We start from the raw sequence: 113732 nt of genomic DNA, 5'->3' as shown, positions 1-113732 counted from the left end.
TGTTTGAAATCCGCAATCTGACCAAGAAGTTCCTGCAAAAGCGCGGGCTGCTTCCGTGGGATCGCACCTATTTCACCGCCGTCGACGATGTCAGCTTTGACATTCGCGCCGGTGAGGTGTTCGGCGTGGTGGGCGAATCCGGCTCGGGCAAGTCCACCGTGGCGCGGATGATCGCGGGGCTTTACCCTGTTGATGGCGGCACGATCACCTTCGAAGGGCAGACAGTCAGCGATCTGACCAATAAGGCCGCGCTGGATGCCTATCGGAAAAACATCCAGATGATCTTTCAGGACCCGTATTCCTCTCTCAACCCCCGGATGCGGGTGGATGAGATCGTGGCCGAGCCGATCCGCCATCACAAGCTGATGGACGGGGCCGATATCAAGCGCCGTGTGGATGAGCTGCTGGATCAGGTGGGCTTGGGTCATGAGGCCGGGCTGAAATACCCGCATGAGTTCTCAGGCGGTCAGCGTCAGCGGATTTCCATCGCGCGTGCCCTTGCCACGCAGCCGCGCTTTTTGATCTGTGACGAGCCCACCAGTGCGCTGGACGTGTCTATTCAGGCGCAGATCCTGAACATCCTGAAGGATTTGCAGGAACATCTGGGCCTGACCTTGCTGTTCATCAGTCACGATTTGCCGGTGGTGCGCCAGATGTGCGACCGGGTGGCGGTGATGAAACAGGGCAAGGTGGTCGAGCTGCAAGAGACCAACGATCTGTTTGCCAACCCGCAGACCGAATACGCAAGCGAATTGCTGCGCCTGATGCCCAAACTCGACGATCTGTCGACCGAAGGGCTGGAAGCAGAAACCTGACCCCAGCGCCCGGTAAACGGGCCTTGGGCTGCGCCGAAAAATTAAATTCGTTAACGATTGCAGACTCGGACGGGTCTGCTGTGCTACGCCTATGTCTGAAGTTGGGGGCTTCAGAGGGGCGATATGTCTCAGGACCTTAGGGACTGGCTAAGCGCACTTGGTTTGTCTGACTATGCGCAGGCCTTTTTGGATAACAAAATTGATTTCGCAATTTTGCCCGATCTGACGGGCGAAGACCTGATCGAAATCGGAGTGACCGCCGTCGGCGACCGCCGGCGTCTTTTGCGCGCGATATCCGAACTTGAGCGGGTCGATCTTGTTCAGCCCTATGAACCGCAAACCCCGCTTGAGCCCGCCAAGCGGCAGGTCACGGTCATGTTTGCGGACCTGACCGGGTTTACGCGGCTATCCAGCGAGTTGGATGCCGAGGACATGCACGCGCTGCTGAACGAGTTCTTTCACAAGGTGGATCACGTCGTCGAGAAGTATGGCGGCCGGATTGACAAACACATCGGTGACGCGGTGATGGCCGTATTCGGTGCGCCGATCTCGCACACCAACGATACCGAACGCGCGGCGCGGGCCGCGTTGGAGATTCATGCGGTTCTGCCCACACTGACCCGGCCCCTGTCCTGCCACATCGGGATTGCGTCGGGGCAGGTCATCGCCAGCACAACCGGCAGCGAGGCCCATACCGAATACACTGTCACCGGCGACGGGGTGAATCTTGCCTCGCGGGTGACGGATATGGCGGCGCCGGGTGAAACGCTTGTGTCACACGATATTCAACGCGCATTGGGGCCGCTTTTCGTGGGCGAGTCGATGGGCGCCAAGGCCATCAAGGGCCTGAACGAACCCATCGAGCTTTGGCGGCTGGATCGGATGGCGCGGAACATCCGCTCTCGCCGTCATCGGTTTGTGGGTCGCGAGCGCGAGATGTCTTTGTTCTCGGCCACGTTCGACCGGTGTCAGCGGCACGGCAAGGGCGAGGTTCATATCGTTCTGGGTGAACCGGGTATCGGTAAGACGCACCTGTCCGAACAGGTTGCCGAGCTTGCGGGCAGCTTGTCCTACGCCGTGCATACCGGTGTTGTCATGGATTTCGGCGCGCGTGAGGGGCATTCAGCCATTCAATCCGTGGCCCGCAGCATGTTGGGGCTTGAGGCAACCGACAACGCCGAGACCTGCGCGGAAGTGGCCAAAAGCGCGATTGGCAAAGGCTGGGTGTCACCATCCAATGCCACGCATCTGAACGCGCTGCTGGAGTTAGAGCAGGATCCCGGACTGGCCGAAGTCTATGCGGTCATGGACAATGCCACACGCCTGCGCGGGCGGCGTCAGGTGATCGACGAATTGATTGCCGCCTGTAGTCTGGACAGCCCGCTATTGATCCAGATTGAGGATATTCACTGGGCAACGCCCGATATCCTGACGGCTTGCGCCCATATCGCGGCCACAACGCGCGATCTGCCTTGCGTGCTGCTGATGACCAGCCGTGTCGAAGGCGACCCGATTGATCGCGATTGGCAGCTTGGCACCGAGGGCGCGCTGGTGTCGAAACTGGAACTGGCACCAATGGGGGACGATCAGGCCCGGCAACTGGTCGAGGAATTCACCGGCATCGACCCCGAACTTCTGGACGCCTGCGTGCGCCGGGCCGGTGGCAACCCGCTGTTTCTGGAGCAGTTATTGCGCAATATCGACGTGCTCAAGCGTGACTCGGTTCCCGGCAGTATCCAAGGCATCGTCCAGTCACGGCTGGATGCGCTGGACCCGCCCAGCCGATCCGCGATTCAGGCGGCCTCGGTTCTGGGGCAACGCTTCTGGCCCGAGGTTTTGAACTTCATTCTGGGTAAAGGGCATTTGGATATCTCGACCCTGATCCGGTCGGCCCTGATCCGCGAGGCTGGGGCAGACCTGATGTTTGCGCACGCCCTGATCCGGGACGGGTCTTATGCCACGCTGGTGAAGTCCGAACGTGCGCGGCTGCACCGCGAGGCCGCCAAGTGGTTTGAAGACCGGGATGCGACCCTGCGCGCCCAGCATCTGGATCGCGCAGGGGCCAGCAACGCGGCACAAGCCTATCTTGAAGCCGCCGAGAACCTGATTCAGGGCTTTCAATATGACGAGGCCAGCCCCCTGATCGAACGCGCCCTAGAGCTACCGGCCCCGGCTGGCGTTCGGTTCGACCTGTTATGCGCGCGCGGCGAAACGCACCGGTTGCAGGGATATTCGGAAGACGCGCTGCGAGAGTTCAAAGAGGCGGCCAATCTTGCCGAGACAGATGAACAGACATGCCGCGCCTATATCGGATTGGCGCAAACCGACCGGCAGGCGAGCCTGTACCAAGAGGCATTGGATAGTCTCGAAATCGCCGAAGCCGCTGCTGAATGCTGTGGGTCGGAACGGGATATCGCGCAGATCAACTATGTGCGCGGCAATATCTATTTCCCGCTGGGGCAGGTTGATAAGGCGATGGCCAGCAATGAAAAAGCCCTGACTCTGGCCCGTAAACTGCAATCGGCGCGGCTGGAGGTTGGCGCTCTGAGCGGGTTTGGCGATGCCAATTTCATGAATGCGACCATGCAGTCGGCGACCGGGTTTTACACGCAGGCCGTGGAACGCGCGCGCGAAGAAGGGTTGGTGCGGGACATGGCTGCAAACCTGCACAATCTCAGCGTTGCGCGCAGCTATTCCGGCGACGTGGCGCAAGGCAAGGTGGATGCGCAGGAAGCTATAGAGATTTCGCAGAAGTACTTTGCCTTTGTACCGGAATGTGTAGCCCAAACATGTCTTGGCGTGGCGCAGACCTTTTTGGGTGAACTGGACGGCGCGCTGGAGTCCTTTACCCTCTCGGCCGAAATTGCCGCCCGTGTGGGGGCCAAGCGGCTGGAGGCGCAAGCGCTGGAACATCTGGCGCGGACACAGGTCTATGCCGGGCAGATGGATCAGGCGCGCGAAACCGGTCAACGGGCCGTGGATATCGCGCTGGAACATGGGCGTAACTTCGTAGGGCCAAAGGCGCTGTCGGCGTTGGCCTTGGCTGAAACAGACCCTGACAAACAGGATCAACACCTGAAACTTGGCGCACAGATCATTGCCGAGGGCTGCGTCGGGCACAGCCATTTGCATTTCTATCCCGACGCAAGCGCCGTCATGCTGGCGCGGCAGGAATGGGACAAGGCCACCGAGTATGCCGAGGCATTGGCCCGGTTCACCGCCGATGAGCCTCTGCCGATGGTCGATCTTTCGATCCAACATACCAAGGTTATGGCCGCGTGCGGTGGTTGGGGCATCCCGCTGAACGCACATGAAGAGTTCGAGGCGCTGGGCGCGGGTTTCTCTGAGATGGGTATCACACAGTCCCTGGTCGGACGTCTGGACCAAGTTTGAAAGGGACTGAATGAGCATCGAAAAGAAGGTTTGGTTGATTTCCGGTGCCCTGACGCTTGGACTGCTTGTGTTGTTGTTCAGGCTGTTGGTGGCGCTGAACCATTTCGAAGGCGACCCGACGCAACTGCCTGATCAGGCATCGGTCGACGGCTACCTGCAAGACCTGGAAAACGTGCCGGAATATCAGGTCAGGACCGGTATATTCATCAAGTCCTTTGTGTTCACCGATGCCAGCGATGTCCATGTCACCGGATATGTCTGGCAGCATTACCAAGACGGTGTGCATGACGCGATCAAACCGACCGGCGACGCGGTTGGGTTCGTGTTGCCCGATGCCTCGGACGCGGCCAGCGGGATGATTGAAGAAGCCTATCGCATGGATCAGGAGGGCGAAGAACTGATCGGCTGGTATTTTGAACAGACCCTACGGCAGAATTTCGACTACACCAGCTATCCCTTCGACCATAAAACCGTGTGGGTCCGGTTCTGGCCCGCCAGTTTCGACACCGCCGTGGCCCTGATCCCCGATTTCGCAGCCTATCCAGCCACGGGGCCCGATGACATATTCGGGATCGACAACCGCATCGTCTTGGGCACGTGGGAACGCGAGAATACCTATTTCGACTATCGCCTGTCCGATCTGGGCACCACGCTGGGCATCAGCGATACCGAGTTCCAGACCAACCTGCCCGAGCTGCACTATAATTTTGTCATCAAACGCAACTTTGGCAACGCCTTTGTCGTTCACATGATCCCCCTGATCGTTGTTACCATGCTGCTGTTCGGTGCGGTCATGACCGTGACGCGCCGACCCGAGTTGATCGAGCGGCATGATTTCAGCACCTCCAGCGTGATCGGCACCTGTTCGGTTCTGTTCTTCGTGATTCTGCTGGCGCATGTGCAACTGCGCGAAGGCTTTGCCGGATCGCCGGTGATCTATATGGAGTCGTTCTTTTTCCTGATGTACTTCCTGCTGCTGGCCGTTTCGGTAAACACCTACCTGTTCGCGTCCGAGGCCGTGCCGTCCCTGCGGTTCATCCACTACCGGGACAACCTGATCCCAAAGGCCGCGTTCTGGCCTTTTGTATTGCTGTGTACGGTGGCGATCACGGCCTACAACCTCAGCCTCAAGGCCGACCCCGAGGATGCAGCCGTGATCGAGATGCTCAACTAGGACGTTGGCTGAAACCCCGGTTTCGGCGTGCCCGTGGCCATGTCCAGCGTGTATTCCGCCACGATGCCCGACGTGCCGTCGGCCCATTGGTCCAGATACTTGGTCGGGTGGGCGATGACGTAGACATAGGCGGGCTTTTTGACCCCGTCCATCAGCACGTTGATCCGCTTGCGGACATAGACATTCTCGGGCGAGCCGGGGCCGTGATAACCTTCGAGCTTGTCCAGCTCCTTCAGCCCCGAGGATGACACGCGATAGACCTCACCCCGGATCGGTTCGCCGCGCCCTTTCTGATCGACCAGCGTGGCCATCCGGTGCAGGTAACCGCAGTTGGGATTGTCGCAATGCGGCTCGTGCGGGACGATCAGGGGCATACGTTGCCGGGTCACGGCCTCCCCCACAAAGTCGTCCAGCACGTCTGCATGGGCATCGTGGTTGGGGAATCCTTTCTTGAGCGATCCGTAGGTGAAATACAGATAGGTCCGCTCGCGGTCGTCGATCAGATCATTGTCGTGGTCTTCCTCGGGCGCGATGACGGTATGAGCATTGGCCCAGTCATCCAGCATGGCCCTGATCTTGGGTTTGACCTGTTTCACGTCTTTGGCGTTCTTTGGGTCCCGCAGGAAGTTGATGCAGTTGCTGGCGTCGATCCCCGGCGCGCCCAGAAGCACTTCGACCATTTTGGCCGAGTTGTTCATTACCGCCACATGCAGGCTGGTAAACCCGTGATCGTTGGTGGCGTTGACGTCGATGCCGCGGTTAATCAACTCCTGCGCCGCCTCAAGATCGGGCTTGCCAAGGTTCTGGCCGTTTTCGTGCAGCTCACCTTCGCCCCCCGCCGCATAGTGCAGCAGCGTATCACCGTTACTGTCATCCACGATGTCGATCCCGGCCATGCCCTTGTCGATAGCGTCAAAAACACGGGTCCATTGCGCGAACTCGTCCGAGGCTGCGGCCTCCTGTGCCCATTTGCAGATGTTGTGCTCCTGATCGGCCAGTTCTTCGAACGCCTCGTCCAACACCTCCATGATCTGGTCGGGGGTGGCCATCATGCCGATCCCCATCATGCCGTTGGACAAACGGCCCTTGCGCGGCCCCACGATATCGACCCCCAGATCACGCAGCTTTTCGACGTTGTTCTGGGTGGTGACGTTGTTCCACATGTTTGTGTTGCATGCAGGGCAGAGGATCACCGGCTTGTTTCGGTATTGCCATGCCACAAAGACCGAGGTCAGCAGGTTGTCGGCGATCCCGTTGGCGATCTTGCCCATCGTGTTGCAGGTCACCGGCGCCACGATCACGCAGTCTGCCCAATCGCACAGCGCCAGATGTGAGGCGCGCAGGGGCATCCCGAACTCGGTATAGCGGAAATTCCATTCGTCATCGTCGCGGTAATAGTCGTGATGCGAGATGTAATCCTCGATCGTCTTTGGCTTGGTTTTCCTGATATTGCCGGTTTCTTCTTCGACCTCGATATCGCGGAAAAACTTCTCGGCTGACACGGACGGGATCAGCTTGACGTTATGCCCCGCATCCTTGATCCGCTTGACCAGATCGGGAACCTTGTCCGCCGCCGACGACCCGCAGGCACACAGCAGCACGTTGCGCTTTTCGCTGGGCGCATCGGTCAGCCCGCCCTTGGGGTAGCCAAAGATATTCTTGTCGAGGCTGGGGGATTCATGGCGCAGCAGCACCGGCAGCCCGGCATCCTTGACGCTTTGCTGAAAGCTGCCATCCAGCACCACATCGACAATGTCTTTTCTGCGGCCCAGGCATTCGCCCTTGAAGAACAGGTAGGGTGGGTTTTCCTTCCCGGTCATAATCGTCAACTGCCGCCGCATCTTCATCACGTTGGCCCCGTGGCCTTCGACGTCGATCAGCCGGGCGCTGGTGATGCCGATATTGGCCAGCATACTGCGTAGCATATAGGACCACGGATCTTCGTCTGCATAAAATAGCACGATCGGATGGGTGTTGACGATGCGTTCGACATCCGTGGGATCTTCGGGCGGTTCATGTTCCTCGATCACCAACAAGGCCGGGTTCCCGAGGTCCCGCAGACCACGGAAGATATGCCCGCGCGGAGCCTGCCAGACTTGCGAGGTTGCCGGGCTCATATCCACCACTGTCACCAAATCGGTTGCCTCATCATAGGCGATACACAGGCACCAGAATTCTTCCAGCAGCGCGGTCTCGCGATACACATTCGCAGGGGGGCGGATCACTTCGAACCCCAGTACGCGATTGAAGTCGATATTGATCATCAAATGCCGGTCTTTTTCAGTGTTCAGACTATGCAATTGAGCGCGGAACCAGTCCTCGGGCGTTTTGTCGTCCTTGGTTGGGCGGTCCGCATAGCTGTGGAAGGTACTGCCCAGATGCACGTCGGGCGTCTGGCTGAGATAGCGCTGCGCCAGCGCGTGCATCTCCTTGGCCGTGGACACACGGCTGAGCGCGTCCGTCAGATTGGCCTGTGTCGCAATCAGCAGCTTGTCCTCGTCGACCTGCTGGTCGCCCAGAATGTTCAGGCTTTCGGCCAAAACCCCCATCGAGTTCATGTTCGGGCTGGCCCGGCGGAACAGATTGCGGCGTTTCTTGGGGTCTTTCGCCAGATATTCGGTGCTGTCAACGTAATTGCAATCCTGTTGCAGCGTTTGCAGCGTGGTCTTCACAGCCTCCAATGCCGAGAACCGCAAAATCCCCCGCGAGCGCATCGAGGTTCCGTCGCGGTCGGACATGCCCGCCCATAGCCGGTCAATCGTCGTGACCCACAGCTTGCCGTATTTCTCAGGATGGACATCCATCATATGCACCAGCCCGGTGCTGGGGTTGCATTTGGCGATGATGGCAAAGTGACCGCCGGGCATGTTCTGTTTGCCATGCGCCACGCCGACCTGAAAATTGGCTACCAGAATGTCGTTGTCGCCGCCCACCCGGTTGGATTCATCAATCGCCTGCAACAGCAACTCGACCGAGGTTGTGGCCTCATCCATGAAATAGGCCTGAACCTGTATCTTCTCACGCAGGTCCTGCGTGTTGATGAATGTGCAGGCGACGTCGTAAAGCTCGCCCAGCGAAATCCCGTCATTGACCACAAAGGATGTGGGCAAGGCGCATTCGCGGAAGATGTCGTTGACCTCGTAGCTGAACCCCAAAGCCGACATGCTCAGCGCTGCGGCTGTCACGCTGCAACAGTTGATGGGTTGCTGAAAGTTGTGCAGATGCACGCTGACCAGATCCCCAAACAGGGTGTCGTAACAGTGTTTGCGGATCGCAATCGGGACTTCCAGCCATTGGCTGCTGGACAAATAGGCCAGCTTGGTCCCCGCCGTGGCCAGCGCCTGAAGGCTGACGGGGATATCAAAAATCTCAAGATGTTCTTCATAGAAATAGTCACCAGCGTCAGCTGTGGCCAAAACCACCTCATCCTGCTGCAACTGGACCAGACCAGACAGGACCACATACATGCCTTCGGGTGGCAGGATGGTGTCGGCTTCAACCTCGAAGCACTCGAAATGCGGTTTGATGGGTTTGTCTTCCGATGCGGACAGGATCGCATAGATCACTGACCAGTCGGACTCGGATGGATTGAATGTACGGAAATTCTCAATCGGATCTTTAGGCACGCCTGTTCCCCCCTGAACGTTGGCTTCAATGCATTTCAGGACCGATGTCGGGATCAACCAGAACAGGCGCATTGGTCCGGTAATTGGGCGCAATGCGTTTCCCGACAAGGTCAGGGCCACGCATGACGCGGAATTGGCGCGGACAAAATGGCCCAATAACCTGCACCTTACCTTAGGTTAGGCGGAAAATCACGGAAGTATTTGGATAGTTGCATGTCTACTCAGTTTTCGCGCGTTCCGTCTAAAAGACGAAAAAACCGACATTATGACGGATCAATTGACTATTTCGACAAGATAACCCCTGCGAGCCGGACAAGCGGCCCGTCATACTTTCGGAAAACGAAAGAGGAGGCGCGTTTTGAGCTGGAATATCTGTGTCATCGGAGCAGGCAAGATCGGTCATATGATCGCCGCCCTGCTGAAATCGTCATCCAACTATTCGGTCACCGTGGCCGACCGCGACCTGTCGGCGCTGTCTGTGTTGAACCGCCAAGGTGTTGCAACCCGGCAGGTCGACGTCAGCGACGCGGCGCAACTGGCCCAGGCGCTGACCGGCTTTGATGCCGTCATCTCGGCCGCCCCGTTCTTCTTGACCCCGCAAATCGCAAAGGCAGCCAAGGCTGCGGGCGCGCATTACTTTGACCTGACCGAGGATGTCGCAGCCACAAATGCCGTGCGCGAATTGGCCAAGGACAGCGCAACAGCCTTCATGCCGCAATGTGGTCTGGCACCCGGTTTTGTCGGAATCGAAGGGGCAGCGCTGGCGGCAGAGTTCGACGCGCTGGACAGTTTGCATATGCGGGTTGGCGCTCTGCCGCTTTATCCGACCAATGCGCTGAAATACAATCTGACATGGTCCACTGACGGGCTGATCAACGAATACTGCAACCCCTGCGATGCCATCGTGAACGGCGAACGGGTCAAGACCGCGCCGCTGGAAGATTACGAATTGCTGGGCCATGACGGGGTGGAATACGAGTGTTTCAACACATCCGGGGGCTTGGGCACATTGCCCGAAACGCTGGACGGCAAAGCGCGGGCGGTATCCTATCGCTCGATCCGCTATCCCGGCCATTGCGATATTCTGAAACTTCTTCTCAAGGATCTGGGGCTGGAGCGTCGCCGCGATCTGCTGAAGGATATCTTTGAGACCGCCCTGCCGCGCACTGATCAGGACGTGGTGCTGGTCTATTGCACGGCCAAGGGCATGATTGACGGGACCTTGCGTGAGAAATCCCTGATCAACAAGAGCTTCGCGCGTGAGATCAACGGACAGGTCTGGAGCGCCATTCAAGTCACCACCGCTGCGGGTGTGCTGGGTGTGGTCGATCTGATGCGCACGGGCGCGCTGCCCGCCAAGGGCTTTGTCCGGCAGGAACAGGTGGCCCTGCCCGATTTCCTGAACACCGAATTTGGCCAGCTTTACCGCGCTGGCGATGCAACCCCACAGAACAAGGCGGCATGAGATATGAAAGACATCGTGATGACTGCGCAAACCACCCTCGCCAATCTGGACCTGACGGTCGCGGAGCTGACCGGCGGCACGCTGGCTGTGCACTCGCCCATCGACGGCAGCCTGCTGGCCGAGGTGCATGAAACCCAAGCGGGCGACATGGACACCATCTTTGCCAACGCCAAAACAGCGTTCAAAGCCTGGCGCACCGTACCCGCCCCCCGCCGGGGAGAGCTGATACGTTTGCTGGGCGAAGAGCTGCGCGCGGCCAAAGACGATCTGGGCGCGCTGGTCAGTTGGGAGGCGGGCAAGATCACCTCGGAAGGTTTGGGCGAAGTGCAAGAGATGATCGACATCTGCGACTTTGCCGTAGGTCTGTCGCGGCAACTATACGGTCTGACCATCGCATCCGAGCGCCCCGGCCACCGGATGATGGAGACATGGCACCCGGCGGGTCCGGTCGGCGTGATCTCGGCCTTCAACTTCCCGGTTGCGGTTTGGTCGTGGAACGCGGCGATCGCGCTGGTTTGTGGCGATACGGTGATCTGGAAACCATCCGAAAAGACACCTCTGACCGCGATGGCTTGCCAGAAGATTTTCGAACGGGCACTGGCCCGGTTTGGCGATGCGCCCGACCACCTGCTGCAAACCCTGATCGGTGGCTCCGCGCTGGGCGAGGCGCTGGTGGCCAGCGAAGATGTGCCGGTGATTTCCGCCACCGGCTCGACCCGCATGGGCCGCGCGGTGGCCCCCGTGGTGGCATCCCGCTTTGGCAAGTGTATTCTGGAACTGGGCGGCAATAACGCGATGATCGTTGGTCCCTCGGCCGATCTGGAAATGGCGGTGCGCGCAATTGTCTTCTCAGCCGTGGGAACAGCCGGTCAACGCTGCACCACGCTGCGCCGCCTGATCGTGCATAACTCGATCCGTGAGGAATTGGTGGGTCGCTTGAAAAAGGCCTATGCCGGTCTGCCCATCGGCAACCCGCTGACTGAGGGCACTCTGATTGGCCCGCTGGTCGATGAGGCCTCGGGCGCCGCCATGACCGCAGCGTTGGACGCGGCCAAAGCCGAGGGCGGCACCGTGTTTGGTGGCCAGCGCGTGACCGAGGGCGTGCCGGATGGCGTCTATATGCAGCCCGCCATCGTCGAGATGCCCGGTCAGACCGCCACGGTAAAAACCGAGACCTTTGCGCCGATCCTCTACGTGATGGGCTATGATGATTTCGACGAGGCCATCGACATCCAGAACGACGTCCCGCAGGGCCTGTCATCCTGTGTGTTCACCCTGAACATGCGCGAGGCCGAACAGTTCCTGACCGCAGCCGGATCAGATTGCGGCATCGCGAACGTCAATATCGGTCCGTCTGGGGCCGAGATCGGCGGAGCCTTTGGTGGTGAAAAAGAAACCGGCGGCGGACGCGAAAGCGGATCGGACGCGTGGAAAGCCTATATGCGGCGGCAGACCAATACGGTGAACTATTCGGCCGAATTGCCGCTGGCGCAGGGCGTGAAATTCGACATCTGAACACCTCACCCGGCGGTGCCCAAGCGTCGCCGGGTTTTCAATCGGCGAACAGGTAATCCAACTGCAAAATCGCCTTGGCCTTGTTCGGTGAGACACCCAGAAACGCTGTAATCGCTTCTTCCTTTTCAGCAGGCGTGTCGGTTTCCCGAATGCGCCGGTAACTGCCAAGACCGGCCCCCCGTATCAATTCAGATTCATAGGCAAGCGCGTTGCGCAGGGTCGGCACAAGATCGGCTACGGTTTCGTCGGGGCTGTTCTCACCGGCCAGGCCAATGCGCCGGGCGTGGCCGATCAGATAGGCGTCTGAATACGCGCACTCGATCTCCAGCACATGCGCACGAGACTGGTCGGCATTAAAGTCTTCGATGATCTCAAGGTTCGCAGGATCAACACAAATGACCAGCTTGTCCGTGTCGAAACTGTCAAACAGCATACGCAGGACTGCGCGCCGGTGCCGAGACCGTTTGTCCAGCGTGGTTTCGATGCCGCCGAGATCGGGCAGGGCCGTGTCTTCTTCGTTGAACAGGTATTCGATACAGGGGATGTCGGTCTCAGACGTGATCTGGTCGACCAGCCGTTTGGCCACATGCCATTTCTTACAGACGATCAGAAACACTTCGCGGTTTGGCCCAAGCGTATTGCCTGCCTCCCAGAACCGCTGCCCGTACCGGCGGCCAACTCGCCCGCGCCCGGTCAGGAACCTGTGCAGGTTTCGCCCTTCATCCGAAATCCGGAACGTGACCCCTTCGGTGGCATAGAGCTTGCCCAGCCTCTCTTTCAGTTCATGCGCTTCAGAGCTGATCTTGCGGGCAAACAGGTAATCCTGCCCCAGCAACATATCGTAATGGTCATTGTAGAACGTAACCGGCATTCCGTAGTCCGAGAACATCAGGAACGTGGGCGTGCGGTTCTCTATCTCTTCTTTGGGAACGAGATGGCGAACGAGGGTCTGGAAAAACGTCTCATCCGGAATCCAGGTGGTTGAGAAAAAGCGGGTCACATCCGGGCGCTGCTTCAGGAAATCCAGAATCATCTCGATCGTCCGGCGGCGCAGACACCACCACTGGCTGCCGATCATGACCTGTATGTCGGCAGGAACGTCGCGTGTCAGGCCAAACCGCTTTTGCAGTTCGTAAGCGGCATAGAACCACCGGCTTTGCGTTCGTTCGTTAAAATAATGGCGATAGATCAGCCGGTCTTCCTTCATTCCGGTCTTGATCCATTTGCTCTCAAAGAAGTCGTGGCTTTCGATGAAATCCATGTCGCGCTCGTCCAGAAAACGATGCGCGTATTCCGCCGTCTTGATGGCCATGCAGTCGCCCGACAGCATGTAGAAATGCGTTGCACGAGGAAATGCATCCACCGCCGCTTCGATGGCGTGCAGGGTGGCCTGAACCAAAGACCACTCTCCCCAGCCACATTTGATCCGCTTGGTGGCGAACGCGACATTTGGGTTGGGCGCAAGGGCCTCTCGAATGCGGGCATAGGCCGCGGCGCTGGCGCGTGCGTCAAAGTGAATGGCCATGCAATCCCCGGCGGCGGTCAATTGCTCGGCTTGTGCAATGATGGCCTCGGGGTCTTTGTGGCACAGCAATATATAGGCAATCCTGGCCATTTCAGTTCTATGAATTCCGTTTCTGCCCGTTTCCAACCGTGATACTGAGGATGAGCGATTGAATAAACATAATATTTTTGGTTTTTAGATCTCAAAAGCGGGCAGAAATTTCAGGTTCTGACTCGCGGAGGAGGCAAGGCAGATGGGTTTTCCCGGCACATGGATGACCGACAGCGAAAGCATGGTGTATCGGGTGGTGCCGAAATGCGCCTGCTCGACCATTGGACAGATCATGTATTATTCGGATCATGGTCGGTTTTTTGACGGTGACATTCACGACGCAGATGACGGAATGCATAAATGGGCATTCGAGAACAGTCAGGATGCGATTTCCCAAAATGTACGAAATCACGCGTCTTATACCTTTACCTGCGTCCGCAATCCTTACACGCGTATTCTCAGCTCGTTTTTTGACAAAATCTGCGGGATTCAACGCAATGGGAAGCGGTACCGGGGCAATCTGGTGCCCACGCTGATCTATAATTACGGGATCGAGGTTGGCGGCGATGATGGCAAAGGTGAGTTCGACCAGATCGCCAGTTTCCGCCGGTTCTTGCTTTTTGCGCGCGATACGATCCGTTGGCGCAGGCCGATGGACCCTGATATCCACTGGTCGGCCATGTCAGGCCATGTCTCGACCTTTATCGTGAATGGCGGGCGATATGATCGGATTTTCTGGACCGAAGCGTTCAATGACGGAATGCAGGATGTCCTGAACCATCTGGACACACCGCACGGTGTGGACCTGTCCCAGATCCCGCGCTTCAACGAATCCGAAGGGCATGGCCCCAAGCGCGCCCATCCGGTCGAGGATTACTTCGACGATCTGTCGATGCATTTGGTCTATGAAATCTACAAACAGGATTTCGAGCTGTTCAAATACGATTTCGAGAACCCCGCGAACAAAATGCCAATCGGCGAGATTGATCTGGACGAGGTTCACGCCAAACTGGGGGATTGAAGGGCAGTAAGTGTGAGCAGCCTCATCTGTCTGGGCATGATTTGCACGTGAGTGTCAGCTCTGAACATAGGAAGCAAAGAAAATTGAGGATTTCTCTAATGGCAGTTCTTGCCACTTTGATGGCCATTGGAGCCAATACTAGCATAGCTCAAGTATTGAACAGCCCATTTGGAAGCTTTTCTCCGGGTGTCTACGTAGAAGATGAAAGTAACCTAATTTCAATTTATTCGCTCGCGAGCGCAATACAGATACTTGATACGGCAAGCAGTATTAAATTTGGCGATGATACTGAACTTGAGGATGTAAATTTTTTCTTTTCTTCGGGCGAGAACTTCATACTGGAAAACCGAGTATCCGCCAAAGCTATTGCACAGCTTCCCGAAGAGCTTTCTATCAGAGTGCTAGAGCAAAAGACGAATTCACGTAACTGCTACGTCCAGGGCTATGAAGTTGACGGTCAGGTAATAGTGATATCAGTTCACGATAGAAAGTTCCATTCAGACAATAACATTTTCAAGTGTTTCACGGCGGCAGTTTGGTACTTCAAACATACTAACATCAATGAGTTCGACCCAAGTCGATGGAGGCTCGAACTCACCAAACTTCTTGCCGACGAGTTGAACTAAGTGAAAGCTCTGTCAATCCCCTGCATCTTACCTTTCGCGTTCACCAGAAAGCACAATATGCATTTCGTTGGCGTCGAACGGTTACAGCGATTCAAACGCGCTATCAGTGCTCGGTTCATCCACTTTTCGTAATTTTCTGGCTGCATCCTGTTAGAAAAGGTCGTTGATCGCAAGCAGTCGAAGGTCCCTTTTTTTCGCAAAACAGAACAAAAAACGGCCCACCGGATAGGTGGGCCGTATTCTGTTGAGTGATGTCTAACTCAAACCTGACGCACGGCGCCTTTGGCGGCGCTGGTGGTCAGCTTGGCATAAGCCTTGAGTGCCGTGGAGACTTTGCGTTTGCGCGGCGCGGCCGGCTCCCAGCCTTTTTCATCCTGCTCGGCGCGGCGGGTGGCCAGTTCTTCGTCCGAGACCGCCAGATGGATCGAGCGTTTGGGGATGTCGATCTCAATCTTGTCGCCCTGACGCACCAGACCGATGACACCGCCTTCGGCCGCCTCAGGCGAGACGTGGCCGATCGACAGGCCCGAGGTGCCGCCCGAAAACCGCCCATCGGTCAGCAAGGCGCAGGCTTTGCCCAGACCTTTCGATTTCAGGTATGAGGTCGGGTAGAGCATTTCCTGCATCCCCGGACCACCGCGTGGGCCTTCGTATCGGATGACGACCACGTCGCCTTCTTTCACCTTGCCGGTCAGGATGTCGTTTACCGCCTGATCCTGGCTTTCGCAAACATAGGCCGAGCCGGTGAAAGTCAGGCTGGCCGGGTCCACACCGGCGGTTTTCACGATACAGCCGTCACGCGCGATATTGCCGAACAGAACCGCCAGACCGCCGTCCTGACTGAAGGCGTGCTCTTTGCTGCGGATCACGCCGCCTTCGCGGTCGGTGTCCAGCTCTTTGTAGCGGTTCGACTGGCTGAACGCCTGCGTTGTGCGCACACCGCCGGGGGCCGCTTTGAACAGGTCTTGCGCCTTGGGGTTATTGGCAACCTTGATGTCCCAGTTGGCAATCGCTTCGCCCATGGTGCCGGAATGTACGGTGCTGCAACCTTCGTGCAGCAGACCGGCGCGGCTGAGTTCGCCGAGGATCGAGAAGATGCCACCGGCGCGGTGAACGTCCTCCATATGCACATTCTCGGTGTTGGGCGCGACCTTGCACAGGCACGGCACTTTACGGCTGAGCCGATCCATGTCGGACATGTCGAAATCCACGCCGCCCTCATGCGCGATGGCCAGCAGATGCAGCACGGTGTTGGTCGAACCACCCATGGCGATATCCAGCGACATGGCGTTTTCAAACGCGTCAAACGTGGCGATTTCGCGGGGCAGGAAGCCTTTTTCGTCCAGATCATAGTGGCGTTTGGTGATCTCGACGATGCGGCGACCGGCTTCAAGGAACAGCTCTTTGCGGTCCGAATGGGTGGCCAGCGTCGAGCCATTGCCCGGCAGCGCCAGACCCAGCGCTTCGGCCAGACAGTTCATCGAGTTCGCAGTGAACATGCCCGAGCACGACCCGCAAGTCGGGCAGGCGTTTTCCTCGATATGCTGGACCTGCTCATCGGTGTACTTGTCGTCGGCTGCGGCCACCATTGCGTCCACGAGGTCGATCTTTTTCACATCCAGATCGGCGATGTCGATCTTACCCGCCTCCATCGGCCCACCCGAGACAAAGATCGCGGGGATGTTCAGACGCATGGCCGCCATCAGCATGCCAGGAGTGATCTTGTCACAGTTCGAGATACAGACCATCGCATCAGCGCAGTGTGCGTTGACCATGTACTCGACCGAGTCCGCGATCACTTCGCGCGAGGGCAGCGAATACAGCATCCCGTCATGGCCCATGGCGATGCCGTCATCCACCGCAATGGTGTTGAACTCTTTCGCAACGCCGCCTGCGGCCTCAACCTCGCGCGCGACCATCTGGCCAAGGTCCTTCAGGTGGACGTGACCCGGCACGAATTGCGTGAACGAGTTGACGATGGCGATGATCGGCTTGCCGAAATCATCGTCGCCCATGCCGGTCGCACGCCACAGGCCGCGGGCACCGGCCATGTTGCGGCCATGGGTTGAGGTTCTGGATCGGTAAAGTGGCATGACGCTGTTTCCCTTTTGCCTCGGGTTGCATGTCTTGGGGTTCGTACGTTATAGCGCACGTATCACATGTGCGCTATAACGCACAAGAGGATTCGCGGGACGCTAAGATGGACTCTGACGACATTACGCTGAAACTGCGGGACGTGCGGGCGGCAACCGGCTTGAGCCTGTCGAAAGTGGCCGAGTTGACGGGCGTCAGCAAGGCGATGCTTGGCCAGATCGAACGGGGCGAATCCAGTCCGACCATCGCCACCTTGTGGAAAATCGCCAAAGGGTTCCAACTGCCGCTCAGCGCTTTGATCGGATCGTCGGCGCTGCGCGATCCGGCGGATGCCAGCCTGTTCCGCACAGTGACCTTCCCCGGCAGCATCGAGGTCAAGATCGTCTTTCCTTTTGATCCCGCACTGGGTGCGGAAACCTTCCATGTTGATCTTGCCCCGAACCAGAGCCACGAATCCGCTGCCCATGCCGCCGGTGTGACCGAGGAGGTCTTTGTACTGAACGGGTCGCTCGAGATTCTACGCGATGGCGAATGGGTTCCATTGCAGGCCGGGCAGGGTCTGCGCTTTGCCGCCGATCTGCCACACGGCTATCGGGCGGGTGGCGAGGGCGCCGCATTTCTGAACATGCACCACTATCCTTCGTCCGTGGTTATGGAAACGGCCCCCTGAAAACGCCATCCAGCCTTGAACCCGCAACTCTGCGCGTATAGGGAAAACCCAAGCTCGCTTTGGGGAGGCTTTGATGCAGGACGATCCGAAAACCCTCGTTTCTACCGAATGGCTTGCAGCCCATCTCAAGGACCCGGACCTGCGGGTTCTGGACGGGTCGTGGTATTTGCCGCAGCAAGGGCGGGATGCAAAGGCCGAGTATGACGCGGCCCATATCCCGGGCGCGCGATTCTTTGACATTGACGACATCTCGGATCATCGGTCGGACCTGCCGCATATGGCGCCTCCGGTCGAGAAATTCATGTCGCGCTTGCGGGCGATGGGCGTTGGGGATGGTCATCAGGTGGTGGTCTATGACGGCGCGGGGCTGATGTCCGCCGCGCGGGTCTGGTGGCTGTTCCGACTGATGGGTCAGGATAATGTCGCCGTTCTGGATGGCGGCTTCCCCAAATGGCAGGCCGAAGGGCGTGAGATCGAAGACCTTCCCCCGGTGATCCGCGACCGCCACATGACGGTGCGCGTGCAAAACCATCTGGTGCGGGATGTCACTCAGGTGTCTGCTGCGGCGAAATTGGCCGACCACGAAATAATTGACGCGCGTTCCGCCGCCCGATTTGCAGGGACCGGAACCGAGCCGCGTGAAGGGCTACGTTCGGGGCACATTCCGGGCTCGCGCAATGTACCGTTCGATTCGCTGCTCAACAAGAACGGCACGATGAAATCCCCCGAGGAGTGTCGTGCTGTGTTCGAGGGCGCAGGCGTCGATTTGTCGAAACCCGCCATCACCTCATGCGGGTCGGGTGTGACAGCCGCGATCCTCAGCCTTGCGCTTGAACGCATGGGCAAGAAAGACCACTCGCTTTATGACGGCTCCTGGGCTGAATGGGGTGCTTTCCCGACCCTGCCCGTCGCAACCGGAGAGAACTGATGTTCGAGAACCTCAAACCGCAGCCCGCCGACAAGATTTTGGCGTTGATGCAGATGTACCGCGAAGATCCGCGCGATCAGAAGATCGACCTGGGTGTTGGCGTCTACAAGAATGCCGAAGGGGTGACCCCGGTGATGCGCGCGGTGAAAGCGGCTGAAAAGCGTATTTTGGACGAACAGGAAAGCAAAGCCTATACCGGTCTGGCTGGTGATCCGGCCTATGCGGATGCGATGATCGGCCTGATCCTTGGCACCTCGGTCCCGCGCGGCAATATCGCGGCCGTGGCAACACCCGGCGGCACTGGTGCCTGTCGGCAAGCGTTTGAGATGATCCGTATGGCCAACCCGTCGGCGCGCGTGTTTGTGTCGAACCCCACATGGCCGAACCACCTGTCGATCTTGAACTATCTTGGCATTGAAACCGTCCCGTACCGCTATTTCGACGGCGAGACCCGAGGCGTGGATTTCGATGGCATGGTCGAGGACCTGAAGACTGCCAAGGCAGACGACGTGGTGTTGCTGCATGGGTGCTGCCACAACCCGACCGGGGCCAACCTGAACATGGTTCAGTGGCAAGAGGTCGTGAACATCATTAATGAGCTGGGCCTCGTGGCAATGATCGACATTGCCTATCAAGGCTTCGGTGATGGTCTGGAAGAAGATGCGCAGGCGACTCGTCTGGTGGCCTCGTCGGTCAAACGTTGCCTGATCGCGGCGTCCTGTTCCAAGAACTTTGGCGTCTACCGCGAACGGACCGGGTTGTTGATGGCGATCAGCGATGACGCGGCGCAGACGGCATTGAACCAGTCGACGCTGGCCTTTCTGAACCGCCAGAATTACTCCTTCCCGCCCGATCACGGTGCGCGCGTTGTCACCACGATCCTGAATGACGAGGCCCTGCGTGCGGATTGGGCGGCCGAGCTGGAAGAGGTTCGCCTGTCCATGCTGGGTCTGCGCCAACAACTGGCTGACGAGTTGCAAAGGCTGAGCGGCTCGGACCGGTTTGGTTTTATCGCCCAACACCGCGGCATGTTCTCACGCCTTGGGGCCGCGCCTGAACTGGTCGAGCAGCTGCGCAATGATCACGGCATCTACATGGTGGGTGACAGCCGTCTGAACATTGCGGGTCTGAACGCGACAACGGTGCCGATTTTGGCTAAGGCGATTGTTGACGTCGGGGTCTGAGCCAACTGCCAATGAATGACAAAAGCCGCGCAAACCAGCGCGGCTTTTTTCTTTCGCGGGTCGGGCAAACTGATCTCTAAGGGGGTGTTAGGTCCAAAGTTCCTTGTCGCCGATGATCGCATCCACCACATCTTCGGCGCGTTGGCGGGAGCTCTGTCTTTTTCCCAATCCCATGTGCACAGCTTCTATTTGAACGATGTAGTCCACAACTCTTCGACGCTCTTCTCCCCTGCGGAGCATTCCCGCGGCCCTTTGTAGGTATGTGTCGTATTCGTCAGAGAACGGGGCGTTTTCATCGTCTTGCCAGTTGTCTTCTGGCCCCAGCAGACCGATGGGGTCCCATAACTTCCAGCCGATGTCACGAAGGCGCAATAGTTTTATTTTTGTTTTGGGCGGTGATTTGGGCATTAAATGGCAGTTCGATAGAAAATTCCTGTAAAAGATCAGAACTGCAAACGACCATCTGAGTCTATGAAATTCAACAGTCAGAAAAGAAAAAGCCGGGCGCGTACGCCCGGCTTTGGTTTGGATATCTCAGGGATTAGCCCTTCGAGAATTCCGGATAGGCTTCCATGCCCAGTTCCGCCATGTCGAGGCCGTTGATCTCATCTTCTTCGCTGACGCGGATGCCAACGATGGCTTTCAGGATGACCCACAGGATCAGCGCGCCGACAAAGGTGAACATGCCGTAGGCCGCGATACCCAGAAGCTGGGTGCCCAGCGAGGCTTCACCGTAGAAGATCACGGCGATGGTGCCCCAGATACCGGCGAACAGGTGAACCGGGATCGCACCGACCACATCGTCCAGCTTGAGCTTGTCCAGCATCGGAACCGCGAAGACCACGATGACACCGCCCACAGCACCGATCCACAGCGCGCCGAACAGGGTCGGGGCCAGAGGTTCAGCCGTGATCGACACCAGACCGGCCAGCGCACCGTTGAGAACCATGGTCAGGTCGGGCTTTTTGTACAGCAGATGCGTCAGGATCAGTGCGGTTACGGCACCGGCTGCAGCGGCCATGTTGGTGTTGGCAAAGATACGCGAGACGTCAGTTACGTCGCCCACGGTGCCCATCGCCAGCTGCGAGCCGCCGTTGAAGCCGAACCAACCCAGCCACAGGATGAAGGTACCCAAGGTTGCCAGGGCCAGGTTCGAACCGGGCATCGGGTGGACTTTGCCGTCCTTGTACTTACCGATACGCGGGCCCAGCACGATCACACCTGCCAGAGCTGCCCAGCCACCGACCGAGTGCACAACGGTCGAGCCAGCGAAATCCGAGAAGCCCGCTTCAGACAGCCAGCCGCCGCCCCACTGCCACGAGCCCGAGATCGGGTACAGGATACCTGTCAGTACAACGACGAAGATCAGGAAGGGGAACAGCTTGATCCGCTCGGCCACGGCACCCGACACGATGGACGCGGTGGCAGCCACAAAGACCAACTGGAAGAAGAAGTCCGAACCGATCGAGGCATAGTCCAAAGCAGCCTCGGCAGGGTCGACACCGACCGGGTCAAGCACGGTGGGGCCGCCAATGGCAAAGAAGCCGTTGAAGTCGCCCGGATACATCGTGTTGAAGCCAACCAGCCAGTACATGATCGCGGCAATGGAAAACAGCGCCACGTTCTTGATCATCTGCATGGCCACGTTCTTGGAACGCACCAGACCGCCTTCCAGCATGGCAAAACCTGCCGCCATGAAGAAGACTAGGAAGCCCGCCATCAGGAACAGCAGCGTGGTAAAGATATACTGGGTATGGAGCGCGGCTTCGCCGTCGGCGGCCTCTTGCGCCAGACCCATCTGCGGCAGCGCAACGATCGCGGCAGCAGGGATGAGAGATTTCATCAGGTTCATTGTCAGTCCTCGAATGATTGTGAGTGGGGGCGCTTACAGCGCCTCTTCGTTCGTTTCCCCGGTCCGCACGCGCAGGGCCTGCTCGACATCGAGGACGAAAATCTTGCCGTCACCGATCTTGCCGGTCTTGGCGGTTTTGGTGATGGTCTCGACGATCTGGTCGGCCATCGTAGCGGGCACCACGATTTCCAATTTGATCTTGGGTACAAAGTTCACGGCATATTCCGCGCCGCGATAAATTTCTGTGTGACCCGATTGCGAGCCGAAGCCCTTGATTTCGGTCACCATCATGCCGCGCACGCCAGATTCGGTCAGTGCCTCGCGCACCTCCTCCAGCTTGAACGGCTTGATTGTCGCAATGATCAGTTTCACGTTGATCCCCTCTGCTTCCCGGTCTGTCCGGCTTGTTTGCACTCGCAGCAAAAGAGCGCGACTGACGGGCATTAGGAACGCTGAGGGCAATCGGACGCTGGGGAAAATTGCGGCCCGGTGCACAATTTTTGCACAGTTAGCCGGGAATGCCTAAAAAATGTGCGCAAAAAGGAAGCGATTTACCGGAAATTCGGACCTCAACTTCATGGGTGTGGCAGGGTATGGTGCCTCAAAACGATAACCGGGCAGAGTTCGGAAATGACAGATTCCAAGCGCCGCAAGACCCCCTTGGTGGCGGATAAAAGATACCCCTCCAAGGGCCGCAAGCCCAAGGCGACCAAGCGCACCGCGAAACCGGCGGGCAAGAAGGCCGTCGCACGCAAAACCACCACACGCAAGCCCACCCGCAAGAAAACACGCAAGAAAACGGGCGGAGGCGGAGGAGGGATATTCCGCCGTATGTTCCGTTGGCTGTGGCGGATGATCTGGGGTGTGACATGGCGTGTCGGGGCCGTTTGCGCGCTGTTGCTGGCGCTGGCGATTGGCGTTGTCTACACCTCGCTGCCCGATGTCGATTCGCTTTTGGACGGCCGCGCGCGCGGGTCGGTCACGATGCTGGACCGCGACGGCAAGGTGTTTGCATGGCGTGGTGATCAGTTCGGCGGGGTCATTACGGCTGATACCGTGTCTCCGCACCTCAAGCACGCGGTTATCGCGACCGAGGACAAGCGGTTTTATCGCCATTTCGGTGTCAGCCCGCGCGGGGTTGCCAGCGCCGTGCGCATCAACCTGAGCGAAGGCCGGGGGCCGCTGTCGGGCCATGGCGGTTCGACCATCACGCAGCAGACGGCCAAACTGCTGTGTCTGGGTGTTCCTTATGATCCCGCTGATTGGGAGTCCGAGGCGGCCTATGAAGCTGACTGTCGTCAGGGATCGTTGTGGCGCAAGGCCAAGGAAGCCGTTTACGCGATGGCGATGGAGGTCAAATACTCCAAGGACGAAATCCTGACTATCTATCTGAACCGTGCGTTCCTTGGCGCAGGGGCGCGCGGGTTCGAGGCTGCCAGCCAGCGGTATTTCGGGATTTCAGCCGCCGAAGTATCCCCGTCCGAGGCCGCGATGCTGGCGGGCCTTCTGGTCGCGCCGACCCGGTATGCGCCGACGAACAACCTGCAACGCTCGCAGGATCGGGCGCGTCTGGTGGTCGGGTTGATGGAGGATCAGGGATACCTTTCCCCCGCGCAGGCCAGCGAAGCCCGCACCCGTCCCGCGGAACTGTCCGAAGCCGCCGCCGCGCGTGCAGGCGGGTATTTCGCCGATTGGGTCATGGCCAGCGGACCCGAGTTCTTCACCCGCAACACGACCGAGGATGTGGTGATCCGGACAACCCTGGATCAGCGCCTGCAGAAATCGGCAGAAGAGGCGCTGCAATATATCTTTCAGGAAAAAGTCCGTGAAGGGTCCAAGGCGCAGGCCGCGATTGTTGTGATGTCCGCAGATGGGGCTGTGCGCGCCATGGTCGGCGGTCGCAAGACGCGCGTATCAGGTGCGTTCAATCGCGCGACGCAGGCATTGCGTCAGACCGGATCATCCTTCAAACCCTTCGTCTACGCGACAGCGTTGGAGCTTGGGTATTCTCCGCTGGATACGGTCGTGGACGAGCCCTATTGCATCAATATCCCCGGTTCGGGCCAGTGGTGCCCCAAGAACTATACCAACAAGTTCTATGGCCGGGTCACGCTTGCGGATGCGTTGAAGAACTCGCTGAACATCCCGGCCGTCAAAGTGGCCGAGGTTGCGGGGCTTGAAAATGTGCGCACCGTTGCCAGCGGGTTTGGGATTGCCAATGATCTGGCCGAGGGTCCCGCCCTTGCCCTGGGCGCGTCGGAAAGCACGCTGATCGAGATGACCGGGGCTTATGCGGGTATCCTGAACGGTGGCTCGTCCGTGGAACCTTATGGTTTGACCGAGTTAAAGCTGCTGGGGGACCAGACGCCCGTTATGGTGACGACGACCGGCATCGGAGAGCGTGTCATCAACGACAAGGCGGCCAAGCAACTGACATGGATGATGGAGCGCGTGGTCTCGCAAGGCACCGGCGCGCGGGCGCAGCTACCTGGATGGCAGGTGGCGGGCAAGACCGGCACGACTCAGGCCGCACGCGATGCGTGGTTTATCGGGTTCACGGCAGATTACGTGGCGGGTGTCTGGATGGGCTATGACGACAATACGCCGCTTTCCGGTGTCACCGGCGGCGGGTTGCCTGCGGAAATCTGGAAGGAAACTATGCTGCGTGTGACCGAAGGGATGACGCCGACGCCCTTGCCGATGTTGGCCCCGGACCCGCCCGTGCGAACCGCGCAGCCCCGGCAGCAACGCCGGAGGCAGGGCAACGGGTTCGAGAATGCCATCAACAACCTGTTGAACAATATTTTCGGCAACTGACCGGGCAAAGAAAAAGGCGGTGCGCTGGGCACCGCCTTTTGCATGTGTATGGCCGCCTGATCAGACGGTTTCGTCCAGCGCCGCCAGAATTGCATCACCCATTTCGGTGGTCGAAACCGGCTGCACGCCCTCTTCGGCCAGCAGATCAGCAGTGCGGACACCATCGGCCAGAACCTTCTCGATGGCCGCTTCCAGACGGTCAGCCTCAGCCCCCTGATCAAAGCTGTAACGCAGTGCCATGGCAAAGCTGAGGATACAGGCGATCGGGTTCGCCTTGCCCTGACCCGCAATATCGGGGGCCGAGCCGTGGACAGGTTCGTACATCGCCTTGGGACGGCCATTGGCCATGGGCGCACCCAGCGACGCAGATGGCAGCATACCCAGCGAGCCGGTCAGCATCGCCGCGCAATCCGACAGGATATCGCCAAACAGGTTGTCGGTGACGATCACGTCAAACTGCTTGGGCGCGCGTACCAACTGCATCGCGCCATTGTCGGCATACATATGGGTCAGCTCGACCTCGGGGTAATCCTCGGCCACGCGGTCTACGACCTCGCGCCACAGGATACCCGATTCCATGACGTTGGCTTTTTCCATCGAGCACAGCTTCTTGTTTCGGCGCATCGCCAGTTCAAAGGCCGAGCGTGCGGCGCGTTCGATCTCGGATTCAGTGTAACGCTGGGTGTTGATGCCCACGCGTTCGTTGCCTTCCTCGAAGATGCCGCGCGGCTCGCCGAAATAAACGCCCGAGGTCAGTTCGCGCACGATCATGATATCCAGACCGGCGACGATGTCCTTTTTCAGCGACGAGAAGTCGGCCAGCGCGTCAAAGCACTGCGCCGGGCGCAGGTTTGAAAACAGGTCCATTTCCTTGCGCAGGCGCAGCAATCCGCGCTCGGGCTTCACGCTGAAATCCAGATCGTCGTATTTCGGGCCACCCACGGCACCCAGCAGCACCGCGTCCACCTCTTGCGCGCGGGCCATGGTCTCGTCCGACAGCGGCTTACCATGGGCGTCATAGGCGGCACCGCCGACCAGATCCTCGCTCACGTCGAACGCCAGACCGCGGTTCGTGCCGAACCAGTCGATGATGCGGCGGACTTCGGCCATGACTTCGGGGCCAATACCATCTCCGGGCAGGATCAGCAGCGAGGGGTTGGACATGAAGGATCTCCTTGCGTTTCGTCGCAATGGCCCTAGCGCCTGCGCCGCATGGGGTCAATGCGAGGAAGCCGTCAGGTCGGGGTAAAACCCGTATCTGTGCCCGGAACGACGAATTCCCAAGGGTGTTTTGGGCTTGCCCTGCTCAGCCAGCTTTCAACTGTTCGGTAGAAACGCAGTGTTGAACGCCTTGCGCACCCATTCAACAGTGACCTGCACGCGCTTGTACCCAACCGTATCCGGGTTGAGATAGAGGTACAGGGTACGGCTGAATTCCGGACGACCTGAACCGACACGCACCAGATCGTCGCGCCCTTCGGCAAGGCACATGGGCAGCAGCCCCTTGCCCGCCCCGGCAGCGACCGCCGAGACCAACACGCTTGCGTCCGTTGCCGTCAAACGGACCTTTTCCGAAGGTTTGCTCAGGCGTCTGACAGCGCGGTTGATGATCGGGCGGCTGGCCTCTTCATCAAAGAAGGCAACCCAACTGTCGGGTATGTCTTGCAGGTGGGCGGCGCGATAAACGGCGTAAGGCACCTGACCCAGTGTAACGGTGTATTCCGCAGACTCGGGGGGAACTTCAAACCACATCTGGATTGAGGCCTCACCCGAGATGCGCGTTGTTGCGGCACGGGTCATAAGCCTCAGGTCCAGTCCGGGGTTTTCGGCAAGAAACCGATCCATCCCCGACACGGCCAACCTCTGCATTGTCCACGAATTCCCAATGATCCGCATCTTCCCCACTGCGCTGGCATGCGATTGAGAGATCTCGTCTGTCATTCGATGATAGTTTGCTTCGATCTGCTGGGCGCGTTCGATTGCGATGGCCCCGGCTTCGGTCGCCACGAACCCCGCCTTGGACCGCACAAACAGGATCACCCCAAGCTCTTGTTCCAACGCGGTCAACCGACGGCCCATGGTGGTCGCGTCCACATCAAGGACATGTGCCGCGCCGGTCAAAGAGCCTGCCCGACTGATGGCCAGCAACACTTTCAGATTGTCCCAGTTCATCCCGCATCATCCTGCAAATTTGCATGATCTTGATGCGGATTAGCGGCTTTTTGTCCGCAGATTTCAATTCTAAAGTTCCGGCGTTCCGAAAGAGAGATAGCACTTTCCATATTTCACAATGGGTTACGAGTACGCTTTTTTGGATGGTTTGGGTCGGTGCGGGTGTGCGCTGATCCGTGAAAAAGGACAAGTGAATGCATAATTTTTCGAAACTATGGGCTGCGACCGCGTGTCTGGCATTTGTCGCCGCCTGTAGCCAGACAGAGGCCCCGGAGCCGATCCAGCCCGAGCCTATTTTCAATAAATACGGAGACGTTGTTGGCTGCACCGGCGGGGCCAGCCCCAGTGGTGCGAGCCCGGATCAACCCTGTCTGCCGCCGCCACCACCGCCTCCCGGAGGGTGCGATGACTCGGCGGTTGCTGGAACGGCATCGGTTCCCTGTCCACCAACGGGTGAGGAGCGTGAGCCCGAAGACAGCTCAACCTCAGGCGGGGGCCGTGATCCGAGCGACAGTTCCACATCCGGCGGCGGCCGTGATCCGGGCGGAAGTTCCACGACCGGTGGCGGCAGTGACCCGACCGGAAGCTCGTCCACCAGCGGGGGTCGTGATCCGGCGGGCGGTGGGTCGTCCTCTGCGCCGCGGACCTGACATCACGCATCCTGTGTAACGAGTTCTTCAGGGTTTGAAGACAAACCTCGACCTAAGACAGGGCGACCAGCGGGTTGCCCTGTTTTTCGACCTCATTCCAACTCCAGATCGACCCAAACCAGTCGATGGCGGCTGGCCATTTGCGCAGCCTTTTGCTCCTTAGCCCCTGCGTCCGGCCAATGAACGCCGCTGCCGCGAACCGTCCAATGGGTCGAGGGCAAGACGTAGTCCACGCGCATATCGCCCGTTGCCTTCCAGGTGACCGTTGTCAACGCGCCGGAACTGTCGCGGGGCTGCGGGTCTTGAAGCAGGGGATGAGACAGCAGAGCCTGAATCGCTTGTTTGCGCCCCTCTCCGCGGGTGAGGTCCTGATTGGCGTCCCCGGCGATCACGAAAGGCCCTTCGGGGGCTTTGCCCAGCCGACCATCCAGAACATGTGACCACAGCCTTATTTCATCGTGATTGCGGAGCCCGTTCCGATCTTCCGGTCCGTCGAAAACCGGGGGTGCTGCGTGAAATGTCATCAGATCAAACGGCCCAAAGGGTGTTTCAACCGGAACCACCCAATGTGCGACCGAGGACAGGCGCTGAACTTGTTGAGCATCTTCCGACGGAAAAGGCTGCCCGTCCAATTCCGGCATCTGCGCATCCGGCACCGCATGCCAGAGCAATGGCGAGAAGTCCTGAACCGCGTCCCGGTTGATGGGATAGCGCGACAGAACCGCCATACCGCCATGCCCGGTAAACTTGCCCCACCCCTGCGCGTCGCCCGGACCGTGGGTACGCCCATCGCCATCCAAGTCCAGGTCTGTTTCCAACCCTGAATTTGGTTGTGCCGCGAACTGATGTGGGTAATCCAAACCGGCCTCTCGCAACTGGTCGGTCAATGCGGCAAGTGTCTGGCCGCCAAAGTCCCAGTCGACCCCCTGTAGCGCGACAATATCTGGCTTCACGGCTGCCAAAACCCGCACCACGGCCTGAACCTGAGCGTCGCCGCGCCCAATATCCCTAAGCAGCAGGCCCGGCCCATCGCGGCTGAGTTCGGTGTTGAAGGTTGCCACGCGCACGGTCTCTGCCTGCGCCATCATGGGCAGCAAAAGCAGGAATATTATTCGGATCATGCGGTCTGAGTGGACTCGGCCGTGGAATAGGCGCGCCGTTTTTCAACGATCAGGTTCGCGATACGAAGGGTCGCCATGCCACGCATGATCATGCTGGCGGGCAGGAAAGCCCATGCGCTCATGGTCCAGATCAGCGTCTGGGGATTGCTGAGTGAAATGGGATCCACGTAATTGGTCAGCAACTTTATCATCGCCGGAATCAAAAACGGCAGCAGAACCCCGATCGAGATGTTGAGCCGACCGTCGCGCTGCAGGCGGGTGACCACATCGCCGCCCTTGGTGGGATCGAACAAGGGCAGATTTGTCCAGACGTTGAACGCACCATTGCCCGTGGGCCAGCCACGCAGTTTCACGGCGTAGGCAAAGCTGCCAATCGTGATCAGCGCCGTCAGATAAGCGACACTGGCCGAAATGCGAACCAGTTCGATCAGGGGCGCACTGGCATCCGCAGGCAGCATCAGCACGATCAACCGAACAGGCGAATAGGGAAAGTCGGCGATATTGGCTACGCTCAAACCGACCGAATAAAAGACAGTTGTCAGATGGGTCGGCGCATAGGCGTTCTTACAGATCAGCGTCAGAAACATGATCATTGTGACCAGCCCGACAAATCGCAGACGGTTCACCGGCGGTGCGTCGCGGAACTCGATAAAGCTGGGAAAGGCCGAGTTATATTCAGCAAAGGTCAGGAAAAACGCGAGAATGGCGAGAAACACGACGATCTCGGTCCCATTCGTTGACGATGCGGGCAAATACAACGCGGGGGTCAGCACGATCAACGCAACCAATATTCCCCGAATTGCCGCCCCTGTTGTGCGCGCAATCACTATCCGAACCCTTTCAAACTGGATAGGTCGATTCTGTGCCGACTTCAGTCCAACTTGTGCCCGCCGTTTGTTTTTTTGACGGATGCCTCTACGGGGCCAACACTGGCCGCCTTGGACACTCCACTCAAGCCAAGGTGCAGAAAACACGTGATTTTGGGCAAAATGATGGCAAAACTGGTGCGGGTTTGCATCATTCCTGACGCAAATCCGACGTGTAATTTAGCATTGCCGCTACATGTTGTGGTTGCCGCGAATTCAACCCCTAGAATGCGAAAGGGGCCGCCAAAGCGACCCCTTTAGGTTGAGTGTTCACAGAATCATCCACAGAATCATACCCAGGGGCGGGCCTGACTCGCGTGATCCTCGAATTTGTCGATGTGATGTTCTTTTTCCATCGACAGGCCAATATCGTCCAGACCGTTCAGCAAGCAGTGCTTGCGGTGCGGGTCGATGTCGAAGGTGATCTCGACGCCGTCCGAGGTGGTGATCTTCTGGTCTTCCAGATGCACGGTCATGCGGGCGTTTTCACCCTTGTGTGCGTCGTCCATCAGGATCGCGTGATGCTCTTCCTCGACCACGATGGGCAGGATGCCGTTCTTGAAGCAGTTATTGAAGAAGATGTCGGCAAAGCTGGTCGAGATTACCACCTTGATGCCGAAATCCTTGATCGCCCAAGGCGCGTGTTCACGTGACGAGCCGCAGCCAAAGTTATCTCCGGCCACCAGAATCTCGGTGTTGCGATAGGCGGGTTTGTTCAGCACGAACTCTTCGTTCTCGCCGCCATGGTCGTGATAGCGCATCTCGTCAAACAGCACGACACCAAGGCCGGACCGTTTGATCGTTTTCAAGTGCACTTTGGGGATGATCATATCGGTGTCGATATTGATCAATGGCATTGGGGCGGCCACCCCGTGGACTTTTTCAAACTTTTCCATGTTCACACTCCTGCGGGAGAGGGCCGACCCCTTGCCCCGCGTTTAAGCTTGTTTCGCTTCCGTTGTTGCGTCGTCGGGCGCGTTCTTGACAAAGAACGCCATGAAGACCAAACCGAACCCGTTGAACAGCATCTCGATCCCCAGGAAGATACCCAGAATGCTCATCAGCACCGCCGGTTCACTTCCTACATAAGTCCAGATGATGCCCGCGAGCACGATAGACAAGATGCCCGAGATCATTGTCGGCCAGAAATACTGCGTTCCTTTCATCTGGAACGACAGAATGACCCGCGCGATGCCGCCTGCCATGAACAGGATCAGCATGACCACCGCCAAGGTGAGCGTTCCGGCCAGAGGCTGGGACATGAAGTTCCAGCCGAGGAACAGCATCACGGCACCCATGATGAATGACAGGATCTTGTTGCCCGTACCTTCGACGGAGAACCCGCCAACAACCTGCAACACGCCCGATATCAGCAGCAACACGCCCGTTACCACTGTCACAGCTATCGAGGCCACCACCGGCGCGCCCAGCACAAAGATGCCAAACGCAATCGAAAGCAGCCCCAACAAGAGCCATTTGACCCAATCACTCATTTCAGTCTCTCCCTCAAATATTCAGATATGAGGGTAGCTTACATCAATTCGCGGACGTCTGTCAGCCGTCCTGTTATCGCAGCCGCAGCAGCCATCGCCGGGCTCAGCAGGTGGGTGCGCCCACCCCGTCCCTGACGCCCTTCGAAGTTGCGGTTCGAGGTCGCGGCACAGCGCTCACCCGGCTGCAACTGGTCGGGGTTCATCGCCAGACACATCGAACATCCCGCCAGACGCCATTCAAACCCGGCCTCTTTGAAGATGTCGGCCAGACCTTCTTCTTCGGCCTGTGCACGCACCAGACCCGAGCCGGGCACGACCATGGCGCGCATCCCGTCCTTGATCTTCTTGCCCTTCAGGATTTCAGCAGCGGCGCGCAGGTCTTCGATCCGGCCATTGGTGCAGGACCCGATAAAGACAGTGTCGATTTCAACATCGCTCAGCTTCTGACCGGCTTCCAGACCCATATACTCGATCGAGCGGCGGGCCGCGTCGACCTTGCCGCCTTCGAAATCTTCGGGGTTCGGCACGGTCGCGGTGATCGGCAGCACGTCTTCGGGGCTGGTGCCCCAAGTCACGACGGGTGCGATATCTTCACCGCGCAGTGTGACAACCTTGTCGAAATGCGCGTCCTCATCGGTATAGAGCGTTTTCCACCAGTCTAGAGCGGCCTCCCATTGTGCGCCTTTCGGGGCGTGGGGGCGGCCTTTGACATATTCAAAGGTGGTCTCATCCGGCGCGATCAGGCCCGCGCGAGCACCGCCTTCGATGGCCATGTTGCAGACGGTCATGCGACCTTCCATCGACAGATCGCGGATCGCTTCGCCGCAATATTCGATGACATAGCCGGTGCCGCCAGCGGTGCCGGTTTCACCGATCACGGCCAGAGTGATATCCTTGGCGGTCACACCCGGCTGCAATTTGCCGGTGATTTCCACCTTCATGTTCTTGGATTTCTTCTGGATCAGGGTCTGCGTGGCCAGAACATGCTCAACCTCGGACGTGCCGATGCCGTGAGCCAGCGCACCAAACGCGCCGTGGGTGGCGGTGTGGCTGTCGCCGCACACAACGGTCATACCGGGCAGGGTCCAGCCCTGTTCGGGGCCAACGATGTGCACGATGCCCTGACGGACGTCATGCACCGGGTAATAGTGAATGCCGAAATCCTTGGCGTTCTTGTCCAGCGCCTCGACCTGAATGCGCGATTCCGGGTTCTCGATCCCGTTCACACGGTCCGGCGTGGTGGGCACGTTGTGATCCGGCACCGCGATGGTCTTTTCCGGTGCGCGCACCTTGCGGCCCGCCATGCGCAGGCCTTCGAACGCCTGCGGGCTGGTCACTTCGTGCACGAGGTGGCGGTCGATATACAGCAAGCAGGTGCCATCGTCGGCTTCGTGGGCGACATGGGCATCCCAGATCTTGTCATAGAGCGTTTTGGGGGACATCGGTCCTCTCCCGTATGTAATGAGAAATAGCTGGCGAGGTGGCTTAGGCTGCGCGTAGGCGCGCCAGAACCGTGCGGGCAGCCCCATAGAACCGTTCGCGCAGACGCGCGCGATCTTCCAGATTCTGAAGTTGGGCCACATTGAGTCTCATGCGCACCAGATATATCGCGCGATCCCGGCAATCAAGGTTCAAAACCGCCGCGGACTTGCATCTGGGGGCTTTGGTCTTCAATCTGCCCGTCAGGAGGAACTGCATGAACCAAGACCTGATCCCAAGTTCGGTGTCGAAGCTTTATGACGACATGGTCGCGGCCTTTTCCTCTCAGTTTGAAAACTTTGCTGAACTGATCGTCACACCGGGGTGGCGACAGTACCAGATTGTAATCATCCTGTTTCTCTGGGGGCTGTCCTTTGTTCTGAAGCTGCTGACCCAGGGGAGATGGGACACTTGGGCGCGCTCGCGCACCGGGTGGCCAAAGTGGAGGTTGCGCGTTCTTGTACAACTGATGCAGCGTCTGACACTGGTCTATTTCGTGGTGTTGTCATGGGTGCTGTATCTGGTGATGCAGCAGATCACATGGCCTTCGCGCAGTTACCTTATCGGTGTGATCGCGACCTTGGCCGCGGCGTGGCTGGCCATCGCACTGGTGGCGCGGTTTGTGCGGAACCGAACGCTGCGGCGCATCTTCAAATGGGCTATGTGGGTCTATGCAACGCTTGTTGCTCTGAACCTGACCGACGATGTGGCCGGGTTTATGGATGGCGTGGCGATTTCCATTGGTGACCTGCACATCTCGGCCCTTGGGATTCTCAAGGCTGTTCTGCTGATCGGAATTCTGCTGACTCTGGCCCGAGTGGGAACCCGCGCAGCCGAACGCGGCTTGATGAGCAATGACGATATCACCCCGTCGATGCAGGTGCTGCTGGCCAAAGGCATTCAGGTTCTGATCTATGGCGGGGTTTTTCTGGTCGCGATCCGCACGCTGGGCTTTGACCTGACCGGTATTGCGCTGTTGTCCGGCGCGATTGGTGTGGGGATCGGGTTCGGGCTGCAAAAGGTGGTGTCGAACCTGATCTCGGGGATTATCATCCTGATGGACCGGTCGATCAAACCGGGGGACGTGATCTCTTTGGGCGACACGTTTGGGTGGATCAACGCGCTGGGCGCGCGTTACGTGTCGGTTGTCACGCGGGACGGGCGGGAATACCTGATCCCGAACGAGGACCTGATCACTAATCAGGTGGTGAACTGGTCGCATTCCGATAAATTCGTGCGGCTGGATCTGGAGTTTGGCACCAGCTATTCCGACGACCCGCATAAGGTCCGCTCCACCGCCGTCACCTCTGTAAAAACCGTGTCGCGGGTCTTGAGCGGCGGGTCACATGAGCCGGTCTGCCATATCACCGGGTTTGGCGACAGCAGCGTCGACTACGTGCTGCGCTTTTGGATCAGTGACCCGACCAAGGGGCTGACCAATATCCGAGGCAATGTCTATCTGGCGCTGTGGGATGCGTTTCACGCCGAGGGTATATCGCTGCCCTTCCCGCAGCGCGAAGTGCGCCTGCTGCCCGACGCAGGCTCGCAACAGATCGCAGAGGATTGAGCCCGCGTTGCGCGGCGCTTCATTGAAATGTTGCAATCCCCTTGTTACCTTATTAGTACCCCGGCGCCGGGATTGCATGGCGCGCAGCAAAGGAGGACTATGTCCTGTCTCTACATACCCAGGCGGGTTTGCCCGCCGATGACGGGGCCAGCGTAATGGCCCACTCTCAGTCAATCAGCGACAAGCTGCTTGAGCGTATCCTTTCCTCACTTTCCGATGACAAGGCCGAAGATGTCGTGCAGATCAACCTGCAAGGTAAGTCTTCTGTTGCGGATCACATGGTGATTGCCTCGGGTCGCTCGACCCGTCAGGTCGCTGCCATGGCGGAAAAGCTGACGGATCGCATCAAGCAGGAGTTTGGTTTCACCTCGAAGGTCGAAGGCAAGGATGCCGGCGACTGGGTGTTGATTGATACGGGCGACGTGATCGTCCATATCTTCCGCCCCGAAGTGCGCGAATTCTATCAGCTGGAAAAGATGTGGCTGCCTGCGGGCGGCAGCGCCTCGGCGAACTGAGGCGCTATCCCGGCCTGTATTGAAGGGCCGGAGGCGAGAGAAATATGCGGATCAGCATAGTTGCGGTCGGGCGATTGCGCGCCGGACCCGAAAAGACCCTGCTTGACGATTACCTGACACGCTTTGACCGAACCGGGCGGGCTTTGGGCCTTGGTCCGGCCAAGGTTGTTGAGGTTGAAGACAAGAAAAACGCAGGTATGGGGGCCGAGGCCGCTCTGCTGCGCAAGGCGCTGCCCAAGGGCGCGGTGATCTGCACGCTGGACGAACGCGGGCGGGTGATGTCCTCACCCGATTTTGCGCAGAAACTGGGCGGTTGGCGCGATGCCGGGCGGCAGGATTTGGCGTTGATCATCGGTGGCGCCGACGGAATAGACCCTAATCTGCGGGCCGAAGCGGATTTTTCGATCTCATTTGGGGCGATGGTCTGGCCCCATATGCTGGTCCGTGTGATGCTGGCCGAGCAACTTTATCGGGCCGCAACCATCCTGTCGGGCGGTCCCTATCACCGGGTATGACATGGCGCAGCTTTTGATCGTTTACCATTCGCGCACCGGCGGGTCCCGGCAGATGGCCGAGGCTGCGGTTGAAGCCGCGCGTACCGAGACGGACGTTGTCTTGAAATCCGCTGATCTGGCAGGCCCGGAGGATCTGCTGAATGCGGATGGCTATATTTTCTGCGCGCCCGAGAATTTGGCGGCACTTTCCGGCGTGATGAAGGATTTCTTTGACCGCAGCTATTACCCTGTTCTGGGCCGGATTGAGGGTCGGCCCTATGCGCAGATGGTCTGTGCCGGGTCAGATGGCGCGAATGCCGCCCGTCAGACCGCCCGCATCGCGACCGGCTGGCGGTTGAAAGAGGTGCAGCCGCCTTTGATCCTCTGCACCCACGCGCAAACACCCGAGGCGATTCTGGCCGCAAAAACCATCCCCGCCGACCAACTTGAAACCTGTCGCGAGTTGGGTTTGGCCATGGCTGCCGGATTGCAGATGGGCGTTTTCTGACCTTAATTCAGGTCGACCACAAAGGTCTTTTCCGCCCAGCCATCCACGTTGGTGCGGGCCTGCACCTGCACTTGTGCCGTTCCTGCGGGAATCGCCACACCGCTGAGGGATCGTGTGAAGGGTTGCTCGTTCTCGTGCGGGTGATGCAGCACGCGCATCCCCAGTTCGGTCCCATTCATGTCCAGCACTCGCCAGCCATCGGCATAATCGTCCCAACCCGTTTCAGGATGCGAGACGGTGACGTCGAATCGCCAAGTATCCCCGCTTTGTCTGGCAGTGACGTTTTCAATCACGGGATCATCGGCGAGGGCCGGGGTTGCGAGCAGGGCGGTCAGAACAAGATATCTCATGATGTGAAGCTAACCTATTGTGAAGGGCCGGTTGATCACGATCCGGTGTTGAGAAGAACCGTCCGCGAATGCGATGCAAACTCTCTGCGATAGAGCATGGCCAATGTGACCAATGTGCCTGCGATCAGCGCGTAGGGTCCCAATATCCAAGCCACCGACGCCAACGCGAAATAGGTGGAGCGCAGACCCCGGTTGAAGCTGCGTGCGGCGGTGACGCAAATCTCGGCGGCTTGCGCGGCACGGGGATAGGCCGCAGGATCGTCGGGTTCATTCGGCACGGCGGCCATCAGCACCGCGCAATAGCCAAACAGCCGATGCGCCCAAACATATTTCAGAAACGCATTTGCCAGAAACAGCAGGATGATCAGGATCTTGATCTCCCACACCAGCGCAGGGGCTGTCCCCAGCGCAAGGTCCTGAGCAAGCCCGGCCAGGCGTTCGGTGTTTCCCAACAGGGCCAGCCCACCCCCAATCGCAATCATCGTGGTCGAGGCAAAGAATGTACTGCCCTGCCGCATCGTGCCCACCACCTGCGCGTCGAACATGCGGGGTTGGCGGGTCACCATTTCCTGCATCCAATCCCGGCGATAATCGTCCATGATCATGCCGACAGACGGCTTGTCAGGAGACGGATTTTCTATCCGCCACCCGATCCACAGCCACGCGCCGATCAGCAGCGCGATGCCGACGAAATCCAGCGGTGCAAACAACAATGACTGATCAATCCAGGACATAATCGCGACACTAAGTCGTGACGTCACAACTTGCCAGATCGGAAAATTGGTAATATTATTTTACCAAACGGAGAGTCAGTCATGGAAATGCCAACACCAAACCCTGATATTCTGCGGCGCAAGGACGTGGTCCTGCGACGTCTGCTGCAAGTTCTGCCCGAAGACGCCGTGATCCACGATCCGGCAGAGACGCGCGCCTATGAATGTGATGCGCTGACGGCCTATCGCTGCCCTCCGATGCTTGCCGTTCTGCCGTCGACGACTGCCGAGGTCTCGGATGTGCTGCGCATTTGCAATGAAGAAGGCGTTCCGGTTGTTCCGCGCGGTTCGGGGACATCTCTGGCCGGTGGCGCGCTGCCCACGGCGGATAGTGTTATTCTGGGTGTCGCGCGGATGAATGATGTGTTGGAGGTCGACTATGACAACCGTTTCATCCGCGTCCAGACCGGCCGAACCAACCTGAGCGTAACCGGGGCCGTTGAAGAAGATGACTTCTTCTATGCGCCCGATCCTTCCTCGCAACTGGCCTGCGCCATCGCGGGGAATATCGGCATGAATTCCGGCGGCGCGCATTGCCTGAAATACGGTGTGACCACCAACAATCTGCTGGGCGTCAAGATGGTGATGATGGATGGCAGCGTGGTCGAAATCGGTGGTGCGCATCTGGACGCAGGCGGGCTGGACCTGCTGGGCGTGGTCTGCGGCTCGGAAGGGCAGTTGGGTGTCGTGACCGAGGCCACCCTGCGTATCCTGCGCAAGCCCGAAGGCGCGCGGCCCGTGCTGATGGGGTTCGATGACAATGAGGTGGCCGGACAGTGCGTCTCGGATATCATCAAATCGGGCATTTTGCCGGTAGCCATCGAGTTCATGGATACGCTGTGCATCAAGGCGTGTGAGAATTTCGCCCATGCCGGCTATCCCGATTGTCACGCCCTGCTGATTGTCGAGGTCGAAGGGTCCGAGGCTGAAATCGACTATCAACTGTCGAAGATCATCGAGATCGCGAAACGTCACAACCCGGTCGAGCTGCGCGAAAGCCAGTCGGCGGAGGAAAGCGCCAAGATCTGGCTGGGACGGAAATCGGCTTTTGGGGCGATGGGCCAGATGAACGATTACATGTGTCTGGATGGCACGATCCCCGTTTCCTCTCTGCCCGAAGTGCTGCGCCGGATCGGAGAGTTGAGCGAGGATTACGGATTGCCGGTGGGCAACGTGTTCCATGCAGGTGATGGGAATATGCACCCGCTGATCCTGTTCGATGCGAACAAGCCTGGCGACCTTGAGAAATGCGAGGCGTTTGGGGCCGATATCCTCAAACTGTGCGTGGACGTGGGGGGATGCCTGACAGGTGAGCATGGTGTGGGGATCGAAAAGCGGGATCTGATGTCTCACCAATATGCGCCGCAAGACCTTGAAGCACAGATGGCTGTAAAGGATGTGTTCGATCCAAACTGGCTTTTGAACCCGGCTAAAGTGTTCCCGCTGGATGTGTCCGAGGTTCGCAGGATCGCCGCTGAGTAGGGGGCGCTGCCCCCATCGCGGCAGGCCGCGATTCCCCCGAAGTATTTTTGAACAGAAGAAGTGTCATGAGACCTGAAACAGAGACCGAACTGGCCGAAATCGTGGCCGGATTGCAAGGGCCCGTGCGAATTGCCGGTGGTGGAACCCGAGGGATCGGCGGGCCGGATGATCTTATCGAAACCAGCGGTTTGAGCGGGATTACCCTGTATGAGCCGGGCGCGTTGACGATCGTGGCGCAGGCGGGAACACCCGCGGCCGAGATCGAGGCCGCGCTGGACGCCGAAGGTCAGCAATTGGCGTTTGAACCGATGGATCATCGCGGCCTGCTGGGGACCAATGGTACACCGACGATTGGCGGTGTCGTGGCCGCCAATATCTCGGGGCCGCGCCGGATTCAGGCAGGGGCGTGCCGTGATTTCCTGCTGGGCGTCCGTTACGTCGACGGTCGGGGCCAGATCGTGAAGAATGGCGGGCGGGTGATGAAAAACGTGACCGGGTATGATCTGGTCAAGTTGATGAGCGGTGCCTGGGGAACGCTGGGTGTGCTGACCGAAGTTTCGCTGAAAGTGCTGCCCAAGCCCGAGGCGACGGCAACGCTGCAAGTACCGGTTGCGGATGCAGGAGCGGCAATTCGGGTGCTCTCGGCTGCTTTGAAATCCCCGTACGAGGTGAGCGGTGCGGCTTATGACCCGCAAACAGGTCGTGCGCTGCTGCGGCTTGAAGGCTTCGCGGATTCGGTGGCCTATAGGGTCGAACAAATGACGTCCACGCTGGCCAGCTTTGGCGCGCCTTCCGAGGTTGAGGGATCGGCTGACTTGTGGCGCGGTATACAGGATGCTGCGGCGTTTCATGACAAGGATGGCGATGTGTGGCGTATCTCGGTCAAACCGACGGACGCGCCAGAGGTATCCGCGCGTCTGGAGGCAAGCCAGACCCTGTTTGATTGGGGTGGCGGGTTGATCTGGGCGCTTGTCCCCGCAGGGACCGATCTGCGTGCGCGGCTTGGCGCGTTCGACGGTCACGCGACGCTTGTCCGGGCGGATGCGGAAACCGCTGCAGACTTGGGCCGTTTCCAACCCGAGACCGCTGGCGTTGCGGCTCTAACACAAGGGCTTCGGCAAAAATTTGATCCGCGTGGTTTGTTCAACCCGGGACTGATGGGATAAAAAGATGCAAACGACGTTTTCCGAAGAACAACTGCATGATCCGGGCATCAAGCGCTCGAACGAAATCCTGCGCAATTGCGTGCATTGCGGGTTTTGCACCGCGACCTGTCCCACTTATCAGGTGTTGGGGGATGAGTTGGACAGCCCCCGCGGGCGCATCTACCTGATCAAGGACATGCTGGAGAATGAGCGTGTTCCTGATGAGAAAACTGTCAAGCATATCGACCGCTGCCTGTCCTGTCTGGCGTGCATGACGACCTGTCCGTCGGGCGTGCATTACATGCATCTGGTGGATCATGCCCGCGAGTATATCGAACAGAATTACAAACGGCCTTTCTCGGATCGTGCATTGCGGTGGGTTCTGGCGCAAATTCTGCCCTATCCGATGCGGTTCCGCTGGGCACTGATCGGTGCGAAACTCGGCCGGCCCTTCAAATTCCTGATGCCCGACGCACGGTTGCGCGCAATGCTGGATATGGCACCGAAGCACATCCCGCCGGTTAGTCGCAACGATGATCCCCAAAGCTTTGCATCAAAAGGCGCGCGCAAGAAACGCGTCGCATTGATGACAGGGTGCGCACAGAGGGCGCTCAATACGGATATCAACGACGCCACCATCCGCCTGCTGACCCGCATGGGCTGCGAAGTTGTCGTGGCCGAGGGTGCCGGGTGCTGTGGTGCCCTGACCCATCACATGGGTAAATCAGACGACAGTCATAAGGCCGCTGCCGCGAATATCCGCGCCTGGACAGCCGAGATCGACAAAGATGGGCTGGACGCGATTGTCATCAATACCTCTGGCTGTGGTACGACCGTCAAGGATTATGGGCACATGTTCCGAAATGATGCGCTGGCCGAAGATGCGGCTCGGGTATCCTCGATCGCAATGGATATCAGCGAGCTGTTGGTGCAGCTTGATTTGCCGGCAGGTGCCGACAAGGACATGACTGTCGCCTACCATGCAGCATGCTCCCTGCAGCACGGCCAAAAGATCAAGACGCACCCCAAAGACTTGCTGAAACGCGCGGGTTTCACCGTGGTCGAGCCTGCGGACAGCCATCTGTGCTGTGGCAGCGCGGGCACCTATAACTTGATGCAGCCCGAGATTTCTGGAAAACTCAAACAGCGCAAGGTCAGGACTCTTGAGGCGAAGAACCCTGATGTTATCGCCGCTGGCAACATTGGTTGCATGATGCAGATCGGCTCGGGCACCGACGTTCCGATCCTGCACACAGTGGAATTGCTGGATTGGGCAACCGGAGGTCCGATGCCCAGAGCCATGCAACAGGATCGGAGGTCAGACCACGAGGTTCCGATCCTCAGATAGGTGTTGATGCGGCAACGCATCGGTTTCGGTCAGGAACCGCCTGTCAAGCCAGCGCCCTATTTTCGCCTCAACCGGTGCGTAGGAAGATGCGAGGATAGCAACGCCGGAGAACCGCTTGCGAAACTGGATCAAGGCTCTAGTGCTGGCATGTTTGCCTATGACCGCCAACGCACAGGATTCCAGGCTGAAAAGCCTGGATACCACGGATGCGGGGCGCGCTTGGATGGCTGTGGGTCGCCTGGATATCGGTGGCGCAGGGTTTTGCACGGGAACACTGATCTCTCCGACGTTGGTTTTGACGGCCGCTCATTGCCTGTTCGACAAGGTCACAGGTCAACGGGTGGAACTGGCACAGGTCGAGTTTCTGGCGGCTTGGCGGCTTGGGCGCGCATCCGCTTACCGCGCCGCACGCAGGGCCGTGATTCATCCTGACTACCAGTATGGCGAAGAAGCGTCTGCTTCGCGTATCGGCAGCGATATCGCGCTGATCGAACTCTGGCAGCCAATTCGCAACACAACCGTCATTCCCTTTGAAACAGGCAATCGCCCGGCAAAAGGGGAAGAGGTGGGCGTCGTGTCCTACGCCAAGGACCGGGCCGAGGCGCCGTCTCTGCAAGAAGTGTGCTCGGTCATGACCCGAAAATCCGATGTGCTGGTCATGTCCTGCGATGTTGAGTTCGGATCGTCCGGTGCCCCTGTGTTTTCGTTTGACGGGGATCGGCCCCGGATCGTGTCTGTTGTTGCAGCCAAGGCCGAATTCAACGGGCAGCGTGTGGCTGTTGGAACAGCGGTGGAAGAGTCTTTGTCCGTGTTGCAGGCTGAATTGTCGGCGGGGCGCGGATTCATTGCCTCTACCGAGTTGAATGGATCCGGTAGCAATGTGGGCGCCCGTTTCATCAAACCATGATCCGATTTCTTTTTTCTGTCCTTTGCCTAATTACGGTGGCTGCCGCCGCGTCTGCCCAAAGCGGGAAGCGCACGCTGAATGATCGTGACGATCTTTATGGTTGGGAGGCTGTCGGTCGGTTGGATATTGGTCAAGACGGGTTTTGCACAGGCACCTTGATCGCGCAGGACCTGGTGTTGACGGCGGCGCATTGCGCCCTGAACCGGGCAAGCGGGTCTCCTTATGAACCCGGTGAGGTCACCTTTCGCGCGGGGCTGAGTGATGGGACGGCACTGGCGGAGCGCAAGGTTGTCCAGATCGCGGTGCATCCCGACTATACCCGACATCCAAACCACTCGGCCGAGGCGGTTCGGGTCGATGTCGCGCTGATGAAGCTGGAGCAGCCGATCCCGTACTCGGTTGCGGACCCCTTTGCGTTACATAGCGGTCGGGTGGCTGGGAACGAGGTGAGCATCGCCTCATACGGGCGCGGTCGGTCCGAGGCAATCACGCGCGAGCGCTCTTGCCGTATCCTCCAGCGCCGGCAAGGGTTGATCACGTTCAACTGTGACATCACCTTCGGGTCGTCCGGGTCAGCTTTGCTGGCGCGAAACGGTCCGCGCTGGCAGATCCTGTCGGTCGTGTCCGCGGTCGGGACAGATGGGCGCCAAAAAGTAGGGTTTGGCATGGAACTGTCTGGAATCGTGGCGGAACTAAAGTCGGCGCTGCGCCGTGACGCCCCCCAACCCAAGGCTGCGATACGCCGGTTGCAGGTTGGGTCCGGCAAGTCCGGTTCCGGCGCTAAATTCATCAGCCCCGGCGGGGGTTGAACTCGGTCAAATCTCTACCCATTTGAACTGTATCGGGTCGCCAAAAACGGGGCCTGATATAACATCGCCCGTCCGGATGGAGGGCACAATTCGATCATCGCTCTGACATGAGGATACGAGACATGCGTACATTTGACTTTGCACCGCTGCACCGCGCCACCATTGGCTTTGACCAGATCGCCGATATGATGGATCGCGTTCTGACCAATGACGTGGCCCAGCCCAGCTACCCGCCTTATAACATTGAAAAAACCGCCGCCGACGCGTATCGGATTTCCGTCGCTGTCGCCGGTTTTGCCGAGGCTGATCTGTCGGTCGAAGTGAAGGAAAACGCCCTGATCGTCGCTGGTAAGAAAGCCGCCGAGGACAAGGACCGTTCCTACCTGCATCGCGGCATCGCCACCCGCGCGTTCGAGCGTCGTTTTGCGCTGGCCGATCACGTGCGCGTCACCGGCGCAAGCCACGAAAACGGCATGCTGAACATCGACCTTAAACGTGAGGTGCCCGAGGCACTGAAACCGCGCCGGATTCAGATTTCGTCCGGTCAGGCGATCGAAAAGGATGTGGTTGACGCCAAAGCCGTGAACTGAGGCGATCCGACGACACTGCGATAATCGCGCCTCTCTCGATTATCGCACCATACGCCCCGCGTTCCTCCAGACGCGGGGCGTTGTTTTTTTGAAGCAGTGAATGTCTGTCTCACAGGCAAATCTAGCTGAGGCATCGCAAGCGCATTGCGTGCGGCCTCAGTCTTGAATGCCAAAGTTGGCGAATGACTATCGCGTTCCAGCTAATACCGTTTCTACGCCAAGTATCCTGGCCTGCGGCTATCCGTTCGCGAAGGTCGGGCCCCGGTGAACGCTACTCATCTTCATTGGAAGTTCACCCGCCGCTTCTTCCCTGATGGCGTCAATCCTTGCTTGCGCGGACTCTGCCGCAGCTTCATCTGCGTATTTTGTGACAACAAGAAAGCTCAAATCTCCTGTTCTCACCATGTCGACGCTTTGGGCGCCTAACGCCATTACCATCGGTATGTACTTGTCTCGTGCGAGCGCTTCCATCTCGTCGGTCCAGTCAGTCGCAGACCAATGAGATACCGAAATATAGGCCATTCCAATTCCCTCCCTACTACTTTCCTTAATGAACGTATTAAGTGTATCACAATGACACATATTGCGGCTTTACCATAGGGTAATTCGGATTTAGGGCCTTCCGAACTGGTAAGGGTCTCATTTCAAAGCCTAACTAAAATTGCTTATCCGATGCCTATGCTTCATCGGTGGCATTCGTCTTGATGAAATGGATCAAGTTTCAAATGATGTTCTCGACGGCCAGCAGGCGGGCCGATACGGGGCGACGACACTTTGCTTTGCCAACAACATGTCGAATGCTTGGTGAGCAGCCAAGTGGCCGTCTTGGGTTGAATGCGATCTAAAAAGAAAAAGCCCCGCGCGTTGTCCACGCGGGGCCTGTTTTTTGATTAGATCTTGGCTTAGTTCCCAGCCGTCACCGATCCGATCGACCAGAACATCGTCTCGCCCGAGGCATCGTCGACACCGTCATTGTCGGTCATCACAAACGCCTCGCCTGAGGGCAGGATGGCCAGACCTTCGATCTTGTCCAGAACATAGCCTCCGGTCGAGGTCAGGTCGGGCAGCAGGTCGCGGACCTCTTCTTTGCTGACCACGGGCAGGGGGCCGCCCAGCGGGGCTGGGGTCATCTCAGACAGCGGGATGCGGTAGATTTTCTTGGTCACGGCGCGGTGGTCGTGTTGGTTGTCGCGCTCAATCACATAGACATGGTCGCCGAAGGCCACGATCTCCGACAGGCCGACCCAACCGGTGTCCGGGTCTGCCTTGGGATAGTGCACGGCACCCCATTCCTTGGTCTCAAGGTTATAGGCCACCAGTTTCACGTGGTTTTCCGGATCATCCTTCCATTCGCGCTGCACGGCCATCCACAGGGTGTCGCCAACCTTGGTGATGCCCTCAAAGCCAAAGCGTTTCTCGACCGCCATCAGTTCCGGCGGCAGGCCGATCTCACCCTTGCGGTCCTTGATCTTGCCCTCGGCGGATACATGGTAGATCGCGTGCGGGATGACGCGCTCAGTGCGGCCTTCGGACGCGACATAGAAGCCGCCCTTGCCGTCCAGAGTGATGCCCTCAAGGTCCAGCTTTTGTGCCGGGTTTCCGTCCTGTCGGTGGATTCGGATCACGTCCACGATGCGGGCGGGTTGTTGGCTGGGGTCGATCTTGAAGATCGAGGGCTGGAAGCCGTAGAAGCTGTCATTGACCGCATAGATCATGCCGTCTTCGTCCGCGACCAGACCGGAGAGCGCACCCCATCCAATCAGCCCATCCGTGCCTTCTGACGTCAGATGCGGATAGGCGGCGGGGGCATCCTGATATTCGAAGATCGAGACATGCGCGCGCGGGCCGCCATCTTCGATCAGGTCTTTTTCATTGGCTGAGATCAGCAGGTTGCGATCCGGGATCGCCACATAGCCTTCCGGCCCAACGCCCGAGGGCAGCAGTTGTTTCAAAACCGGGTTCGCCGGATCGGTGGCGTCATAGACCCCCACGACCGAGGCGCGCTCGGCCCCGACAAAGATCATCGGAGTACCGCCAAAGGTGGCTGCGGTCACGCTTTCAGGCTCAACGCCTTTGCTGTCCGAGCGTTTGTCGGGGTAGTGGCCGATCTGAATGATGGCCTTTTCGAAATCGGTTCCGTTTTCGTAAACGACACTGCCGTCCTTGTGGAAGATCGTCCAACCACGCGAGCCGCCTTCGTAATCACCTTCATTGGCGGTGGCGAAATGGTTGTCGTCGATCCATTTCACCGCGTCGGGTTCGCGCAGGCGACCCGGCTGGCTTTCGGTGAAGATCAGCGCGCCGCGCTCATCGGTGGCGTCGATGCCCTCCAGATCCACGCTGCCGGCCGAGAAATGGCTGATCACGGTGCCGTCTTTGGCAACAACCGCGATGTGGTTGTTTTCCTGCAAAGTCACGACGGTTTCGCCAAGACCGTTGATGTCCACGAATTCAGGCTCGGGGTCGGTGGGCGCTACGTCGGCCAGACCGGTCAGCGAGGCCATTTTCATGCCCGCACACTCCAGCGCGCCATCTTTCAGCGGCACCAGCGCCAGCTCACCGGCGGGCAGTTGCGGGATAATGCCGTCGTTCAGGTCTTCGTCACGCTCGTTTTCAATCGCCACCGCGACAAAGCTGGCATCAGGGGCGATGGCGACGCTGTCGGGCTGACCGCCCAGATCGCAGGCACCGGTTTCCGTCTTGCCCGCGATGTCGACCGAGATCAGCTTGCCCGACGGCGCGGTATAGCTGTCCGAGGTGTTCACGCCGACAAAAGCGGTCGCGCCAACGATACCCACGGAAGTTGGCTCGCCGCCCACGTCCATTGCGCCCAGCGGCGCTGGATTCGAGGGGTCGGTGATGTCGACCATGCCGATCACACCCAAGGGGCTGTCGGTATAGACCAGTGTCATGCCATCGGCGGTGGCCGCGATGATCTCGGGCGAGGTCTCGCGATTGGTATCGCCCCCCTCAGCCATGTTCTTGACGACCGGGAAGGACGCAATTCGGTTGAAATTCATGTCTGCCGCAGCCTGACCAGCGGTCAGGACGAGGGCAGATGTCAGGCAGACAAAGCGCAACGACATCGGTTGGTATCCTCTCTCACTTGGATGCGAGGGGGATGGACCGGGATCATTGCGGTGTTGTGACAGTTAGACTGCAGTTTTGTGACAAACGAAGAGGCCACCGCCGGAACGGTGGCCCATTCAGGTCAGACCGACAGGCAGACGTATTTCATCTCAAGATAATCTTCCATCCCGTGATGGCTGCCTTCACGTCCAAGACCGGATTGCTTGACGCCGCCAAACGGACCCAGCTCGGTCGAGATGATGCCGGTGTTCACGCCGACAATGCCATATTCCAGCGCTTCGGCCACTTTGTAGACGCGGCTCAGGTCCTTGGCATAGAAATACGAGGCCAGACCAAAGATCGTGTCATTGGCCATGGCGATCACGTCATCCTCGTCCTCGAATTTGAACAGCGGGGCGAGCGGGCCGAAGGTTTCATCCTGAGCGACCAGCATGTCCTGCGTGACTCCGGTCACGATGGTCGGCTGGAAGAAGGTTCCGCCCAGATCATGCGGAAGGCCTCCGGTCAGGATCGCACCGCCCTTGTCGGTGACGTCCTGAATATGTTCCCGCACCTTGGCGACCGCCTCATCGTTGATCAGCGGTCCGGTCGTTGTGCCTTCGGCCAGACCATCGCCTACGTTCAGCGCTTCGACAGCGGCTTTCAGCTTGGCGGCAAATTCGTCATAGACACCCGCCTGCACATAAATGCGGTTGGCGCAGACACAGGTTTGACCGTTGTTGCGGAACTTGCACAGCATCGCGCCTTCGACGGCGGCATCCAGATCGGCATCGTCGAACACGATGAATGGCGCGTTGCCGCCCAGCTCCATCGAGCATTTCATCACCTGATCCGCAGCCTGCCGCAGAAGAATACGCCCGACTTCGGTCGAGCCGGTAAAGGTCAGTTTGCGCACGCCGGGGTTTTCGCAGAATTCCTTGCCGATCTCGCTGGCCCGCGACGAGGGGACGACGTTGAACACACCTGCTGGAATGCCCGCCTGTTCCGCAAGAACCGCCAGAACCAGCGCCGACAAGGGCGTTTCCGCTGCAGGACGCGCAACAAAGGAACAACCTGCAGCCAGGGCAGGCCCAGCCTTGCGGGTGATCATTGCGTTGGGGAAGTTCCATGGCGTGATCGAGGCCGCCACGCCGATGGGCTGTTTCAGTACCATGATCCGCTTGTCACGCTGGTGGCCCGGAATGGTCTCGCCGTAGACCCGTTTGGCTTCTTCACCGAAAAACTCGATGAAGGACGCGCCATACCCGATCTCTCCTATGGCTTCGGCCAGCGGTTTGCCTTGCTCGGCTGTCAGAATCCGGCCCAGATCTTCTGCGTTTGCCATCATCAGGTCGAACCAGCGCCGCAGGATCGCTGCGCGCTCTTTGCCGGTCAGCTTGGCCCATTCTTTTTGCGCAGCCTCGGCCTGCGCGATCGCCCCCGCCACTTGCGCGCGGCTGAGGTCTGCAACTTCGGCCACCACATCTCCGCGTGCGGGGTTGGTGACGGCAAAGGTGCCATTGTCGCCATCCACCCACTGCCCGCCAATATAGGCTTTGGTCGCCAGCAGGTCGGGGTTTTTGAGGATGGATTTCAGGTCGGTCGTTGCGTCCAGCATGGGTCAGCCTCCGGCAGAAATTGAATCTTGCGCACTCAATCAGGTGGGATAAGGAATGTCTATGTCCACTGTCCGGCTCAAATCAATCCAGATTTGATCAAAACTTGGCCGTTTGCCGCACGTGTCGCGCCTATCTTTTTCAGGCGGAGTTTGCCAAAGTTCCGGGGAATTTTGGACGCAAGGGGATGTAAATGACCGTAACATTCCCTATCTTATTGGGTAATTGAACAAAAAAGGGGATAGTGCGGATGTCGAACCACCAATTTGACGCCTTGATCGAAGAGACGCAGACAAAAGTGCGCGAAAGCCAGTCGCAGATCGAAAGCCTGACATCGCGGATCGACGCGGCACGGGCTAAGATCGGCACCGCCGAGGCCGATATCGACATCGAAAACGCCACTTTGGAGGATGTGCACGCCCATACCGAGGTGATGAACGCCAATATCGCCGAGCTGATCATGGGTCTGGACGACGTCACCAACGCGTTTTCCAAGGATTTCGACGAAATGCGCTCGAAAACCGGGTGGGAGAGCTTTGTTGGCATCTTCGCCAAGGGCAAATCCGAATCCATGCGGCAGGAACGGATGCGCACCGCCAATATTGACGACAAGTTGCAGGATTTGATCGCCAAGTCCGATGTGATCGTAAAGCTGCTGGAAGGCCAGTTGTCGGTGTTGGAAGAGCAGCGCGTGAAGGTCGAGAACAACCTGACAGGCACGCTGGACGACCGCGAAGCGACTGTGGCCGAGCTGGAAGCGCTGCGCGTTGAAATTCAAGGCATGGACCCGGCCATTATTACGCTGGAAAACAAGATCAGCGTCGAACAGGACGCCGCCGCACGCACCCAGTTAGAGACTGAACTGGCCGAGCTGAACAAGCAATACAACGCAAAGGTTCAGGAAGAGCAGGTCAAGCTGGCCAAGTCCCAGACGCTGGAGCGCTATATCGAAAAGGGAAAAACCTGGGTTGACTCATTGCAAAATCAGGCGGCGACGCAGATGGTGCTGATCAACAAGCTGCAAACAGACACGCAACAGCGCGTGGTGCTGTATGACGCCCTGACCAAATCGCTGAAAACCGCGCAACAGCAGGACGTGGCCCACCGCATCAACGAGATCGGCGTGCAGACCGATCAAGAGGCGCAGACGGCGATGGCCGCCATCGGCACCGCGACCAACCAAAAAATGGCCGACATGCTTGAGGCGCACGAAGGCCACATGGTCTTTGCCCGCGACGTGTTGGAGAAAAAGGCCAAGGCAGATGAGCGGTTCGCGCGCCGGTTTGCCTCGATTGTCGAGAAGCATGATAAGAATTTGTATGGTGGGTGACGCCACTGATGAGTAGTCTAGACATCGAAGATTTTGCATTGGATTCAACACAGGATCGTCAATACGCCTATTTCGCGATCACGTCCGACGAACCCATCTCCGATATCGTCAATCAAATGCCTCTTGAACCAAGTCGATATTGGAACGTTGGAGAAAAAGTCAGCAGGAGTGGGCGAGAGTTTGCGCGACGTGGGTCAAGATGGATCTTAGAGAGCGGCTTGAAGGAGACTGTATACCTCGAAGAGCATATACGGGCTGTTGTCGAGAAAATTGGACCGATCTCGTCATTAGTGCAGAAGCTTCCCGAGCATTGTGCAAGTTCAATCGTTTGCGTGTCTTTCTCAGTTCAAAGCTCGGGGTTTAGACTTCCATCAAGCCTTTTGAGCAAAATCTCTAACCTCGGCGTTTGTTTGGAGTATGATTTTTATGCCAATGTCGATCCGCATGATGAGTTGGCTGAATTGAAGTCTCTTATCTCGAGAGACAGGTGATGATAGAATCCAACGACCCCACCCAAGACCATGTCGGCCTGACCGACACCTTCGCCTCGCGCCGGTATTTCCGCAAATTCGAGGTGATCACCGTCCACCTCCTGCGCGTGGCTGCGACGATGGAGGCCGAGGGCGCGATCAGCAAGCAAGAGGTGCGGATCGTGTCGCGCTACCTTTCGGGGCTGCTCTACACCTTCCGCGCGCTTTCCATGAAATACCTGCTGGTCGGGCGCGATACGGGGCGGTTCTTTGGCAGCCTCGCCATGGACAAGCGCGACAGCGGGTTTCCGGTGGCGGCCGAGTTGCTGACCATGGCCAATGACGCGCAACAGGCGCAGGTGCATCTGGCGAATATGCCCTCGGAAGATGATCTGAAAACCGACATGGTGCGGACGATCATTGGCGACCTGGACATCCCCACCAAGCTGCAATTCGCGCTGTCCCAAAGGCTCTATTACGAGGAATTGCTGAAAGGTCAGTTGTTTTGGGCGCGTAACGATCCTGAATGCCACTGGATCGGGAATGAGGGGGATCGGCGCAAGTTTTTGCTGCATTGGGCGGTCTATGACAGCCAGATCAACCTGCCTGTGATCTACCTGATGCAGTTGGAAGACAGCGGTCGCACGGCCCTGCCCAAGGACCAACGCCGCTGGCCCGAGGTGCAGGCGCATTTGATGGCGCAATCTCTGGGCGGGTTGAAGCTGGTGACGATTGCCAAGGGCTTTGATCAGGATTTCGACGACCTACACCCCAAGCACCTGCGCCGTATCCATGTTGGGCCGATGTATTCCTCGGCCTATACCGAGCAATCCGGCCCGTTGCGGCAGGTGCTGGAAGGCGCGCAGGCCCCCGAGGGGCAAGACTGGGCGCTGGCCTGGACCACCGAGGAGTTGGAAAGCGAAGAGGTCATCGAAGAACGCGCCGGGTGGTTCTCGACCGTCGAGCGTGAAGTGTTCGCTTTGGACCCGTTTGGCGGACAAGGGGCCGAGACCGGGGCAACGCGAACCCAGCGATCAATCATCCTGCCCCAGCGCCCGTTTCAGGTGCTGGCCGAGCGCAACCCGCCGGGTTTCGCCGATGTGCGCAAATTCGTGGTCAGCAGGGCGGGGCAGGTGTTGCGCTATTAGATTTTATGCCTCCGGCGGAAGTATTTTTGAACAGAAGAAGCATGGGCGGTTATTGAGATGAGTTTGACGTCAGATCAGATGGAATTGCGCGAAGACGATATTCGCAAACATTATCCCGCGGCGACCGCCATGTTGAACGGGTTTGAACATGCGCCGCGTATTGCGAAACCGGTCGAGGTGGCTGTGGAGCGCTCTCCGGGGGTATCATCGGGGCGGCGTTTCCGGTCGACGACTCCGGGGTTGGTGACGCGCCGCACCGCGCGTTCAGACGGTGTGCATCTGGTGGAACGGATCGAGGCATCGGATGAGGGAGACATGCTGGTTTCGCCTCCGCAGGCGACCACGCAGCAGGCCATTCGCCGCGCGATTGCCATCGCTCTGGCCGTGGCCGAGGCGTATGCCGAGCAGACCTCTCTGGCCGATCTGAAGCGCGCCAATCTTGCGGGCGATCTTCCGGCTGCGCGCAAGACTGAATTCTCGGAATTGCTGACGGCTGAGGCTCTGATCACGTCGCATGTGTTCGGCAATGCCTTGGCCTATTTGATGTCCTCGCATCTGGGCGAGACCACCGTCGATATTGGCGAGATTGAGGAAGTTTTGACCGACAATGGCCAGCTTGCCCTGCATGGCGCGCTGTGGGAGTTGGATCAGGTGTTGGCAAAACACGCACCCGATGATGCGCATCTGATCGCAGCCACCAGCGCCTATGCCGAGCAACTGATGGAAAAAGCCGCCCTGCGCGCGCAGTCCGCTGGCCATCTGGCCCCGTTCCAGAACGCCGCCTGGCATATCGAGGCGGACGATCTGACCATCCGGGGGTTCGAACCGGCGTCCAAGGCGAAATCCACCACGCTCACCATGACGTTCAAGAAACCGAACGAGGTGGTGGGCAACCATATCGCCAAGTATCAGGCGATGAAGCTGGCCAAGATGTTGATGGCTTATGACTTCGACCGTCGCCTGAACCCGTTCGCGGAGCTTGGCGGGTTCATTTTTACTTTCATGGGCGACGGCAAACCGGGCACCGGCAAGACTACTCTGATCCAGATGATGGCCGGGCTGATCAATGATTATTGCCAGAACGCGGGCTATCCGTTCCGCTATCAGAACCTCAGCACCGATAATATCGACAGCTATCAGGGCAAATCCGGCCAGAACGCCAAGGCTTTCATCAATACGATCATCGACCCGTCGGTCATCGGGTTCGGCACCATTGACGATATCGACCAATTGGCAGGCAAGCGGGGCGACCGGCAGTCCTCAGCCGGGCAGTTGGAGATTACTGCTGTGCTGATGGAGAGCTTTGCGGGCGCCAACACCGTCGTGCGCGGCAACTGCACCTTTGGCATGTTCTCGAACTACCCCGAGAATGTGGACGACGCCCTGCGTCAGCGGGCGGGTGCTCGGTTCCTGGTGGACGGCCCGCAAACGCGCGAGGATTACATCGACATCCTGCACCTGCTGATGGGCCGCAACCACGACATCCCGCTGGGCGAGCACGACGCCTATGCCGCGCAGGAGATCAAAAAGGCTGTCGCCGCCAGTTTCGAAAGCCATTCCCGCCCGCATGAGGATGCCTTGTTGCAGGTCTATGATCGAGTCTCCGGCGAGATCGGCCAGATGGACACGATCGCCAAGCTGGGCACCTACCTCAAGGCGATCCAACAGGCGGATGAGCGCTTCACCGGCCGCGCGATCAAGAACATCACCGACGCGGTCAAGGTTCGCGCGATGGATTTCGAACTGCCCGACGAATGGATGGAAAACCCCGACCTGTTCCTGTTCCGCGACTACGACACCAAGAAGGGCATGATCGAGGAGCTGCGCCAGCCGATCACGGTTGAGATGGTGATCCAGGAGATCAACCGCTACGCCGACAGCGAGTTCCGCTATGCCGACAAGAGCGACGAGGTCGCCATCGAAAACGCGGTGCGAGAGATGGGCCGGATGGAAGAGGCCAAGCGGCGGTATTTGGAAGGGAAGGGGTGAACGTGTTTTCAGATGTTAATCAATGGATTGGCGAACATCAGGCGCTTGCCATTACATTTGGTCTACCCGCATTTAAAGTTTTTGTCGGCTTCTTGGGTAGTTTTTTGTCACATAAGTCCAAGTCTGATGAAATCAGATTGTCAGCGAGAATTCGGCTTTCTGAGTACCGGAAGGATAATCTTGACAGGCTTCAATCTGAGATAGCCGAACTACAAAGTTTTTTCGCAATTATGATGAGAGAGCGCACCCTTGAAGATCAGAAATTGACCTACGACGACTTGGTCAAAATGGTACAAGTTGCTGAAAATATTTTGTCCTGCATGAGATCTTCCAACAAGTTTCGTGACGAGTTTTTTGATAGGTTCTCTGAACTTTTTGCACACTTAAACTCGAAAAATGAAGAGGATGATGCAACTCCCGAAGGTCAACAGTGGATGGAGTTCAGAGAAACTTGCCATAAAATACTAAACGCTGAATGGATGCAGTTAGAAAATGAATTGAAGAGGCTACAGTAATGATCCGCCTCATCGAAAAAGGCCTGATGTTCGGCAACCTCGTCCACATCTCCAGCCCGGCTCTGGTCGAGCGGTATAACCGTGCGCTGCAGCATCTGGCGGGCAAGACCACGGACCTGACGGATTTCCATGTCGATATCTCGGGCTATTCGCCAGAGGTGGGGCAGGAGCTGGACGACCCGCTCTACCTCAACCCCAACGGGGTCAACCGGCAGTTCATCTTGTTGACGACCGAGCAGAAACGCGCGCCTCTACTGAACGTCAAATTCTCAACCTCGCGCGATATTCTGCGCGAGTTTATCGAGATGAACGAGGCGCAGTTGTTTGCTCTGACCGCCACGGATGCGGTGGCTGGAGAGTTGGTGAATTCGGTCCTCAAACTCACCACAGCTGCCGACCTGCTGACCCTGCGCAAGATCGAGATCGAGGCTGATACGGTCGGCGGCACCCTGCGCAAGGCCGAGCAACTGGCGGGCATGGTCGAACAGTTCAAAACCGAAGAGGATGCGTGGTTCGACGATGTGCTGATCGCGAAGATGATCGAAACGGCCCGGGATGCGGGCGATGTCACCCGCAACCCGGTGCGTCTGCGCCACACGGCCTTTGATCAGCCGAACTTCTGGACTGCGCATTTTGGTGGTCTCTACCTGTTTCCCGATCTGGATCACCCTGCGGCGATCAACATGGGCAATCCTTCGGTCGATTTGCCGATGGACTATGTGTTTCATGCGGATCAGCGCAACCAGATCGCGAAATTCCTGAACTACAACGATCTGGTCGAAACCATCATCGAGGCGCGCGGTGTGGATTCCGCCGCGATCCTGCAACAAAAGATGGATTTTCTGACCATCGCCGCGGCCGCGGATGCGGGTGTCGACCTGACCGGGCTGGATCGGCGCGACATGCGGCGATTGGCCCGAAACCATGCCGACCGTTTGCCCGAAGCCTATCACGGCCTCGCGCAATTGCTGCGCTGGACGACCGAGGGCGGGCCGTGGCCGCGTATCACCTCGGACCACCCGGCCTATTTCTATACCCTGCGCGCGTCGGACACGCCCAACCGGGACCTTGTGAATATGCTGCTGGCGGAACTGGCCCCGCAGGATCCGCGGCAATTGTTCATCTGCCACAAAGAGCTGTTCTATCGGACCTATTCGACATGGCCGGAAAGCAAGAAAGCCTTTGTTGCCGACTTCCTCGCGCGCGAGTATCAGGTGGACAAAGCTGGTGCGCGGGCCGCCCTGTTCGGGCATGAGCCGGACATGAGCGGCGAGGACCGGGTCAGCGATCAGGTCATCGCGCGCGTCGGTCCCTGGGGCGCTGTTGGGAGAAGTTAAATGTTTGTCGCACTCCGATTTCTGATCCCGCTGCTGATCGTTCTGACCGTTCTTTATGTTGGCGTGTCGATCTATTCCCGCTGGGTGCGGCGGGGTAAACTGATCGCGCATTGGGACAAGAAAGGTCTGTCCGGCGATCGGGATGCCTTTGTTCAGCGCGGGCTGCAGAAATACGACGCTTCGTTCCGCCGCAAACTGATCCTTGGGATCTACATCGTGCCGCTGGGTGTGATCGCGATCCTGATTTACGTTTCGAATTTCATGTGAGGGTTTCGCTTATGCGTTACATCAAATGGGCCATCATCATACTGTTCTGGGGAACGCTGGCCTCGGTTTTGAATTACACCCTGCCGCAGCACGATGTGGTCAGAATCTCGGACACATATGAAAAGCGGATCGACCCGGGTGAAAACAGCATCTTCTGGTCCGTTCAGGATGTCGGAAGCGATCCGACCACGCCAAACCGCGATGTCTTCTTTATCCAGACGCGCAAAACCAACGGCAAGGTCATGGTTTACCGCAACGAAGACACCGGGTGGGGCTGGCCGCCGTATTTCAAGCTGAACTCGTCCAACCTGCAGGCCGAAGCCGCAGATCTGAAATCAACCACCGAGAGCCCCCGGTGGGTTGTGGTGCGCCACTATGGATGGCGGAGCGAGTTCCTGTCGATCTTCCCGAACGCTGTCAAAATCTGGCAGGTCGAAGACCCTGAGGTTCGGATCATCCCGTGGTTCAACATCATCTTCCTGACTGTCTTCTTTGCGCTGCTCTGGGCCGTCTGGGTTCGCTGGTGCAGATTTCGCGAAGCCCGCGTCGACCCCGTGATCGAGAATGTCGAAGATGGGCTCTACGCTGCGGGTGACGCGCTCGAAGAGAAGACCAGTGGTTTCAAGAGATGGCTGAATAGCTGGAAATCGAAATAGGGATCTTTGGGCACCTTGACCTCGTCCGTGTCTGATTAACCTATCGAACGACGAATTCGGCATGCAGGGCACCTGCGGCCTTGATCGTTTTCAATATGTCGATCATGTCGCGCGGCGATACCCCAAGTGCGTTCAGCCCGGCCACGACCTCGGACAGGGTCGTGGCTTCGGGTATTTCGGCCAAGCCGGTGCCTTCTTCCTCTTCGATACCGGCGATGGTCCGGGGGACGACCACGGTTTCACCGCGTGCAAACGGGTTGGGTTGAATGGCGATTGGTGCTTCTTCGACGGTGAGGGTCAGGTTGCCTTGCGAGACCGCGACCCGGGAAATCCTTACTTCTTGCCCCATGACGATCGTGCCCGAACGCTGATCGACCACAACCCGGGCCTTGGCCTCGGGTTGCACCAGAATGTTCTCGATCCGACCCAGCGCATGTGCCGTGGTGATCGACTGCGTGGCGGCGATGTTCAGTTCGACTGTCCCGGAATCGCGCATGATAGCGACGGGGCGATTGAATTCCCTGTTGATTGCCGCTTCGATCCGCCCCGCCGTTGTGAAGTCAGGCTCCCGTAGGGCCAGCCGCATCTGCGTCAAGGACGAAAGTTCAAAGTCAATTTCACGCTCAACCCGCGCGCCCGACGGTATGACACCCGAAGTCGGCACACCCCGTACAACGGATGCGGCTTCGCCTTCTGCCACAGCGCCCCCGGCCAGAACCGTCCCTTGGGCAACGGCGTAAATCTGACCGTCAGCCGCGTTCAGAGGCGTCATAATCAGGGTCCCTCCCAACAGGCTTTTGGAATCGCCAATCGCTGAAACGGTGACGTCGATCTGGCCGCCGACCCGGGCAAAGGCGGGCAGGCTGGCGGTCACCAATACGGCCGCCACGTTCTTGGGGCGAAAATCCTCGCCCGTGACGTTCACGCCCAGGCGTTCAAGAATGTTCGACATGATCTCTTCGGTAAAGGGGGAATTTCTGAGCCCGTCACCGGTTCCGTTCAGGCCCACAACCAGCCCATACCCGACCAGATCGTTGCCGCGGACGCCGTCGAAATCCACCAGATCCTTGAGGCGGATCGCGCCCGCAAAAGACATGCCGGGCAGAAGGATCAGTAGAAAAGCAAGTATCTTCATCTCAGGAAATTCACCAGCGACAGGTTCGCGTTGCGAACGGTTACGGAATACAGGCTCTCCAGTTGAAACTGGACGGTCTGCAACTGCGCCGCTGTCTGATACGGGTCGGCCGCGATCAGTTCATTGCGGCTGAATTCCAACGAGGTACGTGCTGCGCTGTTGCGTGTTGACGCCTGCTCAACCCGCGCCTGCGTCGCACCGACTTGGGCGCGCAGATTGACCGTGTCATTCTGGGTATTGGCAAGATCGACCCCGAGTTGCGTGAACAGGGCCGTGCGTTGGGCGCGTGGCAGAGCCAGTGCGGTGTCGGATACAACCGCCGCGACCGCTATATCGCGCAAGGCCGCTTTGACGGTCGGATCAATCGCAGTGATCGGGATGGTGACGTTTTCGTTCTCGGAAATCTGCATGGGGGCCAGCGTGTTGGCGGACCCCTGATAAATGACCGCGTCGAACCCGGCAGGGTCGTTGAACCAGTCTTCAGCCGCTTGGCGTATATCCGTCACCGTCGTCAGCCCGGCCAGTTCCGTCTGTAACGCAGACATCAGCTCGTCTGCAGACAGCAGCGGAGAAACGTCTGTTGCTGTCCCGGAAAACAGGCTGCGCCCCCCCGCCCGGGTGTTCAGCGCGGAAATGATCGTATCCAACTCGTTCCTAGCTTGAACGGATGCGTTTTCGTGCGTCACCGCCTGATTGGAAGTGCCAAAAGACAAAAGCGCGCCAGTGATTTCACCCACGGATTCATCAATTGTTGTCAGGCTTTGTTGCATCGCGTCCGTGAACAGACCAGCCTCGGCAGTTGAGACCCGAAACGCGTCCAGCCTTGCCAGATTGCGATCCAAATCCAGAAGGTGCGAGTAGTCACCGTCGAGCCGCCCAGACACATCCTGAACCTTGCCGCTAGACATTTCGTAAGACAGGGTTTCGATCTGGCCTTTGATATCCGTCGCGCGGGATTTGAGTGTCAGCCCCCGGGCAAGATCACCGATAGACGTCAAGTTCATCGTCACAACCTCAATAGAGTGTCCATGAGTTCATCCACGACCGAGATCAGTCGCGCGTTCGCGGCATAGATCTGTTCGATCTGCATAAGGCGTTGCAGTTCCTGATCGGTGTCCACGCCCTGTTCCGCTTCGATCTTTGTCATCTCCAACAGGTTGCTATTGGCAAAAACAAGGCGCTGGCTGGCGGTATGCGCATCAGCACCCGCCTTGGACAGAAGCGCTTCGGTCAGGTCCGCCGCGCGCATATTGCCGCTGCCGAAAATCGCACCCGGAATTGGCCGAGCGTCGCTGAGGATGGCGCCAAAGGCCCGCAGTTGCGTGGCGTCTCCGGGATCGCCCGGGGTCGCGGCCCCCAAACCAGTGCGCAAACGCCAGCTTTGACCGCCAGCGTCGGGATCAACGAGTGCGTTCACGCTGATGTGCGAGGCAAGCCCAGCCGGGGCGGTAGGGTCAAAGCGGTTTCCGGCGTCCGTGAACAGGCCGGGGTCTGCGGCTGTTACTGTAGGGTCCAGCCCCGGAACCTCGAACCGTTCGATCAGGTCGCGTGCGACCATGTCGAGGTTGGTTTGGGCTTCGGCGGACAGCTCATCGCGGATTTGAAACTGTGCGGCCAATGCACCGCCGCGAATTTGCGCGCCGTCGCCAAGCGTTCGCACCGGATTGCCATTCATCGTCAGGCCAGACAGCAAACCATTCGCCACCGTCATATGAGGTTTCGTGTCGCCGGTGGTCGTAAATGAAAACTCGGCCGCTGTCCCTTCCAGCAGGATCAATCCGCCATCAGAGTAAATCGACACCTGATCATTTGCCCGGGGAACGACATTGCCCGGGATAAGCGTATTCACCTCGTCGATCAGGATTTGGCGCTGATCCAGCAAGGCGCCGATCTCTCCCCCCGCATATTTCACGGCGGGTATCTTGGCGTTCAGCTTTCCAATGTCCTGAAGGGTCTGATTCAGGGCGTCCACGTTTTTGCCGATTGTGCGATCTGCGTCTGACCGCAACTGCCGCAGCCCTTCGGACGCAGCGTTGAGGCTGCGCGCAAGATCATTCCCGGTCCGCACGACCTGATCCAGCCTTTCGGAGGAATCCGGCAAGCTGGCGGCTGTGATCAGGCTGCTGTCAAACTCTGCCAGCCTGACAGCAAGAGAGGCCGGGTCATCCGCGCCGCCGATCAAGCGTTCAAGCCAGGAGTGAAACTCCGATATCTCTGACTGGTGCGCCATGTCCGCGTCTGCGGTGCGGCGATTGGCTGTAAGGACAGGGTCGTGGTGGCGAACCACCCCGACCGATCGCACCCCGTGACCCGAGATCGTGTTGGTCGCCAATTCGAGCGACCGCCGGGCATATCCGGGCGTCAGTGCGTTCGCGATATTCTCTGACACCACAGACGCACCGCGGCTGGCAGCGGTCAGCCCCCCGATGGCGTTGTTCAAGGCCGTCGACATATTCATGATTCAGGTCCTTCCTTAGGGTTCACGCCCAAATCAGCGTTTGATGTTGGTGGTTTCCTGCAGCATCTCATCGACGGTCTGGATCACCTTTGCGCTGGACGAATAGGCACGCTGTGTCTGGATCATTGATGTCAGCTCGGTGGCTACGTCGGTTGTCGATTCTTCGCGTGCAAAGGACACCAGATCACCGGTCGGGCCTTCGCCTGCGTTCCACAGGAAGAATGTTCCGCTTTCACGTGAGGGCGCGTATGTCTGGCTGTCCAGAGCGGTCAGGCCGTTCGGGTTCGGCACATCCGCCAGCGGGATCTGGAACATGCGGCGGCTGACCCCGGTGTCATAGAAGGCATAGACATAGCCATTTTCATCAACCTGAACACTCGTCATTGTACCAACCGCAGACCCGTCACGGGTGATGGATACCGGCGCAAACGTGTCTGAAAGCTGGGTGATCCCGTCTGCATCCCCGATCTGGCCAATATTGATCTCCATCGGGCCGCCCGCCACGTTCACAACCAAACTGCCGGTCGCCGGGTCATAGGCGCCACCGGATACAGCGGCGACGCTTGCCAGTGTCCCACCTGCGGCTCGGCTATCCGTGAAGGTCAGGGTGTATTCGCCGATCACAGCGCCCCCCGACGCCGAGTCGCGCAGGATCATCGTCCAGTCATTGCTGGAGCCGGCGGCCGGAACGGTTGGCACCAGTTCGATATCGACGCTTTCCGATTTACCGAGATTGTCAAAATACTCGACTGACAGAGGCTGAGTGTCACCGGGCGCGCCCGCATCCGTTGCCGTTGCAGGCAGGTTCATGCGCAGGTTCATCTGTGTGGTCGGAGCGCCGGACAGCTGATTCACACTGAGCTGGATCGGCTCAAGGGCCGCTGGCGTATCGCGCGGCACAGCCGGAATCGTGCCATTCGCAGCGGCGCGCCACCCCAGCAAGACAAGACCGGACTCAGTTACCAGATACCCTTCGTCATTCGTGCGAAATGACCCCGTGGTCGTCAGTAGCATCTCGTTTGAACCGCCGGCGATTTGCGAGCTTGGTCGCACCGGCAGCATCCCGCGCCCGCGCACAGCTAAATCGGTCGAGTTATTGGTAGTGACAAGCGAGCCGCGCTGGTCGATCAGGCGCTGGCTTGTCGTCCGCACGCCACCCGCCGAGTAGCTTCCACCCTGGCCCGACGTGACCATCGAATGAAAATCGGTTTCAACCCGTTTGTATCCAAAGGTCGAAGAATTCGCGATGTTGTCGGATATGGTCGCCAGCCGGTTGGCGTTCGCTTTCAATGCGGCTACACCAGCGTTCAGCGATGAGGAAATGGTCATTGGCACGCCCTTCTGTTGCGTCAATCGTTGATGCAACAGCTAAAGCGCTGTGCCTTAACAGCGCGCTAACAGGTAAAATGCGTCCTATCCTTTTTTCTTCACGGTGTGCGCAGAAAGATGATTTCTATGCGGTTGTTGCGGGCGGCCATCGGGTTTTTGTGAACCAGTTCCCGGTCGGCATGCCCCGTAACGCGGTCCAACCGGGCCGCCGAAACGCCCTTGCCTTCCAGCAGTTTTCGCACCGTTTGCGCGCGGGTCGTGGATACATCCCAAACCGGGTTATGCGCCAAAACAACCGGCCACGCCCGGACATGCCCTTCGACCGCAATGGCGTTTGTGACCAGGTCCGAGGACCGCGCAACCTGTAGCATGAGCGCCCGCATGATGGCCGTGGGGGTATCGGTGCCCGGCTCGAACAACCGCTGGTCTTCGGTATCGAAAAGCTCGACCACCAGCCCTTCGTCGGTGACACGCGTCACGATGTGCTGCAGGGCCTTCCGGGACACCATGCTTTCCCCCGTCCGCCCCAAAAGGTGATCTTCAAGGGACGAGAATTCTTCGGCGGCTTCCTTGCCGCCTTCTGCGTCCAGCCCAATCGAACCTCGTGCCTGTCGCGCAACGGTCGGATTGCGGTGGCTGGCGCCTGACCCGTCCATTACCATCGTCTTTTCCGAGAACATGTTGTTGCCGCCGAATGCGCCGTCGCCTCCGCCGGAAACAGGGTTCACTGGCACGGTCGGAGAAAAATAATCCGCCAGCCCTTTTCGTTGCTTTTCCGTCGTTGCATTTAGCAGCCACATCAACATGAAGAACGCCATCATCGCCGTGACAAAGTCGGCATACGCGACTTTCCACGCGCCACCGTGGTGGCCATCGCCACCGGATACACGTTTCTTCTTGATGATGATTGGCGCCGCATTGGATTGCGCACCCATCTCCACCACCTTTTTTATCACCCGACTACAGGGGTAATGGGGCAGGTCTTAAGGTGGGCTTAACACTTAAAACTGTCTCGATTTTCCTATCGCGGCAGGTTGGACCCTGCGCGCCGGAGGATCAGTTGCAGGTAGTTAAAGCTGTTCTCGATCCCGTCTGACTCGGGTTTGGCAAAGAATGCGTCCAGTTCGTCATGAACGCGAACGGCCTGATCCAGCAAAGGGTCCGCGCCCTCTGAATAGAGCCCGGCCTTGATCATCACTTCGGATTGCTCATAGCTGCCGACCAGTTTGCGGGCCTCGGCGATCATGCGGTTTTCATCCTCAGACGCGGCACCGGGCAGACTGCGCGAGACCGAGCGGCTGAGGTCTATCGCTGGGAACCGCCCGCGCTCGGCAATCTCTCGGCTCAGGACAATGTGGCCGTCCAACACGCCGCGCAGGATGTCGGCCACCGGTTCGTCCATGTCCGACCCAGCGACCAGAACGCTGAACACGGCCGTGATATTGCCCTGATCGGCAGTGCCCGGCCCGGCGCGTTCGCACAGCCCGGCGACCAGCGGAGTGACCGACGGGGGGAAGCCGCGCAGCGACGGCGCCTCGCCCATTGCAACGGCAATCTCGCGGTGGGCCTCGGCAAAGCGGGTCACGGAATCGGCTAGAAACAACACGTTCAGCCCCTGATCACGCAGATACTCGGCCACGGACATCGCCGACCACGCGCAACGACGACGGGCCAACGCTGACTGATCCGAGGTCGCGGCCACCACGACCGAGCGTTTCATCCCGTCAGCGCCCAGCGCGTGTTCGACGAATTCATTCACCTCACGCCCGCGCTCACCGACCAGCGCAACGACCACCGCATCTGCCTGCATCGACTTGGCCAGCGTCGCCAGCAGCGTTGACTTGCCCACGCCCGAGCCCGCAAACAGCCCCACGCGCTGTCCCTGCACCACCGGCAGCATGGTGTTGAGCATGGCCAGCCCGGTCTCCATCCGCGCGCCCAGCGGTTTACGGGCCACGGCGGGGGGCGGGGCCTGCATGATGTCGCGCTCTTGCGTGCCGGGCAGCAGAGGTTTTCCGTCCAGCGGTTTGCCGAACGGATCGACCACGCGGCCCAGCCAGTGCATCGCGGGCGCAAAAGCGGGGGTCTGGTCCAGAATCACCCGGTCGCCCAGACAGACGCCATCGGGTGCGGCGGTAGGCATCATGTGGATCAGCTCCGATTCGACATGCAGCACCTCTCCGGCCAAATCAGGGCCACTGCGCCGCCGCAGGGTCAGGTGGTCGCCGATCCGCGCCTGCCCTTCAAGTCCTTGAATTTCAACAGCTCCACGCGCCACACCGGACACACGCCCCATATGGCGCAGCGCAGACAGACGGTCGAATGCACATTTCAGCAAGCTTGGGTCGAGATCAGACATCGTGGGTTCTCCAACGGGTTTCTGACAACGGTTTCTAAAGGAATCGGGGTTAAGCCTTGATTGAAATTGATCGAGGGAGAAGCCCCGATGTTCTATGACCTGAACGTCTTTAAGACAGCGTACGCAATGGCAACCCATGCCGGGCAAAGGCAGGCGGTGATTGCGCGCAACATGGCCAATGCGGATACGCCGGGCTACCAGCCCCGCGATCTTGAGGCATTCCAGACGGCTTTTGAAAAGACTGGCCAACAGGCCGAAATGACCGCGACGCGCGCGGGGCATTTGAACGTGGTGTCGGGTGCCAAACCCTGGGCAGAGTTCGAAGCCGCGCCCTCGGGCGATCCTAATGGCAACGGGGTCTCGGTCGAGGAAGAGATGCTGAAAGCGGTTGAGGTCAAGCGCCAGCATGACCGCGCGTTGGCGATCTACAAATCGTCGATCGGCATCCTGCGTACCTCTCTGGGTCGCGGGTAAGGAGGGTATGGCATGAGCGATTTTTCCCATTCCCTCACCGCCTCGGCCAGTGCCCTGCGTGCGCAGGCGGCACGGCTGCGGCATGTGTCCGAAAATATCTCGAACGCCGACACGCCCGGCTATCGCCGCAAGACCGTGCCTTTTGAATCTGTCAAAAAGGGCGGCAAGGAAATGGTGCTGGCTGGTCGGGTCAAACTGGATCGGCGCGAGCTGTCGAGGATCTACGATCCCAGCCACCCTCTGGCCGATGACACCGGTCATTTTCGCGGCTCGAATGTCGATCTGATGATCGAGATCGCCGACGCGCGCGAAGCGCAGCGCAGTTACGAAGCCAATCTCAAGATGTTCGACCAGACACGTCAGATGTCGTCGAGCTTGATGGACCTCCTCAGAAAATAAAGGACACCAGAATGGATATCCGAGCTCTCAATGCCGCCCAGAACTATGCTGGCGCACGCCCCGCAACGCAGGCTGATCCCGATCACAATGGAATGGCGCAGGGGTTGCGCAGTTCGTTTCAGGATTTCGCGGCGACGCTGAAGCAGTCCGAGGCCGTATCGCAGACCGCGATGACCGGTCAGGCTGATCCGCACGCGCTGGTGCAGGCGCTGGCGCAGACCGAACTGGCGGTGGAAACCGCCGTGGTGGTGCGCAACAAAGTGGTCGAAGCCTATCAGGAAATCCTGCGGATGCCGGTCTGACGCGATGCTGAGCGAAGGTCTGTTCTATGACATCGTGCGTCAGGCGCTTTGGGTCGCGGTGATCACCTCGGTCCCGATCCTGGCGGTGGCGCTGGTTTCGGGCTTGATCGTGGGCCTGTTCCAAGCGCTGACCTCGGTGCAGGAAATGACGCTGACCTTCGTGCCCAAACTGATCGCCATCGTCATCGTGTTCTGGATTTCCATGGGCTTCATGACCCAGACGTTGGTGACGTTCTTCACCACAACCCTTGTCCCGCTGATCGCCGGAGGTCGCTGATGGATACCGCCTATACCACCTTGTCCCGCCAGTCGGGGCTGATGAACGAAATGCGGCTGGTGGCGAATAATATCGCCAATGCCAACACCACGGGATACCGGGCGCAAGGCTTGGTGTTTTCGGAATTCGTGCGGGATATGCCCGGTAATCCGTCCTTGTCCATGGCGCGGGCCGAGGTGCGCAATACTTCGCTGCAACAGGGCGTCCTGACTGAAACCGGAGGGGATTTCGATTTCGCCATCGAAGGCGACGGGTTCTTTATGATCGAAACCCCCGGCGGCAATCGCCTGACACGGGCGGGGGCGTTTTCCCCCAGCGCCGAAGGCGATTTGGTCACGATGGATGGCCACCGCGTGCTGGACAGCAACGGCGCACCGGTTTTTGTGCCTCCCGATGCGGCCTCGATTGATGTGGGCAGCGACGGGACGCTCAGCATCGAAGGGCAATTGCTGGGACAACTTGGTGTCTACCGGGTCGAAGACCCAAAGACCCTGACCCGCGAAAGCAGCACCCATTTCCGTGCCGAAGGTGAGATTACCCCGGTAGAGACGCCGGTTATCGTCCATCGTTTCCTTGAGGGGTCGAATGTGAACGCGATCGAGCAGGTCTCGCGGCTGGTGGAAATCCAGCGCGCCTATGAGCTGGGCCAGAGCTTTCTTGAAACCGAAGACGAACGGGTGCGTGGCGCGCTCAAGGCGCTGATGCGCTGACTTTAGAACGGAGGATTTGATATGCGGGCACTTAAAATCGCCGCGACGGGTATGACCGCGCAGCAGATGCGGGTTGAGACGATCTCGAACAACCTCGCGAATATGAACACCACCGGCTATAACGCGCGGCGGGCTGAATTCGCCGATCTGCATTATCAGCAGATGGCACGGGCCGGGTCTGTGAATGCCAATGACGGTACGGTGCTGCCGACGGGTATTCAGCTTGGCCTTGGGGTGCGCCCTGCTGCGGTGACGGTGCAACTGGCACAAGGTGCGCTATCGGCCACCGGCAGCGATCTGGATGTGGCGATCGAAGGGCGCGGCTATCTTGAGGTGACACTACCCAACGGCCAATCCGCCTTTACCCGCGACGGTAGCATGAAGCGATCAGCCGAGGGTCTGATTGTCACCTCGGACGGGTTCGCTGTCGCGCCCGAGATCACCATTCCCGACGATGCCCGTTCCATTTCGATCAACGCCTCGGGCCAGGTTTACGCCTATTTCGACGACGCGCCCGAAGGCCAGTTGCTGGGTGAATTCACGCTGGCCAGTTTCTCGAACGCCAAGGGGTTGGAATCCATCGGCAGCAACCTGTTCAAAGAGACCGAAGCCTCGGGCGCGCCAGTGGTCGGCACGCCGGGTGAGGACGGGCTGGGCACGTTGCGGCAGGGCTATCTTGAGGACAGCTCGGTCGATGCGGTGCGCGAAGTGACGGAACTGATCGAGGCGCAGCGCGGATATGAGATGAACGCCAAGGTCATTTCCGCCGTCGACCAGATGATGGGCGCAACCACGCAGGTGCGGTAATGCGTTTCCTGATCCTCGCGCTTTTGTTTTCAATGCCGGTTCAGGCCGACATCGTGGTGGCGACACGCACAATTCGCGCCAAGGAAATCATCGCGGCCACCGATCTGGAACTCAAGGCGCAGGACGTGGCCGGAGCCGTCGCAAGCAAGGAAGGGCTGGTCGGGCAAGAGGCGCGGGTCGCCCTTTACCCTGGGCGACCCATTCGTGAGGGTGATTTTGGGCCCCCAGCGCTTGTGAACCGCAACGACCTGGTGGTGCTGGTCTTTGATCGTCGCCCGCTTTCAATCACGGCCGAAGGCCGCGCCTTGGGTCGCGGTGCGGTTGGGGACCGAATCCGGGTGATGAACCTCTCTTCGCGCACCACCGTAACAGGTCTCATCCGGGCGGATGGGCAAATCGAGGTTAAAAGATGACGCAGCTTTCAAAGTGTTTCTTTCTGGGCATTCTTGCCCTGTCTGCGTGTGGCCGTGTGGATCATTTGGGCAAACCACCCAGCTTCACGCCGAACGAAGATTCGCCTGAACAAGTGGCCATGCTGTGGCCGGGCTTGCCGCTGCATACGCAACCGCAGCGCGCGGTAGATCAGTCTTCGCTGTGGAGCGGGGGGCAGCAGTCGCTTTTGGGGGATCAGCGCGCAATCAAGAAGGGTGACATTCTGACGGTTGTCATCGAACTGGACGAAAAAGCAGAGATTTCCAACGATACAAACCGATCGCGCAGCGGATCCGAGAGCCTTGAAGTGCCCGGCTTGTTTGGTCTGCCGCAACGGGCTGCGGAACACTTGCCCGACGGCGCTTCGCTGGACGAAGCTGTGTCGATTGACTCGGCCTCGGTCAGCAAAGGCAAGGGGTCGGTCAAGCGAAAGGAAAAGTTGACGCTGCGCGTTGCTGCCACCGTTGTGGACGTTTTACCAAATGGGGTACTGTCGATTTCGGGCTCGCAGGAATTGCGGGTGAATTTTGAGCTGAGAGAGCTTCTGGTCGCAGGGTATGTGCGCCCTCAGGACATCTCGCGTCAGAATGAAATCACCTATGACAAAATCGCGTCGGCCCGCGTGTCTTACGGAGGGCGTGGCCAGATCACGGATGTGCAGCAGCCCCGCTATGGGCAGCAGGTCCTGGATACACTTTTACCGTTTTGAGGTTTCATTGTGCTGAACAAGCTGATCCCCGTCATATTTTTGCTGGCCGGACTGGGTGCCGGAGTTGGGGCGGGCATTGCCCTGACACCCAAGGGTGGTTCTAAAGGCGCTTTTGAAACAATGGCGCCGGACGCCAAAGACAAAGTTTCAGAAGCCAAGCCTGCGCTTTCAAAACCGAAAGATGCCAAGTCGGAAATGAAGACCGGCAAAAAGGATCAACCCGGCGACCTGGAATATCTGAAACTGTCAAAGCAATTTGTGATCCCCGTGGTGGATGCAGATCGGATTGCCGCGATGGTCACGATGTCACTGAGCCTGGAGGCAACATCGGGCAAAAGCGATGCCTTCTATGCCGTCGAACCCAAGTTGAGAGACAGGTTTTTGCAGGTCCTTTTCGACCACGCCAATACCGGCGGGTTTGATGGAAACTTTACCAATTCCGGCAACCTGAAAATATTACGTCAGTCTCTGCTGGACGCGGCGCGCAAGGAAATGGGACCAGACGTTTCAGATATTTTGATTACAAGCGTCAACCGTCAGGATACCTGACGGAACAAGCTGGGTCCGTACCTGACCTCGTTCTTCAGATTTGCTCCTTAAAAGCCGCGCGCCGAAAATCCACTTCCAGGCGGTCCGACACGTCAACGATGGCTTGCTTGCGCCCAAACGCCGCGCGCAGCGCCTCCAGCTTTTGGGATCTGATCCGCGCAAGCTCGATATTCAGGTCGCGGCGCGTGCTGGCTTCCCAGCTATTCCACAAGACATCGGCCCCGGTCACCTGATACCCGTCGGAATCGGCTGCATTCTTTCGCGTTTGCCGCATCTGATCATCCAGTCGCGCCAATTGCCGGTGCACATGCGCTTCTGCCTCAAGTACCGGGCGCAGAATCTGATGCTCTCTTTGGAACACGGCATCGGTGATTTTTTTCAGGTCTGAGAGATCGCTGCGTTTCATCAGATTTGACCCTTGGCTCGTTTTCTCATGGTTTCGGCGAACCGGATAGCGGCGGCGACGGGGCGATAGAGGTCTTCCGAAATCTCCTGCCCGATTTCCACGGTGGCATGTATCGCGCGAGCGGTTGGCGGGTCCGAATGAATGGGAACGCCTGCCGCCCCAGCCGCAGATCGGATCGCAGCCGCGACCGCGTCAACGCCCTTTGCCACGCAGACCGGCGCGGCCCCCGGGGTGCGAGACCATTTCAGCGCGACCGCAAAATGCGTCGGATTGACGATCACTACGTCTGCTTTGGGAACCTCGGCCATCATCTGGTTGGTCGCGATGTCCTGCGCCCGCTGGCGGCGCTGCTGTTTCATGTGCGGATCCCCCTCGGCATCCTTGGTTTCGTCCTGAATCTCTTTGCGGGACATGCGGTTCTTGCGCATGTGCTCTGCGTATTGCCACAGGTAATCCACGGCACCGATTGCCAGGGCCACCGCAATGACGATGAACAGAAACCGAAACAGCAGGTTCATCATCAGCATGACCGAAGACCGCGCGGGCGCTGCACTGGTGGACAGGATCTCGCTGAGATTCGCGCGCAGAAACAGGGCTAGGCAAGTGCCATAAATCACCAGCTTCACAAAGCTTTTGGCAAATTCGAACAGTCCACCCCGCCCGAATTTATTCTTGGCGTTCGAGATCAGGGAAATACGCGACAGTTTTGGTTTGAGCTTGCTGGGCGCAAAGATCAATGCGCGTTGGGCAACCAAACTCAGCAACACGGCAGCCGCGGGCAGAGCAAACAGGATTAAGACCGACAGCAGGGCAGTTTTCAGCATCCCGCCCACCGGGTTGGCCGCCGGGCCCTCGGTCATCAATGGTGCCAGTGTATCGGCCTGGTTGATCAGAACGACAAACAGGGTGCCCAAATGTTGCAGGCCAAATTGACCGGCCGCAAACAGCGCAACGAGAAACCCGATATAAGCAGCCACGACGGACAGGTCGTTGGACTTTGCAACCTCACCCTTTTCGCGCGCTTTTTGCAGCTTCTGCGGTGTTGGCTCGAAGGACTTGTCACTGTCGTCTTCTGCCCCACTCATGGTCGGCCTTCGAGCGGGTTTTGCATGAAGGCGAACAGGGCGTCGGACCAGATCGACAGGATCAACGGCGTGCCTGCGAACAGAAGGAACAGACCCGCGAAGGTGATGGCCGGCGCGCCAACAAAGGCCACCATGAGCTGCGGCATTGCCCGATTGATAACGCCCAGCGCAAGATTATAGATCAATGAGGCGATGACAAATGGCATGGCCAGGGCAAACGCCATGCCAAAACTGCGCGCAATCTGCTGCACCCCCCAATAAGACAGATCCTGCGGCAACAAAGCCGTGCCCAATGGAAACAATGCGTAGCTGTGAATCAGAAACTGAGCGACGCGGATATGCAAACCAAGGACCACCGCCAGTGCCAGCCCCGCCAGCGTCAGCATATACCCCATTGCCGGGACTGGGTCCGCAGCCGCCCCCCCTAGGATTTGGGACAGGGACGTCGCTTGCGCAGCGATCGACCAGGCCGTTTGCAGGGCCAGAACAAACAGACGCAGGCTTAGCCCCAAAACAACGCCGATCAAGATCTCGATCAGGATGAAGCGTGCGGCCGGGAACAGGCCCGGCTCGCCTATATGGGTCTGCACTGCTGGGGTGATGATTAACGTGAAAGCCGCCGAAATTCCCAGTTTGACGCGGGTTGGGATGCTGCGCTCGCCAAAGGCGGGCAGCAACAAGACCATGGCGGACACGCGCAGGAACACGGCAAACAGATGCCACAGACCGGCGCCCAAATGCGGCAACAGCTCGGGCGGCAGCGCAATCACGCGGGCACCGTGCCAACCAGCGCAGGGCGCGCTTCAAGGCCGATTTCCTCGAAGGACAGGACGGGGTTGGAAACACCGCGCGCGTGCATGATCGTGCGCAGCAATCGCCTCCGCCGGGTTGAGGTCACAACCGCCGGAAACAGCCCGCGATCGGCCGATTGTGACACCGAGTCGACCACCCCATCGGCCAGTTTGTTGAACAGGTTCGGCGGCAGCGCCACGTCCAGCCCGGCGCTGGGCGCGTCGATCTGGTAGGTGGTGAACGTATCTTCCCATTCCGGGGCCAGTTGGATCAGTGGGATCGAGCCATCCTCGCGCTTCATCTCGGCCACCAGTTGGAATCCCAGCCGCTGACGGACCAACTCGCAGATACCTTCGGGCTGGGTGGTGGTCAGCCGCGCCTCGGCCACGCTTTCTAGGATCAGCGCCATGTTGCGGATCGAGACACGCTCGTCCAGCAGCAGCCTCAATACCGCGTGCAAAGTGTCGATCGGCACTTTGTCGGGGATCAGCTCATCCAGCAGTTTGCGGTTGGCCTCGGCCCGGACCGGATCACTGAGACGGGTCATCTCAGACAATAGGCGGCGCAAGGATTTCAGCGTCAGCAGGCGCGAGAAATTCTGTTTGATGATCTCAAGCAGATGCGTGGCCAGAATTTCGGGCGGTGAGACGATGGTGGCCCCGCTCATGGCGGCGGCCTCTTGATCTTTGGGCAGAATCCAGCGGGCGGGGGCACCATAGACGGGCTCGGTTACGTCGGTGCCGTCTGGCAGCAGGTCGTGGCCGTCCTGCACCAAGGCCAGCACCAGATCGGGGTTCAACTCTCCGCGCGCCTGTTCGACGCCGTGGACTTTGACCACATAGGTGCCCAGGGGCAGATCGGCGCGGTCGGTCAGGCGAATATCCGGCAGGATCAACCCAAAGGTCGAGGCCACATAGGTGCGCATATTGGCGATCCGCGCATCCAGCCCGGTGCCGGGGTTCAGAACCATGCTGACAAGGTCCGGTGAGAACTCCAGGTGCACATCGTCAAGGTCCAGAATGTCGCCTATGGCTTGGGAAACGGGCGTTTCATCTGAGGATTCGGGCGCATGGGTCGTAGCCTCGTCCGCCTTTTGCTTGCGAAAGACAGAATAGGCCGCATAACCCAACACGCAGGCCCCGAGGATGAAGGGCAGGCCGGGCACCAGGGCGAATAGCACCATCAACATCGCCACTGTCCCAAGCGCTGCCGGGTGCTTGCCCAGTTGCGAGAAGATCGCGTTGTCCGTTGCCCCCTGCGTTCCGCCACGCGCCAGCAACAGCGCGGATGCGATCGAGATGATCACCGCCGGGATTTGTGACACCAGCCCGTCACCCACGGTCAGGATGGCATAGGTCTCAAAAGCCGAGGATATCGGCATCCCATGCACGATCACCCCCATGATCAGACCCATCACAAGGTTCAACAGGGTGATTAGCAGCCCGGCTATTGCATCGCCCTTGACGAATTTCGATGCGCCATCGAGCGAGCCGAAAAACGTCGTCTCCTGCTGTTCCCGCTCGCGCCGTTCCTTGGCCTGACCGTGATCAATCGCCCCTGTGGACATGTCGCTGTCGATGGCCAATTGCTTGCCGGGCATGCCATCCAACGCGAACCGCGCGCCGACTTCGGCCATTCTTGCCGCGCCTTTGGTGATCACCATGAAATTCACGATCAGCAGAACGCCAAAAACAACCAGCCCCAGAAAGATGCTGCCGCCCATGACGAAACTGGCAAAGCCTTCGATGACGTCCCCGGCGGCGTTAGGTCCGGTATGGCCCTGCCCGATGATCAGCTTGGTCGAGGACACGTTCAGCGACAGCCGCAACATCAGTGAGGCCAGCAGGATCGTCGGAAAGGACGAGAAATCCAGCGGCCGCTCGATGAACAGCGTCAGGGTAAAGATCAGGATGGCGAGCGCAAAGGACGTCGCCAGCCCCACGTCCAGCACCCATGCGGGCATCGGCAGGATCATCATCACGATGACCGCCATCAAAGCCAGCGCCAGCAGAACGGTCGGGGAAAACAGGGAGCGGACGTCGATTTTGGGCACAGTGCGCTCCTAATTGAACGAGATAAAGGCGGCGGGCGCGCCGTTTGTGGGAACTAGAGACCCAAGCGCGCTTGGTGCGGGGTTGCCAACAGGCATCGGGATCAGCGGGGCCGCAGCCCCCAAGAGAGGATCGTTTGCTGCCAGAACGGTTTCCGGGTCGCCTTTCAGTTCGGCGCGCATTTTCGTGAATCGACCAGAATAGGCCGCCGCCAGATCAGGTGTGCGGGAATGATACGCCCCGGCTGCTGCAGTCCAAGACCCCAATTCAGCGTATAAATCCTTTAAAAAGCGGGCGGCGTAGTCCGCGTTTTCCTGGGGATCGAACATGGCGTCGATGGATCGGAACGCCTTGCCGTGCCAGCGATAGTTGATTTGGAAACATCCGATATCAAAGCTGCGTTTGCCTGCTTTGAAGATGTTAAAAACGTATGACTTCGCCTCAACCTCTGACTTGAACCAGAATCCTCGTCCTTCGACATTGATAGTCCACGGCCACGGGGCGAGTTGACCCTCCAGCGCACGCCCGGTTTCGACCCGAGTGATCGCGCGCAGGACATCAAGGGGGACGTCGTGTGACAGCGCGGCACGCTGGGCCGCACGATCGCAGAGCGCCGCCGTTCGGGGCGAAGCCGCGGCCATCGTCGTTTGTGTGACAAACAGCACGATAGCCAGTCCAAGGATCGTTCGATTGGGCATTCTGCCGGTCCGGGATTCTGATCAGTCCGGGCCAAGCTAGCTGTGCGAGGGTTTACAGACAGTTATCGGCTGTTCAGATTCGGTCGATCCTGCGCCCGAATACAACACTGGTATTGGTTCGAAGGACGCCCGGGATCTTGGCAAGGTCATCAACCAGGATATCCAGATCCTCGATCCGGGGGGCCTCGGCCGACAGCAGCAGGTCGAACTCGCCATTGATGGACAGGCACAGTTTGACCTCGGGGTAGGCTTCCAGCCGCTTGATGATGCGCGTGGTTTCCTTCTGCTGCACCTCCAGCAAGACGACAACCTGAACGCGCGGGGCATCTTCGGGGGTGTTTAGCACCACGGAGTACCCAGCAATCACGCCGCGTTCTTCCATACGATTGATGCGTTCGTGCACCGTGGTTCTTGCCACGCCAAGCTTCGCTGCGATCCGTGTGGTTGAATCGCGGGCGTTGTGTTGAAGGGCGGCGATGATGCGGCGGTCCAGTTGATCCATGGCTCAAAGGTGTAGTGCAGAGTTGCGCTGTTGCTCAAGGCTTGTGAAGATGTTCGTTGGGAACGGCTTTCTTGTCTGCGCGGGGCCATAACAGAACCGCCAGACCTAGCCCCAGAACCCCGGCAAACGCCATCCAACCCAAGGCATGCGTCACCCCTTTGACAGTCATCAGCCAGCCTGCCAACGGATAAAGCACCAGCCAGCACGCATGGGACAGGGTGAACTGCGCGGCAAACACGGCCGGGCGGTCCTCGGGCGCGGCAGACCGGGTCAGCAACCGGCCCGATGGCGTAAGGGTTGCCGAATATCCAAAGCCGACGCAGGCCCAGATCAGAATCAGCGTCGGCAGCGTGATTTGGCCTCCAACGGACAACACGGCCCCCATCGCCATGGACAAGATTCCAATGACGGCCCCCGTCAGCATGACCCTGCGGTCCCGGTACCTGTTCAGCAGTGACGGCAGAACAAACGCGGCCAGCATTGAACCACCTCCGAAACCGGCCAGCGCAATCGCCACGGCGCTTTCCGACAAACCCAAATCCGCCCGGACGATCACGACCGTGTTCACGATGACCATCGCGCTTAGTGCGGCTGCGGCCCAGCTCAGCGCCAGTAACCCGCGCAGGCGGGGCGTTGCCAGATAAATGCGGATACCGCGCGTTGTGCGGTCATAAACGCCACGGGGTCGTGTCGGTTTCGGTGAAGGCAGAACAACCGAGAGAACCAGCAATGCCGACGCGATAAACCCTAGACCTGTTCCCCAGAACAGACTGTCGAAACTTACGATTGCCAGCAATAGCGCGGCCAGCATCGGACTGACCACGCTTTCAAGATCATAAGCCAAACGCGAAAGCGACAGGGCTTTGGTATAGTCCTGCTCATCCGTAAGAACGTCAGGGATCGTCGCCTGAAAGGTCGGCGTGAACCCGGCAGAGGCAGATTGAAGGACGAAGATCAGCAAGTAGACCTGCCAGATTTCAGTGACAAATGGCAGGCACATCGCAACGGCTGCGCGCACCACGTCCAGAGCGACCAGCATCCGCCGCCGGTCCAGCTTTTCGGCGAAAGCGGCGGCAATCGGCGCGACCACCACATAAGCGACCATTTTGATGGTGAGGGCCGTGCCAAGCACCAGACCGGCGGCCTCACCTGCAAGCTCGAACGCCAAAAGACCCAAAGCAACGGTTGCCAGGCCGGTCCCGGTCAGCGCCACGATCTGAGCGGCCAGTAAATGGCGATAAACCCGGTTTCGCAGGATGCTGAGCATCTGCAATGCCTTTCTTTTGCGCGCACTTGCTCTGACGCTGATGATGCCCGGTAAAGAACGCCATTTTCCAGCCCAAGGTGCAAGGGGCAAGAAACATGCGCATATTGGTCGCATTCGATGGATGGCGTTGAGTTTACGGGCTAAACCTCCTATCTCGGGGGCGATACCGCACAAAGGAAGACCCCCGTGGCAAACCATCTCTATAAAAACGACCTGCCGGACGGGTTGGATCTGGGCCCTGTTGTGGCCATCGACTGCGAAACCATGGGATTGAACCCGCATCGTGACCGTCTGTGTGTGATCCAGATGTCCGGGGGGGACGGCGACAGTCATATCGTGCAGGTCGAAATAGGCCAGACCAAAGCGCCCAACCTGTGCGCCATGCTGGAAAACCCCGACGTGCTGAAACTGTTCCACTTTGGCCGTTTCGACATTGCCGCGCTGTATCATACCTTTGGCGCGCTGGCCGCACCGGTTTATTGCACCAAGATCGCCAGCCGTTTGGTGCGAACCTATACGGACCGGCACGGGCTGAAGAACCTGTGTCAGGAACTCATCGGTGTTGATATTTCAAAACAACAACAGATGAGCGACTGGGGCGCGGAAACCCTGACCGAGGCTCAGTTGGACTATGCGGCCTCGGACGTTCTGTACCTGCACCGCCTGCGCGAGGCGCTGGACGGACGTCTGGCCCGCGAAGGCCGGACCGAGATGGCGCAGGCCTGTTTTGACTTCCTGCCGATGCGTGCGAAACTGGACCTCGCCGGTTGGCCTGAAACGGATATTTTTGCGCACTCATGACCGATACCGAAGCATTCCTGCGAACTGCGCGGCAAGTCGTTACTGACGAAGCCCGCGCGCTGGACGTTCTGGCCGAAGGTCTGGACGAACAATTCGCCGAAGCCGTGCAAATGATTTTGCAGGCCAAGGGCCGCATCATCATCAGTGGCATTGGCAAGTCGGGTCATATTGGCCACAAGATCGCGGCGACACTGGCCAGCACTGGAACACCGGCCTATTTCGTTCACCCGGCCGAGGCCAGCCATGGCGATCTGGGCATGGTGTCCAAGGGCGACGTGGTTTTGGCGATCTCAAACTCGGGTGAAGCGCCCGAACTGGCCAACCTGCTGGCCTTCACACGCCGTTTCGGTATCCCGCTGATCGGTCTGTCCAGCAAACCCGAAAGCACCTTGATGAAACAGGCGGATGTGCATCTGCTGATCCCGTCGATGGGCGAAGCCTGCGGGTTCGGTATGGTCCCGTCGATTTCGACCACGCTGACATTGGCGATGGGCGATGCGCTGGCGATTGCGCTGATGAAGTACCGTGATTTCAAGCCTGAGAACTTTCGGGACTTCCACCCCGGCGGCAAACTCGGGGCGCAGTTGAGCAAAGTGCGCGACCTGATGCACACGGATACGCCAGTTGTTTCGGCAGGAACACCGATGAGCGAAGCGCTGTTGGTCATGAGCCAAAAAGGTTTTGGCGTGGTCGGAGTCACCGATCCTGACGGGCGGTTATTGGGCATCGTGACAGACGGCGACCTGCGACGAAATATGGATGGGCTTCTGGGGTACACAGTCGATCAGGTTATGACTACTGACCCGCGGACCATTGGGCCAGATGAACTGGCCGAAGGTGCCGTTGCGTTGATGACCATGCAAACACCCAAGATTACGTGTCTTTTCGTCGTTGATCCAGAGTCCGATGGACAGACCGAAGGGATCTTGCACATCCACGACTGCCTGCGCGTCGGGCTGGGCTAAGAGGGCGGGGCCGTGGACAGTCACTCTCGCATGGTGCAATTCTTCAAGGTGTTGCTGCCACTGGCGGCTATTGTGCTGCTGTCCACCGTTTTCCTGCTGTCGCGCAGTATCGAAACCAATGTAACCGTGCCGTTCACGCAAAGAGACATCGAAGAACGGTTGGCCGATCAGGTTGTGACCCTGCCGAATTATCGCGGCACCACCCGCAAGGGCGAAGAGGTTCAGATCGAAGCGACAAAGGCGACCCAGGGAACCAAGAACTCGGTCCCGACGGCGTCAGAATTCAAGGGGCGACTGGGCCTTTCGGACGGTGGCGTGATCACGCTGGACTCCAATTCCGGAATGATCCGCCCGGACAAGAACACCGCGACCTTTGTTGGCGATGTGGTCATAATTACAACAGACGGTATCAAGGTCACGACGGATCTTTTGAATACGGCGCTGGACGAAATCCGTGGTGATACACCGGGTCAGGTCGACGGAACCGGCATAATCGGCAACTTTTCCGCGGGCCGGATGACATTTGGGACTGAAAAAAAGGACGGACCGGTCCATATTATTTTTACAGATGGCGTCAAGTTGGTGTATGAGCCGGAAAAAGCAGAAAGATAACCTGTGTTCGATTTTCGTTTAGCCATTGCGTGTTGTGCCCTTGTAGCCGGTGCTGTTCCAGCGACTGCGCAGGAAACACAGGTCGCGTTCGGGGCGGTCAAGGCAGACCCAAGCCTGCCGGTTGAGGTCACGTCCGAGACGCTCAACGTAAACCAGGAAAGCGGATCAGCCGAGTTTCAGGGCAATGTGATCGTAATCCAGGGTGAAATGCGCCTGACGGCCGAGCGTGTTCTGGTCATCTACAACGAAGACCGATCCGCGATTGAACGCATGGAAGCGACCGAGGATGTCGTTCTGGTCAGCCCGCCGGATGCTGCGGAAGGGGATTGGGCGGAATACACCATCGACTCGGGCGTGATCGTCATGAAGGGCAATGTTCTGCTGACGCAGGGGCCCAGCACGATCAGTGGCGACCAGATGAACGCGAACCTCACAACAGGTACAGCGACCATGACGGGCAACGTCAAAACCATTCTGCAGCAGGGCGCCAATTGATGGCCGGGCCGAACCTGACCGTTGCCGAAGGCAACTCGGGTCTCAGAATTGAAAAACTGCGCAAGTCCTACCGCAAGAAAACGGTGATCCGGGACGTTTCCATGACGTTGGACCGGTCCGAAGTTGTGGCTCTGCTGGGGCCCAACGGTTCGGGCAAGACGACGACATTTTATTCCGTGGCCGGTTTGGTTTTTCCCGAAGCGGGGACCGTCACGATTGACGGGCAGGTGGTCACGACGCTGCCGATGTATCGTCGCGCGCGTCTCGGTATCGGTTATCTGCCGCAGGAGATGTCGATTTTTCGCGGGATGAGTGTTGAGGACAACATTGCCTCGGTGCTGGACATCACTGTCAGTCACGCGCATCGCCGCAAGGAACGGCTGGAGGAGCTGCTCTCGGATTTCTCGATCGAGCATCTGCGCCGCGCACCCGCGCTGGCCCTGTCAGGTGGTGAGCGTCGTCGCGTCGAAATCGCGCGCTGTCTTGCAGCGGACCCCAAATATCTGCTGCTGGATGAACCCTTTGCCGGTGTGGACCCGATCAGCGTTGGGGATATCCGCCATCTGGTCGCCGACCTGAAGAAACGGGGAATCGGCGTGTTGATTACCGATCACAATGTCCGCGAGACCCTCGAGATCGTAGATCGCGCCTATATTCTGCATGACGGTCAGGTCCTTATGTCCGGCACGCCGGACGAGGTGGTCGAAAACGAAAACGTGCGCCGCGTTTATTTGGGCGAAAACTTCCGAATTTCATAGGTTTGCGCAGGTCTGTGCCGACTGCATGGCGGAAATCGCGTATATACACACCTGTTTTGATTGACTCTTCCGTCGTCTCTTGCCTCAATTGGGGTATGGCATTTCTACGGTTCAATTCTGGATCACGATGCCCCTTCCCTGAAGGGTGCGCGGTTCGGTTACCGCTGGAATTGTCGATATCCCCCACCCGATAATCAACAGGCGCGTCGCGATTTGCGGCGTCAGAATGGGTGTGAATTGTGAAGGAGATCACATGCGTTACCAAATTAGCGGAAAACAGATCGACATCGGTGAGGCACTACAGACCCATGTGCAGACCGAACTTGGCGAGGTGGTGGGCAAATATGCCCAGCGGCCGACCGATGCCAATGTCGTCTTTTCCCGTTCTGCGCATGAATATGTGTGCGAAACTACCGTGCATCTTTCCACCGGCCTGACGGCTCAGGCCAAAGCCCACGCAACCGAAATCTACGCAGCTTTTGAGGCTTGCTGCGACAAGATGGAAACACAATTGCGCCGTTACAAGCGCCGTCTGAAGGACCACCACAAGGATCGGGCCGAGCCGGTTGAACTCTTTGGAGCATCCTCTTATATCCTCGCCTCTGACGAATCGGAGTCGGCTGACGAACCCGAATCTCTGCAGCCGATGATCGTGGCTGAGATGGAGACCAAGATCCCATCGCTGAGTGTTGGTGAAGCCGTTATGCAGATGGAACTGGCTGGTGCCCCGGTGCTGGTGTTCCGGAATGAAAACAAGGACGGATTGAACGTCGTGTACCGTCGGGATGACGGAAATATCGGCTGGATCGATCCGTAACAGGCAAGAATAGCAAGGCGAGCCCCTGCAAAAGCGGGGGCACTGCCATGGAGCGTGATCATGGAGCTTTCGAGCATACTAAAGCCCGAAGCAGTACGTGTTTTGTCCGCCGCTTCCAGTAAGAAGCGGTTGTTTCAGGAAATCGGCGATATTGCGGCCGGTATTCTGGGGCTTGATGCGCAATCTGTCGTGGACAGTTTGCTGGAGCGTGAAAGCCTTGGGCCGACCGGTGTAGGGCATGGTGTTGCGTTGCCGCATGCACGTCTGAACGAGGTTGAAGAGGTGTCCGGGGCGTTTGTCATGCTGGAAAAGCCGATTGATTTTGGTTCGGTCGACCGGCAACCCGTCGATATCGCGTTTGCGCTTTTTGCACCGGAAGAGGCTGGTGTTGATCACCTCAAGGCCCTTGCTCTGGTGTCCAGAACGCTGCGTGACACTGCGGTTTGCGCCAAGCTTCGGGCCAATCCCGATCCGGTCAAGCTCTATGCGATCCTGACCGAGGCGCAGTCAATGCAAGCGGCCTAAGCCGCTGCCAACCAATAAAAAGCCCCCGATTTTCGGGGGCTTTGTTTTTTGATGGAGTGCCGTGTTAGCCGCCGGTTCCCATTTCCAGGGTCCACCAGATTTTGCCGCCGTTTTCCTGATGCCAGGCAAAGCCCATCTGTGTGGCTTTCGGGTCCATGATTACAGACCGCGGACCCGGTTCCTGCATCCACGCGGCCAGTGTTTCAGTTTCGGTCTCGTATGTCTCCGAGATCGCCTCGCCCAGGAATGTTCCGAAATATCCAACGCGTGCAGCGCGGTCGATTGGCGATGATCCGTCTGATCCGAAATGCCACGGCCGGTTCTGGCGCGCCATGTCCTTGGAATGAGTCGCCGCAGCCGCGTTCAGCTGCGCGTTCAACTGCACCGCCTGCAGCCCCGACGCCTGACGCAGCGCGTTCACCGAATCAAGCATCCGGAACTGCAGCTTTTCCGGGTTGCCGCGAATCTTGTAAACCGTCGGCAGCGGACGACCATCCGACCCATAGGTTGGGGTGCTGCTGGGGGTGCACGCTGCCAGCGCAACGAAGCAAACGAAAAGTAATGAAATAATACGCGTCATGGTCGACCTGATGATTGTGGTATCCTAGGGCATAGCGCGCCCGACTGACTTGGGCAAACCTGCAAAAGCCGATTCTCGCGTGATTCTGCCGGTTTGATTTGCGAATGAGGTATTCTGGCAATAAAATACGTTAGATTTTCAACTTTGGTTTAGCAAAGGACCGCCTGATATGGTCAAGAAGCTCATTCCCTCGACGACCCGCCGTGGATTTCTGACCGGCGCTTCTGCTGTTCTGGCCTCGCCCGCGATTGCGCAGTACATCCCCGGTGATCCGCTCCGCCCGGCGCCGGAACCCGAACCTGAGGTCCGCCGGAACATCTCGGGCTTTCGTGCGCTGGATTGGCAGCCCTATTTCTCGAATACGCGGAATGGTGCCATTCTGGTCGATACCGTCTCGCGCGCGCTGCATTATTGGTCAGATGATCAAACCGTCTACAAACTCTACCCGTCGTCGGTGCCTCTGACCGAAGAATTGACGCGTCGTGGCCGCACAAGTGTCATCCGCAAAGTCGAAGGACCAAGCTGGTCACCGACGCCGTCCATGAAGAAAAGAAACCCGGAATGGCCGGACTATATCCCTCCGGGCCCGGATAACCCATTGGGAACGCATGCTCTGTATCTGAGCTGGAAGTATTATCGGATTCACGGCACGCATGACACGCGCAAAATCGGACGCAGGTCCTCCAACGGATGCATCGGCCTGTTTAACGAGGATATTGCCGAGTTGTTTTCAATGGCGAATGTAGGCACGCAAGTGTTGCTTATTTGACGACATTTTCGCGCAGGAACCCGCTTTTGGCGCAAGTTCCATTTGCATTCCAGTCGGATAGCTGATTAGAAAAAAACACGAGGTAAGTCTTGGGTGTGCGGTTTCACTATATGAAACCGTGCGTATTCTGGAGGTTAATATGAAGAAACTCGTTCTCGCCGCTGCACTGACCGCTGCTGCATCGACCGCTTATGCTGGCAACCTGGAAGAGCCGGTTGTTGAAGCACCTGTTGTTGTCGAAGAAACTCAGGGTTCGTCGCAGGGCATCATCCTGCCGCTGGTCCTGCTGGTTGTGGTTGCCGCAGCTGTTGCAGCAAGCTAATTCGACGAGCGCAATACACAGAAAAGGCGGTGGAGCTTTCCACCGCCTTTTTTTGTGCCCGATGGCTGGGGCGAATTAGTCCAGCCAGCCTTTCAGATTGTCCTCGATCACCTTGCCCAGCGCCGCGATGTGCGACTCGTCATCGTTCAGGCAGGGGATATAGGTAAAAGTTTCGCCACCTGCCTCTTCAAAGCTTTCCTTGATCTCTTCGTTGATCTCTTCCAGCGTTTCGATGCAATCGGCGGAAAAGGCCGGGGCGATAACGGCAATGTTTTTCTTACCCTGCCGCGCCAGCTCCGCTACGTGCTCTACTGTGTAGGGTTTCAGCCATTCTTCCGGCCCGAACCGGGATTGGAACGTCGAGACAAGCTGATCATCCTGCCATCCCAGCCGCTCTTTCAACAGCCGGGTCGTTTTTGCGCATTGGCAATGGTACGGATCGCCCTGCTGCAAATAGCGCTCCGGCATGCCGTGGTAGGAACAGACCAGAATGTCAGGCTTGGTCTCCATCGCGGCATAGGCGGCCTCGACTGATCCGGCCAATGCGTCGATATAAGCGGGTTCGTCGAAATAGGCCGGAACGGTGCGTGACGCAGGTTGCCACGCTTCGTCCATCAGGGCGCGAAAGAACTGATCGTTTGCCGTGGCGGTCGTCGCACCCGCGTATTGCGGATAGAGCGGGAAGAACAGGATGCGGTCACAGCCTGCCGCCACCATCTCGCGTACTTTCGATTTGGTCGAGGGGTTGCCGTAGCGCATGCAGAACTCCACCATCACCTGATCGCCATAGCGCGCCTGCATCGCGTCGCGCAGCTTGGCGGTCTGATCCTTGGTGATCGTCATCAACGGACTTTCACCCTTGTCGTGGTTCCAGATCGACTTATACGCCTCGCCCGAGCTGAAGGGCCGTTTGGTCAGGATGATACCTTGCAGGATCGGCTGCCATTTCCACTTGGGATAGTCGATGACCCGCTGGTCCGACAGGAATTCGTTCAGGTACCGGCGCATCGGCCAATAGCTGTAGTCATCCGGCGTGCCCAGATTGGCCACAAGAATACCGACTCGTCCCATTTTGACCTTGGGATGGCCTTCGGGGGCATGAGCGGGGCGGGTGGCGTCAAACATGGGATGCTTCCTGAAATCGTCGTGTTCCGGGCTGAGATAAACGGAATTGGTCCGCCGTCAATCGGACAGTTTGCCTTCTTTTGTTCCCAGCGCGTCGGCAAGGCGGGCTTGCGCCGATCCGGGGCGCAGGGGTTTTTGCTGGCTGTCATCTGGCGACCAGCCGGTCAAGCAGACCAATTCGTACGTTGTCGTCAGACGACCCTGCGGGGTTGCGAAGTTGTCGGCATAGATGTCTTGCGCCCGTTTGAAGACCTGGCGCCGGGTGGGGTGTTTTACCCGCTCAGACAGGCTGTTGGTCTCTCCCATCGCGCGCAGATCGTGCATCAGGTGCATTACATCGCAGTACTCCGCCGTCAGGCGCGCGGTGTCCGCGACAGGCAGTGCGAACCCGGCCCGTTGCAGCAAGCCGCCCAGATCGCGCAACTCACCCATCGGCGCGATACGCGGGCTGAGGCCGCCGGTGACCTCGATTTCAGCCTGCCCGAGGGCTGTGCGCAACTCATGCAAGGTTTCCCCACCCAGACACGCAACCAGCAACATCCCGTCGGGTTTAAGCGCGCGATGGCACTGAATCAGTTGCCCCACCGGATCGTTGGCCCAGTGCAATGCCATGGCATGGACCACCAGATCATGCGCGCCGGGTGTCAGCGGCAGAACATCCTCATCGGCAACAATATGCGCTTTGGGCAACACACCCTGCCAAACATGCGCAAAGGGCGTCACGATCGCCGGGGCAGTAAAGCTTTTGTTAACCATGGAGAGCCGATCCTGCACTTCGTCGACAGCGGCGCGGTGCAGAAACAGCGCCTCGTCCTGCGCACGGGCGCGATGCTTGGCCAGGGCAGGGGTGTCAAACAAAGAGGGTGCATTGGAGTCAGGCAGCTTCATAAGGCGCAATTATCGCATCTGGCCGCGGATTCAAACCGCCGTCCAGTTGATCTATCCACCGCGCTGTCTGGGGTGCGGGGCGCTGACCGAGTCGGATTTTGCCCTGTGCGGACCTTGCTGGAGCGACACGCCATTTATCGGCGGCACCGTCTGCGAAAGCTGTGGAATACCCTTGCCCGGTGATCTGGACGGGCATCGGATCGAATGCGATGACTGCATGAAGACGCCCCGGCCGTGGCGGGATGGGCGTGCAGCTTTGCTATACGAAGGCAAGGCGCGGGCGTTGATATTGGCGCTGAAACATGGTGACCGACCAGAGCTTGCGCGCCCGGCGGCGCGGTGGATGGCACAGGCTGGGCGAGACGTGTTGCGGGATGACATGCTGGTCGCTCCGGTGCCGCTGCACTGGACCAGATTGGTGAAGCGGCGGTACAACCAATCCGCATTATTGGCCCAACATTTGGGTCGGGAAGCCGGATTGCAGGTGTGCCCCGATCTTTTGGTCCGCCACGTTCGAACACCGGTTTTGGATGGGAAAACCGCCGCGGAACGCGCGCGGATACTGGGAAACGTGATTGCTGCCCATCCCAAACGGCGACACCGAATGCAGGGACGGGATGTTTTGCTGGTTGATGACGTGATGACGTCTGGCGCGACACTGGCCGCCTGTGCGCGTGTCTGCCGCGCATCTGGCGCAAATCATATTTTCGTGTTGACCCTAGCGCGCGTTGCCAAGGATGCCTAATTCGCCCAAGATTACGTGAAACCCCAAGGGACGAATTATGAAACCGGTTGAAATCTATACCTCGCCGCTATGCGGTTTTTGCCACGCGGCCAAGCGACTGCTGAAACAGAAGGGCGTCGAGTTCAAGGAAGTCGACGTTTTGATACACCCCAAGCGCAAGCCCGAGATGATCAAACGCGCCGGCGGCAAACGCACCGTGCCGCAGATTTTCATCGGCACTCAGCATGTGGGCGGCTGTGACGATCTTTATGAGCTGGAGCGTCAGGGCAAGCTGGACCGTCTTCTGGCCGCCTGATGAAGACCGCGCTGCTGCAGATTACCTCGTCGGATGATCCGGCCGAGAATCTGGAGATGGTGCGCGCCCTGATGACCGAGGCGGTTGGACAGGGCGCGCAGTTCATCCTCACCCCCGAGGTGACGAACTGCGTCTCGACCTCGACAACGCGGCAGCGCGAGGTTTTGCAGCACGAAGAAGATGACCTGACGCTGGCGGGGTTACGCGATCACGCGCAGACGCTGGGCGTGTGGCTGCTGATCGGCTCGCTGGCGATCAAAACGCATGACGCGGACGGGCGCTTTGCCAACCGTTCAATCATGATCGACCCGCAAGGGCAGATCGTGGCGCGGTATGACAAGATCCACATGTTTGATGTGCAGGTCACAGAGACCGAGACTTTTCGGGAATCCCGGAACTACCGTCCCGGCGACCGGGCCGTGATCGCCGAGACAGATTTCGGCCAAGTTGGTCTGACCGTTTGTTACGACATCCGCTTTCCCCATCTCTATGCGGCGCTGGCTCAGGCCGGTGCGCGTATCCTGACGGTTCCGGCCGCGTTTTCCCCGGTGACGGGGGCTGCGCACTGGGAATCGCTGTTGCGTGCCCGGGCGATTGAAAACGGCGCTTGGGTACTGGCGCCGGCCCAAACCGGAGAACACCCCAAAACCCGTGGCAGAACGCGTTATACCTACGGTCACAGCATGGTCGTGGCCCCGTGGGGAGAGGTCGTCATCGACGCAGGCACCGATCCGGGCATTCACATTTTCGATTTGGATGATAGTTCTGTGACAGAGGCGCGCCGCCGCGTGCCCTCACTGACGCACCTGCGGGCTTTCGACGGCCCCTGATCCAGAGCCGGACCCAATGACGGACGACACCAATGCCCTTGCGGTCACGCTGTTCAGCGAGATCCTGACCGCCGATCAGCTATTGCGCAACCGGCTCAGCCGGGTGCTGCCCAAGGGCATGGAAATCTCGCATTTCTCGGTGCTGAACCATTTGGTGTTCGTGGGGGATGAGCGCACGCCCGCGCAATTGGCCAGCACCTTTCACGTCACGCGGGGGGCGATGACCAACACCTTGGCCAAGCTGGAATGGGCCGGATACATCCACATCCGCCCCGACTGGGACGACGCCCGCCGCAAGATGGTCGCCATCAGCCCCGCCGGTCGCCGCGCGCGCGATCAGGCGATTTCCTCGATAGCCCCCCTGATCAACCGCGTGGTCGGAGAGCTGGGGCTGGAACGCGTCCGCAGCACGCTGCCCGTGTTGAGGGATTTGAGGTTGCAGTTGGAGGGGGAGTAACCTCACCCCGCCTTCACGCTCGCCGTCACATAATTCACGCTCAAATCCCGGTCCGAGATCGACCAGCTCCACAAGATCGGGTTGAAGACGAACCCCTTGCGGTCGACCGGGTCCAGCCCGGATTGGCGCAGCAGGTCGAACAGCTCATCTGGCGTGATAAACTTGTTCCACTCATGCGTACCGCGGGGCAGCCAGCGCATGACGACCTCGGCCCCGAAAATGGCCATCGCATAGGATTTCGGGTTGCGGTTGATGGTCGAGCAGATCAGCAACCCGCCCGGTTTCAGCAAGTGTTGCGAGGCTGTCAAAAACCCCAACGGATCGGCTACATGCTCGACCACCTCCATGTTCAGCACCACGTCGAATTGTTTGCCCGCGGCGGCCATGGCCTCGGCAGTGGTATGGCGGTAGTCGATGTCCAGCCCCGATTGCTCGGCATGGATGCGGGCGACGGGCAGGTTGCCTTCGGCGGCATCGGCGCCCACGACCGTCGCGCCCAGACGCGCCATCGGTTCGCTGAGCAACCCGCCACCGCAGCCGATATCCAGCAGGCGCAGGCCCTCGAACGGGCGCGAGGCCTTCAGATCACAGTCAAATTCACCCGCGATCTGCTGTGTGATATAATCCAGACGGCACGGATTGAGCATGTGCAGAGGTTTGAATTTGCCATGGGGGTCCCACCATTCCGCAGCCATCGCTTCGAATTTTGCGATCTCGGACGGGTCCACCGTGTTCGGATGCGCTTGCATTCCTGTCTCCGTGTGCTCTTTTACGTTTAAAGACTATATAGGGCCCTAATGGATAAGTACCCGGACCAAAAGCGCGCAGTTCAATATCTGTACCCGCCGATTGACCCGTTCGATCAGCGCATGGTCGAGGTGGGCGACGGACACCGTATTTACATGGAACAATGCGGTAATCCCGACGGGTTGCCCGTTGTGGTTCTGCATGGCGGACCGGGCGGAGGATGCAGCCCGGCCATGCGGCGTTATTTCGATCCGCGTGTGTTCCGGGTGATTCTGTTTGATCAACGCGGATGCGGGCGCTCGCGGCCTCATGCGTCGGTTGCCGACAATACGACCTGGCATCTGGTGGAGGATATTGAGCGGCTGCGGACCCTGCTGGATATCGAAGACTGGACGGTGTTTGGCGGCAGTTGGGGGGCGACTTTGGCGCTGGTCTATGCGCAGGCGCATCCCGACCGGGTGAATCGGCTGGTGCTGCGCGGTGTGTTTCTGGCAACGCAGGCCGAACTGGATTGGTTCTATGGCGGCGGTGCGGGCAAGTTCTGGCCGGAACAATGGGCGAAGTTTACGGCCCTGCTGACCGAGGAGGAGCTGTCCGACACGATCGGCGCTTATCACAAACGTCTGTTCTCGGGCGATCGGGCGACGGAGATCCTGTACGCCCGCGCTTGGTCCAGTTGGGAGAACGCGCTGGCCTCGATCCATTCACATGGATCCACGGGTGAAAGCCCCGGCGAATACGCGCGCGCATTTGCGCGGCTGGAGAATCACTATTTCACGCACAGTGCCTTTCTTGAGAACGATGGGCAGATTTTGGATCAGATGGAGCGGATCGCTCATATCCCCGGCCATATCGTGCAGGGCCGTTATGACATGATTTGCCCGCCGCAGGCCGCATGGTCCTTGGCCGAACGCTGGCCAAACGCAGAGTTGAAGATGGTTCGGCAGGCCGGGCACGCCTTGTCCGAGCCGGGCATCAGCGCCGAACTGGTCCGTATCATGGACCGCGTGGCGGAGGGTGTGGCATGACCCGGATTGACCGTCGTGCTCTGTTCGCTTCGGGTGCCGCCGCCGCATTGCTGGCGGCCACGGGCGCGTCCTTGGCCAACACGCCAAAAAATGGTGGAACATTGCGGTTGGCCGTGCCCCGGGACGAAAGCCTTGAACAGGTGGCGCGTGGCGCCGTGTTCGACACGCTGACCGAGATTGCACCAGATGGCACATTGCGCGCGGAGCTGGCGACAGGCTGGCAAACCGATGCGGACGCGCGGGTTTGGCATTTCGATCTGCGTCCCGGTGTTGTGTTTCATGATGAGGCCCTGTTGGACGCTGCCGACGTTCTTGCCGTGCTGGAGCAGGTTGGGCGGGTTGAGGCCCTCTCACCCTCATCCCTGCGGCTGGAGCTGGTGGAGGCCAATCCGGGCCTGCCGTTTCTGCTGGCAGACAGTCGATTTGTCATTGCGCGGAAAGGCCAGGATGTAACGCCATTGCACGCCGCCAACGGCACCGGATGTTATCGGGTTGAACGCGCCGAAGACGGGCGGCATTTCTTGGGGCGCAAAGTCTCGGGTCATTACAAGAACGGTCAGGCAGGCTGGGTTGATGCGCTGGAGGTCATTGTGATCCCTGACGCGCGTGTCCGGGCGGAGGCTTTGCGAGACGGCTATGTGGACGTTGCCGCATTGCCCGCGCAAGACGATCTGAAGGGGCAACGCGGTCTGCGCTTTTTCCCAAGCGAGACGGATATGGCGCTGGCCGTGGCCGCTCGGGTTGGAATGCCGGGCCAGGTCGGACAGGCGCGTGCGCTGGACGATGGCCGCATCGCCGAGCGGTGGTGGCTGGCTTAATTCCTGCTGGGGGTTGCAGACTCGGGAAACCCTGCGTATATGCATCTCCAACAGCGGCGCGTTGGACTTCTGGTTCAAGGCTCCACCGGAAAATACGACGGGCCGCGCGCCCGTTTTTTTGTGCCCGATTGATAGGGTAGAGACCTGAATGACAAACGACCTGATAGCCAAGGCAGCCATTGACCGGCGACTGGCCGAGATCATCACCCCCGTGATCGAGGATCTGGGGTATGAGCTTGTGCGCATCCGCCTGATGAGCGGCAAGCAGACCACGTTGCAGATCATGGCCGACAAGCCCGATGGCGGCATCGAAGTGGATGACTGCGCCGAGATTTCCAATGCGGTCAGCGCCACGCTGGATGTCGAGGACCCGATTCTTGATGCCTATACGCTTGAGGTCTCGAGCCCCGGCATCGACCGCCCTCTGACCCGTCTCAAGGACTTTGAGACTTTCGAAGGGTATGAAGCCAAGGTTGAGACCGCCGAGTTGATCGACGGCCGCCGTCGTTTCAAGGGTGAGCTGGCTGGGATTGAAGGGGATGAGGTTCTGATCAACATCCCCGAGGGGGATGAGACGATCACCATCGGTCTGCAATTCGACTGGCTGAGCGACGCTAAGCTGGTTCTGACCGATGACCTGATCAAGGAAATGCTGCGCCAGCGCAAAGACGCCGGTGCCCTGAACGAAAACGCTTTCGACGAGATTGAGACCGAAGGGTCCGAAGAGGAGACGAACTGATGGCAATCACCTCAGCCAACCAGCTGGAGCTGCTGCAGACCGCCGAGGCCGTGGCCCGCGAAAAGATGATCGACCCCGGTCTGGTTGTCGAAGCGATGGAGGAATCGCTCGCCCGCGCCGCCAAGAGCCGTTACGGGGCCGAGATGGACATCCGCGTGTCCATCGACCGCAAGACCGGCAAGGCGACCTTTACCCGCGTCCGCACCGTGGTCGAGGATGAAGAGCTTGAGAACTATCAGGCCGAGTTCACCGTCGAACAGGCCAAGCAATACATGGAAAACCCCGAGGTCGGTGACGTCTTTGTCGAAGAAGTGCCGCCGGTTGAAATGGGCCGTATTGCTGCGCAATCCGCCAAGCAGGTGATCCTGCAAAAGGTCCGCGAAGCGGAACGTGACCGTCAGTACGAAGAATTCAAGGATCGCGCAGGCACCATCATCAACGGTGCTGTCAAGCGCGAAGAGTTCGGCAATGTCATCGTCGATCTGGGCGGTGCCGAGGCCGTTCTGCGCCGCAACGACAAGATCGGCCGCGAAAGCTATCGCCCCAACGACCGTGTGCGTGCGTACATCAAGGAAGTCCGTCGCGAAGTTCGTGGCCACCAGATCTTCCTGTCACGCACCGCGCCGGAATTCATGGCTGAACTGTTCAAGATGGAAGTGCCGGAAATCTATGACGGCATCATCGAGGTCAAGGCCGTGGCCCGTGACCCTGGTTCGCGCGCCAAGATCGCCGTGATCTCGTATGACGGCTCGATCGACCCCGTCGGTGCCTGCGTTGGTATGCGCGGCAGCCGTGTGCAGGCCGTCGTGAACGAGCTGCAGGGCGAAAAGATCGACATCATCCCGTGGAACGAAGATCAGCCGACTTTCCTTGTGAACGCGCTGCAGCCTGCCGAGGTGTCCAAGGTGGTACTGGATGAAGAAGCCGGCAAGATCGAGGTGGTAGTGCCCGAGGAGCAGCTTTCGCTGGCAATCGGTCGCCGGGGTCAGAACGTGCGTCTGGCCAGCCAGTTGACCGGTCTGGATATCGACATCATGACCGAAGCCGAAGAATCGGCGCGCCGTCAGAAAGAATTCGAAGCCCGCACCCAGTTGTTCATGGACAGCCTGGATCTGGACGAGTTCTTCGCTCAGTTGCTGGTCTCGGAAGGCTTCACCAACCTCGAAGAGGTGGCTTACGTCGAGATTGACGAACTTCTGGTGATCGACGGCGTCGACGAAGGCACAGCGCAGGAACTGCAAACCCGTGCGCGTGAATTCCTGGAAGCGCAAGCCAAGGCCGCTCTGGATGCCGCCCGCGCGCTGGGCGCTGAGGACAGCCTTATTGAATTCGAAGGTCTCACACCCCAGATGGTAGAGGCGCTGGCCAAGGATGACGTGAAGACGTTGGAAGACTTCGCAACCTGCGCCGACTGGGAACTGGCAGGTGGCTGGACCACGGTCGACGGCGAGCGCATCAAGGATGACGGTGTACTCGAGCCTTTTGGCGTGACTCTGGAAGAGGCGCAGGATCTGGTCATGACCGCCCGCATCATGCTGGGCTGGGTCGATCCGGCCGAGCTGGAGCAGGCCGAAGAAGAGATCGAAGGCGAAGCCGACGAGGAGGCCGAGGCCTGATCTCAGGGCCTCGGGAGGCTTGAATGGGTCGCGGTGGCGTCCATAAGGATCGGTCGGACGGACCCGAACGCAAGTGCATCGCCACGGGCGAGGTTCAGCCCAAATACGGGCTGATCCGCTTTGTGATGGGGCCGGACGGTCAGGTCTTTCCCGATGTCGCGGCGAAATTGCCGGGGCGCGGGGTCTATGTGGCGGCGGATCGCGCCGCGCTGGATAAGGCCGTTGGCAAAAAGATGTTCTCGCGCGGGTTCAAGGCGCAGGCAGTGGCGCAGGCGGACTTGACCGACGAGGTCGAAAAGCAAGTCGCGCGGCGGGTGATCGAGCTGATCAGCCTGGCGCGCAAGTCCGGTGACGCGGTCGCCGGGTATGAAAAGGTCAAGACGTGGCTGGACCGGGAAGAGGCTCAGGTACTGATTCAGGCCAGCGATGGATCGGGGCGCGGCAAGTCGAAACTCAGCACGCCGCACTTCGGAAAATACATCGGATGGCTGACGGCGGACGAGCTGGGGGCGGCATTTGGGCGCCAAACCGTGATTCATGCGGCGCTGGCCTCTGGCGGACTCGCCAAACGTGTTGTAGAGGAAGCGCAGCGCTTGCGTGGCTTGCGCGAAACGGATGACGGCGGCAAGGGCCGCGCGGAAGGGTAAGAAGCTTTATGAGCGATAGTGACGGCAAAAAGACATTGGGTCTTCGTGGCGGGGCACGCCCCGGAAATGTGAAACAGAGTTTCAGCCACGGACGTACCAAGAATGTCGTGGTGGAAACCAAACGCAAACGCGTGGTGGTCCCCAAGCCGGGTGCCGGTAAACCAGGTGGCGGAGCAACGCCTTCGGGTGATCCGTCGCGTCGCCCAGCCGGGATTTCCGATGCGGAAATGGCGCGCCGGATGAAGGCGCTGCAAGCCGCCAAAGCGCGCGAGGCGGAAGAAGCCGCTGCCCGTGAAGCACAGGAAAAGGCGCGTGAAGAAGAACGCGCCCGACGCCGTGCCGAGCAGGAAGCCAAGGAACGTGAACAGCGCGAGGCCGAAGAACGTGCCCGCGCCAAGGCCGAGGAAGAAGAGCGCAAGCGCAAAGAGGCGGAAGAAGCCGCCAAACGCGCGGCTGCTGCCCCCGCGCCCGAAGAACCCAAAGCCGCGCGCAGCCCGGCCAGCAAGCCTGCGCCTGCTGCCGCTCCGCGCAAGCAGGACCGCGAACGCGAACAGCGCGGTCGTGGCAAGGGTCGTGACGACAACCGCCGCTCCGGTAAGCTGACACTGGGTCAGGCGACCGGCGGTGAAGGCAACCGTCAACGCTCAATGGCGTCGATGAAGCGCAAGCAGGAGCGTGCGCGTCAGAAAGCCATGGGTGCGCCGGTCGAGCGGGAAAAGGTGATCCGCGACGTGCAGTTGCCCGAGGCGATCATGGTCTCGGAATTGGCCAACCGTATGGCCGAGCGTGTGGCAGATGTTGTCAAATCGCTGATGCAGATGGGCATGATGGTGACGCAGAACCAGACCATCGACGCCGATACTGCCGAGCTGATCATCGAAGAATTTGGCCACAAGGTCACCCGTGTCTCTGATTCGGATGTTGAAGACGTCATCAAGGAAGTCGAAGACAGCGATGACGATCTGCAGCCGCGTCCACCAGTCATCACCATCATGGGTCACGTTGACCACGGTAAAACCTCGTTGCTGGATGCAATCCGCGACGCGCGCGTTGTGGCAGGTGAGGCCGGTGGCATCACCCAGCATATCGGCGCCTATCAGGTGAAAACCGATGGCGGCACCACGCTGACCTTCCTGGATACGCCGGGCCACGCGGCCTTTACGTCGATGCGGTCCCGCGGGGCTCAGGTCACGGATATCGTGGTTCTGGTGGTTGCCGCTGACGACGCGGTGATGCCGCAGACGATCGAGGCCATCAACCACGCCAAAGCAGCCGGCGTGCCGATGATCGTGGCGATCAACAAGGTCGACAAGCCCGATGCAAACCCGGACAAGGTGCGTACCGATCTGCTGCAACACGAAGTGATCGTCGAGAAAATGTCGGGTGAGGTTCAGGACGTCGAAGTCTCTGCCATCACCGGACAGGGTCTTGACGAACTGCTGGAAGCCATCGCGCTGCAGGCCGAGATTTTGGAACTGAAAGCCAACCCCGACCGCGCCGCCCAAGGTGCCGTGATCGAGGCGCAGCTGGATGTGGGCCGCGGCCCCGTGGCGACTGTTCTGGTTCAGAACGGCACGCTGCGTCAGGGCGATATCTTCGTTGTGGGTGAGCAATACGGTAAGGTCCGCGCGCTGATCAACGACAAGGGCGACCGCGTCAAAGAGGCTGGCCCCTCGGTTCCGGTCGAGGTTCTGGGTCTCAACGGCACGCCCGAGGCCGGTGACGTTCTGAACGTGACCGAGACCGAAGCGCAGGCCCGTGAGATCGCCGCCTATCGTGAGCAAGCCGCCAAGGACAAACGCGCCGCCGCCGGTGCCGCGACCACCCTTGAGCAGTTGATGCAGAAGGCCAAGGAAGACGAAAACGTCACCGAGCTGCCGATCCTGATGAAAGCGGATGTGCAGGGCTCTGCCGAGGCTATCGTTCAGGCGATGGAGAAGATCGGCAATGACGAGGTGCGCGTGCGCGTACTGCATTCGGGCGTGGGTGCGATCACCGAAACGGATGTTGGTCTGGCCGAAGCCTCCGGCGCACCGATCTTCGGGTTCAACGTCCGTGCCAACGCATCGGCGCGGAACACTGCGAACCAGAAGGGTGTCGAGATCCGCTATTACTCGGTGATCTATGACCTCGTGGACGACGTGAAAGCAGCCGCTTCGGGCCTGCTGAGCGCCGAGATCCGCGAGAAGTTCATCGGTTACGCCGAAATCCGCGAAGTCTTCAAGGTCACTGGTGTCGGCAAAGTTGCGGGCTGTCTGGTCACCGAAGGCGTGGCGCGTCGTTCCGCAGGCGTCCGCCTGCTGCGCGACAACGTGGTGATCCACGAAGGCACGCTGAAAACGCTGAAACGCTTCAAGGACGAAGTGGCCGAGGTTCAGTCGGGTCAGGAATGCGGTATGGCATTCGAAAACTACGACGACATCCGCGCCGGCGACGTGATCGAGATTTTCGAACGCGAAGAGGTTACGCGTACGCTGGATTGATCTGGTGTTTCGGTGAAGAATTTAGCGGCGGCCCATTGGGTCGCCGTTTTTTGTCTGTCTTGTCAGAAGCTTTTCGTTTCCAACGACAACCACGCATCGTTTAATCGTGCTCTAACCCCAAGAGGACAACGGCCGATTGTCTGCTGTGCGGACTTTGCCGACATTCGCTTTGATTGCAGCGCCAATTACCTTCTGTGGCTGTTGTGCGCAGATTCCTGTCTTTGAAAAGTTCGACGTGCGGCTCAAAACGGAACACCGCCCCTTGGCAGTTGGCATCTCACTAAGGCTGAGCAAATCTCAGGGAAGAAAGTTGAGACACCTAGTAGTTCTGGCAGGTCTAGCCTTGACCAAGGCTCAGCATTTCTAGAAGTTTTCAGTGAAAATTTCAGACTTTAGGTATTCCAAAAATGAAAGTGGACCCTATTGCCGTAAGGGCAGGCGTCGAAAAGAGTTTTTCTTGGCTCAACTGGCTTGCGGTCGCGACAATAGCATTCAGCTTTTCGGCAACGTTAGTACGCTATTTGGGAAGCGGTAGCGTCAGCTTTTTGGGTTCCTCCATACCAGTAGAAACAACCTATTTTGCTTTCGTAACGATCACCGCGCTGCATCTGTTCATTCTTAACCACATCGTAAGTTCTTGCTGGGACGCATGGAAAAACCTGTCCACTGAAGAACGTGTTGGGGTCTATGATTCATTGGTCCGAAATGGTGGCATCATGATTAAAGACACAGAGTCTTATAGGGACAGGATGTATGTTGATGTCTCCGGCGAACTTCGGTTGGGAACAAGCACGAAAGATGGTCCTGTTTGGGTCCACATGACACTCGTACTACTTTCGCTAACCGCATTGGTAAAATTCGAGTGGAGCATATGGACGATCTTCCAGCTTTCCTTCTGGTTCGCCCTCATGAGTATTAACTGGAAAATTGGCGCCAACTATTTGATGGCACTCGCTGACCTAGGCAGGAATAGTGATGAGAGCATTTACTTTGCAGGCGAGGAAAAGGGCGCTCGAATAATCAGCATTGCGAGCGGCTTTTGGATTGGTAAGAATGTCGATGCTCGGAAATACAATGTCTCATCCGTGACTGAGACGATATTCACCACACTTTTCTTGTTTTTGTTCCTGGGCGCGATCTTTGGGCTAGCTACGCTGGTGGTTTCATTCTTTCGAGTGATTTTCTTTTGACCTATCCGAAGCAAGTCGCGACGAAGCCGGTTCCCGGTTTCAACGCTTCGCAACCTATTGCACGAGTGATAGAATAAATGGTGATCAAACGACCGCTAAGGGCTCGAACCAGACGTTCCTGGCGTCGCAGCAACTACTCTTGCCTACTTTGTCGCCGCCAAAAACGACCCCGGATGCATAACAATATCGAAATGATGCACCCCCCTCTGCAGGTCGAAACTGACCGAGTGTCCGGCCTTTCGTAGAAGCTCCGCGTAGTGTCGGCTTTGGCGGATGAACTCGGGCGTGTCGCGCTCGCCCACGGTTACGCGATAGCGCGGGCCGGGGGCGGGGAGGTGCAGGATGGGCGACAGGTCGTGGATCTCGACGGGGGTCAGTTGCAGCGGGTCGTTGACAGGTGTCAGGCTGATCGGCTCCAGATCAAAGACCCCGCTGATCAGGATCACGTCGCGCACGCGCAGTCCCGCGCGCGCCAGCGCGTCGGCTGAGGTTGCCATGACCATGCTGGCCAGATGCGCCCCGGCGCTGTGGCCCGATAGGGTCACACGGGAGGGGTCGTATCCCAAGCGGGCGGCGTTCGCGGCCAGCCAGAGTATGGCATTGCGGCATTCCTCGATCATGTCGCCGATCCGCGCGTTCGGGGCCAGCGTATAGTTCAAGGTCGCAAAGGATTGCTCGGCCTCGATCAGGGCCGGGGCCATCATCGCGGATTCACGCTGGCTGATCGCCTGCCAATAGCCGCCGTGGATAAATACGTGCAGCGGTGCGCCAGTGCCTTTGGCCGGAAAGAAATCCAGAACCTGTGACGGGCTGTCGCCATAGGTGAGGTTCTCATGACATTCCATCTGCGCCCGATGCTGCGCGCTGAGCGCGGCCCAACTGTCGACATAGGGCGTCAGGTCGCCGCCGATCATAGAACGGGGGGAATATTCCTGATCCAGTTCGTCCTGCGTGAAACCCCGGTACAGCATCATTTACTCCTGCTCGGCATACATCAGCTCGGTTCGCACATCGTAGAGATCATGGAAAAACCTCAAATCCAAGGCTTTGCGCAGAAAAGACACCCCGCTGGAGCCACCAGTGCCGGGTTGGTTGCCGATCACGCGCTCAACCGCGGTGACATGGTCAAAGCGCCAGCGTTGAAACAGGGACTCCACGTCCATGAGTTTTTCGGCTAACGCATAGAGATCCCAATACCTGTTCGTGTCGCGGAAGACCTGCACCCACAGTTTCACGATGCGCGGGTCACCGGAATAGGGCTGCGCATAATCCCGGTTCAGCAAGTCGTCCGGCACATCGAACCCTTGCCGCGCCATCATGTGGAGGACTTCGTCATATAGCGACGGTTTGGTCAGGGCGGCGGACAGCATTTCCATCACTTGGGGGTCATGGGCATGTACTTTCAGGGTCGCGGCGTCCTTGTTGCCCAGAATGAACTCGATCTGGCGGTAGCCATAGCTTTGGAAACCGGATGAGCTGCCCAAGGCCTTTCGGAAAGTCATGTAATCGGCTGGGGTCATGGTCAGAAGCGTTTCCCACGACGCGATCAACTGCCGTTGGATTGCTTTCACCCGGTCGAGGTTCTTCATCGCCGGGCCAAATTCGTCCTGCTGCAGAAACCTGCGCACCTCGACCAGTTGGTGGTGCATCAGTTTCAACCATAACTCGCTGACCTGATGGATGATGATGAACAGCATCTCATCGGGTTGGGCCGGGTCCTGAAAGGTCTTTTGCAGGTTCAGCAGCGTCTTGAGTTGCAGGAAATCCCCATAGCTCTTGCGGTGGGTTTCCGCGAAATCAGTGACCAGAGAGTCCTCGATCCCGCGTTCCAGATACCTGTCATTGTCGCCCATGTGCTCCTCCAACCGCCGGGTTCGCCCTATGTTTAGGGTCAAATTTCGCGCGGTTCCAGAGCGTCAGGTCCAGTCCAGCACCACCTTGCCGGACTGACCGGATTTCATGGCGGTAAAGCCTTGGGCAAAGTCGTCGACCTTGAACCGATGCGTGATGACCCGGCTGACGTCCAATCCGTTCTGCAACATTGCGATCATCTTGTACCATGTCTCGAACATCTCACGCCCGTAGACGCCTTTGATGGTGATGGCCTTGAACACGATGCGCGACCAATCGACCGGGGATTTGCCTGGCGGTATCCCCAGCAGAGCGATCTTGCCGCCCATCACCAGCGCCTCGACCATCTGATCTAGCGCGACTTGCGAACCGGACATCTCAAGCCCGACGTCAAACCCTTCTTTCATGCCGAGGTCTTCGATGACGTCCTGCAGGTCTTCCCTGGACACATCGACCGTCCGGACTGTCGGCACAACATGTTCTGCCAATTTCAGGCGGTCTGGGTTGATGTCGGTGATCACAACGTGTCGCGCACCGGCATGGCGGGCGACGGCGGCGGCCATGATCCCGATTGGCCCCGCGCCCGTGATCAGAACATCCTCGCCCAGCAGATCAAAGCTGAGCGCGGTGTGAACGGCGTTTCCCAGCGGGTCGAGAATGGCTCCGATTTCGTCTGGCACGTCGTCGGGCAAGGGGACTACGTTGAAAGCAGGCAGTTTGAGGTACTGGGCAAAGGCCCCCTGTTCGTTCACACCAATGCCGCGCGTGCCGGGGTCCAGATGGAACTTCCCCGCGCGGCTCTGACGGCTGTCATTGGTGATCAGATGACCCTCGCCCGAGCATCTTTGGCCTACCGCCAACCCGGTCACATTGCGCCCGACCTCGACAATCTCACCGGCGAACTCATGGCCGGTGATCATCGGCACGGGCACTGTGTGCGCGGCCCATTCATCCCAGTTCCAGATGTGAATATCCGTACCGCAGATGCCCGTCTTGTTGATCCGGATCAGGACCTCATCCGCACCAATTTCAGGCACCGGGGCTTGAATCATCCACAGACCTTCCGCGGGCTTGGATTTCTCAAGCGCTTTCATGGTGTTGGGTCGCATCAGATCACTTCCAGCTCTTTGCCCACCTTGCCAAAGGCGGTCAGGGCGCGGTCCAGCTCGTCGCGGGTCAGCGCTGCGTTCATTTGTGTCCTGATACGCGCCTGTCCACGCGGAACAACCGGGAAGAAAAAGCCCGAGACATAGACGCCCTCATCGAACAGTCGCGCGGCCATATCCTGCGCCAGCGTCGCCTCGCCCAGCATCACGGGGATGATCGGGTGTTCACCGGGCAGCAGGTCGAAGCCCAGCTTTTCCAAACCAGCGCGCCAGTATTTGGCGTTTCCAAACAGTTGCGCGCGCAGCATGTCGCCTTGTTCGATCAGGCGAATCGCCTCGATACCGGCGGCAACGATCGAAGGCGGCAGCGAGTTCGAGAACAGATAGGGCCGCGCCCGCTGCCGCAGCAGGTCGATCACTGGCTGCGGCCCGGCGATGTAACCGCCGATTGCCCCCCCAAGTGCCTTGCCCAAAGTTCCGGTCAGAATGTCCACATCGACACCGAAATGATCCGGCGTGCCCGCCCCATTCGGCCCCATAAAGCCGGTGGCGTGGCAGTCATCGACCATGACGATGGCGTCGTATTTGTCGGCCAGTTCGCGGATTTTCGGCAGGTTGGCCAGATAGCCATCCATGGAAAACACACCGTCCGTCGCGATCATGATATGCCGCGCCCCATCCGCGCGCGCCTGTTTCAGCCAGGCCTCCAGATCGTTCATATCGTTGTTCATGTAGCGATAGCGCTTGGCCTTGCACAGCCGTACCCCGTCGATGATCGAAGCGTGGTTCAGACTGTCCGAGATGATGGCGTCCTCTGGCCCCAACAAAGGCTCGAACAAACCGCCATTGGCATCGAAACAGGCGGCAAACAGGATCGCGTCGTCTTTGTTCAGGAACTGCGCCAGCTTCTGCTCTAACTCGCGGTGGATGTCTTGCGTTCCGCAGATGAACCGGACCGAGGCCATGCCGAAGCCCTTGGGTTCCATCGCGTCCTTGGCCGCTTCGATCAGCGCAGGGTGATCGGCCAGACCCAGATAATTGTTGGCGCACAGGTTGATGACCTGTTTGTCGCCCACCGTAATCTCACCGCCCTGAGGCGAGGTGATCATTCGCTCGCGCTTATACAAGCCTTCCGCTTCGATCTGCGCGAGGGTGTCCGTGATGTGGGACAGGAAAGCATCTGCCATGGCGATCTCCTTGCTTTGAGTCGCATATCTAACATAGCGGATATGATTCCCAAATAGGGGATTGCCATGATGACGGAAAAATTTCCGTGAAGGCGGAATTTCGCCAATTCAGGCGTTTTTGACGATCAGAAAAACTCTGGCCGGTCCGTTGGCCACGATAGAATGCGCAACGTCTGCCGCATATCGCGCTGTATCTCCTTGGCTCAGGTCGCTGACGGCACTCCCGGAAGTGACTTTGACCGAGCCTTCCAAAACAGTCAGCTGCTCTCGGGCGCCGCGGGCATGGGGTTGGCTGGCCAGGCCGCCGTGATCTTCAAACAAGATGTCGTATACTTCGTGCCCTCCGGCCTCTTCCGGCGGAGAGAGGATGCGGATGCGGCAGTTCTGGCCCATATTGTCGATACTTGGGACTTCGGCACTGCGGAGGGTTTCGATTTGATCCGCGCTGTCCGTTTCTTCCAGCAGTCCCGCAAAATCCACCTGAAGGGCGCGGGTCAGGTTCCACAGAGTCGAGATTGTGGGGCTGCTTTCCCCGCGTTCGATCTGGCTGACCATGGACCGGGACACGCCGCTGAGATTGGCCACAGCTTCCAAAGACAGGCCCTTGGCGCGGCGCGCTTCTTTCAGGCGGGCAGGCAGGCGTGTCAGGATATCGTCTGAGTTTTCCGTCATGACGGAATCTCATGCGCCTTTCGGGATGTGATGTCAATTCCGCTTGTGACGGTACGTCCCATGAGACAGCTTAATCCGACAAATGCATAGTGCCGCCAAATCCAAGAGGAGAAGAGTCATGAAAGATATCGTCATTCTTGATGGGGCCCGCACTGCGGTTGGAACCTTTGGTGGGGCATTGGCTTCGACCGCGCCGATTGATCTGGCGACCTTTGTGACCGAGGCCGCGATGGAAAGATCCGGGGTCGAAGCCGCGCAGATCGGCAACGTGGTTTTCGGGCATGTGATCAACACCGAACCGCGCGATATGTACCTGTCACGCGCTGCCGCGAAACAGGCGGGTATTCCGGTTGAAACACCTGCGATGAACGTGAACCGCCTGTGCGGGTCCGGCGCGCAGGCGATTGTGTCGGCAGTGCAGTCGCTGATGCTGGGGGATGCAGAATTTGCCGTCGCCGGTGGTGCGGAGAGCATGTCGCGCAGCCCCTACATCGTTCCGCAGGCGCGTTGGGGCGCGAAAATGGGCGACGTCACGTCGCTCGATATGATGCTGGGCGCGCTGAACTGTCCTTTTGGAACCGGGCACATGGGTGTGACGGCTGAGAATGTCGCCGACGAACATCAGGTGACGCGCGAACAGATGGATGAATTCGCCCTGACCAGCCAGACCCGCGCCGCTGCCGCAATCGAGGCCGGGTATTTCCAAAGCCAGATCACGCCGGTTCAGGTCAAGGTCAAGCGCGACATGGTGGACTTCATGGTCGATGAGCATCCGAAACAGACCTCGGCAGAAGCGCTGGCCGGGTTGCGTCCGGCATTCAAGAAAGATGGCCGTGTGACGGCGGGCAATGCCTCGGGCATCAATGACGGTGCAGCCGCGATGGTGCTGGCGACGGCGGAGGCGGCTGAGAAAGCCGGCCTGAAGCCGAAGGCGCGGATTCTGGGCTATGGCCACGCGGGTGTGCGGCCCGAAGTGATGGGTATCGGTCCAGTGCCTGCGGTACAGAACCTGCTGGCGCGCACTGGGTTGTCGGTTGAGGATTTCGACGTGATCGAAAGCAACGAAGCTTTCGCGTCGCAGGCAATCGCCGTCAACAACGAACTGGGACTGGATACAGCCAAGGTCAACCCGAACGGTGGCGCGATTGCGTTGGGTCACCCTGTGGGGGCAACCGGTGCGATTATCACGCTTAAAGCACTGTATGAGCTGGAGCGGATCGGCGGGTCCAAAGGTCTGGTGACGATGTGCATCGGCGGTGGCCAGGGGATTGCCATTGCCTTTGAACTGCTCTGACTTGAGACGTTGCTGGGGGGCTGTCTGCCCCCCATCGCGCGGTGGCGCGATTCCCCCCGAGGATATTTTTAGCCAGATGAAGGGGCGGATCGGTTTTAGCTGAGCGCCGTCACGATCAGAACGAGAGCCGCACCTGCGGCTGCGCCGATGGTTGCAGGCAGCGCTGTTGACCAGAAGCGGGTGGTTTTGGGCTCGTCCTTCTGGGTCTGCGCAATCAGCGCGTTTTCCACCAGAGCCGGCAGGCGAGGGCCGAAGCGGGCCAGAACCATGGCCGTTTTTCCGAAATCACGCAGGGCCGCGCGCGGGCCGATGGATTGCTTGATGTAATCCTCGACCACGGGGCGGGCGACTTCCCAGATGTTGACTTGCGGGTCCAGCGAGCGCGCAACGCCTTCGACCACGACCATTGTGCGTTGCAACAGGATCAGCTCGGTCCGGGTTTCCATGCCGAAGCGTTCGGTAACTTCGAACAGGTAGTTCAGCAGGCGGCCCATCGAGATGTGGGTGGCGTCCATGCCAAAGATGGGTTCACCCACCGCGCGCAAGGCACGGGCGAATTCGTCGACATCCTGGTTTGCGGGGACGTAACCAGCCTCGAAATGGACCTCGGCTACGCGTTTGTAATCGCGGCGGATGAAGCCAAAGAGGATCTCGGCGTAGACCCGGCGGGTGTATTCGTCGATATGGCCCATGATGCCGTAGTCATAGGCGATGATATCGCCGTTGGCCGCGACCTTGAGGTTGCCCTGATGCATATCTGCGTGGAAATAGCCGTCGCGCAGGGCGTGCATCAGGAACAGGCGCAGGACACGTTCGCCCAGATCGCGGCGATTGTGATTGGCGGCATCCAGCGCGTCATTGTCACCCAGCGGGATACCGTCGGCCCAGCTGAGGGTCATGACCCGGCGAGCCGATAGGGACCACACGACCGGGGGCAGCCAAAATCCGGCATCGTCCTTGGTGTTGGCGGCGTATTCCGAGGCGGCCGCGCTTTCGAGACGCAGATCCAGCTCGCCGCGCACGACGCCGTCGAAATGTTCGATCACTTCCATCGGACGCAGACGGCGCGCGCCGGGGGCAAACAGTTGCACGATACGTGCGGCGAAATAGAAGGCGTCGACATCCTTGCGGAAGGCGCGCTCGATTCCGGGGCGCAGGACTTTGACAGCGACATCCTCGCCTGTGCTGGACAGTTTCGCCTTGTGGACTTGCGCGATGGATGCAGCGGCGATCGGTTCGCTGAACGCGTCGAAAATGTCGGCCACGGGTTGGCCAAGTTCTTTTTCGACCTCGGCCATGGCCTCGGCCTTGGAGAAAGGGGGCAGCTTGTCCTGCAGGACGCGCAGTTGTTCTGCCAGTTCGTTGCCCACGACATCGGGCCGCGTCGAGAGGACCTGACCAAACTTGATATATGCCGGGCCCAGTGCCGTGAGTGCGCGGGTGGCCGGGGGCATTGAAGGATCGCCCTTATACCCAAGCCATTGGAACGGTTTTCCTAACGTATGAGCGAGGACGCGCAGCGCTTTTGGTGCCTCGAATGCATCAAGCACCACGTTCATGGCGCCGGTGCGCTCGAATGTGGCGCCTGTGCGGATCAGGCGGATGATGTTGTGGGGACCGCGCATCAGATCTTCCAGCCGGAATGCAAGGCGGCGATGCCCATGCTCAGGTTGCGATATTTGGCGTTTTCGAACCCGGCTGCGCGAACCATGCCGAGGAAGGTTTCCTGATCGGGGAATTTGCGGATTGATTCCACCAGATACTGATAGCTGTCGTAATCATTGGCGATCAGCTTGCCCATGCGCGGGATGACGTTGAAGCTGTAGAGATCATAGAGCTTTTGTAGCCCGTCATTCGGTAGCTGGCTGAACTCCAGCACCATCAGGCGGCCGCCGGGTTTTAGTACACGGTAGGCCTCGTTCAGGGCCTCTTGCGGGCGGGTGACGTTTCGGATGCCGAACGAGATCGTGTAGACGTCGAAGGTATTGTCCTCGAACGGCAGGGACATGGCGTCGCCCACCACCCAGTTCAAGCTGTCCGACATCTGATCGGCTTCGGCGCGCTGGCGGCCTTCGACCAGCATCGGCTCGGTCAGGTCCAGAACGGTGGCGTGACCGTGGCCCGCGCGTTTGAGGAAACGGAAGGAAATGTCTCCGGTTCCGCCTGCGACATCCAGCAGCCGCTGACCGGGGCGGGGGGCCAGCCAATCCATCATCGCGTCTTTCCAGACCCGGTGGATGCCCATCGACATGACATCATTCATCACGTCATATTTCGAGGCGACCGAGTTGAACACGCCCTGCACGCGTCCGGCCTTTTCAGCTTCGCGCACGGTTTCGAACCCGAAATGTGTGGTCTTGTCGTTGGTGTCGGACATTTGCCTTGCCGTTTGTCGAATTTCGCCTCTGTTATAGGGCCATTGGTATCGGGCACAATGCGGCCCTTTGGATTAGGAGCCATGTAATGCCCGAATTGCCCGAGGTCGAGACAGTAAGACGCGGCTTGTCCCCGGCGATGGAGGGCGTGGTGATCGAACGCGCCGATGTGAACCGGCCCAATCTGCGCTGGCCCTTCCCCGAGCGGATGGCTGAACGGTTGACCGGGCAAAGGGTGGATCGTCTGCGTCGACGCTCAAAATACATTCTGGCGGACCTCAGCAGCGGAGAGACTTTGCTGATTCATCTAGGCATGTCGGGGCGGATGACGGTGTCGGGCGATCCGCTGGGGCAGTTCGTGCATGATCATCCGATGCCGGAAAAACATGACCACGTGGTCTTTCACATGGCCAATGGCGCGCGGATCACATTCAATGACCCGCGCAGATTCGGCGCGATGGACTTGCTGCCTACGGCCACCGCTGAAGAACACAAGCTGCTGTCAGTTCTTGGACCCGAACCCTTGGGCAATGACTTTCATGAGCAACACCTGATTGACGCGTTCAAAGGCCGGAACACTCCGGTCAAATCCGCACTGCTGGATCAGGGAATCGTTGCCGGATTGGGAAATATCTACGTCTGTGAGGCGCTTTATCGCGCCAGAGTGTCGCCACGTCGCAAGGCCGGACAGATTTCTGCGCAGCGTGTCGCTGCCATGGTTCCCATCATTCGTCAGGTCCTTCGGGACGCGATCGAGGCGGGTGGTTCTTCGCTGCGCGATTTCCGCCAAGCTGATGGAGAACTTGGATATTTTCAGCACAGCTTTGACGTCTATGGCCGCGAGGCCAAGCCTTGCCGGACCCAAGGCTGTGGGGCTGCCATAAAAAGAATCACTCAGTCCGGTCGCTCATCCTTCTATTGCGCGCAATGCCAAAGATAACTTGATCCAAGGTTTTCGCGTGATAATGAATCGTAACTGAACGGAACAACCGGAAGCTTACACCTCATGGCTTTTGAGACGATCATCGTCGAAATCGAAGACCACGTCGCCCTTATCAAGCTTGATAGACCAGATGCACTGAATGCGCTGAACTCGCAGTTGACGCAGGAATTGTGCACTGCGCTGGAAGAGGCGGATCAAAACGACAAGGTGCGCTGCATCATCATCACCGGCTCGGAAAAGGCTTTTGCCGCCGGCGCGGATATCAAAGAGATGTCCGAGATGAGCTTTGTCGACGTTTACACCAGAAACCTGTTTGGCGATGTGAATGACCGGATAACGGCGATCCGCAAACCGATCATTGCCGCAGTTGCAGGCTACGCGCTGGGCGGTGGGTGTGAACTGGCGATGATGTGCGATTTCATAATTGCAGCAGATTCGGCCAAATTCGGTCAGCCTGAAATCAATCTTGGCGTTATCGCAGGTCTGGGTGGCACCCAGCGTCTGACCCGGTTTGTCGGCAAGTCCAAGTCAATGGACATGAACCTGACCGGGCGTTTCATGGATGCCGAAGAAGCGGAACGGGCAGGACTGGTCAGCCGGGTTGTCCCTGCAAAGAAACTGCTGGACGAGGCGATGGCCGCGGCCCAGAAGATCGCGGAAAAATCTCAACTGAGTGCAATGGCCGCGAAAGAAGCCGTGAATCGCAGCTATGAATTGCCACTGAGCGAAGGGATGCTGTTTGAACGTCGGGTGTTCCATTCGATGTTTGCAAGCGAAGACCAGAAAGAAGGCATGGCCGCCTTTCTTGAAAAACGCGCGGCACAGTTCCGCGACAAGTAAGCGACTTTTCAGATCGGATCAGGCGGGTGCATGCCCGCCTTTTTCATACCAGCTTTGCGGCGACAAGAATCTGCTTGGCAAACCCTTCCAACTTGGATAGTAAGCGCCGCTATACATGCGCGTGCGGCCCGCTTTGGCCCGACTCACACTCGTGATTTCTGATCCGGTGCGGATATTCCGTGGCGCGCTATTCATAGAACCGTACCGAACAAAGGTCAGAGACACATGGCTAACTCGCCCCAGGCAAAAAAGCGCGCTCGTCAGAACGAGAAGCGTTTCGCAATCAACAAAGCACGTCGTTCGCGCATCCGCACCTACCTGCGCAAGGTCGAAGAAGCGATCGCATCCGGCGACAAGGACGCAGCAACCGCCGCTCTGCGCGCGGCCCAGCCCGAACTGATGCGCGGCGTCACCAAAGGCGTTTTCCACAAGAACACCGCAGCGCGTAAAATGTCGCGCCTGTCCTCGCGCGTGAAGGCGCTGGGCTGAGTCTTTCACTGACCCTAGGTCACGTAAGAAAGGCTGAACTATTTTGAAGGGCGTCGCGCTGTGCGGCGCCCTTTTTGCTGTTGCCAGAATACCGCGCTTCACCAAGCCAAGAGATTCTTTCGCGCTCAGACACGAGTCAATATCAGAGTTTCGTTGCCGGGAACCTCGCCATCTTGTTACCACTGATTCAGCGATTCACTCGCTTGGGGGGACAGGCTGTTCCAGGGATCAAACTGACGGGCATCAGGGCGATCAGGAACGAATGTTGGCAACCGGGACTGCTGGTTTGCTGATCTGCTTTGGGACCTGATACATTCAGGAATCCTAGCCCTGTCTAAAAATGAGATTGCGACGCGCAACCCGGTTTCTGGGGCGGTTCCGTTTTGGGATGCCTTTGTGCCAGGCAGTGTCGACATTCAAAATCAAGGCGTCAGGCTATTTCAGTTTGGCGGATGGGTACCCTTTTGTGTGTGAGTACGCGTACCGGGCGACCGGGACTTAGTAATAAGGCCGACAGGCCAATAAAGAATGGGATGCGTGAGGCGCTTAATGACACAAGAAAAATGGGGACTACTGCGTAACAAACTGCTCAAGGCTATTGGAAAAAATAACTACACCACCTGGATCGAACCTCTTGAGTTCCAAGAGGTTCAGGATGGGGTAGCTGTGTTTTCGGTGCCGACGAATTTTATGGGCAATTACGTCAGCCAGAATTTTGCAGATCTCATCTTGTATGAGTTGAACACGGCGGGTGAGCCGGTTCAGCGACTTGCGTTTCGGGTTGCTGCAAATTCACCGACGCGCCCGTCAATGGAGGCAGAGGCGGCGCAAGCACCCGCGCCAGAGGCGTCAGTGCCTCATTTGACCGAAGTTGCAAATGATGCGTTGGAATCCCTGCAAGCTGCGCCTCTGGATGCCCGTTTCACATTTGACACTTTTGTGGTTGGTAAACCCAACGAACTGGCCCATGCCGCTGCGCGCCGCGTGTCGGAAGGCGGCCCGGTGACCTTCAACCCGCTGGTTTTGTATGGTGGTGTTGGTCTGGGTAAGACACACCTGATGCACGCCATCGCGTGGGAGCTGAAAACCAAACGGCCCGATCTGAACGTGCTCTACCTGTCGGCGGAACAGTTCATGTATCGCTTTGTGCAGGCCCTGCGCGAACGCCGCATGATGGACTTCAAACACCTGTTCCGTTCGGTTGATGTGTTGATGGTCGATGACGTGCAGTTCATCGCTGGCAAGGATTCGACGCAGGAAGAGTTCTTTCACACGTTCAATGCGCTGGTGGATCAGAACAAACAGATCATTATCTCGGCTGACCGCGCCCCGGGTGAGATCAAGGATCTGGAGGACCGTGTGAAATCGCGCCTGCAATGTGGTCTGGTTGTCGACCTGCACCCCACGGATTACGAACTGCGTCTGGGCATCCTTCAGAACAAGGTACAGCAATACAGCAGCACCTATCCTGATCTGACAATCGCAGATGGCGTGCTGGAGTTTTTGGCCCATCGCATCTCGACCAATGTGCGGGTTCTCGAAGGGGCGCTGACGCGGCTGTTCGCCTTTGCCTCGCTGGTGGGGCGCGAGATCGACATGGAGCTGACGCAGGACTGTCTGGCCGACGTGCTGCGCGCGTCCGAGCGCAAGATCACCGTCGAAGAGATTCAACGCAAGGTCTCGGAATATTACAATATCCGCCTGTCCGACATCATCGGGCCCAAGCGTTTGCGGTCATATGCGCGTCCGCGTCAGGTGGCGATGTATCTGTGCAAGCAACTCACCAGCCGCTCCCTGCCCGAGATCGGTCGTCGTTTCGGTGGGCGTGATCACACAACGGTCATGCACGGTGTCAAACGTATTGAAGAGTTGAAAACGACCGACGGCCAGATCGCCGAAGACGTGGAGATGCTGCGCCGGTCGCTGGAAGCCTGATTTCCGGTCTCAGTCATTTGAAAGCGCCCCGGTCCCTCACGCCCGGGGCGTTTTCTTGTGGGCTTTAATCCACGGTCGGGCAGGAACTGTGCCCGCTTGGTCACGCCCCTCTTGACCCTTTGGTCAATCCGACTCAGAAATCCATAAAAAATCCTTGTGCCTCAGGGTGGAACCGCTAACGTGCCAGTCCCGCCCAAATCGGCACGCAAGTCAAAGGAATTGAGGGTATGAAGATCAGCATCGAACGCGGCACCCTTCTTAAGGCCGTCTCGCAGGCCCAATCCGTTGTGGAGCGTCGCAACACCATTCCAATACTTGCCAACGTGCTGATTGAGGCCGAAGGCGATCAGGCCATGTTCCGCGCCACCGATCTGGATATCGAAGTGGTCGATAAAGCACCTGCGCAGGTCGAAAAAGCCGGTGCAACCACTGTGGCCGCCACGACCCTGCATGAAATCGTGCGGAAGCTGCCCGATGGGGCTTTGGTGACGCTCACCGCCGACAGTGCTGCGGGTCGTTTGACGGTTGAGGCGGGGCGCTCGAACTTTTCGCTGGCGACTTTGCCGAAAGAGGATTTCCCGGTAATGGCCTCTTCGGAATATCAGTCGAACTTTACGGCGTCGGCAGCGTTGTTGCGGCGTTTGTTCGACAAGTCGAAATTTGCGATCTCGACCGAAGAGACGCGGTACTATCTGAACGGCGTCTACATGCATGTCGCCGATGGGTCCGAGGGCGGCAAGGTGCTGCGCTGCGTGGCCACCGACGGCCACCGTCTGGCGCGTATTGATGCGGATCTGCCGGATGGGGCTGCGGATATGCCGGGCGTGATCGTGCCGCGCAAGACCGTTGGTGAATTGCGCAAGCTGCTGGACGATGATGAGATGGACATCGCGGTCTCTGTCAGTGAAACCAAAGTCCGTTTTGCTACTCCGGACATCACGCTGACGTCGAAAGTGATTGACGGCACCTTCCCCGACTACACCCGAGTGATCCCGCAGGGCAACACGCGTCAGTTGGAAGTGGATGCCGCCGAATTTGCGCAGGCTGTGGATCGGGTTGCCACCGTCTCGTCCGAACGCTCGCGCGCGGTGAAACTACAGTTGGATGCGGATAAGCTGGTTCTGTCGGTCAATGCGCCGGACAGCGGCGCGGCTGAGGAAGAGCTGGCTGTGGCGTATAATGATGAACGGCTGGAGATCGGGTTCAACGCGAAATACCTGCTGGAGATTGCGTCACAGGTGGATCGCGAGAATGCGGTGTTCCTGTTCAACTCGGCTGGTGATCCGACATTGATGCGCGAAGGCAATGATCAGAGCGCGGTTTACGTCGTCATGCCGATGCGCGTCTGATCGCGCTGGCGCGCGATGCCTCCGGCGGAAGTAATTTTGAACAGAAGAAGGGTGGGGTCATGGGATTGGCCCTGACCGAGCTTACGGTCTCGCATTTCCGGTCGCACAAGCTGGCGCGGCTGGCTTTGGATGGGCGGCCGGTTGCGATCCATGGTCCAAACGGGGCCGGTAAGACCAACATCCTTGAAGCGGTATCGTTGTTTTCACCCGGGCGCGGGATGCGGCGCGCGAGCGCGGCTGAGATGACACGCCGGCCCGAGGCAGTGGGCTGGAAGCTGTCCGGGGTGCTGAGTGCGCAGGGGCAGAACTATGAGATCGAGACATGGTCCGAAGGGGGTGCCGCGCGGCAGGTTCGGATTGATGGCAAATCGGCCAGCCAGATTGATCTGGGCAAGCTGGCGCGGGTGGTCTGGCTGATCCCATCAATGGACCGGCTGTGGATTGAAGGGGTCGAGGGGCGGCGGCGGTTTCTGGACCGTATTGCGCTGAGTTTTGATCCCTCTCACGCCGAGGCCTCGCTGACCTATGAGAAATCCATGCGTGAAAGGAACCGCCTGCTGAAGGAGCAGGTGCGCGATGCGCATTGGTATGCCGCGTTGGAAGGGCAGATGGCCGAGACCGGATATCGCATTCATGCTGCGCGTTTGGCGGCCTTGGAGCATTTACGTGCGGCGCAGGAGCAAGCTGAAACCGCCTTTCCCTCTGCTGATCTGGAGCTGGTGCAAACTGAAGGTGCAATGCCGGAATCGGCGGATGACCTGCGCGAGGCGTTGAACGAAAGCCGGTTCCGCGATCTGGCGGCAGGGCGGACCTTGGTGGGGCCGCACCGGTCGGATCTGTATGGTGTATTCGCAGCCAAGGGCGTTCCGGCCAAGGATTGCTCAACAGGGGAACAAAAGGCGCTGCTGGTCTCGCTGATCCTGTCGAATGCGCGGGCGTTGGCGGGGATGGTCGGCGCGCCACCGATCGTATTGCTGGATGAGGTGGCCGCCCATCTGGATGCCGGGCGGCGGGCGGCGCTGTATGATGAGATTTGCGCGCTGGGTGCGCAGGCCTGGATGACGGGCACCGGGCCTGAGCTGTTTGCGGAATTGGGGGACCGGGCCCAGACGCTGATCGTGAGTGAAAGCGATGAGGGCTCGGTCGTCAGCGCTTAGGCCGGTTCCGCCACTTTGCGTTCCCACAGAAAGCCGCGCATCACCTGATCGACGGGTGTTTGCGCCATGTGGTTGACGTAGTTCGACATGGTTTTCTGAGCCAGACCCAGCACCACATCCAGAACCGCGCGGTGCGAATAGCCGGCGTCAAAGAAGGCTTGCAGCTGTTCCTCGGTCGGGTTGCCGCGGGTCTCCATCATTTGCAGCGTAAATGTCCGCAGCGCCTCGAGCTTGGCGGATGGCAGCGGGGTCTCGTTGCGCAGCGCCTCGGTGATCTCGTCCGAGACCTTCATCATCTTGGCAATACCGGTATGGGCTGGCACGCAGTAGTGGCATTCGTTTTCCACGTTGATGGTCTGCCAGACAACGGTTTTCTCGTCATTGTCAAAGTCGGTCTGCAGGAACAGGTGGTGCAGAACCTGATAGCCTTCCAGGTGCTGCGGGCTTTCGGCCATCACTTTGTGCAGACCGGGCAGGCGGCCAAGCGCAGCCTGAGATTTTTCCAGCAGCGGTTTGGACTCTTCAGGGGCGGTTTCTAGGTCATGAGAGGGGAAGTTTGCCATGTCAAAACTCCTGTTTCTGGCGCGGTGAGTCGTATTTAGGCTTTATTGAGCGATCACTCAAGTATATATTTGAGCAAATGCTCAAGAACTGGTGAAAGAATGCCCCGCAAACCTTCATATGACCGTGACGCGCTGATTGCGCAGGCCAGAGATATCTTTTGGCGGCAGGGATGGGCCGGGACGTCGCTGAAGGATCTGGAGCGTGAGCTGAAGCTGAAACCGGGCAGTTTCTATGCGGCCTTTGGATCGAAAGATGCCCTCTATGCGCTGGCGTTGGAGCGGTACAAGAAAGACGGCGTATCGCGGTTGCTGGCGATGGCGGATGAGGTCGGGCCATTGCAAGCGCTAAAAGCGCAGCCGCAGGTCGTGATAGACGCCACGTTAATGCCTGCACGCGCTTGCATGTTGGCCAAGACATTCGCCGAGCTGCAGGCCAAAGGGCATGACCTGGCAGGCAAGGCAGGTGCTCATCTGGAAGAAATGAAAGAGTGTTTCGCCACCCTTTTCCGACGTGCGCAAGCGGCCGGAGAGATTGGCGCACATCATGACCCAGATCGGTTGGCCGCACGGTATCAATCCGACCTTTTGGGTCTGAGATTGTCAGCCGAGCGTGATGACGTGAATGCGAGAGAATTGGCGTCGGATATCGCCGCCGACCTCGATCGGCTTTGATCTGCTGAAAAAGCCACTCGCTGACACAAAATCTGGTGGGATCGCGTGACATTCCCCACCAGAAAACGTATAAGTTACCAAAATAATATAGGTACTAACGGCATGTCCGACGACGCACAGGCACCGCAAGAATACGGCGCAGATTCCATTAAAGTTCTCAAGGGTTTAGAGGCGGTTCGCAAGCGTCCCGGTATGTATATCGGCGACACGGACGATGGCTCGGGTCTGCACCATATGGTGTATGAGGTCGTGGACAACGGAATTGATGAGGCACTGGCCGGTCATGCCGACCATGTGACCGTGAAAATCCACGCCGATTCCAGTGTTTCAGTCAGCGACAACGGGCGCGGGATTCCGGTGGATATTCACCCCGAGGAGGGCGTCTCGGCCGCTGAGGTCATCATGACCCAGCTTCACGCGGGTGGTAAGTTTGACAGCAACTCGTACAAGGTGTCGGGCGGTCTGCACGGCGTGGGTGTCTCGGTTGTGAACGCCCTGTCCGATTGGCTGGAGCTGCGCGTCTGGCGCAACGGCAAGGAACATGTGGCGCGCTTTGAGGGTGGCGAGACAGCAGAACATCTGAAAGTGGTTCAGGAATGCGGCGACCGCACCGGGACCGAGGTGCGGTTTCTGGCCTCGACCGATACGTTCTCGAACCTCGAATACTCGTTCGATACGCTGGAAAAGCGCCTGCGCGAGCTAGCTTTCCTGAACTCGGGCGTGCGGATCATTCTGATCGACGAGCGCCCTGCCGAACGGCTGGAAACCGAGCTGTTCTATGAGGGCGGTGTTAAGGAATTCGTCAAATACCTCGACCGGTCCAAAACGCCTGCGATGCCCGAGCCGATCTATATTAGGGGTGAGCGCGACGATATCGGGGTCGAGATCGCCATGTGGTGGAATGACAGCTATCACGAGACGGTGCTGCCATTTACCAATAACATCCCTCAGCGGGATGGCGGGACGCATGTGGCTGGGTTCCGGGGTGCCTTGACCCGGACGATCAACAATTACGCGCAGTCCAGCGGCATTGCGAAGAAGGAAAAGGTCAGCTTTACCGGCGATGACGCGCGTGAAGGTCTGACCTGTGTGTTGTCGGTCAAAGTGCCGGACCCGAAATTCTCATCCCAAACCAAAGACAAGCTGGTGTCGTCCGAAGTGCGCCCTGCGGTCGAAGGTTTGATGAACGAAAAGCTGGCCGAATGGTTCGAGGAAAACCCGAACGAGGCCAAGGGGATCGTCGGCAAGATCATCGAGGCGGCGCTGGCCCGTGAAGCTGCGCGGAAAGCCCGCGAACTGACTCGTCGCAAGACGGCGATGGATGTGAACTATCTGGCCGGGAAGCTGAAAGACTGTTCCGAGAAAGACCCCTCGAAGACCGAAGTCTTCCTCGTCGAGGGGGACTCGGCGGGTGGCTCGGCGCAAACCGGGCGGGATCGTCTGACTCAGGCCGTTCTGCCCCTGCGCGGGAAAATCCTGAACGTCGAACGTGCGCGGTTTGACCGGATGCTGTCGTCGCAGGAGATCGGCAACCTCGTGATGGCGCTGGGCACCGGCATTGGCCGTGATGAGTTCAACATCGAAAAGCTGCGCTACCACAAGATCGTCATCATGACCGATGCGGATGTGGACGGCGCGCATATTCGGACGCTGCTGCTGACCTTCTTCTACCGTCAGATGCCAGAGCTGATCGAGGGTGGATACCTTTATATCGCGCAGCCACCGCTCTATAAAGTTTCTCGTGGGAAGTCAGAGGTTTACCTTAAAGATCAGGCTGCGCTGGACGACTATCTGATCAACCAGGGCGTCGAAGGCGCGGTGTTGAAGCTGGGCTCGGGCGAGGAAATCATCGGTCAGGATCTGACCCGCGTGGTCGATGAAGCGCGTCAGTTGAAACGCGTTCTGGACGCCTTCCCAACGCATTATCCGCGCCACATTCTGGAACAGGCCGCCGTCGCCGGTGCCTTTGTGCCGGGTGCGGTCGATGCCGACTTGCAAGGCGTTGCCGACAAGGTGGCCGCCCGTCTCGACCTGATCGCGCTGGAATACGAGCGCGGCTGGCAGGGCCGGATCACGCAGGACCACGGCATCCGTCTGGCCCGCATCCTGCGCGGCGTCGAAGAGGTCCGCACGTTGGACGGCCCCATGCTGCGCTCGGGCGAGGCGCGCAAGACCGGCAGCTTCACCCAAAGCCTGCAAGAGGTCTACAACACCCCCGCAACCCTGATCCGCCGGGACCGGATGCAAGCCATTCACGGCCCGCTGGACCTGCTGCGCGCGATTCTGGAAGAGGGCGAAAAAGGCCTGTCGCTGCAACGCTACAAAGGTCTGGGCGAGATGAACCCCGACCAGCTATGGGAAACCACACTGGACCCGGATGCCCGCACCCTGCTGCAGGTGCGCGTGGATGACATGGTCGAGGCGGATGACCTGTTCACCAAGCTGATGGGCGACGTGGTCGAGCCGCGCCGCGAGTTCATCCAGCAAAACGCATTGAGCGTCGAGAACCTGGATTTCTGAGACTATGTAGGTTTGCGCATAACACTTCGCGCACCCCATAAGTTTGCGTAGTTTGCCCATAGTTTTGCGTTGTTAGTCGGGAATCAATCTGACGGTTGGATACACTCATGGCGCATTTCTTTCGGTTCTCGACCTCCAAGGGCGATCAGCCCAAATCGGAAACTTCTCAAATAGCCGAAGGTCATATGAAGTATTTGCCTTGCTACTCGCAAAGGTTTGCGATGCGCCGAGAATCGCCTTCGCAAGGTCGGGCTCAATGTGCAAAACCTAACTGTGAGCCTCCCCAACTGAACGGGTCCACCGTTATGTTCAGGAAACGGAGGACTAAGAATGGCAGACAAGAGACCGAAGCCCGAAGAGATTGTCTTGAAGTTACGGCAGGTTG

Annotated in this window: 112 protein-coding genes (1 of these 112 running past the window's edge); 68 read left to right on the top strand and 44 right to left on the bottom strand. The window is 58.8% G+C overall.

All coding sequences use genetic code 11. From position 1 onward, the window contains the following. From ACR0MS_RS16180 to ACR0MS_RS16170, 3 genes are all read left to right on the top strand, one after another. Positions 1-815, top strand: partial view of an ABC transporter ATP-binding protein gene (locus ACR0MS_RS16180; protein WP_480575458.1) — the 3' end only. The gene continues 895 nt to the left of window position 1, outside the view; 815 of the gene's 1710 nt are visible here — the last part of the coding sequence; the start codon falls outside the window, past its left edge; the stop codon is at positions 813-815. A 123-nt stretch (positions 816-938) separates the two neighbouring features. Continuing rightward, the gene (locus ACR0MS_RS16175) at positions 939-4208 is read left to right on the top strand and encodes an adenylate/guanylate cyclase domain-containing protein (protein WP_480575456.1); all 3270 of its coding nucleotides are present in this window, start codon (positions 939-941) and stop codon (positions 4206-4208) included. 10 nt (positions 4209-4218) lie between these two features. Continuing rightward, on the top strand, positions 4219-5382 hold the full coding sequence (locus ACR0MS_RS16170; RefSeq protein WP_480575453.1) for a hypothetical protein: 1164 nt from the start codon (positions 4219-4221) through the stop codon (positions 5380-5382). Here ACR0MS_RS16170 and ACR0MS_RS16165 read toward each other — a convergent pair. Then, a complete protein-coding gene (locus ACR0MS_RS16165; RefSeq protein ID WP_480575450.1) occupies positions 5379-9164 on the bottom strand; it encodes a flavoprotein in 3786 nt (1261 codons plus the stop codon). The genes ACR0MS_RS16170 and ACR0MS_RS16165 overlap by 4 nt on opposite strands. Positions 9165-9366: 202 nt before the next feature. Between ACR0MS_RS16165 and ACR0MS_RS16160 the strand changes: the two genes are divergently transcribed. Both ACR0MS_RS16160 and amaB read left to right on the top strand, forming a co-directional pair. Then, the gene (locus tag ACR0MS_RS16160; protein WP_480575447.1) at positions 9367-10473 is read left to right on the top strand and encodes a saccharopine dehydrogenase family protein; all 1107 of its coding nucleotides are present in this window, start codon (positions 9367-9369) and stop codon (positions 10471-10473) included. Positions 10474-10491: 18 nt separating this feature from the next. After that, a complete protein-coding gene (gene amaB / locus ACR0MS_RS16155) occupies positions 10492-11988 on the top strand; it encodes an L-piperidine-6-carboxylate dehydrogenase (RefSeq protein ID WP_480575534.1) in 1497 nt (498 codons plus the stop codon). Positions 11989-12025: 37 nt separating this feature from the next. Here the strand turns inward: amaB and ACR0MS_RS16150 are convergent, their stop codons facing one another. After that, positions 12026-13603 (bottom strand): DUF5928 domain-containing protein, encoded by a 1578-nt coding sequence (locus tag ACR0MS_RS16150; RefSeq protein ID WP_480575443.1) that lies wholly within the window; start codon positions 13601-13603, stop codon positions 12026-12028. 142 nt (positions 13604-13745) lie between these two features. Between ACR0MS_RS16150 and ACR0MS_RS16145 the strand changes: the two genes are divergently transcribed. Together ACR0MS_RS16145 and ACR0MS_RS16140 are read left to right on the top strand one after the other, a co-directional pair. Continuing rightward, positions 13746-14564, top strand: a complete 819-nt coding sequence (locus ACR0MS_RS16145; RefSeq protein ID WP_480575440.1) for a sulfotransferase family protein — start codon at positions 13746-13748, stop codon at positions 14562-14564. 98 nt (positions 14565-14662) lie between these two features. Further along, positions 14663-15190, top strand: coding sequence for a hypothetical protein (locus ACR0MS_RS16140; protein WP_480575437.1), 528 nt, complete (start codon positions 14663-14665; stop codon positions 15188-15190). Positions 15191-15450: 260 nt separating this feature from the next. Here the strand turns inward: ACR0MS_RS16140 and ilvD are convergent, their stop codons facing one another. Beyond that, positions 15451-17283, bottom strand: a complete 1833-nt coding sequence (ilvD, locus tag ACR0MS_RS16135; protein ID WP_480575434.1) for a dihydroxy-acid dehydratase — start codon at positions 17281-17283, stop codon at positions 15451-15453. Between the two features lie 107 nt (positions 17284-17390). Here ilvD and ACR0MS_RS16130 point away from each other — a divergent pair, with 107 nt between their 5' ends. From ACR0MS_RS16130 to ACR0MS_RS16120, 3 genes are all read left to right on the top strand, one after another. After that, positions 17391-17954, top strand: a complete 564-nt coding sequence (locus ACR0MS_RS16130; RefSeq protein WP_480575431.1) for a helix-turn-helix domain-containing protein — start codon at positions 17391-17393, stop codon at positions 17952-17954. Between the two features lie 73 nt (positions 17955-18027). Then, entirely contained in the window at positions 18028-18882 is an 855-nt protein-coding gene (gene sseA, locus ACR0MS_RS16125) for a 3-mercaptopyruvate sulfurtransferase (protein ID WP_480575428.1), read from the top strand. Next, the gene (locus ACR0MS_RS16120) at positions 18882-20066 is read left to right on the top strand and encodes an amino acid aminotransferase (RefSeq protein ID WP_480575425.1); all 1185 of its coding nucleotides are present in this window, start codon (positions 18882-18884) and stop codon (positions 20064-20066) included. The genes sseA and ACR0MS_RS16120 overlap by 1 nt, the downstream gene beginning before the upstream one ends. Positions 20067-20153: 87 nt before the next feature. Here ACR0MS_RS16120 and ACR0MS_RS16115 read toward each other — a convergent pair whose 3' ends face one another. The 3 genes from ACR0MS_RS16115 to ACR0MS_RS16105 form a co-directional block, all read right to left on the bottom strand. Continuing rightward, the gene (locus ACR0MS_RS16115; RefSeq protein ID WP_480575422.1) at positions 20154-20474 is read right to left on the bottom strand and encodes a hypothetical protein; all 321 of its coding nucleotides are present in this window, start codon (positions 20472-20474) and stop codon (positions 20154-20156) included. Between the two features lie 133 nt (positions 20475-20607). Next, positions 20608-21918 carry an ammonium transporter gene (locus tag ACR0MS_RS16110; RefSeq protein ID WP_480575419.1) on the bottom strand — a complete coding sequence of 437 codons (1311 nt, stop codon included), beginning with the start codon at positions 21916-21918 and terminating at the stop codon, positions 20608-20610. Positions 21919-21951: 33 nt separating this feature from the next. Then, complete coding sequence (locus ACR0MS_RS16105) at positions 21952-22290, bottom strand: P-II family nitrogen regulator (RefSeq protein WP_480575416.1); 339 nt, start codon at positions 22288-22290, stop codon at positions 21952-21954. A gap of 258 nt (positions 22291-22548) precedes the next feature. Here ACR0MS_RS16105 and ACR0MS_RS16100 point away from each other — a divergent pair, with 258 nt between their 5' ends. Further along, complete coding sequence (locus ACR0MS_RS16100; RefSeq protein WP_480575413.1) at positions 22549-24735, top strand: transglycosylase domain-containing protein; 2187 nt, start codon at positions 22549-22551, stop codon at positions 24733-24735. Between the two features lie 60 nt (positions 24736-24795). On the opposite strand, the gene leuB is transcribed toward ACR0MS_RS16100, so the two are convergent. Both leuB and ACR0MS_RS16090 read right to left on the bottom strand, forming a co-directional pair. Next, a complete protein-coding gene (leuB, locus tag ACR0MS_RS16095) occupies positions 24796-25899 on the bottom strand; it encodes a 3-isopropylmalate dehydrogenase (RefSeq protein ID WP_480575410.1) in 1104 nt (367 codons plus the stop codon). A gap of 153 nt (positions 25900-26052) precedes the next feature. Beyond that, on the bottom strand, positions 26053-26907 hold the full coding sequence (locus ACR0MS_RS16090; protein ID WP_480575407.1) for a LysR family transcriptional regulator: 855 nt from the start codon (positions 26905-26907) through the stop codon (positions 26053-26055). 194 nt (positions 26908-27101) lie between these two features. Between ACR0MS_RS16090 and ACR0MS_RS16085 the strand changes: the two genes are divergently transcribed. After that, entirely contained in the window at positions 27102-27557 is a 456-nt protein-coding gene (locus ACR0MS_RS16085; RefSeq protein WP_480575404.1) for a hypothetical protein, read from the top strand. A gap of 92 nt (positions 27558-27649) precedes the next feature. Here ACR0MS_RS16085 and ACR0MS_RS16080 read toward each other — a convergent pair whose 3' ends face one another. The 6 genes from ACR0MS_RS16080 to ACR0MS_RS16055 form a co-directional block, all read right to left on the bottom strand. After that, positions 27650-28678: an endonuclease/exonuclease/phosphatase family protein gene (locus ACR0MS_RS16080; protein ID WP_480575400.1), complete on the bottom strand. Its 1029-nt coding sequence runs from the start codon at positions 28676-28678 to the stop codon at positions 27650-27652. Continuing rightward, positions 28675-29505, bottom strand: coding sequence for a hypothetical protein (locus ACR0MS_RS16075; protein ID WP_480575397.1), 831 nt, complete (start codon positions 29503-29505; stop codon positions 28675-28677). The genes ACR0MS_RS16080 and ACR0MS_RS16075 overlap by 4 nt, the downstream gene beginning before the upstream one ends. 329 nt (positions 29506-29834) lie before the next feature. Beyond that, entirely contained in the window at positions 29835-30440 is a 606-nt protein-coding gene (gene leuD / locus ACR0MS_RS16070; RefSeq protein WP_480575394.1) for a 3-isopropylmalate dehydratase small subunit, read from the bottom strand. Between the two features lie 42 nt (positions 30441-30482). Then, positions 30483-31037 (bottom strand): HdeD family acid-resistance protein, encoded by a 555-nt coding sequence (locus ACR0MS_RS16065; RefSeq protein ID WP_480575391.1) that lies wholly within the window; start codon positions 31035-31037, stop codon positions 30483-30485. Between the two features lie 38 nt (positions 31038-31075). Beyond that, entirely contained in the window at positions 31076-32479 is a 1404-nt protein-coding gene (gene leuC / locus ACR0MS_RS16060; protein ID WP_480575387.1) for a 3-isopropylmalate dehydratase large subunit, read from the bottom strand. A gap of 43 nt (positions 32480-32522) precedes the next feature. After that, positions 32523-32618 carry an isopropylmalate isomerase gene (locus ACR0MS_RS16055; protein ID WP_254428854.1) on the bottom strand — a complete coding sequence of 32 codons (96 nt, stop codon included), beginning with the start codon at positions 32616-32618 and terminating at the stop codon, positions 32523-32525. Between the two features lie 115 nt (positions 32619-32733). Between ACR0MS_RS16055 and ACR0MS_RS16050 the strand changes: the two genes are divergently transcribed. The 4 genes from ACR0MS_RS16050 to ACR0MS_RS16035 all read left to right on the top strand — a co-directional run bounded on the left by ACR0MS_RS16050 (position 32734) and on the right by ACR0MS_RS16035 (position 35600). Then, the gene (locus ACR0MS_RS16050) at positions 32734-34083 is read left to right on the top strand and encodes a mechanosensitive ion channel family protein (protein WP_480575384.1); all 1350 of its coding nucleotides are present in this window, start codon (positions 32734-32736) and stop codon (positions 34081-34083) included. A gap of 155 nt (positions 34084-34238) precedes the next feature. Beyond that, positions 34239-34598 carry a ribosome silencing factor gene (gene rsfS, locus ACR0MS_RS16045; RefSeq protein ID WP_170353820.1) on the top strand — a complete coding sequence of 120 codons (360 nt, stop codon included), beginning with the start codon at positions 34239-34241 and terminating at the stop codon, positions 34596-34598. A gap of 44 nt (positions 34599-34642) precedes the next feature. Continuing rightward, a complete protein-coding gene (gene rlmH, locus ACR0MS_RS16040; RefSeq protein WP_480575381.1) occupies positions 34643-35113 on the top strand; it encodes a 23S rRNA (pseudouridine(1915)-N(3))-methyltransferase RlmH in 471 nt (156 codons plus the stop codon). A gap of 1 nt (position 35114) precedes the next feature. Continuing rightward, on the top strand, positions 35115-35600 hold the full coding sequence (locus ACR0MS_RS16035; RefSeq protein WP_480575378.1) for a flavodoxin family protein: 486 nt from the start codon (positions 35115-35117) through the stop codon (positions 35598-35600). A 2-nt stretch (positions 35601-35602) separates the two neighbouring features. On the opposite strand, the gene ACR0MS_RS16030 is transcribed toward ACR0MS_RS16035, so the two are convergent. Together ACR0MS_RS16030 and ACR0MS_RS16025 are read right to left on the bottom strand one after the other, a co-directional pair. Then, on the bottom strand, positions 35603-35950 hold the full coding sequence (locus tag ACR0MS_RS16030) for a hypothetical protein (RefSeq protein WP_480575375.1): 348 nt from the start codon (positions 35948-35950) through the stop codon (positions 35603-35605). A 35-nt stretch (positions 35951-35985) separates the two neighbouring features. Then, a complete protein-coding gene (locus tag ACR0MS_RS16025; protein WP_480575372.1) occupies positions 35986-36684 on the bottom strand; it encodes a DUF599 domain-containing protein in 699 nt (232 codons plus the stop codon). Between the two features lie 81 nt (positions 36685-36765). Between ACR0MS_RS16025 and ACR0MS_RS16020 the strand changes: the two genes are divergently transcribed. The 6 genes from ACR0MS_RS16020 (at position 36766) to ACR0MS_RS15995 (ending at position 43004) form a co-directional block, all read left to right on the top strand. Then, complete coding sequence (locus tag ACR0MS_RS16020) at positions 36766-38205, top strand: FAD-linked oxidase C-terminal domain-containing protein (protein WP_480575369.1); 1440 nt, start codon at positions 36766-36768, stop codon at positions 38203-38205. A 65-nt stretch (positions 38206-38270) separates the two neighbouring features. Then, a complete protein-coding gene (locus ACR0MS_RS16015; RefSeq protein WP_480575365.1) occupies positions 38271-39371 on the top strand; it encodes an FAD-binding protein in 1101 nt (366 codons plus the stop codon). A 4-nt stretch (positions 39372-39375) separates the two neighbouring features. Next, a complete protein-coding gene (gene glcF / locus ACR0MS_RS16010; RefSeq protein WP_480575361.1) occupies positions 39376-40698 on the top strand; it encodes a glycolate oxidase subunit GlcF in 1323 nt (440 codons plus the stop codon). Positions 40699-40855: 157 nt separating this feature from the next. Further along, positions 40856-41605, top strand: a complete 750-nt coding sequence (locus tag ACR0MS_RS16005) for a trypsin-like serine peptidase (protein ID WP_480575358.1) — start codon at positions 40856-40858, stop codon at positions 41603-41605. Further along, on the top strand, positions 41602-42414 hold the full coding sequence (locus ACR0MS_RS16000; protein ID WP_480575354.1) for a trypsin-like serine peptidase: 813 nt from the start codon (positions 41602-41604) through the stop codon (positions 42412-42414). The genes ACR0MS_RS16005 and ACR0MS_RS16000 overlap by 4 nt, the downstream gene beginning before the upstream one ends. Positions 42415-42536: 122 nt before the next feature. After that, on the top strand, positions 42537-43004 hold the full coding sequence (locus ACR0MS_RS15995; protein WP_480575351.1) for an Hsp20 family protein: 468 nt from the start codon (positions 42537-42539) through the stop codon (positions 43002-43004). A 237-nt stretch (positions 43005-43241) separates the two neighbouring features. Here the strand turns inward: ACR0MS_RS15995 and ACR0MS_RS15990 are convergent, their stop codons facing one another. From ACR0MS_RS15990 to ACR0MS_RS15980, 3 genes are all read right to left on the bottom strand, one after another. Beyond that, complete coding sequence (locus tag ACR0MS_RS15990; protein WP_480575348.1) at positions 43242-43526, bottom strand: hypothetical protein; 285 nt, start codon at positions 43524-43526, stop codon at positions 43242-43244. Positions 43527-43906: 380 nt separating this feature from the next. Continuing rightward, positions 43907-46090 carry an esterase-like activity of phytase family protein gene (locus ACR0MS_RS15985; protein ID WP_480575345.1) on the bottom strand — a complete coding sequence of 728 codons (2184 nt, stop codon included), beginning with the start codon at positions 46088-46090 and terminating at the stop codon, positions 43907-43909. A 125-nt stretch (positions 46091-46215) separates the two neighbouring features. Further along, positions 46216-47691, bottom strand: a complete 1476-nt coding sequence (locus ACR0MS_RS15980) for an NAD-dependent succinate-semialdehyde dehydrogenase (RefSeq protein WP_480575342.1) — start codon at positions 47689-47691, stop codon at positions 46216-46218. Positions 47692-47939: 248 nt separating this feature from the next. Between ACR0MS_RS15980 and ACR0MS_RS15975 the strand changes: the two genes are divergently transcribed. Genes ACR0MS_RS15975 through ACR0MS_RS15940 form a run of 8 tightly spaced genes read left to right on the top strand, consistent with a single transcriptional unit; the run spans position 47940 to position 55401 of the window. Then, positions 47940-49019 carry a hypothetical protein gene (locus ACR0MS_RS15975; protein WP_480575339.1) on the top strand — a complete coding sequence of 360 codons (1080 nt, stop codon included), beginning with the start codon at positions 47940-47942 and terminating at the stop codon, positions 49017-49019. Positions 49020-49027: 8 nt separating this feature from the next. After that, positions 49028-49510 carry a DUF4279 domain-containing protein gene (locus ACR0MS_RS15970; protein WP_480575335.1) on the top strand — a complete coding sequence of 161 codons (483 nt, stop codon included), beginning with the start codon at positions 49028-49030 and terminating at the stop codon, positions 49508-49510. Beyond that, positions 49510-50637, top strand: a complete 1128-nt coding sequence (locus ACR0MS_RS15965; protein ID WP_480575332.1) for a hypothetical protein — start codon at positions 49510-49512, stop codon at positions 50635-50637. The genes ACR0MS_RS15970 and ACR0MS_RS15965 overlap by 1 nt, the downstream gene beginning before the upstream one ends. A gap of 57 nt (positions 50638-50694) precedes the next feature. Further along, a complete protein-coding gene (locus ACR0MS_RS15960) occupies positions 50695-52626 on the top strand; it encodes an AAA family ATPase (protein WP_480575329.1) in 1932 nt (643 codons plus the stop codon). A gap of 2 nt (positions 52627-52628) precedes the next feature. Continuing rightward, entirely contained in the window at positions 52629-53141 is a 513-nt protein-coding gene (locus ACR0MS_RS15955; RefSeq protein WP_480575326.1) for a hypothetical protein, read from the top strand. Next, on the top strand, positions 53141-54478 hold the full coding sequence (locus ACR0MS_RS15950) for a DUF6638 family protein (RefSeq protein ID WP_480575323.1): 1338 nt from the start codon (positions 53141-53143) through the stop codon (positions 54476-54478). The genes ACR0MS_RS15955 and ACR0MS_RS15950 overlap by 1 nt, the downstream gene beginning before the upstream one ends. Next, the gene (locus ACR0MS_RS15945; protein ID WP_480575320.1) at positions 54479-54745 is read left to right on the top strand and encodes a hypothetical protein; all 267 of its coding nucleotides are present in this window, start codon (positions 54479-54481) and stop codon (positions 54743-54745) included. A gap of 11 nt (positions 54746-54756) precedes the next feature. Further along, entirely contained in the window at positions 54757-55401 is a 645-nt protein-coding gene (locus tag ACR0MS_RS15940) for a DUF1523 family protein (RefSeq protein WP_480575317.1), read from the top strand. 40 nt (positions 55402-55441) lie between these two features. Here the strand turns inward: ACR0MS_RS15940 and ACR0MS_RS15935 are convergent, their stop codons facing one another. The 6 genes from ACR0MS_RS15935 to ACR0MS_RS15910 all read right to left on the bottom strand — a co-directional run bounded on the left by ACR0MS_RS15935 (position 55442) and on the right by ACR0MS_RS15910 (position 62682). Continuing rightward, positions 55442-56536 carry a flagellar basal body P-ring protein FlgI gene (locus ACR0MS_RS15935; RefSeq protein ID WP_480575314.1) on the bottom strand — a complete coding sequence of 365 codons (1095 nt, stop codon included), beginning with the start codon at positions 56534-56536 and terminating at the stop codon, positions 55442-55444. After that, a complete protein-coding gene (locus tag ACR0MS_RS15930; RefSeq protein WP_480575311.1) occupies positions 56533-57540 on the bottom strand; it encodes a flagellin in 1008 nt (335 codons plus the stop codon). Before ACR0MS_RS15930 ends, ACR0MS_RS15935 begins: the two co-directional genes overlap by 4 nt. A 2-nt stretch (positions 57541-57542) precedes the next feature. Next, a complete protein-coding gene (gene flgK, locus ACR0MS_RS15925; RefSeq protein WP_480575308.1) occupies positions 57543-58994 on the bottom strand; it encodes a flagellar hook-associated protein FlgK in 1452 nt (483 codons plus the stop codon). 33 nt (positions 58995-59027) lie between these two features. Next, on the bottom strand, positions 59028-60323 hold the full coding sequence (locus ACR0MS_RS15920; protein WP_480575305.1) for a flagellar hook protein FlgE: 1296 nt from the start codon (positions 60321-60323) through the stop codon (positions 59028-59030). 98 nt (positions 60324-60421) lie between these two features. Next, positions 60422-61258 (bottom strand): flagellar motor protein MotB, encoded by an 837-nt coding sequence (locus ACR0MS_RS15915; protein ID WP_480575302.1) that lies wholly within the window; start codon positions 61256-61258, stop codon positions 60422-60424. Positions 61259-61344: 86 nt separating this feature from the next. Continuing rightward, positions 61345-62682: a FliI/YscN family ATPase gene (locus ACR0MS_RS15910; RefSeq protein ID WP_480575299.1), complete on the bottom strand. Its 1338-nt coding sequence runs from the start codon at positions 62680-62682 to the stop codon at positions 61345-61347. A gap of 87 nt (positions 62683-62769) precedes the next feature. Here ACR0MS_RS15910 and ACR0MS_RS15905 point away from each other — a divergent pair, with 87 nt between their 5' ends. From ACR0MS_RS15905 to ACR0MS_RS15865, 9 genes are read left to right on the top strand one after another with little or no spacing between them, the layout of a single operon-like run. Beyond that, a complete protein-coding gene (locus ACR0MS_RS15905; RefSeq protein ID WP_480575296.1) occupies positions 62770-63156 on the top strand; it encodes a FlgB family protein in 387 nt (128 codons plus the stop codon). Between the two features lie 12 nt (positions 63157-63168). Then, positions 63169-63555, top strand: a complete 387-nt coding sequence (gene flgC / locus ACR0MS_RS15900; RefSeq protein ID WP_480575293.1) for a flagellar basal body rod protein FlgC — start codon at positions 63169-63171, stop codon at positions 63553-63555. Between the two features lie 11 nt (positions 63556-63566). Further along, positions 63567-63857, top strand: a complete 291-nt coding sequence (fliE, locus tag ACR0MS_RS15895) for a flagellar hook-basal body complex protein FliE (protein ID WP_480575290.1) — start codon at positions 63567-63569, stop codon at positions 63855-63857. 4 nt (positions 63858-63861) lie between these two features. Beyond that, positions 63862-64134, top strand: coding sequence for a flagellar biosynthetic protein FliQ (locus tag ACR0MS_RS15890; RefSeq protein WP_170353788.1), 273 nt, complete (start codon positions 63862-63864; stop codon positions 64132-64134). Further along, positions 64134-64844 carry a flagellar hook-basal body complex protein gene (locus ACR0MS_RS15885; protein ID WP_480575287.1) on the top strand — a complete coding sequence of 237 codons (711 nt, stop codon included), beginning with the start codon at positions 64134-64136 and terminating at the stop codon, positions 64842-64844. Before ACR0MS_RS15890 ends, ACR0MS_RS15885 begins: the two co-directional genes overlap by 1 nt. Before the next feature lie 21 nt (positions 64845-64865). Further along, positions 64866-65651: a flagellar basal-body rod protein FlgG gene (gene flgG / locus ACR0MS_RS15880; RefSeq protein WP_480575284.1), complete on the top strand. Its 786-nt coding sequence runs from the start codon at positions 64866-64868 to the stop codon at positions 65649-65651. Then, complete coding sequence (gene flgA / locus ACR0MS_RS15875) at positions 65651-66064, top strand: flagellar basal body P-ring formation chaperone FlgA (protein ID WP_480575281.1); 414 nt, start codon at positions 65651-65653, stop codon at positions 66062-66064. The genes flgG and flgA overlap by 1 nt, the downstream gene beginning before the upstream one ends. Beyond that, positions 66061-66792 carry a flagellar basal body L-ring protein FlgH gene (gene flgH, locus ACR0MS_RS15870; RefSeq protein ID WP_480575278.1) on the top strand — a complete coding sequence of 244 codons (732 nt, stop codon included), beginning with the start codon at positions 66061-66063 and terminating at the stop codon, positions 66790-66792. Before flgA ends, flgH begins: the two co-directional genes overlap by 4 nt. 9 nt (positions 66793-66801) lie before the next feature. Then, positions 66802-67341 carry a flagellar basal body-associated FliL family protein gene (locus tag ACR0MS_RS15865; protein ID WP_480575275.1) on the top strand — a complete coding sequence of 180 codons (540 nt, stop codon included), beginning with the start codon at positions 66802-66804 and terminating at the stop codon, positions 67339-67341. Positions 67342-67375: 34 nt separating this feature from the next. Here ACR0MS_RS15865 and ACR0MS_RS15860 read toward each other — a convergent pair whose 3' ends face one another. The 7 genes from ACR0MS_RS15860 to ACR0MS_RS15830 all read right to left on the bottom strand — a co-directional run bounded on the left by ACR0MS_RS15860 (position 67376) and on the right by ACR0MS_RS15830 (position 74142). Then, positions 67376-67747 carry a hypothetical protein gene (locus ACR0MS_RS15860; RefSeq protein WP_480575272.1) on the bottom strand — a complete coding sequence of 124 codons (372 nt, stop codon included), beginning with the start codon at positions 67745-67747 and terminating at the stop codon, positions 67376-67378. Continuing rightward, a complete protein-coding gene (locus tag ACR0MS_RS15855) occupies positions 67747-68832 on the bottom strand; it encodes an EscU/YscU/HrcU family type III secretion system export apparatus switch protein (protein ID WP_480575269.1) in 1086 nt (361 codons plus the stop codon). The genes ACR0MS_RS15860 and ACR0MS_RS15855 overlap by 1 nt, the downstream gene beginning before the upstream one ends. Further along, positions 68829-69602 carry a flagellar biosynthetic protein FliR gene (locus ACR0MS_RS15850; RefSeq protein WP_480575266.1) on the bottom strand — a complete coding sequence of 258 codons (774 nt, stop codon included), beginning with the start codon at positions 69600-69602 and terminating at the stop codon, positions 68829-68831. Before ACR0MS_RS15850 ends, ACR0MS_RS15855 begins: the two co-directional genes overlap by 4 nt. Beyond that, positions 69599-71677 carry a flagellar biosynthesis protein FlhA gene (gene flhA / locus ACR0MS_RS15845; protein WP_480575263.1) on the bottom strand — a complete coding sequence of 693 codons (2079 nt, stop codon included), beginning with the start codon at positions 71675-71677 and terminating at the stop codon, positions 69599-69601. Before flhA ends, ACR0MS_RS15850 begins: the two co-directional genes overlap by 4 nt. Before the next feature lie 9 nt (positions 71678-71686). Beyond that, positions 71687-72373 (bottom strand): lytic transglycosylase domain-containing protein, encoded by a 687-nt coding sequence (locus ACR0MS_RS15840; RefSeq protein ID WP_480575260.1) that lies wholly within the window; start codon positions 72371-72373, stop codon positions 71687-71689. Between the two features lie 73 nt (positions 72374-72446). Next, entirely contained in the window at positions 72447-72875 is a 429-nt protein-coding gene (locus ACR0MS_RS15835) for an Lrp/AsnC family transcriptional regulator (protein WP_171125918.1), read from the bottom strand. 34 nt (positions 72876-72909) lie between these two features. Then, positions 72910-74142 (bottom strand): MFS transporter, encoded by a 1233-nt coding sequence (locus ACR0MS_RS15830; RefSeq protein ID WP_480575256.1) that lies wholly within the window; start codon positions 74140-74142, stop codon positions 72910-72912. A 186-nt stretch (positions 74143-74328) separates the two neighbouring features. On the opposite strand from ACR0MS_RS15830, the gene ACR0MS_RS15825 reads away from it, so the two are divergent. From ACR0MS_RS15825 to ACR0MS_RS15795, 7 genes are all read left to right on the top strand, one after another. Next, a complete protein-coding gene (locus ACR0MS_RS15825) occupies positions 74329-74943 on the top strand; it encodes a ribonuclease D (protein ID WP_480575253.1) in 615 nt (204 codons plus the stop codon). Then, the gene (locus ACR0MS_RS15820; protein ID WP_480575250.1) at positions 74940-75908 is read left to right on the top strand and encodes a KpsF/GutQ family sugar-phosphate isomerase; all 969 of its coding nucleotides are present in this window, start codon (positions 74940-74942) and stop codon (positions 75906-75908) included. Before ACR0MS_RS15825 ends, ACR0MS_RS15820 begins: the two co-directional genes overlap by 4 nt. A gap of 12 nt (positions 75909-75920) precedes the next feature. Then, positions 75921-76520 carry an LPS export ABC transporter periplasmic protein LptC gene (gene lptC, locus ACR0MS_RS15815; protein WP_480575247.1) on the top strand — a complete coding sequence of 200 codons (600 nt, stop codon included), beginning with the start codon at positions 75921-75923 and terminating at the stop codon, positions 76518-76520. 3 nt (positions 76521-76523) lie between these two features. Then, the gene (locus ACR0MS_RS15810; RefSeq protein WP_480575244.1) at positions 76524-77015 is read left to right on the top strand and encodes an LptA/OstA family protein; all 492 of its coding nucleotides are present in this window, start codon (positions 76524-76526) and stop codon (positions 77013-77015) included. After that, positions 77015-77773 carry an LPS export ABC transporter ATP-binding protein gene (gene lptB, locus ACR0MS_RS15805; RefSeq protein ID WP_480575241.1) on the top strand — a complete coding sequence of 253 codons (759 nt, stop codon included), beginning with the start codon at positions 77015-77017 and terminating at the stop codon, positions 77771-77773. Before ACR0MS_RS15810 ends, lptB begins: the two co-directional genes overlap by 1 nt. Before the next feature lie 253 nt (positions 77774-78026). Then, positions 78027-78590, top strand: coding sequence for a ribosome hibernation-promoting factor, HPF/YfiA family (gene hpf, locus ACR0MS_RS15800; protein ID WP_171125931.1), 564 nt, complete (start codon positions 78027-78029; stop codon positions 78588-78590). A gap of 60 nt (positions 78591-78650) precedes the next feature. After that, on the top strand, positions 78651-79115 hold the full coding sequence (locus ACR0MS_RS15795; protein WP_480575238.1) for a PTS sugar transporter subunit IIA: 465 nt from the start codon (positions 78651-78653) through the stop codon (positions 79113-79115). Positions 79116-79179: 64 nt separating this feature from the next. On the opposite strand, the gene dalA is transcribed toward ACR0MS_RS15795, so the two are convergent. After that, positions 79180-79695 (bottom strand): divisome-associated lipoprotein DalA, encoded by a 516-nt coding sequence (gene dalA / locus ACR0MS_RS15790; protein WP_480575235.1) that lies wholly within the window; start codon positions 79693-79695, stop codon positions 79180-79182. 169 nt (positions 79696-79864) lie between these two features. On the opposite strand from dalA, the gene ACR0MS_RS15785 reads away from it, so the two are divergent. Both ACR0MS_RS15785 and ACR0MS_RS15780 read left to right on the top strand, forming a co-directional pair. Then, on the top strand, positions 79865-80464 hold the full coding sequence (locus tag ACR0MS_RS15785) for a L,D-transpeptidase (protein ID WP_480575232.1): 600 nt from the start codon (positions 79865-79867) through the stop codon (positions 80462-80464). A 139-nt stretch (positions 80465-80603) separates the two neighbouring features. Continuing rightward, positions 80604-80786, top strand: coding sequence for a hypothetical protein (locus ACR0MS_RS15780; protein ID WP_108861641.1), 183 nt, complete (start codon positions 80604-80606; stop codon positions 80784-80786). Positions 80787-80861: 75 nt separating this feature from the next. Here ACR0MS_RS15780 and hemH read toward each other — a convergent pair whose 3' ends face one another. Further along, positions 80862-81911: a ferrochelatase gene (hemH, locus tag ACR0MS_RS15775; RefSeq protein ID WP_480575229.1), complete on the bottom strand. Its 1050-nt coding sequence runs from the start codon at positions 81909-81911 to the stop codon at positions 80862-80864. 57 nt (positions 81912-81968) lie between these two features. Beyond that, positions 81969-82799 (bottom strand): methyltransferase domain-containing protein, encoded by an 831-nt coding sequence (locus ACR0MS_RS15770; RefSeq protein ID WP_480575226.1) that lies wholly within the window; start codon positions 82797-82799, stop codon positions 81969-81971. Between ACR0MS_RS15770 and ACR0MS_RS15765 the strand changes: the two genes are divergently transcribed. The 4 genes from ACR0MS_RS15765 to ACR0MS_RS15750 are packed head-to-tail and all read left to right on the top strand — an operon-like array spanning position 82780 to position 85126. Beyond that, positions 82780-83544 carry a double zinc ribbon domain-containing protein gene (locus tag ACR0MS_RS15765; protein WP_480575223.1) on the top strand — a complete coding sequence of 255 codons (765 nt, stop codon included), beginning with the start codon at positions 82780-82782 and terminating at the stop codon, positions 83542-83544. The two genes, ACR0MS_RS15770 and ACR0MS_RS15765, sit on opposite strands and share 20 nt — an antisense overlap. Positions 83545-83581: 37 nt before the next feature. Beyond that, positions 83582-83839, top strand: a complete 258-nt coding sequence (gene grxC, locus ACR0MS_RS15760) for a glutaredoxin 3 (protein ID WP_171125942.1) — start codon at positions 83582-83584, stop codon at positions 83837-83839. Continuing rightward, a complete protein-coding gene (locus ACR0MS_RS15755) occupies positions 83839-84669 on the top strand; it encodes a carbon-nitrogen hydrolase family protein (protein ID WP_480575220.1) in 831 nt (276 codons plus the stop codon). Before grxC ends, ACR0MS_RS15755 begins: the two co-directional genes overlap by 1 nt. A 16-nt stretch (positions 84670-84685) precedes the next feature. Next, entirely contained in the window at positions 84686-85126 is a 441-nt protein-coding gene (locus tag ACR0MS_RS15750) for a MarR family winged helix-turn-helix transcriptional regulator (protein ID WP_170353764.1), read from the top strand. Positions 85127-85128: 2 nt separating this feature from the next. On the opposite strand, the gene ubiG is transcribed toward ACR0MS_RS15750, so the two are convergent. Next, on the bottom strand, positions 85129-85875 hold the full coding sequence (ubiG, locus tag ACR0MS_RS15745; protein WP_480575217.1) for a bifunctional 2-polyprenyl-6-hydroxyphenol methylase/3-demethylubiquinol 3-O-methyltransferase UbiG: 747 nt from the start codon (positions 85873-85875) through the stop codon (positions 85129-85131). A 48-nt stretch (positions 85876-85923) separates the two neighbouring features. Between ubiG and pip the strand changes: the two genes are divergently transcribed. The 7 genes from pip to ACR0MS_RS15710 all read left to right on the top strand — a co-directional run bounded on the left by pip (position 85924) and on the right by ACR0MS_RS15710 (position 94394). Then, positions 85924-86901 (top strand): prolyl aminopeptidase, encoded by a 978-nt coding sequence (gene pip / locus ACR0MS_RS15740; RefSeq protein WP_480575214.1) that lies wholly within the window; start codon positions 85924-85926, stop codon positions 86899-86901. Then, a complete protein-coding gene (locus tag ACR0MS_RS15735) occupies positions 86898-87719 on the top strand; it encodes an ABC transporter substrate-binding protein (protein WP_480575211.1) in 822 nt (273 codons plus the stop codon). Before pip ends, ACR0MS_RS15735 begins: the two co-directional genes overlap by 4 nt. 148 nt (positions 87720-87867) lie before the next feature. After that, positions 87868-88458, top strand: coding sequence for a ribosome maturation factor RimP (gene rimP / locus ACR0MS_RS15730; protein WP_480575208.1), 591 nt, complete (start codon positions 87868-87870; stop codon positions 88456-88458). Continuing rightward, positions 88458-90074, top strand: a complete 1617-nt coding sequence (nusA, locus tag ACR0MS_RS15725; RefSeq protein WP_480575205.1) for a transcription termination factor NusA — start codon at positions 88458-88460, stop codon at positions 90072-90074. Before rimP ends, nusA begins: the two co-directional genes overlap by 1 nt. 23 nt (positions 90075-90097) lie before the next feature. Then, positions 90098-90721, top strand: coding sequence for an RNA-binding protein (locus tag ACR0MS_RS15720; protein ID WP_480575202.1), 624 nt, complete (start codon positions 90098-90100; stop codon positions 90719-90721). An 8-nt stretch (positions 90722-90729) separates the two neighbouring features. Next, the gene (infB, locus tag ACR0MS_RS15715) at positions 90730-93204 is read left to right on the top strand and encodes a translation initiation factor IF-2 (protein ID WP_480575199.1); all 2475 of its coding nucleotides are present in this window, start codon (positions 90730-90732) and stop codon (positions 93202-93204) included. Positions 93205-93611: 407 nt separating this feature from the next. Continuing rightward, complete coding sequence (locus tag ACR0MS_RS15710) at positions 93612-94394, top strand: hypothetical protein (RefSeq protein ID WP_480575196.1); 783 nt, start codon at positions 93612-93614, stop codon at positions 94392-94394. Positions 94395-94537: 143 nt separating this feature from the next. Here ACR0MS_RS15710 and ACR0MS_RS15705 read toward each other — a convergent pair whose 3' ends face one another. From ACR0MS_RS15705 to ACR0MS_RS15685, 5 genes are all read right to left on the bottom strand, one after another. Next, positions 94538-95368: an alpha/beta hydrolase gene (locus tag ACR0MS_RS15705; protein WP_480575194.1), complete on the bottom strand. Its 831-nt coding sequence runs from the start codon at positions 95366-95368 to the stop codon at positions 94538-94540. Continuing rightward, a complete protein-coding gene (locus tag ACR0MS_RS15700) occupies positions 95369-96247 on the bottom strand; it encodes a tryptophan 2,3-dioxygenase (protein WP_480575191.1) in 879 nt (292 codons plus the stop codon). Positions 96248-96310: 63 nt separating this feature from the next. Next, a complete protein-coding gene (tdh, locus tag ACR0MS_RS15695; protein ID WP_480575531.1) occupies positions 96311-97339 on the bottom strand; it encodes an L-threonine 3-dehydrogenase in 1029 nt (342 codons plus the stop codon). A gap of 14 nt (positions 97340-97353) precedes the next feature. Then, complete coding sequence (locus ACR0MS_RS15690; RefSeq protein WP_480575188.1) at positions 97354-98538, bottom strand: glycine C-acetyltransferase; 1185 nt, start codon at positions 98536-98538, stop codon at positions 97354-97356. 108 nt (positions 98539-98646) lie between these two features. Further along, positions 98647-99210 (bottom strand): helix-turn-helix domain-containing protein, encoded by a 564-nt coding sequence (locus tag ACR0MS_RS15685; protein WP_480575185.1) that lies wholly within the window; start codon positions 99208-99210, stop codon positions 98647-98649. A gap of 118 nt (positions 99211-99328) precedes the next feature. Between ACR0MS_RS15685 and ACR0MS_RS15680 the strand changes: the two genes are divergently transcribed. Continuing rightward, positions 99329-100504 carry an acetyl-CoA C-acyltransferase family protein gene (locus ACR0MS_RS15680; protein ID WP_480575182.1) on the top strand — a complete coding sequence of 392 codons (1176 nt, stop codon included), beginning with the start codon at positions 99329-99331 and terminating at the stop codon, positions 100502-100504. 95 nt (positions 100505-100599) lie between these two features. On the opposite strand, the gene ubiB is transcribed toward ACR0MS_RS15680, so the two are convergent. Beyond that, a complete protein-coding gene (gene ubiB, locus ACR0MS_RS15675) occupies positions 100600-102129 on the bottom strand; it encodes a 2-polyprenylphenol 6-hydroxylase (protein WP_480575179.1) in 1530 nt (509 codons plus the stop codon). Further along, positions 102129-102881, bottom strand: a complete 753-nt coding sequence (gene ubiE, locus ACR0MS_RS15670) for a bifunctional demethylmenaquinone methyltransferase/2-methoxy-6-polyprenyl-1,4-benzoquinol methylase UbiE (RefSeq protein WP_480575176.1) — start codon at positions 102879-102881, stop codon at positions 102129-102131. Before ubiE ends, ubiB begins: the two co-directional genes overlap by 1 nt. Before the next feature lie 86 nt (positions 102882-102967). Here ubiE and mutM point away from each other — a divergent pair, with 86 nt between their 5' ends. From mutM to recF, 6 genes are all read left to right on the top strand, one after another. After that, on the top strand, positions 102968-103819 hold the full coding sequence (gene mutM / locus ACR0MS_RS15665) for a bifunctional DNA-formamidopyrimidine glycosylase/DNA-(apurinic or apyrimidinic site) lyase (protein ID WP_480575173.1): 852 nt from the start codon (positions 102968-102970) through the stop codon (positions 103817-103819). Between the two features lie 66 nt (positions 103820-103885). Then, the gene (locus ACR0MS_RS15660) at positions 103886-104662 is read left to right on the top strand and encodes an enoyl-CoA hydratase (protein ID WP_480575170.1); all 777 of its coding nucleotides are present in this window, start codon (positions 103886-103888) and stop codon (positions 104660-104662) included. A gap of 225 nt (positions 104663-104887) precedes the next feature. Continuing rightward, positions 104888-105151: a 30S ribosomal protein S20 gene (gene rpsT, locus ACR0MS_RS15655; RefSeq protein ID WP_152459792.1), complete on the top strand. Its 264-nt coding sequence runs from the start codon at positions 104888-104890 to the stop codon at positions 105149-105151. Between the two features lie 549 nt (positions 105152-105700). After that, positions 105701-107086: a chromosomal replication initiator protein DnaA gene (dnaA, locus tag ACR0MS_RS15650; protein WP_480575166.1), complete on the top strand. Its 1386-nt coding sequence runs from the start codon at positions 105701-105703 to the stop codon at positions 107084-107086. 227 nt (positions 107087-107313) lie between these two features. Then, positions 107314-108435, top strand: a complete 1122-nt coding sequence (gene dnaN, locus ACR0MS_RS15645; protein ID WP_480575163.1) for a DNA polymerase III subunit beta — start codon at positions 107314-107316, stop codon at positions 108433-108435. Positions 108436-108494: 59 nt separating this feature from the next. Beyond that, a complete protein-coding gene (gene recF, locus ACR0MS_RS15640) occupies positions 108495-109592 on the top strand; it encodes a DNA replication/repair protein RecF (RefSeq protein ID WP_480575159.1) in 1098 nt (365 codons plus the stop codon). Here recF and ACR0MS_RS15635 read toward each other — a convergent pair. Continuing rightward, the gene (locus tag ACR0MS_RS15635) at positions 109589-110155 is read right to left on the bottom strand and encodes a carboxymuconolactone decarboxylase family protein (protein ID WP_480575156.1); all 567 of its coding nucleotides are present in this window, start codon (positions 110153-110155) and stop codon (positions 109589-109591) included. The genes recF and ACR0MS_RS15635 overlap by 4 nt on opposite strands. A gap of 99 nt (positions 110156-110254) precedes the next feature. Between ACR0MS_RS15635 and ACR0MS_RS15630 the strand changes: the two genes are divergently transcribed. Then, a complete protein-coding gene (locus tag ACR0MS_RS15630) occupies positions 110255-110827 on the top strand; it encodes a TetR/AcrR family transcriptional regulator (protein ID WP_480575154.1) in 573 nt (190 codons plus the stop codon). Between the two features lie 102 nt (positions 110828-110929). Beyond that, positions 110930-113347, top strand: coding sequence for a DNA topoisomerase (ATP-hydrolyzing) subunit B (gyrB, locus tag ACR0MS_RS15625; RefSeq protein ID WP_480575151.1), 2418 nt, complete (start codon positions 110930-110932; stop codon positions 113345-113347). The last annotated feature ends 385 nt before the right edge of the window (positions 113348-113732 follow it).

This window comes from Ruegeria sp. CJ2 (assembly GCF_056536745.1).
This window is presented reverse-complemented; position numbering and strand designations above follow the sequence as displayed.

Bases quoted from the DNA above. Each gene is read 5' to 3' on its own strand.
- flgC (WP_480575293.1), top strand. From the start codon at position 63,169: ATGAGCGATTTTTCCCATTCCCTCACCGCCTCGGCCAGTGCCCTGCGT.
- infB (WP_480575199.1), top strand. From the start codon at position 90,730: ATGAGCGATAGTGACGGCAAAAAGACATTGGGTCTTCGTGGCGGGGCA.
- ACR0MS_RS16030 (WP_480575375.1), bottom strand. From the start codon at position 35,950: ATGAGATATCTTGTTCTGACCGCCCTGCTCGCAACCCCGGCCCTCGCC.
- dnaN (WP_480575163.1), top strand. From the start codon at position 107,314: ATGAAGATCAGCATCGAACGCGGCACCCTTCTTAAGGCCGTCTCGCAG.
- ACR0MS_RS15830 (WP_480575256.1), bottom strand. From the start codon at position 74,142: ATGCTCAGCATCCTGCGAAACCGGGTTTATCGCCATTTACTGGCCGCT.
- ACR0MS_RS15915 (WP_480575302.1), bottom strand. From the start codon at position 61,258: ATGGGTGCGCAATCCAATGCGGCGCCAATCATCATCAAGAAGAAACGT.
- nusA (WP_480575205.1), top strand. From the start codon at position 88,458: ATGGCAATCACCTCAGCCAACCAGCTGGAGCTGCTGCAGACCGCCGAG.
- ACR0MS_RS15965 (WP_480575332.1), top strand. From the start codon at position 49,510: ATGATAGAATCCAACGACCCCACCCAAGACCATGTCGGCCTGACCGAC.
- leuD (WP_480575394.1), bottom strand. From the start codon at position 30,440: ATGGAAAAGTTTGAAAAAGTCCACGGGGTGGCCGCCCCAATGCCATTG.
- ACR0MS_RS15840 (WP_480575260.1), bottom strand. From the start codon at position 72,373: ATGCCCAATCGAACGATCCTTGGACTGGCTATCGTGCTGTTTGTCACA.
- dalA (WP_480575235.1), bottom strand. From the start codon at position 79,695: ATGACGCGTATTATTTCATTACTTTTCGTTTGCTTCGTTGCGCTGGCA.
- mutM (WP_480575173.1), top strand. From the start codon at position 102,968: ATGCCCGAATTGCCCGAGGTCGAGACAGTAAGACGCGGCTTGTCCCCG.
- ACR0MS_RS15635 (WP_480575156.1), bottom strand. From the start codon at position 110,155: ATGGCAAACTTCCCCTCTCATGACCTAGAAACCGCCCCTGAAGAGTCC.
- recF (WP_480575159.1), top strand. From the start codon at position 108,495: ATGGGATTGGCCCTGACCGAGCTTACGGTCTCGCATTTCCGGTCGCAC.
- ACR0MS_RS15700 (WP_480575191.1), bottom strand. From the start codon at position 96,247: ATGGGCGACAATGACAGGTATCTGGAACGCGGGATCGAGGACTCTCTG.
- ACR0MS_RS15990 (WP_480575348.1), bottom strand. From the start codon at position 43,526: ATGGCCTATATTTCGGTATCTCATTGGTCTGCGACTGACTGGACCGAC.
- ACR0MS_RS15630 (WP_480575154.1), top strand. From the start codon at position 110,255: ATGCCCCGCAAACCTTCATATGACCGTGACGCGCTGATTGCGCAGGCC.
- ACR0MS_RS16140 (WP_480575437.1), top strand. From the start codon at position 14,663: ATGGCAGTTCTTGCCACTTTGATGGCCATTGGAGCCAATACTAGCATA.
- ACR0MS_RS16080 (WP_480575400.1), bottom strand. From the start codon at position 28,678: ATGATCCGAATAATATTCCTGCTTTTGCTGCCCATGATGGCGCAGGCA.
- ACR0MS_RS15960 (WP_480575329.1), top strand. From the start codon at position 50,695: ATGAGTTTGACGTCAGATCAGATGGAATTGCGCGAAGACGATATTCGC.
- hemH (WP_480575229.1), bottom strand. From the start codon at position 81,911: ATGTTTGACGCCACCCGCCCCGCTCATGCCCCCGAAGGCCATCCCAAG.
- dnaA (WP_480575166.1), top strand. From the start codon at position 105,701: ATGACACAAGAAAAATGGGGACTACTGCGTAACAAACTGCTCAAGGCT.
- flgA (WP_480575281.1), top strand. From the start codon at position 65,651: ATGCGTTTCCTGATCCTCGCGCTTTTGTTTTCAATGCCGGTTCAGGCC.
- ACR0MS_RS15890 (WP_170353788.1), top strand. From the start codon at position 63,862: ATGCTGAGCGAAGGTCTGTTCTATGACATCGTGCGTCAGGCGCTTTGG.
- ACR0MS_RS16170 (WP_480575453.1), top strand. From the start codon at position 4,219: ATGAGCATCGAAAAGAAGGTTTGGTTGATTTCCGGTGCCCTGACGCTT.
- ACR0MS_RS16100 (WP_480575413.1), top strand. From the start codon at position 22,549: ATGACAGATTCCAAGCGCCGCAAGACCCCCTTGGTGGCGGATAAAAGA.
- gyrB (WP_480575151.1), top strand. From the start codon at position 110,930: ATGTCCGACGACGCACAGGCACCGCAAGAATACGGCGCAGATTCCATT.
- ACR0MS_RS16085 (WP_480575404.1), top strand. From the start codon at position 27,102: ATGCATAATTTTTCGAAACTATGGGCTGCGACCGCGTGTCTGGCATTT.
- ACR0MS_RS15685 (WP_480575185.1), bottom strand. From the start codon at position 99,210: ATGACGGAAAACTCAGACGATATCCTGACACGCCTGCCTGCCCGCCTG.
- ACR0MS_RS15935 (WP_480575314.1), bottom strand. From the start codon at position 56,536: ATGAAGATACTTGCTTTTCTACTGATCCTTCTGCCCGGCATGTCTTTT.
- ACR0MS_RS15885 (WP_480575287.1), top strand. From the start codon at position 64,134: ATGGATACCGCCTATACCACCTTGTCCCGCCAGTCGGGGCTGATGAAC.
- flgG (WP_480575284.1), top strand. From the start codon at position 64,866: ATGCGGGCACTTAAAATCGCCGCGACGGGTATGACCGCGCAGCAGATG.
- ACR0MS_RS15945 (WP_480575320.1), top strand. From the start codon at position 54,479: ATGTTTGTCGCACTCCGATTTCTGATCCCGCTGCTGATCGTTCTGACC.
- ACR0MS_RS16120 (WP_480575425.1), top strand. From the start codon at position 18,882: ATGTTCGAGAACCTCAAACCGCAGCCCGCCGACAAGATTTTGGCGTTG.
- ACR0MS_RS15975 (WP_480575339.1), top strand. From the start codon at position 47,940: ATGTCGAACCACCAATTTGACGCCTTGATCGAAGAGACGCAGACAAAA.
- ACR0MS_RS16145 (WP_480575440.1), top strand. From the start codon at position 13,746: ATGGGTTTTCCCGGCACATGGATGACCGACAGCGAAAGCATGGTGTAT.
- ACR0MS_RS15970 (WP_480575335.1), top strand. From the start codon at position 49,028: ATGAGTAGTCTAGACATCGAAGATTTTGCATTGGATTCAACACAGGAT.
- ACR0MS_RS15785 (WP_480575232.1), top strand. From the start codon at position 79,865: ATGGTCAAGAAGCTCATTCCCTCGACGACCCGCCGTGGATTTCTGACC.
- ACR0MS_RS15995 (WP_480575351.1), top strand. From the start codon at position 42,537: ATGCGTACATTTGACTTTGCACCGCTGCACCGCGCCACCATTGGCTTT.
- ACR0MS_RS16015 (WP_480575365.1), top strand. From the start codon at position 38,271: ATGAGACCTGAAACAGAGACCGAACTGGCCGAAATCGTGGCCGGATTG.
- tdh (WP_480575531.1), bottom strand. From the start codon at position 97,339: ATGAAAGCGCTTGAGAAATCCAAGCCCGCGGAAGGTCTGTGGATGATT.
- ACR0MS_RS15660 (WP_480575170.1), top strand. From the start codon at position 103,886: ATGGCTTTTGAGACGATCATCGTCGAAATCGAAGACCACGTCGCCCTT.
- ACR0MS_RS15710 (WP_480575196.1), top strand. From the start codon at position 93,612: ATGAAAGTGGACCCTATTGCCGTAAGGGCAGGCGTCGAAAAGAGTTTT.
- lptB (WP_480575241.1), top strand. From the start codon at position 77,015: ATGGCCGGGCCGAACCTGACCGTTGCCGAAGGCAACTCGGGTCTCAGA.
- ACR0MS_RS16020 (WP_480575369.1), top strand. From the start codon at position 36,766: ATGGAAATGCCAACACCAAACCCTGATATTCTGCGGCGCAAGGACGTG.
- ACR0MS_RS15920 (WP_480575305.1), bottom strand. From the start codon at position 60,323: ATGACCATTTCCTCATCGCTGAACGCTGGTGTAGCCGCATTGAAAGCG.
- rpsT (WP_152459792.1), top strand. From the start codon at position 104,888: ATGGCTAACTCGCCCCAGGCAAAAAAGCGCGCTCGTCAGAACGAGAAG.
- ACR0MS_RS16115 (WP_480575422.1), bottom strand. From the start codon at position 20,474: ATGCCCAAATCACCGCCCAAAACAAAAATAAAACTATTGCGCCTTCGT.
- ACR0MS_RS16025 (WP_480575372.1), bottom strand. From the start codon at position 36,684: ATGTCCTGGATTGATCAGTCATTGTTGTTTGCACCGCTGGATTTCGTC.
- ubiB (WP_480575179.1), bottom strand. From the start codon at position 102,129: ATGCGCGGTCCCCACAACATCATCCGCCTGATCCGCACAGGCGCCACA.
- ACR0MS_RS16050 (WP_480575384.1), top strand. From the start codon at position 32,734: ATGAACCAAGACCTGATCCCAAGTTCGGTGTCGAAGCTTTATGACGAC.
- ACR0MS_RS15795 (WP_480575238.1), top strand. From the start codon at position 78,651: ATGGAGCTTTCGAGCATACTAAAGCCCGAAGCAGTACGTGTTTTGTCC.
- ACR0MS_RS16110 (WP_480575419.1), bottom strand. From the start codon at position 21,918: ATGAACCTGATGAAATCTCTCATCCCTGCTGCCGCGATCGTTGCGCTG.
- flgH (WP_480575278.1), top strand. From the start codon at position 66,061: ATGACGCAGCTTTCAAAGTGTTTCTTTCTGGGCATTCTTGCCCTGTCT.
- ACR0MS_RS16090 (WP_480575407.1), bottom strand. From the start codon at position 26,907: ATGAACTGGGACAATCTGAAAGTGTTGCTGGCCATCAGTCGGGCAGGC.
- ACR0MS_RS16035 (WP_480575378.1), top strand. From the start codon at position 35,115: ATGGCGCAGCTTTTGATCGTTTACCATTCGCGCACCGGCGGGTCCCGG.
- ACR0MS_RS16150 (WP_480575443.1), bottom strand. From the start codon at position 13,603: ATGGCCAGGATTGCCTATATATTGCTGTGCCACAAAGACCCCGAGGCC.
- glcF (WP_480575361.1), top strand. From the start codon at position 39,376: ATGCAAACGACGTTTTCCGAAGAACAACTGCATGATCCGGGCATCAAG.
- ACR0MS_RS15950 (WP_480575323.1), top strand. From the start codon at position 53,141: ATGATCCGCCTCATCGAAAAAGGCCTGATGTTCGGCAACCTCGTCCAC.
- ubiG (WP_480575217.1), bottom strand. From the start codon at position 85,875: ATGCAAGCGCATCCGAACACGGTGGACCCGTCCGAGATCGCAAAATTC.
- ACR0MS_RS15705 (WP_480575194.1), bottom strand. From the start codon at position 95,368: ATGATGCTGTACCGGGGTTTCACGCAGGACGAACTGGATCAGGAATAT.
- leuC (WP_480575387.1), bottom strand. From the start codon at position 32,479: ATGTCCCCCAAAACGCTCTATGACAAGATCTGGGATGCCCATGTCGCC.
- ACR0MS_RS15820 (WP_480575250.1), top strand. From the start codon at position 74,940: ATGACCGATACCGAAGCATTCCTGCGAACTGCGCGGCAAGTCGTTACT.
- ACR0MS_RS15860 (WP_480575272.1), bottom strand. From the start codon at position 67,747: ATGAAACGCAGCGATCTCTCAGACCTGAAAAAAATCACCGATGCCGTG.
- leuB (WP_480575410.1), bottom strand. From the start codon at position 25,899: ATGTCCAACCCCTCGCTGCTGATCCTGCCCGGAGATGGTATTGGCCCC.
- pip (WP_480575214.1), top strand. From the start codon at position 85,924: ATGGATAAGTACCCGGACCAAAAGCGCGCAGTTCAATATCTGTACCCG.
- ACR0MS_RS16175 (WP_480575456.1), top strand. From the start codon at position 939: ATGTCTCAGGACCTTAGGGACTGGCTAAGCGCACTTGGTTTGTCTGAC.
- rsfS (WP_170353820.1), top strand. From the start codon at position 34,239: ATGGCCCACTCTCAGTCAATCAGCGACAAGCTGCTTGAGCGTATCCTT.
- ACR0MS_RS15930 (WP_480575311.1), bottom strand. From the start codon at position 57,540: ATGAACTTGACGTCTATCGGTGATCTTGCCCGGGGGCTGACACTCAAA.
- rimP (WP_480575208.1), top strand. From the start codon at position 87,868: ATGACAAACGACCTGATAGCCAAGGCAGCCATTGACCGGCGACTGGCC.
- ACR0MS_RS15855 (WP_480575269.1), bottom strand. From the start codon at position 68,832: ATGAGTGGGGCAGAAGACGACAGTGACAAGTCCTTCGAGCCAACACCG.
- ACR0MS_RS15750 (WP_170353764.1), top strand. From the start codon at position 84,686: ATGACGGACGACACCAATGCCCTTGCGGTCACGCTGTTCAGCGAGATC.
- ACR0MS_RS15770 (WP_480575226.1), bottom strand. From the start codon at position 82,799: ATGAAGCTGCCTGACTCCAATGCACCCTCTTTGTTTGACACCCCTGCC.
- flgK (WP_480575308.1), bottom strand. From the start codon at position 58,994: ATGAATATGTCGACGGCCTTGAACAACGCCATCGGGGGGCTGACCGCT.
- rlmH (WP_480575381.1), top strand. From the start codon at position 34,643: ATGCGGATCAGCATAGTTGCGGTCGGGCGATTGCGCGCCGGACCCGAA.
- ACR0MS_RS15980 (WP_480575342.1), bottom strand. From the start codon at position 47,691: ATGCTGGACGCAACGACCGACCTGAAATCCATCCTCAAAAACCCCGAC.
- ilvD (WP_480575434.1), bottom strand. From the start codon at position 17,283: ATGCCACTTTACCGATCCAGAACCTCAACCCATGGCCGCAACATGGCC.
- ACR0MS_RS15735 (WP_480575211.1), top strand. From the start codon at position 86,898: ATGACCCGGATTGACCGTCGTGCTCTGTTCGCTTCGGGTGCCGCCGCC.
- ACR0MS_RS15755 (WP_480575220.1), top strand. From the start codon at position 83,839: ATGAAGACCGCGCTGCTGCAGATTACCTCGTCGGATGATCCGGCCGAG.
- ACR0MS_RS15985 (WP_480575345.1), bottom strand. From the start codon at position 46,090: ATGTCGTTGCGCTTTGTCTGCCTGACATCTGCCCTCGTCCTGACCGCT.
- ACR0MS_RS15910 (WP_480575299.1), bottom strand. From the start codon at position 62,682: ATGTCTGATCTCGACCCAAGCTTGCTGAAATGTGCATTCGACCGTCTG.
- ACR0MS_RS16000 (WP_480575354.1), top strand. From the start codon at position 41,602: ATGATCCGATTTCTTTTTTCTGTCCTTTGCCTAATTACGGTGGCTGCC.
- fliE (WP_480575290.1), top strand. From the start codon at position 63,567: ATGGATATCCGAGCTCTCAATGCCGCCCAGAACTATGCTGGCGCACGC.
- ACR0MS_RS15690 (WP_480575188.1), bottom strand. From the start codon at position 98,538: ATGGCAGATGCTTTCCTGTCCCACATCACGGACACCCTCGCGCAGATC.
- ACR0MS_RS16065 (WP_480575391.1), bottom strand. From the start codon at position 31,037: ATGAGTGATTGGGTCAAATGGCTCTTGTTGGGGCTGCTTTCGATTGCG.
- ACR0MS_RS15835 (WP_171125918.1), bottom strand. From the start codon at position 72,875: ATGGATCAACTGGACCGCCGCATCATCGCCGCCCTTCAACACAACGCC.
- ACR0MS_RS15680 (WP_480575182.1), top strand. From the start codon at position 99,329: ATGAAAGATATCGTCATTCTTGATGGGGCCCGCACTGCGGTTGGAACC.
- sseA (WP_480575428.1), top strand. From the start codon at position 18,028: ATGCAGGACGATCCGAAAACCCTCGTTTCTACCGAATGGCTTGCAGCC.
- ACR0MS_RS15780 (WP_108861641.1), top strand. From the start codon at position 80,604: ATGAAGAAACTCGTTCTCGCCGCTGCACTGACCGCTGCTGCATCGACC.
- ubiE (WP_480575176.1), bottom strand. From the start codon at position 102,881: ATGTCCGACACCAACGACAAGACCACACATTTCGGGTTCGAAACCGTG.
- ACR0MS_RS15905 (WP_480575296.1), top strand. From the start codon at position 62,770: ATGTTCTATGACCTGAACGTCTTTAAGACAGCGTACGCAATGGCAACC.
- hpf (WP_171125931.1), top strand. From the start codon at position 78,027: ATGCGTTACCAAATTAGCGGAAAACAGATCGACATCGGTGAGGCACTA.
- amaB (WP_480575534.1), top strand. From the start codon at position 10,492: ATGACTGCGCAAACCACCCTCGCCAATCTGGACCTGACGGTCGCGGAG.
- ACR0MS_RS15720 (WP_480575202.1), top strand. From the start codon at position 90,098: ATGGGTCGCGGTGGCGTCCATAAGGATCGGTCGGACGGACCCGAACGC.
- ACR0MS_RS16130 (WP_480575431.1), top strand. From the start codon at position 17,391: ATGGACTCTGACGACATTACGCTGAAACTGCGGGACGTGCGGGCGGCA.
- grxC (WP_171125942.1), top strand. From the start codon at position 83,582: ATGAAACCGGTTGAAATCTATACCTCGCCGCTATGCGGTTTTTGCCAC.
- ACR0MS_RS16005 (WP_480575358.1), top strand. From the start codon at position 40,856: ATGACCGCCAACGCACAGGATTCCAGGCTGAAAAGCCTGGATACCACG.
- ACR0MS_RS15940 (WP_480575317.1), top strand. From the start codon at position 54,757: ATGCGTTACATCAAATGGGCCATCATCATACTGTTCTGGGGAACGCTG.